General features: G+C 37.8%; 83 protein-coding genes and 1 other annotated feature. Of the genes, 27 read left to right on the forward strand and 56 right to left on the reverse strand.

What is annotated here, in order from left to right; genetic code table 11:
* Window positions 1-258 precede the first annotated feature (258 nt).
* From ABN236_RS05410 to ydhT, 8 genes are all read left to right on the forward strand, one after another.
* Complete coding sequence (locus ABN236_RS05410; RefSeq protein WP_072069413.1) at window positions 259-861, forward strand: peroxiredoxin C; 603 nt, start codon at window positions 259-261, stop codon at window positions 859-861.
* 297 nt (window positions 862-1,158) lie between these two features.
* A complete protein-coding gene (gene ggt, locus ABN236_RS05415; RefSeq protein WP_349473530.1) occupies window positions 1,159-2,919 on the forward strand; it encodes a gamma-glutamyltransferase in 1,761 nt (586 codons plus the stop codon).
* 616 nt (window positions 2,920-3,535) lie between these two features.
* Window positions 3,536-4,165, forward strand: coding sequence for a ferredoxin-like protein (locus ABN236_RS05420; protein ID WP_006535141.1), 630 nt, complete (start codon window positions 3,536-3,538; stop codon window positions 4,163-4,165).
* A gap of 52 nt (window positions 4,166-4,217) precedes the next feature.
* On the forward strand, window positions 4,218-6,320 hold the full coding sequence (locus ABN236_RS05425) for an aldehyde ferredoxin oxidoreductase (RefSeq protein WP_194951849.1): 2,103 nt from the start codon (window positions 4,218-4,220) through the stop codon (window positions 6,318-6,320).
* A gap of 19 nt (window positions 6,321-6,339) precedes the next feature.
* A complete protein-coding gene (locus ABN236_RS05430; protein ID WP_194951848.1) occupies window positions 6,340-7,059 on the forward strand; it encodes a YdhW family putative oxidoreductase system protein in 720 nt (239 codons plus the stop codon).
* 66 nt (window positions 7,060-7,125) lie between these two features.
* Window positions 7,126-7,797 (forward strand): 4Fe-4S dicluster domain-containing protein, encoded by a 672-nt coding sequence (locus ABN236_RS05435; protein WP_088493715.1) that lies wholly within the window; start codon window positions 7,126-7,128, stop codon window positions 7,795-7,797.
* Window positions 7,794-8,591: a thiosulfate reductase cytochrome B subunit gene (gene phsC / locus ABN236_RS05440; protein ID WP_088493716.1), complete on the forward strand. Its 798-nt coding sequence runs from the start codon at window positions 7,794-7,796 to the stop codon at window positions 8,589-8,591. The genes ABN236_RS05435 and phsC overlap by 4 nt, the downstream gene beginning before the upstream one ends.
* A 25-nt stretch (window positions 8,592-8,616) precedes the next feature.
* Window positions 8,617-9,582, forward strand: a complete 966-nt coding sequence (gene ydhT, locus ABN236_RS05445; RefSeq protein ID WP_349473531.1) for a protein YdhT — start codon at window positions 8,617-8,619, stop codon at window positions 9,580-9,582.
* Window positions 9,583-9,655: 73 nt separating this feature from the next.
* On the opposite strand, the gene brnQ is transcribed toward ydhT, so the two are convergent.
* The 3 genes from brnQ to phoB all read right to left on the reverse strand — a co-directional run bounded on the left by brnQ (window position 9,656) and on the right by phoB (window position 13,490).
* Window positions 9,656-10,999: a branched-chain amino acid transport system II carrier protein gene (gene brnQ / locus ABN236_RS05450; protein WP_349473532.1), complete on the reverse strand. Its 1,344-nt coding sequence runs from the start codon at window positions 10,997-10,999 to the stop codon at window positions 9,656-9,658.
* A gap of 479 nt (window positions 11,000-11,478) precedes the next feature.
* Complete coding sequence (phoR, locus tag ABN236_RS05455) at window positions 11,479-12,777, reverse strand: phosphate regulon sensor histidine kinase PhoR (protein WP_349473533.1); 1,299 nt, start codon at window positions 12,775-12,777, stop codon at window positions 11,479-11,481.
* A 23-nt stretch (window positions 12,778-12,800) separates the two neighbouring features.
* Window positions 12,801-13,490, reverse strand: a complete 690-nt coding sequence (gene phoB / locus ABN236_RS05460; RefSeq protein ID WP_023580900.1) for a phosphate regulon transcriptional regulator PhoB — start codon at window positions 13,488-13,490, stop codon at window positions 12,801-12,803.
* Window positions 13,491-13,711: 221 nt separating this feature from the next.
* Between phoB and sbcD the strand changes: the two genes are divergently transcribed.
* The 3 genes from sbcD (at window position 13,712) to ABN236_RS05475 (ending at window position 19,400) form a co-directional block, all read left to right on the forward strand.
* Window positions 13,712-14,941 (forward strand): exonuclease subunit SbcD, encoded by a 1,230-nt coding sequence (gene sbcD / locus ABN236_RS05465; RefSeq protein ID WP_349473534.1) that lies wholly within the window; start codon window positions 13,712-13,714, stop codon window positions 14,939-14,941.
* Entirely contained in the window at window positions 14,941-18,669 is a 3,729-nt protein-coding gene (locus ABN236_RS05470; protein WP_349473535.1) for an AAA family ATPase, read from the forward strand. The genes sbcD and ABN236_RS05470 overlap by 1 nt, the downstream gene beginning before the upstream one ends.
* Window positions 18,670-18,800: 131 nt before the next feature.
* Entirely contained in the window at window positions 18,801-19,400 is a 600-nt protein-coding gene (locus ABN236_RS05475; protein WP_349473536.1) for a nitroreductase family protein, read from the forward strand.
* A 139-nt stretch (window positions 19,401-19,539) separates the two neighbouring features.
* Here the strand turns inward: ABN236_RS05475 and ABN236_RS05480 are convergent, their stop codons facing one another.
* The 6 genes from ABN236_RS05480 to ABN236_RS05505 all read right to left on the reverse strand — a co-directional run bounded on the left by ABN236_RS05480 (window position 19,540) and on the right by ABN236_RS05505 (window position 26,094).
* Window positions 19,540-19,866, reverse strand: a complete 327-nt coding sequence (locus tag ABN236_RS05480) for a type II toxin-antitoxin system RelE/ParE family toxin (RefSeq protein ID WP_196532323.1) — start codon at window positions 19,864-19,866, stop codon at window positions 19,540-19,542.
* Entirely contained in the window at window positions 19,841-20,071 is a 231-nt protein-coding gene (locus ABN236_RS05485) for a ParD-like family protein (RefSeq protein WP_004245167.1), read from the reverse strand. Before ABN236_RS05485 ends, ABN236_RS05480 begins: the two co-directional genes overlap by 26 nt.
* 303 nt (window positions 20,072-20,374) lie before the next feature.
* Window positions 20,375-21,994 carry a bifunctional metallophosphatase/5'-nucleotidase gene (locus ABN236_RS05490; RefSeq protein WP_349473537.1) on the reverse strand — a complete coding sequence of 540 codons (1,620 nt, stop codon included), beginning with the start codon at window positions 21,992-21,994 and terminating at the stop codon, window positions 20,375-20,377.
* A gap of 19 nt (window positions 21,995-22,013) precedes the next feature.
* Window positions 22,014-22,790: a ribonuclease T2 family protein gene (locus ABN236_RS05495; protein WP_069368615.1), complete on the reverse strand. Its 777-nt coding sequence runs from the start codon at window positions 22,788-22,790 to the stop codon at window positions 22,014-22,016.
* A gap of 86 nt (window positions 22,791-22,876) precedes the next feature.
* The gene (locus tag ABN236_RS05500) at window positions 22,877-24,832 is read right to left on the reverse strand and encodes a bifunctional 2',3'-cyclic-nucleotide 2'-phosphodiesterase/3'-nucleotidase (protein ID WP_088493724.1); all 1,956 of its coding nucleotides are present in this window, start codon (window positions 24,830-24,832) and stop codon (window positions 22,877-22,879) included.
* An 83-nt stretch (window positions 24,833-24,915) separates the two neighbouring features.
* Entirely contained in the window at window positions 24,916-26,094 is a 1,179-nt protein-coding gene (locus tag ABN236_RS05505) for a porin (protein ID WP_349473538.1), read from the reverse strand.
* Between the two features lie 1,328 nt (window positions 26,095-27,422).
* Between ABN236_RS05505 and rdgC the strand changes: the two genes are divergently transcribed.
* Window positions 27,423-28,331 (forward strand): recombination-associated protein RdgC, encoded by a 909-nt coding sequence (rdgC, locus tag ABN236_RS05510; protein WP_349473539.1) that lies wholly within the window; start codon window positions 27,423-27,425, stop codon window positions 28,329-28,331.
* A 326-nt stretch (window positions 28,332-28,657) separates the two neighbouring features.
* Here rdgC and ABN236_RS05515 read toward each other — a convergent pair whose 3' ends face one another.
* Window positions 28,658-29,359, reverse strand: coding sequence for a DAPG hydrolase family protein (locus tag ABN236_RS05515; protein ID WP_349473540.1), 702 nt, complete (start codon window positions 29,357-29,359; stop codon window positions 28,658-28,660).
* Window positions 29,360-29,452: 93 nt separating this feature from the next.
* Here ABN236_RS05515 and ABN236_RS05520 point away from each other — a divergent pair, with 93 nt between their 5' ends.
* A complete protein-coding gene (locus ABN236_RS05520; RefSeq protein ID WP_088493728.1) occupies window positions 29,453-30,091 on the forward strand; it encodes a TetR/AcrR family transcriptional regulator in 639 nt (212 codons plus the stop codon).
* A 78-nt stretch (window positions 30,092-30,169) separates the two neighbouring features.
* Here ABN236_RS05520 and yedF read toward each other — a convergent pair whose 3' ends face one another.
* From yedF to hybO, 12 genes are all read right to left on the reverse strand, one after another.
* Window positions 30,170-30,412: a sulfurtransferase-like selenium metabolism protein YedF gene (yedF, locus tag ABN236_RS05525; RefSeq protein ID WP_006535172.1), complete on the reverse strand. Its 243-nt coding sequence runs from the start codon at window positions 30,410-30,412 to the stop codon at window positions 30,170-30,172.
* Window positions 30,409-31,635, reverse strand: a complete 1,227-nt coding sequence (gene yedE, locus ABN236_RS05530) for a selenium metabolism membrane protein YedE/FdhT (protein ID WP_088493729.1) — start codon at window positions 31,633-31,635, stop codon at window positions 30,409-30,411. Before yedE ends, yedF begins: the two co-directional genes overlap by 4 nt.
* 208 nt (window positions 31,636-31,843) lie before the next feature.
* The gene (gene hypE, locus ABN236_RS05535; protein WP_088493730.1) at window positions 31,844-32,863 is read right to left on the reverse strand and encodes a hydrogenase expression/formation protein HypE; all 1,020 of its coding nucleotides are present in this window, start codon (window positions 32,861-32,863) and stop codon (window positions 31,844-31,846) included.
* Entirely contained in the window at window positions 32,860-33,996 is a 1,137-nt protein-coding gene (gene hypD / locus ABN236_RS05540; protein ID WP_075674243.1) for a hydrogenase formation protein HypD, read from the reverse strand. The genes hypE and hypD overlap by 4 nt, the downstream gene beginning before the upstream one ends.
* On the reverse strand, window positions 33,983-34,249 hold the full coding sequence (gene hybG, locus ABN236_RS05545; RefSeq protein ID WP_006535180.1) for a hydrogenase maturation factor HybG: 267 nt from the start codon (window positions 34,247-34,249) through the stop codon (window positions 33,983-33,985). Before hybG ends, hypD begins: the two co-directional genes overlap by 14 nt.
* Window positions 34,240-35,493, reverse strand: coding sequence for a hydrogenase nickel incorporation protein HypB (hypB, locus tag ABN236_RS05550; protein ID WP_088493731.1), 1,254 nt, complete (start codon window positions 35,491-35,493; stop codon window positions 34,240-34,242). Before hypB ends, hybG begins: the two co-directional genes overlap by 10 nt.
* A gap of 62 nt (window positions 35,494-35,555) precedes the next feature.
* The gene (gene hybE / locus ABN236_RS05555) at window positions 35,556-36,050 is read right to left on the reverse strand and encodes a hydrogenase-2 assembly chaperone (RefSeq protein WP_088493732.1); all 495 of its coding nucleotides are present in this window, start codon (window positions 36,048-36,050) and stop codon (window positions 35,556-35,558) included.
* Window positions 36,047-36,535 (reverse strand): HyaD/HybD family hydrogenase maturation endopeptidase, encoded by a 489-nt coding sequence (locus ABN236_RS05560; protein WP_006535184.1) that lies wholly within the window; start codon window positions 36,533-36,535, stop codon window positions 36,047-36,049. Before ABN236_RS05560 ends, hybE begins: the two co-directional genes overlap by 4 nt.
* Window positions 36,535-38,238: a hydrogenase 2 large subunit gene (gene hybC, locus ABN236_RS05565; RefSeq protein ID WP_194951836.1), complete on the reverse strand. Its 1,704-nt coding sequence runs from the start codon at window positions 38,236-38,238 to the stop codon at window positions 36,535-36,537. Before hybC ends, ABN236_RS05560 begins: the two co-directional genes overlap by 1 nt.
* The gene (hybB, locus tag ABN236_RS05570) at window positions 38,235-39,416 is read right to left on the reverse strand and encodes a Ni/Fe-hydrogenase cytochrome b subunit (protein WP_088493734.1); all 1,182 of its coding nucleotides are present in this window, start codon (window positions 39,414-39,416) and stop codon (window positions 38,235-38,237) included. Before hybB ends, hybC begins: the two co-directional genes overlap by 4 nt.
* Window positions 39,403-40,416, reverse strand: coding sequence for a hydrogenase 2 operon protein HybA (gene hybA, locus ABN236_RS05575; protein ID WP_036911746.1), 1,014 nt, complete (start codon window positions 40,414-40,416; stop codon window positions 39,403-39,405). Before hybA ends, hybB begins: the two co-directional genes overlap by 14 nt.
* Window positions 40,413-41,537, reverse strand: coding sequence for a hydrogenase 2 small subunit (gene hybO / locus ABN236_RS05580; RefSeq protein WP_075674248.1), 1,125 nt, complete (start codon window positions 41,535-41,537; stop codon window positions 40,413-40,415). The genes hybA and hybO overlap by 4 nt, the downstream gene beginning before the upstream one ends.
* A 1,058-nt stretch (window positions 41,538-42,595) precedes the next feature.
* Here hybO and ABN236_RS05585 point away from each other — a divergent pair.
* Window positions 42,596-42,721, forward strand: a complete 126-nt coding sequence (locus tag ABN236_RS05585) for a hypothetical protein (RefSeq protein WP_349473541.1) — start codon at window positions 42,596-42,598, stop codon at window positions 42,719-42,721.
* Between the two features lie 781 nt (window positions 42,722-43,502).
* On the opposite strand, the gene exbD is transcribed toward ABN236_RS05585, so the two are convergent.
* Together exbD and exbB are read right to left on the reverse strand one after the other, a co-directional pair.
* Window positions 43,503-43,931, reverse strand: a complete 429-nt coding sequence (exbD, locus tag ABN236_RS05590; RefSeq protein ID WP_006535192.1) for a TonB system transport protein ExbD — start codon at window positions 43,929-43,931, stop codon at window positions 43,503-43,505.
* Window positions 43,932-43,937: 6 nt separating this feature from the next.
* Window positions 43,938-44,957: a tonB-system energizer ExbB gene (gene exbB / locus ABN236_RS05595; RefSeq protein ID WP_349473542.1), complete on the reverse strand. Its 1,020-nt coding sequence runs from the start codon at window positions 44,955-44,957 to the stop codon at window positions 43,938-43,940.
* Between the two features lie 329 nt (window positions 44,958-45,286).
* Here exbB and metC point away from each other — a divergent pair, with 329 nt between their 5' ends.
* Window positions 45,287-46,477 carry a cystathionine beta-lyase gene (metC, locus tag ABN236_RS05600; RefSeq protein ID WP_349473543.1) on the forward strand — a complete coding sequence of 397 codons (1,191 nt, stop codon included), beginning with the start codon at window positions 45,287-45,289 and terminating at the stop codon, window positions 46,475-46,477.
* 125 nt (window positions 46,478-46,602) lie between these two features.
* On the forward strand, window positions 46,603-47,271 hold the full coding sequence (locus ABN236_RS05605; RefSeq protein ID WP_349473544.1) for a DedA family protein: 669 nt from the start codon (window positions 46,603-46,605) through the stop codon (window positions 47,269-47,271).
* Window positions 47,272-47,439: 168 nt separating this feature from the next.
* Here the strand turns inward: ABN236_RS05605 and ABN236_RS05610 are convergent, their stop codons facing one another.
* Complete coding sequence (locus tag ABN236_RS05610) at window positions 47,440-48,222, reverse strand: class I SAM-dependent methyltransferase (RefSeq protein WP_349473545.1); 783 nt, start codon at window positions 48,220-48,222, stop codon at window positions 47,440-47,442.
* 179 nt (window positions 48,223-48,401) lie between these two features.
* Between ABN236_RS05610 and ABN236_RS05615 the strand changes: the two genes are divergently transcribed.
* From ABN236_RS05615 to ABN236_RS05625, 3 genes are all read left to right on the forward strand, one after another.
* Window positions 48,402-49,559 (forward strand): iron-containing alcohol dehydrogenase, encoded by a 1,158-nt coding sequence (locus ABN236_RS05615; RefSeq protein ID WP_349473546.1) that lies wholly within the window; start codon window positions 48,402-48,404, stop codon window positions 49,557-49,559.
* 27 nt (window positions 49,560-49,586) lie between these two features.
* Entirely contained in the window at window positions 49,587-50,417 is an 831-nt protein-coding gene (dkgA, locus tag ABN236_RS05620) for a 2,5-didehydrogluconate reductase DkgA (RefSeq protein WP_349473547.1), read from the forward strand.
* Between the two features lie 216 nt (window positions 50,418-50,633).
* Window positions 50,634-57,752 carry an Ig-like domain-containing protein gene (locus ABN236_RS05625; RefSeq protein WP_349473548.1) on the forward strand — a complete coding sequence of 2,373 codons (7,119 nt, stop codon included), beginning with the start codon at window positions 50,634-50,636 and terminating at the stop codon, window positions 57,750-57,752.
* Window positions 57,753-57,824: 72 nt separating this feature from the next.
* Here ABN236_RS05625 and ABN236_RS05630 read toward each other — a convergent pair whose 3' ends face one another.
* The 16 genes from ABN236_RS05630 to ribF all read right to left on the reverse strand — a co-directional run bounded on the left by ABN236_RS05630 (window position 57,825) and on the right by ribF (window position 79,958).
* The gene (locus tag ABN236_RS05630; protein WP_349473549.1) at window positions 57,825-59,051 is read right to left on the reverse strand and encodes a RhtX/FptX family siderophore transporter; all 1,227 of its coding nucleotides are present in this window, start codon (window positions 59,049-59,051) and stop codon (window positions 57,825-57,827) included.
* 12 nt (window positions 59,052-59,063) lie between these two features.
* Window positions 59,064-60,470 carry a PepSY-associated TM helix domain-containing protein gene (locus ABN236_RS05635; protein WP_349473550.1) on the reverse strand — a complete coding sequence of 469 codons (1,407 nt, stop codon included), beginning with the start codon at window positions 60,468-60,470 and terminating at the stop codon, window positions 59,064-59,066.
* Complete coding sequence (locus tag ABN236_RS05640) at window positions 60,467-60,721, reverse strand: hypothetical protein (RefSeq protein ID WP_349473551.1); 255 nt, start codon at window positions 60,719-60,721, stop codon at window positions 60,467-60,469. Before ABN236_RS05640 ends, ABN236_RS05635 begins: the two co-directional genes overlap by 4 nt.
* Complete coding sequence (locus ABN236_RS05645; RefSeq protein ID WP_349473552.1) at window positions 60,721-62,913, reverse strand: TonB-dependent siderophore receptor; 2,193 nt, start codon at window positions 62,911-62,913, stop codon at window positions 60,721-60,723. The genes ABN236_RS05640 and ABN236_RS05645 overlap by 1 nt, the downstream gene beginning before the upstream one ends.
* 132 nt (window positions 62,914-63,045) lie before the next feature.
* Window positions 63,046-64,686: an ATP-binding cassette domain-containing protein gene (locus tag ABN236_RS05650; protein ID WP_349473553.1), complete on the reverse strand. Its 1,641-nt coding sequence runs from the start codon at window positions 64,684-64,686 to the stop codon at window positions 63,046-63,048.
* Window positions 64,676-66,370 (reverse strand): ABC transporter ATP-binding protein, encoded by a 1,695-nt coding sequence (locus ABN236_RS05655; protein WP_349473554.1) that lies wholly within the window; start codon window positions 66,368-66,370, stop codon window positions 64,676-64,678. The genes ABN236_RS05650 and ABN236_RS05655 overlap by 11 nt, the downstream gene beginning before the upstream one ends.
* Window positions 66,371-66,583: 213 nt before the next feature.
* Window positions 66,584-67,477, reverse strand: a complete 894-nt coding sequence (locus tag ABN236_RS05660; RefSeq protein ID WP_349473555.1) for an AraC family transcriptional regulator — start codon at window positions 67,475-67,477, stop codon at window positions 66,584-66,586.
* Window positions 67,478-67,645: 168 nt separating this feature from the next.
* Window positions 67,646-67,789, reverse strand: coding sequence for a Hok/Gef family protein (locus tag ABN236_RS05665; RefSeq protein WP_088493748.1), 144 nt, complete (start codon window positions 67,787-67,789; stop codon window positions 67,646-67,648).
* Between the two features lie 503 nt (window positions 67,790-68,292).
* Entirely contained in the window at window positions 68,293-71,520 is a 3,228-nt protein-coding gene (gene carB / locus ABN236_RS05670) for a carbamoyl-phosphate synthase large subunit (RefSeq protein WP_349473556.1), read from the reverse strand.
* A gap of 17 nt (window positions 71,521-71,537) precedes the next feature.
* A complete protein-coding gene (carA, locus tag ABN236_RS05675; protein ID WP_349473557.1) occupies window positions 71,538-72,701 on the reverse strand; it encodes a glutamine-hydrolyzing carbamoyl-phosphate synthase small subunit in 1,164 nt (387 codons plus the stop codon).
* A 435-nt stretch (window positions 72,702-73,136) separates the two neighbouring features.
* On the reverse strand, window positions 73,137-73,958 hold the full coding sequence (dapB, locus tag ABN236_RS05680; protein WP_349473558.1) for a 4-hydroxy-tetrahydrodipicolinate reductase: 822 nt from the start codon (window positions 73,956-73,958) through the stop codon (window positions 73,137-73,139).
* 225 nt (window positions 73,959-74,183) lie between these two features.
* Window positions 74,184-75,137: a 4-hydroxy-3-methylbut-2-enyl diphosphate reductase gene (ispH, locus tag ABN236_RS05685; protein ID WP_088493752.1), complete on the reverse strand. Its 954-nt coding sequence runs from the start codon at window positions 75,135-75,137 to the stop codon at window positions 74,184-74,186.
* The gene (gene fkpB / locus ABN236_RS05690) at window positions 75,118-75,588 is read right to left on the reverse strand and encodes an FKBP-type peptidyl-prolyl cis-trans isomerase (RefSeq protein ID WP_349473559.1); all 471 of its coding nucleotides are present in this window, start codon (window positions 75,586-75,588) and stop codon (window positions 75,118-75,120) included. The genes ispH and fkpB overlap by 20 nt, the downstream gene beginning before the upstream one ends.
* A 69-nt stretch (window positions 75,589-75,657) precedes the next feature.
* Window positions 75,658-76,173 (reverse strand): signal peptidase II, encoded by a 516-nt coding sequence (lspA, locus tag ABN236_RS05695; protein ID WP_088493754.1) that lies wholly within the window; start codon window positions 76,171-76,173, stop codon window positions 75,658-75,660.
* 3 nt (window positions 76,174-76,176) lie between these two features.
* Window positions 76,177-78,987: an isoleucine--tRNA ligase gene (gene ileS, locus ABN236_RS05700; RefSeq protein ID WP_270754341.1), complete on the reverse strand. Its 2,811-nt coding sequence runs from the start codon at window positions 78,985-78,987 to the stop codon at window positions 76,177-76,179.
* Between the two features lie 29 nt (window positions 78,988-79,016).
* On the reverse strand, window positions 79,017-79,958 hold the full coding sequence (gene ribF, locus ABN236_RS05705) for a bifunctional riboflavin kinase/FAD synthetase (protein WP_109393193.1): 942 nt from the start codon (window positions 79,956-79,958) through the stop codon (window positions 79,017-79,019).
* Window positions 79,959-80,389: 431 nt separating this feature from the next.
* Here ribF and rpsT point away from each other — a divergent pair, with 431 nt between their 5' ends.
* Window positions 80,390-80,650: a 30S ribosomal protein S20 gene (gene rpsT, locus ABN236_RS05710; RefSeq protein ID WP_004248964.1), complete on the forward strand. Its 261-nt coding sequence runs from the start codon at window positions 80,390-80,392 to the stop codon at window positions 80,648-80,650.
* Window positions 80,651-80,722: 72 nt separating this feature from the next.
* On the opposite strand, the gene nhaR is transcribed toward rpsT, so the two are convergent.
* On the reverse strand, window positions 80,723-81,643 hold the full coding sequence (nhaR, locus tag ABN236_RS05715) for a transcriptional activator NhaR (protein ID WP_088493757.1): 921 nt from the start codon (window positions 81,641-81,643) through the stop codon (window positions 80,723-80,725).
* Between the two features lie 190 nt (window positions 81,644-81,833).
* Window positions 81,834-83,012 carry a Na+/H+ antiporter NhaA gene (gene nhaA / locus ABN236_RS05720; RefSeq protein WP_165125969.1) on the reverse strand — a complete coding sequence of 393 codons (1,179 nt, stop codon included), beginning with the start codon at window positions 83,010-83,012 and terminating at the stop codon, window positions 81,834-81,836.
* A gap of 441 nt (window positions 83,013-83,453) precedes the next feature.
* Between nhaA and ABN236_RS05725 the strand changes: the two genes are divergently transcribed.
* Complete coding sequence (locus tag ABN236_RS05725) at window positions 83,454-84,299, forward strand: EamA family transporter (protein WP_349473560.1); 846 nt, start codon at window positions 83,454-83,456, stop codon at window positions 84,297-84,299.
* 64 nt (window positions 84,300-84,363) lie between these two features.
* Here the strand turns inward: ABN236_RS05725 and dnaJ are convergent, their stop codons facing one another.
* From dnaJ to tal, 5 genes are all read right to left on the reverse strand, one after another.
* The gene (gene dnaJ, locus ABN236_RS05730; RefSeq protein WP_088493760.1) at window positions 84,364-85,503 is read right to left on the reverse strand and encodes a molecular chaperone DnaJ; all 1,140 of its coding nucleotides are present in this window, start codon (window positions 85,501-85,503) and stop codon (window positions 84,364-84,366) included.
* A 105-nt stretch (window positions 85,504-85,608) separates the two neighbouring features.
* The gene (dnaK, locus tag ABN236_RS05735; RefSeq protein WP_194951816.1) at window positions 85,609-87,534 is read right to left on the reverse strand and encodes a molecular chaperone DnaK; all 1,926 of its coding nucleotides are present in this window, start codon (window positions 87,532-87,534) and stop codon (window positions 85,609-85,611) included.
* A 482-nt stretch (window positions 87,535-88,016) separates the two neighbouring features.
* Window positions 88,017-88,604 (reverse strand): molybdopterin adenylyltransferase, encoded by a 588-nt coding sequence (gene mog, locus ABN236_RS05740; RefSeq protein ID WP_270754356.1) that lies wholly within the window; start codon window positions 88,602-88,604, stop codon window positions 88,017-88,019.
* A 224-nt stretch (window positions 88,605-88,828) separates the two neighbouring features.
* On the reverse strand, window positions 88,829-89,812 hold the full coding sequence (locus ABN236_RS05745) for a tetratricopeptide repeat protein (RefSeq protein ID WP_270754358.1): 984 nt from the start codon (window positions 89,810-89,812) through the stop codon (window positions 88,829-88,831).
* Window positions 89,813-89,995: 183 nt separating this feature from the next.
* On the reverse strand, window positions 89,996-90,949 hold the full coding sequence (tal, locus tag ABN236_RS05750; protein ID WP_088493764.1) for a transaldolase: 954 nt from the start codon (window positions 90,947-90,949) through the stop codon (window positions 89,996-89,998).
* A 304-nt stretch (window positions 90,950-91,253) separates the two neighbouring features.
* Between tal and yaaA the strand changes: the two genes are divergently transcribed.
* Entirely contained in the window at window positions 91,254-92,036 is a 783-nt protein-coding gene (yaaA, locus tag ABN236_RS05755; protein ID WP_349473561.1) for a peroxide stress protein YaaA, read from the forward strand.
* Window positions 92,037-92,100: 64 nt separating this feature from the next.
* Here the strand turns inward: yaaA and ABN236_RS05760 are convergent, their stop codons facing one another.
* The 4 genes from ABN236_RS05760 to thrA form a co-directional block, all read right to left on the reverse strand.
* Window positions 92,101-100,290: a calcium-binding protein gene (locus tag ABN236_RS05760; RefSeq protein ID WP_349473562.1), complete on the reverse strand. Its 8,190-nt coding sequence runs from the start codon at window positions 100,288-100,290 to the stop codon at window positions 92,101-92,103.
* 163 nt (window positions 100,291-100,453) lie between these two features.
* Complete coding sequence (gene thrC, locus ABN236_RS05765) at window positions 100,454-101,746, reverse strand: threonine synthase (RefSeq protein WP_349473563.1); 1,293 nt, start codon at window positions 101,744-101,746, stop codon at window positions 100,454-100,456.
* A gap of 3 nt (window positions 101,747-101,749) precedes the next feature.
* Window positions 101,750-102,679, reverse strand: a complete 930-nt coding sequence (gene thrB, locus ABN236_RS05770) for a homoserine kinase (RefSeq protein ID WP_502929615.1) — start codon at window positions 102,677-102,679, stop codon at window positions 101,750-101,752.
* Between the two features lie 2 nt (window positions 102,680-102,681).
* Entirely contained in the window at window positions 102,682-105,141 is a 2,460-nt protein-coding gene (gene thrA, locus ABN236_RS05775) for a bifunctional aspartate kinase/homoserine dehydrogenase I (RefSeq protein WP_194951810.1), read from the reverse strand.
* Between the two features lie 22 nt (window positions 105,142-105,163).
* Window positions 105,164-105,284: a sequence feature (Thr leader region), on the reverse strand.
* A 663-nt stretch (window positions 105,285-105,947) separates the two neighbouring features.
* On the opposite strand from thrA, the gene arcA reads away from it, so the two are divergent.
* The gene (gene arcA / locus ABN236_RS05780) at window positions 105,948-106,664 is read left to right on the forward strand and encodes a two-component system response regulator ArcA (protein ID WP_006535263.1); all 717 of its coding nucleotides are present in this window, start codon (window positions 105,948-105,950) and stop codon (window positions 106,662-106,664) included.
* A 211-nt stretch (window positions 106,665-106,875) separates the two neighbouring features.
* Here the strand turns inward: arcA and creA are convergent, their stop codons facing one another.
* Window positions 106,876-107,334, reverse strand: coding sequence for a protein CreA (creA, locus tag ABN236_RS05785; RefSeq protein WP_171455359.1), 459 nt, complete (start codon window positions 107,332-107,334; stop codon window positions 106,876-106,878).
* A 221-nt stretch (window positions 107,335-107,555) separates the two neighbouring features.
* On the opposite strand from creA, the gene robA reads away from it, so the two are divergent.
* Complete coding sequence (robA, locus tag ABN236_RS05790; protein ID WP_088493769.1) at window positions 107,556-108,464, forward strand: MDR efflux pump AcrAB transcriptional activator RobA; 909 nt, start codon at window positions 107,556-107,558, stop codon at window positions 108,462-108,464.
* Between the two features lie 43 nt (window positions 108,465-108,507).
* Here the strand turns inward: robA and gpmB are convergent, their stop codons facing one another.
* Complete coding sequence (gpmB, locus tag ABN236_RS05795; RefSeq protein ID WP_088493770.1) at window positions 108,508-109,155, reverse strand: 2,3-diphosphoglycerate-dependent phosphoglycerate mutase GpmB; 648 nt, start codon at window positions 109,153-109,155, stop codon at window positions 108,508-108,510.
* Window positions 109,156-109,206: 51 nt separating this feature from the next.
* Here gpmB and yjjX point away from each other — a divergent pair, with 51 nt between their 5' ends.
* Complete coding sequence (gene yjjX / locus ABN236_RS05800) at window positions 109,207-109,743, forward strand: inosine/xanthosine triphosphatase (protein ID WP_023580954.1); 537 nt, start codon at window positions 109,207-109,209, stop codon at window positions 109,741-109,743.
* A 106-nt stretch (window positions 109,744-109,849) separates the two neighbouring features.
* Here yjjX and trpR read toward each other — a convergent pair whose 3' ends face one another.
* Both trpR and sltY read right to left on the reverse strand, forming a co-directional pair.
* Entirely contained in the window at window positions 109,850-110,161 is a 312-nt protein-coding gene (gene trpR / locus ABN236_RS05805) for a trp operon repressor (RefSeq protein WP_075671359.1), read from the reverse strand.
* 101 nt (window positions 110,162-110,262) lie between these two features.
* Window positions 110,263-112,182 (reverse strand): murein transglycosylase, encoded by a 1,920-nt coding sequence (gene sltY / locus ABN236_RS05810; RefSeq protein ID WP_088493771.1) that lies wholly within the window; start codon window positions 112,180-112,182, stop codon window positions 110,263-110,265.
* 341 nt (window positions 112,183-112,523) lie between these two features.
* Between sltY and ettA the strand changes: the two genes are divergently transcribed.
* Both ettA and ABN236_RS05820 read left to right on the forward strand, forming a co-directional pair.
* Window positions 112,524-114,191, forward strand: a complete 1,668-nt coding sequence (ettA, locus tag ABN236_RS05815) for an energy-dependent translational throttle protein EttA (protein WP_036911774.1) — start codon at window positions 112,524-112,526, stop codon at window positions 114,189-114,191.
* Between the two features lie 190 nt (window positions 114,192-114,381).
* Window positions 114,382-115,335, forward strand: a complete 954-nt coding sequence (locus tag ABN236_RS05820; RefSeq protein WP_349473565.1) for a hypothetical protein — start codon at window positions 114,382-114,384, stop codon at window positions 115,333-115,335.
* Window positions 115,336-115,343: the final 8 nt, after the last annotated feature.

A 115,343-nucleotide genomic window follows, 5' to 3' on the forward strand; every position in this document is an offset into this window, starting at 1 on the left:
GAGTCGCTAGGAGCATACAAAAGTATGTGACTAGTGCGAATGAACACAGTCAACAACGCTACAACTTGAAATATGACAAGTATAAACAGGGTATACGCTCTGAATTTACTCTAAATAGTTCGAGGTGTAGCTAGGCGACAAGTGAATGAGTCGCTAGGAGCATACAAAAGTATGTGACTAGTGCGAATGAACACAGTCAACAACGCTACAACTTGAAATATGACGAGTATAAACTCTTTCAATTTACAGGAGTACATTATGGTTCTGGTTACTCGCAAAGCCCCTGATTTCACAGCTGCTGCCGTTTTAGGTAATGGTGAGATTGTTAATGATTTCAACCTGCATTCATTTATCAAAGGCAAACCTGCCGTTATTTTCTTCTGGCCAATGGATTTCACTTTCGTTTGCCCTTCAGAGCTGATTGCATTCGATCACCGTTTTGAAGAATTCAAAAAACGTGGTGTTGAAATCATCGGCGTTTCTATGGACTCAGAATTTGTTCATAACGCATGGCGTAAAACGCCAATTGATGATGGCGGTATTGGTGAAGTTAAATACCCAATGGTTGCTGATATCAAACACGACATTATCAAAGCTTACGGCATCGAACATCCAGAAGCAGGCGTTGCGCTGCGTGGTTCATTCCTGATTGACAAAGAAGGCGTTGTTCGTCACCAAGTCGTTAACGATCTGCCTTTAGGTCGTAATATCGACGAAATGATCCGTATGGTTGATGCACTGCAATTCCACGAAGAGCACGGCGAAGTTTGTCCTGCACAGTGGGAAAAAGGTCAAGAAGGTATGGGCGCATCTCCAGACGGCGTTGCTAAATACCTGAAAGCAAACTCTGGCAAACTGTAATAGTTCAGTAAGCTAACGCATTTTTAAAAGCCTGTGAAAACAGGCTTTTTTTATTTATTCCACACTTATCTTTTCATTTTTTATCAACTCTATTTATTACTGTTATTAGTTATACATAAGCTTATTGTTTATCTGCTTAAAGATAATTTTGTGATCATCACATCAAAAAAAATTCTCATCACCAATAACCTCTCTCTATACTTATTGTTACGCAATTGTTAATTCATATTAATAACAGCGTAAAACTCTATATTTGTATCTATTCAAAATAACTCCCTGTTATTAATGGAGATAATAATGATTACGATAAAAAAAACTCACCTGCTATTACTCACTACCCTTTTCTCACATTCACTTTATGCAGCCTATGAACCCGCTGTTGAAGCACAACACGGTATGGTTGTCTCCTCTCAACACCTCGCATCTCAAGTCGGGAATGACATTTTACAAAAAGGGGGTAACGCGATTGATGCTGCCGTTGCCGTCGGTTATGCACAAGCTGTCGTAAATGCTTGCTGTGGTAATATTGGTGGCGGTGGTTTTATGACTATACACCTTGCTGATGGCACAAATACTTTTATCAATTTTAGGGAAACTGCTCCCTCTTCTTCTTCTAAGAATATGTATTTAGATAAAGATGGAAATTTGATTAAAGATGCCAGCCTATATGGTTATCTTGCTTCAGGAGTACCCGGCACAGTAAAAGGATTGAATTCAGCATTAGAGAAATACGGTACGCTTTCACGCCAAGATGTCATGGCGCCTGCAATTAAGCTTGCAAGAGAGGGATATATTTTAACCCGCGCTGATACTGATGTGTTAGAAACGACAACAGAGCGTTTTAAACAAGATCCTGAGTCTGCAAAAATTTTCTTAAAACCAGGTGGAACACCATGGCAACCCGGTGATCGCCTAATTCAGACTGATTTAGCTAATACATTGGAACTCATCGCAAGCCAAGGTTCTGATGCATTTTACCAAGGAGAGATCCCTAAAAAAGTTGAAGAAGCTTCGAAACAGCATAATGGCCTGTTAACTCAAGAAGATTTTGCTAATTTTACTATTACAGAAACCAAACCTATCACCTGTACTTACCGAGGCTATGAGTTTATTTCTGCACCGCCTCCAAGTTCAGGTGGAGTCACTATCTGCCAAACGCTAAATATTTTGGAAGGTTACGATCTTAAATCGATGGGCTTTAATTCAGCTGAATATGTTCATACTTTAACAGAAGCAATGCGTCATGCTTATATGGACAGAAATACGTTTCTTGGTGATCCCCAATTTATTAAAAACCCTACGGAAAAGTTATTAAATAAAGCTTATGCCACAGAAATACGCCAACAAATCAAACCGAATGAAGCCACGCCATCAGAAAATGTACAACCCGGTATCGCTCCTCATGAAAGCCCTGAAACAACACACTACTCAGTTATAGATAAAAATGGTAACGCTGTTTCAACCACTTATACTATAAATGGTCGTTTCGGTGCCGTAGTCATCGCACCGGGAACTGGATTTTTCCTCAACAACGAGATGGATGATTTTACAACCAAAGTCGGCGAAAAAAACCTATATGGTTTAGTACAAGGTGAGCGTAATAGTATTGCACCATTGAAACGCCCATTATCATCAATGAGCCCAACGATTGTGACTAAGGAAGGTAAACCTTTCCTTATTTTAGGATCACCGGGAGGTTCTCGCATTATCTCAATTACCTTACAAACAGCACTGAATATTATTGAATTTGGTATGCCACCGCAAGAAGCGGTTAATAGCCCTCGTATTCACCATCAATGGTTACCGGATGAGGTTTATTATGAGCAACGAGGATTATCAAAAGACACTTTAGAAAAACTCTCTGCCATGGGATATAAAATGGTAGAACAGACTCCATGGGGAGCGGCTGAACTTATTATGGTCGGACTCTCAGGAGAAGAAGGTGTGATCCCAGCATCATCAGGTAATGATTCCGCTGTTTCTGGTGCAGTCCGTGAAGGTTATCTTTATGGATCAAATGATGTTCGCCGCCCAGCAGGTAAAGCCGTAGGTTACTAGCAATAAAGGCATCAAATAAAACAAACAAACAAAAGAAACCTTCTCTCTATTAGATAAGGTTTCTTTTTTTATAAAAATGATCTAGTCATGGTTTTACAATTTATTCATATTTAATTCTATTAATAATAATCAATATCTATTTTTGATTAGATATATATTTAATATTGAATATCAAATTATTATTAAAACAATAATATTAGATAGAATATAAGAGCAAATCACCTTTAATTTAATTTCAATAACAGAATATATATGAATGGTATTTATTCTCTTTCTTAATTACAGATAAAAACAATAATCATTTAATTAAACTAAATTAATAGCACTGATTATTTTTATTTCTATGATAATTGTCACAGTATAAATTTTTTAATACCCACACTATCAAAGAGGATAATAAAAATATGCAAAAAGTGGAGATAACACATTGTAAATACAAATATTTAACATTTCATTACAGTGTATTTTTATCATAAAAATAGTTGAATCTTATAATATATCTTCTAACGATACCGTTATTATATTTTTTATATAACGGTAAAGCAAGCGGATAAATAAAGAATTTATCGTCACAACTTATTTCTTATATAAATTAGTTAAGCGGAGATAAATATTAATGTCTGATACACATCATCGTCCAATATTAGATATTGGGCTATCAAGACTAGAGTTTCTGCGAATATCCGGTAAAGGTCTTGCAGGGATCACAATAGCACCCGCATTGCTTTCTCTTTTAGGTTGTAAGCAAGAAGAAATAGATAGCGGAATAATTCAATTAACCACAACACCTAAAGGTGTTTTAGTCACAAATAGAGCGCGTTGCACAGGATGCCACCGCTGCGAAACAGCATGTACAACATGGAATGATGGAAGCGTAGGTTCCTTCTTCTCACGCACCAAAATCCATCGTCATTTTTATTTTGGTGATAAAGGCATTGGCTCCGGTGGTGGACTTTATGGCGATTTAAACTTTACAACAGATACATGCCGCCAATGTAAAGATCCTGAATGTATGAAGGTCTGCCCAGTAAAAGCTATCCGTTATCAAGAAGAGTTTGGCTGTATTGTCGTTGATACACGTCGTTGTATTGGTTGTGCCGCCTGTACAACAGCTTGTCCGTGGATGATGGCAACTGTCAATCCACAAACTAAAAAATCCGGCAAATGTAATTTATGTGGTGAGTGTGCATCAGCGTGCCCAACAGGTGCTCTGCAAATCATTGAATGGAAAGAAATTACTGTTTAATAAATCCAGACAATCACATCACTGAACCACATTTAGATTAGGAAGCAATATTATGACTAACGGCTGGACTGGAAATATTCTAAGAATCAACTTAACTACCGGTGCCATCACTCGTGAAAGCTCAAGCAAGTATAAATTTTTGATTGGTGGTATGGGCTTTGGCTACAAAATTATGTACGAAGAGGTTGCTCCCGGCGTTAAACCTTTTGATGAAGAAAACAAAGTTGTCTTCGCTGTAGGACCTTTAACTGGATCGGGCGCACCTTGTAGCTCTCGCGTCAATATCACCTCTCTTTCCACCTTTACTCGTGGCAATCTTGTCGTTGATGCTCATATGGGTGGATTTTTTGCAGCATGGATGAAGTTTGCAGGCTATGACTCTCTGATTATTGAAGGTAAATCAGATAAGCCTGTTTGGATCCATATTGATGATGACCAAGTTTCTATTGAAGATGCCTCCTTCTTATGGGGGAAAGGTGTTCGTCAAACCACAGAAGAGTTATGTGCTCAAACAAGTCCTGAAGCTTGTGTTGCTACCATTGGTCCTGCTGGTGAAAACCTCGTACCTTTATCTGGCATTATTAATAGCCGTAACCACAGTGGTGGTGCTGGTGTTGGTGCAGTTTTAGGTTCTAAAAAATTAAAAGCCATTGTTGTCGAAGGTAGCCGTGGGGTTAACGTTGCTGACCGAAAAGCGTTAAAAGAACTTAACGACTATATGATGACTCAACTAATTGGCTCTAATAACAACCACGTTGTACCAAGTACACCACAATCATGGGCAGAATATTCACACCCAGGCTCTCGTTGGACTGCACGTAAAGGTCTGTATTGGGGAGCAGCTGAAGGTGGTCCAATTGAAACAGGTGAAATCCCTCCAGGTGATATCAATACTGTTGGTTTCAGAACAATGAAATCAACCTTTGACTTAGGTCCAGAAGCAGAAGAATACACCGTGAAAATGGGTGGTTGTCACTCTTGCCCTATCCGTTGTATGGCTCAACTCAATGTTCCACAAGCAAAAAAATTTGGTGTACCACAAACAGGTGGTAACACTTGTGTTGCTAACTTCGTTCACACAACCATTTTCCCTAATGGTCCTAAAGATGTTGAGAAAAAAGGGGATGGTAACGTTGTTGGTAACTTAGTGGGTCTGAATATTTTTGATGATATGGGGCTTTGGTGTAACTACGGTCAGCTTCATCGCGACTTCACGTATTGTTATACCCACGGTGTCTTTAAACGTGTATTACCAGAAGCCGAATACAATGAAATCCCATGGGATAAACTGGAAGAAGGTAACCCTGAATTTATCAAAGAGTTCTACTATCGTTTAGCGCATCGCAAAGGTGAATTTAGCCACCTTGCTGATGGCTCTTACCTAATTGCACAACGCTGGAATTTAGGTGAAGAGTATTGGGCTGATAAGAAAAATAAACTCTGGTCACCAATGGGCTTCCCAATTCACCACGCGAATGAAGCATCGGCTCAAGTGGGTTCTATCGTTAACTGTATGTTTAACCGCGATGCAATGACACATACACATATCAACTATATCGGTAGTGGTTTACCTCTAAAACTACAAAAAGAGATTGCAGGTGAGCTATTTGGCTCTGGTGATGCTTTTGATGAAACCAAAAACTATACACCAATCAATAAAGCCAAAATTGCTTATACCAAGTGGACAATTTTACGTAGTTGCTTACACGATGCGGTCACCTTATGTAACTGGGTATGGCCAATGACGGTTTCTCCTCATAAGAGCCGTAATTATCGTGGTGACTTAGAAATGGAAGCCAAATTCTTTACCGCTATCACAGGCGAACCAACCACGTCTAAAGATCTGGATTTAGCCTCAGAGCGTATCTTCACTTTACACCGCGCTTATACCGTTAAATTAATGAACACCATGGATATGCGTAATGAGCATGACCAAATCTGTTCATGGGTATTCGATAAAGATCCTGATATTCCAGTCTTTACTGAAGGCACAGACAAAATGGACAGAGTCGATATGCAGCTTTCTCTTACCATGTTCTATGAAGAAATGGGCTGGGATCCACAGTTAGGTTGCCCAACAAAAGAAACTTTAGTTCGCCTTGGATTACAAGATGTTGCAGACGATTTAGCGTCTCGTGGTTTATTACCAAGTTAATAGGTAAAAGAAGGAGATCATGATGATAGAACAAAATGCATCGGCTTCTATACCACAAGATATCGCTGATGATACAGATATTGCTTTAGAGCAACCTGATATCTCTCGTCGCCGTTGGTTACTGCCACTATCAGAAACAGGTGTTGGACGTAGTGCTAACACCTCAACAGATATCGCAGAAGAACCCGTTGCGGAAGAAGTAGCAGAATTATCTGCCGAACAACATCTAGCGAATGCGATACGTCAATGTTCAAAAGAAGGTGAACTATTAGCAATTTCAACGCTGTATGATGCGCCCTATTCTCTGACTGAAGAGGACATTGCGCAGTTAGAAACCGCGTTAAAGAGCGACGAGTTTATTGATATCGCCCATTTAAGTCTCAATGGCGAGGATTATTATTACTCTGATGAATTTATGTCAGATAACTTCGCACAACTGCAATTATTAAACCGCCATGCAGATATTTGTACGGCAATTGCAGGTGTGGTTCGTTTTGAATGCGAAACCTATCCTCGACCATTGAAACAAAGCATGTTGATGTCTGAACCCTTTAAGTACACGGCTTCAGAGATTGAAGATGCACTGACACTGATGAAAACTCACCCTGATTTTCAGGATATTCAGCAAGTTTTAGCATCCAACGATGCCCCTTATCTCTTTAGCAATACGTTAATGAGTTACGGCAAAGCACGAGGCTTAACTGAATGGATTGAGGTTGAACAACATGAAAACCCTTAATGTTCAGCCTTATCAACGAAATTCGATGTGGGTATTACAACATCATCAGACTGAGGAGCAAAAATAATGCGTGTTTCTCGCCGTAAATTTGTAGCAGGTATGGGATCGGTCATTTTTTTCAGTGCACCACTAGGAAGTGCGCTTGCAGCAACTGCAGAAAAAAAACCTATCCGCTATGCCATGATCCACGATGAGACGCTCTGTAATGGCTGTAATATCTGCGCCACTGCATGTCGTCGATTAAATAAAGTACCCAATGGTATGGCACGAATGGATATCGCTCATATTCCATTAAGCCTCAAAGAAGACAACGATAAATACCATTTCTTTAGACACTCTTGCCAGCAATGTGAAGATGCCCCTTGTATTCCGGTTTGCCCTACGGGTGCTTCTTGGCGTGATGAGACCAATGGCATTGTTCGTGTTAATAAAGATAAATGTATTGGTTGTAGCTATTGTATATCAGCGTGCCCATACCAAGTCCGCTATCTTAACCCTGTGACACATGTTGCTGATAAATGTGACTTTTGTCTTGAGTCTCGATTACAAAAAGGTTTCCCACCGATTTGTGTGAGTGCTTGTCCACAAAATGCCTTGTTATTTGGTAGAGAAGACAGTCCTCAAATTCAAGAATGGCTCAAAACACACGATTACTATATTTATCAACTTGATGGTGTAGGAAAACCGCATCTCTATCGCCGTGTAGGGCCTCATGTTCAAGAGGAGGGTAAAGTATGAGTATCGTCAATACAATGCCAGACAGTGCTCAGTTCCAAGCCGCACTAAAAGAGTATGTTTTAATCTATACACCTGACTATTTACCTCTTTGGCTAATTGTTGCGGGCGTATTATTTATTGGCATGCTACTTGTTCTCGCACTGCATGGTTTTTTACGTTATCGCTTTGCCACACCTCATGGTGAATCGCATAAAGAAGAGAAACTCTATCTTTACTCTAAAGCTGTTCGTTTGTGGCACTGGAGTAATGCCTCTTTATTTATTCTGTTACTTCTAAGTGGTGGCATTAACCATTTCGCCCTACTTTCAGCCCACGATACTGCGTTATTAGTCAGTGTGCATGAAATCTGTGGTTATCTGCTTTTGGTTTGCTGGTTGTCCTTTGTTCTTATTAACCTTGTTGGTGGTAATGGCAAGTTTTACCGCATTGATGGCAAAAACTGGTTTCAACGCGCCTTTATGCAAACTCGTTTTTATCTCTACGGTATTATCAAAGGAGAAGGTCATCCCTTCCCAGCGACACCTAATGTTAAGTTTAATCCACTACAACAAATGGCTTATTTAGGTGTGATGTATGCGTTAGTTCCACTGCTTTTGATAACGGGTGTTTTACTTCAAAATCCAGCATTTATTCCTGCTGATGCCGTCATGTTTAAAGCTTGGTTATTAATCGCGCACCAAATATTAGCTGTATGTAGTGTCTTTTTTATCATTGGTCACCTTTATCTGTGTACAACAGGAAAAACACCATTCCAAACATTTCGCAGTATGGTTGATGGTTACCATAGACACTAATTAATACATGGATTAAGGAGCTTATATGTCAGTCCCTTCAAAGGAAGATATTAGATTAACAAAAGAAGACTTACGACAACTGCATGTTTCAACTTCGCTTTATCGTTGGTTTTTACGTTATTTTCCTGATGGAGGCACTTACAGTGCTATTCATAGTGAGTTAATAAAACAGCGCCGTACACAGTGGATAGAAAGCTTTATTCAATATATTTATTTACGTCATTTTAGTGAAGCATCCTTTGCCAAACAGGAACAAGAAGTCATGGAAAACATCTTGTTCCTGCTCGGCAATGAGCAACAGCAAGGCGTGACATTACAACGTCTGCCCTATCACAACACTTTGCCAACTTCTGAAAATATTCAATTTTCTACCGAATGGCATCAATTGATCTTAAAAAGCCAGCAATTAAGCACTGATCTCGCTTTATGTGGCAATAATAACATCGTGGCTTTTTCTGGTGATGAAAACAGTATTTCCAACACGGGTTATAGTAACCAATTAATGAATACCGGTTTCGCAGGAAAAGTGTGTAATACAGGAAATCAGTGTCGTATCGGTAGCTTAGGTGGACGATCTCGCATTTGTAATAGTGGCAATGATGTAAAAATTTATGCGTCAGGTAATGGTGTCCATATCGCCAATAGCGGTATACGTAATTTTATTACTGCCTCTCAAGATCGCGCAAAAGTCACCAACACGGGTGATTTAGCGCAAATCAATGTTACTGGAAATAACTCCGTAGCAATTAATACAGGCGATAACTGTAAAGTCACGGTATCTGGTGATAACAGTATTTGTATCTCAACAGGTAATATCCATCAGTTCTGCTTAGGAAAAGGTGGTAGTGCTGTGATTGCTTATCATGATGGCAATCGTACCCGTTTTAAAATCTTCTATGAAGGTGAAGAGGGTATCGTCGCCGGAGTTCATTACTATTTAGATGAAAATCAGCATCCTGTTGCACAGAAAACAGAACTCGACCTCTGTTAATTAATACCTCAAATAGATATCATTAAAAAAGGGAAACTTTCGTTTCCCTTTTTACTTTTGCAATCAATGTATTTTATTGCTTATGAATCGCTTCAGTATGGATCACTTTTTTATTCTGTGAACCAGCGACTCTATCGTAAATACCACACACAACAATCGTCACGATTACTGGGATCAACCACGCTAAACCTTGCTCACTTAATGGCAGTTTTGTCGCCCATTCTGGTAATAAATGTTTCAAATAATCAGACGCTTTTATTGCATCAAAAATACCGAAAAATAAGCTAACAGCCATTGCTGGCGCGATAATACGGCTTGGATTATTCCACAGGCGTAATGTGAAACTCATTAAAATAATCACAATACAAGGTGGATAAATCATTATCAGTACAGGAATAGAAAACGCGATCAGTTTGCTCAATCCTAAGTTTGAAACAATGGCTGAAAATATCGCTAAAATCAACACTAATACACGATAAGAGATAGGTAAATAACGGCTAAAAAACTCTGCGCATGCACAGGTTAAACCAACAGCAGTCACCATACACGCTAAGAAAATCAGTACGGCTAAAAAGAAGCTACCAAAATTACCAAAAGTGTACTGAACATAGGCATGTAAAATATCAGCACCGTCTTGAGCACCCGGAATGATACTGCCGCTGCTAGAGCCTAATTTAAATAAACTCAAATAAATTGCAGTTAACAATACACCCGCAATAATTCCCGCCCACATGGTATAACGTGTTAACAGTGACGAATTATCAATACCTCGAGAGCGAGCGGCATTAACAATAACAATACCAAAAACCATAGCGCCCAATGTATCCATGGTGAGGTAACCGTTAATAAATCCCTGAGTTAACGCCATATCACGATAAGCTTCAGTCGCAGGAATAGCGCCACCAGCTGGCCAAAAGACCGCAGCCACACCTAATATCGCTAATGCCAGAATTTTAATCGGCGCAAGAATATGACCAACACTGTCTAGCAATTTCCCCGGATAAAGCGAAATACCAATAACAATTAAGAAATAGACAATGCTGTAAATCAGCAATGACATCTCTGTATCACCCACTAAAGGAGCAATACCCACTTTAAAAGAAACCGTTGCAGTACGAGGGGTTGCAAAAAGAGGTCCAACAGCAAGATAGGCAACAATGGCTAATAACAATCCCATTGATTTACCAATAGGTGTACTTAATGCCTCAATACCACCACCGACTTTTGCCAGTGCAACAACCGTTAAAACAGGTAAACCCACGCCGGTGATCAAAAAGCCAATCGCGGCAGTCCAAACAAATTCGCCTGATTGTAACCCCACCATAGGAGGAAAAATAATGTTGCCAGCGCCAACAAATAGGGCGAATGTCATAAACCCTAATGCCAGGATATCTCTGGAAGTTAATCTATGTGCCATAAGTTTTGTTAATATGTAGTTACAATAATGGTTAAATTACGCCAAAGTAGCGTAACATAAAATCAACAACATCTATTTAAGCTCATACCGTCATTATTCAGGATAATATCCATATATAATCATTTCATGCAGAGCAATTAGGTACTAAATAGAAAAAATTGCCGATAACTGCTCACAAGTAAAACTTTTATAATGAAAAAAGGCAATAGCCAATCCTAAAACCAGAATAATCATCTAAACTATTTTTCAGCTCTAGTTATAACTGTCATATATCATCGAATATACATGATATGATTTGTGCATTTTATCACCAATAATATTGAGCATTGGCATCATTTAAAGTTACCATTAATTAATAATATTAAAATTTAACGCTACGATATTAGTTTTTATTGATATTAAAAAGATCAAGAAAGGGACAAGAAAACCTTTATCACAGATTAAAGATAAGTGATAAAGGCTTTAAAAAAGACATATTGCTAGTGTGCTTTTTTAGCGGTAAGCAATGTTTGAGGAAGGATAAAAGAGAACGTACTTCCAACACCTACTTTACTTTCAATATTCAATTGAGAATGATGATGAAGCAGCGATTTTTTCACAATAGCCAAACCTAACCCAGTACCGCCAGAATGACGAGAGCGAGCTTTATCAACACGATAAAAGCGCTCTGTTAAACGAGTTAAGTGTTCAGCGCTGATCCCCGAGCCATTATCAGAGACACTAAATAACATGCCTTGAGGGATTTTCTTCCAACTGACTTTAATTGTTGTGCCTTCTTCAGTGTGATTAATAGCGTTATACACTAAGTTAGAAACCGCACTACGCAATTGCTCTTCATTACCACGGACAGCCCACTGTTCATCAACATCAAAAATAATATGGTGTTGACCTTGGCTCAATGAGTCCGCTTCTTGTTGTAATAAAGCTAGAATGGCAGGAATATCAACCACCTTGTTTAAATCAATATGAGGAGCAGATTCGATACGAGAAAGTTGTAAGAGTTGTTGAACAAGCGTATCCATGCGCTTAGCTTGCTCTTGCATCGTCACTATCGCTTTATGCTCTGCGGGTTTAGCAACACTATTTTCTTCCATCATTTCAAGATAACCTTGAATAACAGTGAGGGGAGTTCTTAATTCATGGCTAACGTTAGCAAAAAAGTCACGTCGTGAGTTTTCTAGTTTATTTTTTTCTGTCACATCACGAGCTACCATTAAGCGTTGATCTTCGCTGTATGGCATCACTCGAAACTCAACAATAGAGCCATTATTAAGTGAAATAGTTAAAGGGCGACTAAAGTCGCCTGCGGTAAAATAGTGTAAGAAATCAGGATAACGTAATAAGTTAAAAATATTCTGCCCGTTATCTTCGGGCCAGCGAAAACCTAATAAATGTTGAGCAAGACTATTACACCAAAAAATATTCCCTTCATTTGTCATCATCACAACAGCATCGGGTAAGCTTTCAGCGCCACTTCTAAAACGTTTAATTAAGTCGCCTAATTCTCTGCGTCGTTTACGATTACGTTGTTGGGTCTGTCGAATACCATAAAAAATAGGCTCCCATCCCCCTCTTCCTTCCGGAGGTAGTACTGAGCGATCTAGCCATAACCATTTAGATAATTTCAGCAAGTTATAGGCATGCCACACAAGTGCGCTGAGTAGAGATACCACCAGCAACCAAGGAAGATGCCCGATAAAAAGCGATAATATAAAAGCAGGTAAGCAAAATAGACATAGCCCCCAAACGAGGGCTTTCCACGATAGTCGTTCTAACACCTGACGATTACTCCCATATTGACTTAGAAACGGGCAGAGAAACGATATCCCGTTCCACGTACTGTCTGTATCATTCTGTCATGACCATCTTCTTCGATGGCTTTACGTAAACGACGAATATGCACATCAACAGTACGGTCTTCGACATAAACATTCGTTCCCCAAACGTAGTTTAGCAATTGTTCTCTGCTATACACGCGTTCAGGATGTGTCATAAAAAAGTGCAGGAGTTTAAATTCGGTGGGTCCCATATCAATCGGTTTATCTTGACTCGTTACTCGATGAGAAACAGGATCAAGCCCTAATCCATTGAATTCAATAATATCTTCCGCAGACATTGGTGATAATCGTCGTAAAATTGCTTTCACACGAGCCACAAGCTCTTTAGGTGAGAAAGGCTTAATGACGTAATCATCAGCACCCGTTTCTAGCCCTTGGACTTTATCTTCTTCTTCCCCTTTTGCCGTTAGCATAATAATTGGAATATCACGGGTATTACTTTCCCGCTTCATCTGTTTTATTACCTGCAAGCCTGATCCACCGGGGATCATCCAATCTAATAAAACCAGATCAGGATAAGGATCAATAAGAAAGCTCAATGCAGAATCATAGTCTTCTGCTTCAATAGGTTGAAAACCATTTTGTTCCAAAACAAAACAGATCATCTCTCGAATTGCGGTTTCATCTTCAACAACAAGAATACGCCTTGCCATACTCTATCCTGTGTAATGTATATAGAGGGTCAAAATGATTATGATGCAGTTTTATGACAGATTTATGACTAACCTTAACATTACTGAAATAGATCCCTGTTGTTAAGGTAAATAAATCATTTTTTGGTGAAATATCACTCAAAAAGAAGGCTTGTTGTTGGGTTTTCACTAAAAAAGTAAGGTGCGCTATACTCTTCATCAGATAAAAAAGAGGAATAGCAATGCGGATTATTCACACATCAGACTGGCATTTAGGGCAATATTTTTTTACTAAAACCCGCGCACAAGAGCATCAACAATTTCTTGATTGGTTATTAGCACAAATTAAACATTATCAAGTTGATGCATTGATTGTTGCAGGAGATATTTTTGATACTGGCTCCCCACCCAGTTATGCCCGAGAGCTGTATAACCGCTTTGTTGTTGCTATCCGCGATACACAATGCCAGCTCGTCATTCTAGGTGGTAATCACGATTCAGTAGCGACACTAAATGAATCTAAATCATTATTGGCGTGTTTAAATACAACGGTTATTGCCAATGTTCATGCTGAAACACCACAAGCCCCGCTTATTCTTCCTCAAAAAGATAATACTCCGGGCGCATTACTTTGTGCGATCCCTTATCTACGCCCTAGAGATATGATAAGTAGTAAAAGTGGGCAATCAGGTGCTGAAAAACAAAATATCCTAAAAGAAGCGATTGCTGATTATTATCAAGCTCAATATCAAGAGGCTCTTGATTTACGTAAGCAGCTGAACGTCAATATTCCTATTATCGCGACAGGTCACCTTACAACCATTGGCGCAAGTGTAACGGACTCTGTACGTGAAATTTATATCGGTACTTTAGAGGCTTTCTCTGCAACGCTATTTCCTGAATTTGACTATATTGCTCTTGGTCATATTCACCGCCCTCAAGTAGTGAATAAATCAGGTCATATTCGTTATAGTGGCTCTCCTATTCCTTTAAGTTTTGATGAAAGTGGACAACAAAAAAGCGTCTGCCTTATCGATTTTGAGCAAGACAAATTAACTAACCTCACACTATTACCTATTCCTGAATTTCAATTATTACGCACTATTAGTGGCTCATTAAAAGAGATAGCTATACAACTTGATGATTTAAAAAAACAATACGGTGAAACAGATACGACTATTTGGTTGGATATCGAAGTTTCAACACAAGATTATCTCAGTGATATACAAACCCGTGTTCAAGAGCTAACTAATGAACCACTTTTTGAGGTGATCTTATTAAGAAGAGCCAGAAAACAGCGCCAAGCATTCACACAAAATGAGAAAGAAATACTGACCGAATTAACTGTTTATGATGTTTTTGAAAGACGCTTAGAACAGCATGAGTTTGATTCAGAAGAAACTAAAACACGGTTAACAACATTATTTAAACAAGCAGTTGAAATGGCAGAACAAGAGGATAACGAAGCATAATGAAAATCTTAAGTCTGCGATTTAAAAACATTAACTCTTTAAAAGGTGAGTGGAAAATTAACTTCAACCAAGAACCTTTTATTAGCAACGGATTATTTGCTATCACGGGCCCTACGGGTGCAGGAAAAACCACACTATTAGACGCAATTAGTTTGGCGCTTTATCATCGAACTCCACGATTAGATAAAGTCACACAATCACAAAATGAATTAATGACACGTCATACCGCAGAGTGCTTGACCGAAGTTGAATTTGAAGTCAAAGGGGTAGCTTATCGAGCATTTTGGGAACAACGTCGAGCTAATTATAAAGAAGATGGTAATCTTCAAGCACCACAGGCTGAACTCGTTAAAATAAATACAACGGGAGGTGAAGACAAAATATTAGCCAGCAAAATAAGCCAAGTAAAAGAGATGATCATTAATATTACAGGGCTTGATTTTGATCGTTTCACTAAGTCTATGTTGCTTTCTCAGGGGCAATTTGCCGCCTTTTTAAATGCAGATGATAAATCTCGCGCTGAATTACTCGAAGAACTGACTGGCACAGATATTTATCGCCATATTTCCCAATCTATCTTTAAACATTGGCGTGAAGAAGAACAAGCCTTAAAAACACTAAAGCAGCAAGCCGAAATGATGGCGTTATTAGATGAGAATGCTCGCCAAGCTTTATTAACTGAGCAAACTGATCTTTTTGCCAAAGAGAGCCTATTACAAAAAGAACAACAGGAATATCAAGCAGCAAAGCAGTGGCAAGAAAAAGATATTGAAATCAATAAAAACAAGCTATTAGCACAAAATGGAGTTAACTTAGCACAAGAAGCTTTAGTTGCTGCCAAGCCCGATATTCGACGTCTTGAAAATAGCGAACCCGCAGAAAAAATTCGTCCGATTTATGATGAAAAAAATCGTCTATTAAAAGAACAAACCTATATTGAGTCACAACTCTCAACACTGAAAACAGAAAAACAGCTTATTGAACAACAAAGCCAACCAATTAATCAGCATTTAATGGAGGCTCGTGACGCATTTAAACAACACGATGAGAAAAAACAGCAAATATTACGACTTATTCGTGAAGAAGTGACGCCATTAGATAATCAGTTAGTCTTGTTACAACAAGATATTTCAGCAAAAACACAACAAAAGAATACGCTGGAAAAAACACAGTTAGAATATCTGGAAAAAATACGATTAACAGAAGCCCAATTAACTGACTCACAAAAGCAATTTAATGAATTAAATGAATATTTAAATCAGCATACAGCTTATGCTCAACTTGCTGAGAATTTACCTTTATGGCAACGCTATTTTGAACAATATGATGAAATTACAGAAAAATATCTAATTAGCCAGAAAAGTGAAAAGGCAGAACGAGAAAAAGAGCAATTACTTAAACTTGCCCTCGAAAAAACAACGCACACACTAGAGGCACAACAACACAACCTTAATTTACAGCAACAACGATTAAGCGAATTACAAACACAACTTGAGCAACAAAATAAAGTAGATGCAATTGCAGATATTCCTCATCGCTTGCAACAAATTTCTCAGCAAAGAAATGCGCTCGCGAAATTGATGGGATTACAAGCTCAATTACAGCATGCTCTAAAAACTGAACATCAGTACCAAAAAAGCCATTCAGAAAACCTGCAAAAAATAGCCTCGCTGACTGAAAATATCAGCAAAAACGACATCGTTTTAAAAGAGAAAAAGCAACATCTTAAAGACTTAAATGACAATTATCTTTTAATAAGAAAATTAGCCGAATACGAAGAAGAAAGACAACGTTTAGTTAAAGATAATCCCTGTCCTGTTTGTGGCTCTACTGAACATCCTTATGTTGAAAAATATAAAGAAATTAAACCAGATGAAACAAAAACACGATTAGATATTTTAACGCAACAAGTTAATACATTAACCATAGAGTTAGTGGAACAAAAAACACAGTGTGCTAATTATCAAGCTCAAAATGAAAAATTAAGTAGCGACCTTGAGCAACTAACACAAGATATTGCGTCATTAAAACAGCAATGGAAAGTTTTAGCTCACTCTCACGCATTACCAGATGTTGACTGCGAAGAAACTACTTTAACTCAATTAGATGCAGCACTTGAAAAAGAAGATAATTTACTGACACAAAAACGAGTAAGTTACCAAGCATTAGATGCCAAAACTCAACAAGAATACAAACTGTTATCTGATAACAAAGAACAATTTTATCAGCAACAGCAAGCCATTCTTCATCAACAAAATGAATTAACTCAGCAACAAAAAGAAGTTTCCAATAAACAACAACAAACAGCGCAATATCTTCAACAACAAACCCAGTTGGCACAAGATATTCAATCACTTGTTAAACAGCAAGGTTATGAATTACAGATATTTGAAGATAAAATTCAATGGCTTAATGCCCGTAAAGAAGAGAGCCAACAATATCAATCAACATTAAAAACACATCACGAATTGCAACAAAAAATTCGTGAATTGTCATTAACTCAAGAAGAGAAAAAACGCTATTTATCTGGAACGCAAAAAGAACTTGATGCTGTTTTAGCTCATTTACAACAGCTGCATCAGCAACAAGAACAGCTAAAAGCACAACGCCAAGCTTTATTCGGCACACAAACCACCGAAGATGCACGCAATGAGTTGGATAAACAAAGTCAGTTGTTACAAAAACAAATTGAGCAATATAGCGAAGAAAAAAACCGACTCGAAATCCGTTTAAATCAGCTTATTGGTCAATATCAGGAAAACGAAAAATCACTACAACGGCTTCATGTTCACTCACAAGATATCCTTGAACAATATCAAAATAGATTAAAAAGCAGCCCATTTGCTGATGAAAACGCGTTTTTAGCTTCATTGCTATCGGTTGAAGAAAGAAATCGTTTACAAGAGCAGCAAAAACAACGACTTGATAAGCTATTGCAGGAAAAAACGCGTTTGGATACACAAGAAAACGCATATCAACAGCACTTATCACAACAGCCAATATTGGCAACACAACAGGATCTCGAACAAATTACCAATCAGTTATTGGTGTTAGAAACACAATTTACTCAATTACAAGAAACGAAATTTCGCATTCAAGAGCAACTGCGTACTGACGAAGAAAAGCGTAAAGAGCAACAGGATCTACTGACTCATATTGCCAAACAACAATCTCAGTTTGATGATTGGAGTTATTTAAACGAATTAGTGGGATCTGCATCAGGAGATAAGTTCAGCCGTTTCGCCCAAGGATTAACGCTTGATCATCTGATTTATTTAGCTAACCGCCGTTTAGAAAAGCTTCATGGGCGTTATTTCTTACAGCGTAAAACACCGGCAAGTCTTGAATTACAGATTGCAGATACATGGCAAGCAGATGCACTGCGGGATACTCGCACGCTGTCTGGTGGCGAAAGCTTCTTAGTCAGTTTATCACTCGCTTTAGCGCTTTCGGATTTAGTCAGTAACAAGACTCAAATCGAATCACTATTTCTAGATGAAGGCTTTGGGACATTAGATCCTGATACCTTAGATATTGCATTAGATGCGCTCGATAGCCTTAATGCATCCGGCAAAATTATTGGTGTGATTAGCCACGTAGAAGCCATGAAAGAGCGCATTCCTGTGCAAATTAAAGTGAAGAAAGCTGGAGGCTTAGGCATTAGCCAACTCGCTCCCGAGTTTAGATATGTAGATAAACAGAATCTAAATCAAACAGTTAAAAACTAGGTCGAATATTTTGACGTAGCTGATTAAATTTTTTATATATCAATAAATCACTGCTAAGCCCTATAGTATGTCCATAGATTAGCTCAAGCTAAGACACGCTTTAAGCGCTTAAATTTATCAAGGAGACAATCATGTCTAACGCATTTACTGATTTAATGAAAAAACGTAGAACAATTTATCATTTAGGTAATCAACTTCCAATTAGCGAAGACAGAGTCACTGCGATTATCAAAGAAGCGGTTAAAGAGAGCCCAACAGCATTTAACTCACAGACATCTCGTGTTGTTGTTTTGTTTGGTGAACAACATCAAAAACTGTGGGATATCGTTAAAAATACACTGAGAAAATTAGTACCCGCAGAAGCATTTAGTGCAACTGAAGCAAAAATTGATAGCTTCGCCGCAGGTGCGGGTTCAATTCTGTATTTTGAAGACACAGATATCGTAAAAGGTCTTCAAGAGCAATTCCCTCTGTATGCGGATAACTTCCCTGTATGGTCAGAACAAGCAAGTGGTATGGCGCAACTTTCTGTTTGGACTGCATTAGCAGCAGAGAACGTAGGTGCTTCATTACAACACTACAACCCAATTATTGATGATGAAGTTCATGCAACTTGGGATCTGCCAAAAACATGGAAATTAAGAGCTCAAATGGTCTTTGGTTCGATTGAACAAGAGGCTGGCGAGAAGAATTATATGGAAGATGATTCACGCTTTAAAATCTTCAAATAAGTGTTAGAACAGACATCTGACAAAAGACCCTAGCAATAATACCCTCTTTTTTACTTTCATTCCTTGCCCACAGCCACTGTGGGCTTTTTTTTATTACATTCCCACAAAGCAAGAATGGTGGCCTTATGCCACCATTCTTTTATGATTTAATTAATTTCAAATCGGTTTTTCGCTGTTTTTTCTGAGCATCATAGAAATTTTCATGAGACCCTATATGCAGTAGATATAGCTCAACTTTGTTGGCTATCCACGAATAACCTAGTAGTACAGTTAATTCATTAAGCCTAAATTTGTGTACTCTAAGATAAGCAAGATCACCCTTTTTCTGCTCACCAATCAATGGATTATCAATTATTTGATCAATTTCATCTTCAATAATTTTTACATCTGATTCAGGCAATTTTTTCATTGCCTTTTCAAATCGAGCCGACTGATAAACATCAATCTCTTTTTGTGGTTCGGACATATCGAGAAACCTTTTTGTTTTCGACTTCCGCCTGTGCCAGTAACAATTCTTCGATAAAGCTATATGGCAGATCAGGGTTATCTTCAGCTATACGCCCTATTTTAGCCCAGTGCTCAATTTGTTTAGGAACACTTCTGCTTTTCGCTTCCGCATGAATTTTAGCATCAGACACAAAGTCTTCATCTAGTCTTACGGAAATAGCCATGCTTTACACTCCAAGCCATCTGGTTTATAGGTTTATAGGTTTATAGGTTTATAGGTTTATAGGTTTATAGGTTTATAGGTTTACTTAATTAAAGATCTTATTCACATAATGCGACATTTTATCGCGTTAAGCAACAATAAATTCCATCATATTTAAAATACACTAATAAAAAAAGAGCAAAGTGCGCAATGAATACAAAGGTAGGGATGGACCCTTTGTGTTCAACACTTTGCTCTCTTTATTTATTTACGCACCCTTTACCGAAGTAAAAGGTGCGATTTTCACAAGGCGTATGAAAATACGTTATTTACGTGTGATGTTATTTGCTTTTGGTTGAGCAATTGGAGACTGCTCAGCAAAGTATTTCACGACTGCATCAACATCTGGCACGCTGTAAACTGGATCTTTACCTTCTTTCAGTACAGAGAAGTTACTACCACCTGTTGCTAAGTATTCGTTAGCAACAACACGGTAATTCGCTTTCATGTCTACTGGTTTGCCATCAATTTTCATTGATTCAACGATAACACGGTTACCATTAGAAGCTTTACTATCCCATGTGTACTGGAAGTTACCTGAAACCGCTAACACTTGTGGACGTGAACGATCCCATTGTTGTTCTAACAGGCGTTTAATTTGTTCACCCGTTAACGTTTGAGTTAACAGTACGTTAGAGAATGGCTGTATAGTGTAGATTGCGTTATAAGAGACGTCGCCGCCTTTCATATCAGCACGGATACCACCGCCGTTCATTAAACCGATTTGTGCGCCACCCATTTCTTTAGGTTTTGCAGTATACAGATGTGCATCTGCGATCACTTGACCTAATCCAGACTCACCCGCATCGTTAGTTTGCTTAGTTAAATTACCTTCTAACTTACCGATAATACGGTTAGCTAATGGGGTAGCAATTTTTTCGTAAGCTTCTAACAGTTTGCTAACTGCTGGATCTTTTTCATATTTACGGTTATCAACCCAAATATTTTTTGCATTGATATCTACAACGTCTTTCGTTGTTTTATCTAATTTCAGGTCGATACGCGTTAACATTGCACCGTTAGATTGCGCAGATGTCACTGATTTACCGTTGATAGTACAGTTGTAAGCTTGGTGAGTATGACCAGTAACAACGAAGTCAATTGCTGGATCTAATTGCTCAACAACGCCCAGTACTTTACCTGTAATACCATTACATGCGTTGATATTAACTGGGCCACCATCACGACGCTGTGCAGCACCTTCGTGGATCAGAACACCAATTGCTTGAACGCCTTTCGCTTTTAATTGTGGTACTAATGCGTTGATCGTTTTTGCTTCATTGTGGAAGCTTAAACCTTCAGTTCCTTTAGGAGTTACGATAGCCGCTGTACCTTCTAAAGTTAAACCGATGAACGCAACAGGAATACCGTTGAATTCTTTAATAACGTATTCTGGGAATAAAGTTTTGCCAGTTTCGTTAACAATAACGTTAGCCGCTAAGTATTGGAAATCTGCACCTTTAAACTCAGTTGGACCTTGGCAACCAGTTACTGGGTGGCAACCACCGTTTTGTTTACGCAGTAACTCGCCCATGCCTTTATCAAATTCGTGGTTACCCACAGAAGTTGCTTCTAAGCCCGCTAATGATAATGCTTCAATTGAAGGCTCATCATGGAACATTGAAGATAACAGTGGGCTTGCACCAACCATATCACCCGCCGCAACAACGATGTTGTTCGGGTTATCTTTCTTCATTTCTTTAATTAACGTAGCCATGTGCTCGATACCACCAGATTTACCTTCTGGTGCTTTCAGTGCGCCGTGGAAGTCGTTCATTGCGATAACACGCACATCAACAACATTAGCTTCGTCGTAGTTTTTTGCACAACCTGCTAATAAGACTGAGCTTACTGCAAGTGCAACGAGTTTGTATTTATGATTCATTTAAAATTTATCCCTAAGATCAAAATTCACGTTTCGGACAATCAATTACTTCGAAATCTTTGCTATAACAGATATAGAATTCATCTCGATTAATTTGAATTTCTTTGTCCTTCAGTGATGGATTATGTTCTTTTAAGAACTTAATCAATGCACTGTTTGAAGGACGGCCTTCTGGTAATACTAACGCTTCATACAACTCTTTTTGTTTACCAAAGAATGCATCTGGTGTATCAAACGCACACACACCGTGTTTTTCCCATTCACCTTGTAACAAGTCGATACCTGGAGAATCACACAGATAAGGTTTGATAGCAGAGTATTCTAAAGGTGGTAAATCGCCTTTACATAAACGAGGATGCTTGCGTATGTCTTTCCAATCGCGGCACTCTTCCCATGATTTACCATCACAGGTTTCAGCCCACAGCCCATGAACAATCCAGCCAAATTTGTTGTCAGAGAAGCACTGGATTTCAAATTTATCGTACTCACGTTTTGCACGATCTTTTTCATTATCGTTATTTAAACGTTTAATATTATTGCTTTTGTAATCACAAAAAGCCGGTGAGTAGTTAATCGCTAACTTAAAGTAATCTGTTGATGCTGTGCTGTTTTGACCATAGCGATCATTAGAAGCAATGTAGTCGTAAGGTGCTGTTGGAGCATCAGGTAAAATACAAGATACGCCTTCAACTAATTTAGCTTGAGGTTTTAATGGTTCTGTAATTTCAGGTGCTTGCGTTGCACATCCTGCTAGCACTAAAGCAAAAGCAGCAGGTAATAGCTTCATAAAGCGCATAAAATCCCCTTAAAGAGCAATTAAATCTACTCTCTTGGTTCAAAAAAGGTAAGAAAAACCTGCCCTGAATGGGCAGGTTTAATAGCTTATTTCTTCTCAGTTAAATCGATTTTGTAAATTGCAAAACCGATTTCATCATTTTCCACGAAGGTCATTGGATACTGAGCAAAATCTTTAATAAACGCAGCAGCTTTTTCACTTGGAGAAGTTTCAAAACGTACATCTAACGCTTTATCAGTCTTAATAGGTAAGAATGACCAGTTGTTAGCAGCTTTAGTCGCAACTTCACCTTTTTCTTTAGTTTGCTTAGCAATGTAAGAAGCTAAAATCGCACGGTTTTCATCTGGAGATGCAAACGCAATATTCGCTTCACCAGTACCTGCAAATTTACCGCCGTATCCACGGTAGTTATTTGTTGCGATCAGGAATGTTGCTTTAGGATCGATTGGTTTGCCTTCGTAAGTCACTTCTTTGATACGATTCGCACCTTTGTTAACCACTTGGCAATCAACGTCATATTTAGCTGGTTGAGTTAAGTCAACTTTATAGTTCACACCGCTAATGGTGTCGAAGTTATAAGTACGGAAACCATCCCAGTTGATCAGTTCTTGTGGTTTAGTTGAATTAGGATCAACTTGGTTCCACATACCTGCTGAACATTCTAACCACTCAACAACATCAGCACCGGTCGCTTTAACAACCACTAATGTGTTTGGATACAGATATAAGTCTGCCGCGTTACGGAATGTTAAGTCACCTTTTTCAACTTCTACGAAGTCTGCTGGTGCATTTTTACGACCACCCGCTTTAAATGGCGCAGCTGCACCTAATACTGGTAAACCGTCTAAGTTCGGATCACCTTGAATAAAGTGTTTGGTGTAATCAACTTGTGCATCATTAACGATTTGTACAGTTGGATCGCTTTGTACTAATGCTAAGAAGCTGTACATGTTGGCAGAAGCTTTACCAATGTGTTTACCCACGAAATCACGGGTACCTTGGTGTGCTTTTTCGATGATTTGAGCTAATTCAGCATCACGTTCAACTAATGCTTTTTTGTTTGCTTTATCAAAGATAGGACGCGCTTCACCTGTTGCTTCAGTCATCACCCATTTACCGCTGTCGTTATTGATAACCATATCAACGACACCTAAGTGATCACCCCATTGACCAGGCATAACAGCAGGAACACCGTTTACGGTACCTTTCGCTGTATCTACACCTTTAATGCCTTCAAATTCTTTGCTTGGGAATACGCCGTGAGCGTGACCGAACATGATTGCATTGATACCTTCAACTTCGCTTAAATAATAAACAGAGTTTTCAGCCATTGCTTTGTACGGCTCTGACGCAAAACCAGAGTGAGGAATAGCCACAATCAGATCAGCACCCTCTTTTTTCATTTGAGGGACGAATTTTTTCGCTGTTTCTGTAATATCGTTTACAACGACCTTACCATCCAGATTGGCTTTATCCCAGATTAAGATCTGTGGTGGTACGAAGCCGATATAACCAATCTTGATAGTGTGTTCTTTACCATCACGATCTTTTACTGGTGTATCAACAATGATATAAGGTGTGAAATAGTTTTTGCCTGTTTTCGCATCCATCACGTTGGCGTTGATGTAAGGGAATTTAGCACCGGCAATGGCTTTTTTCAGGTAATCTAAACCATAGTTAAACTCATGGTTACCAAAGTTACCTACTGTGTAGCCCATGGTGTTCATCAGTTGGTGAGCTGGATGAGATTCGCCTTTTTCTAAGCCTTTAGCTGCTTGATAGTCAGCCAGCGGGCTACCTTGGATCAAGTCGCCGTTATCAACTAAAATCGCATTGGTTGCTTCAGCTTTTGCTGCTTTAATTAAATTAGCAGTACGGACATAACCAAACTGTTCTGTTGGTTTGTCTTTGAAGTAGTCAAAGTCGATTAAGTTACTGTGAACATCAGACGTCTCCATAATACGAAGATCGACTGTTGCAGCATTCACGTTGAATGCGACAAACATTGCTAATGTTGAAATTTTCAACACATTCTTAACCATTACACACCCCTTATATATTGGTTAACAGGAGAGCAAAATGGCTCTCCTTTCGTTACTTCTGTTAAACAGTCTCTTTGAAAGGACTAGAAGTACAGACGCATACCTGTTTCGAAGATATATTGTTTAGTATCTTTATACGCTTCGCTATCACTACGAGCATCATCGTATGCCATTTCAGCGAATAAACGTAAGTTGTTGTATTTAGATACCGCAAAACGTTTATCTACACCTACAGTATAAGTCTCTTTCTTATAGTTGTATGTGTTAGCATCACCATCACGCAGGTAGTAACCCGCATACATACCACTTTCGATACGATCCCAATGCCATTTCACACCAACACCATACAGATCAGCTTTCCAATCACCTTTGACTGAATATGAACTAGTTGGTGCTGTACCTTGAGCAACTACGTTGCTTGAGTTTTTAGCACGAGATTGACCATAGTCTAAACCGATAGAAAATTCACGACCTGGGAAGAAGTATTCAGCACCGAAAGCTAAAATACTGTTCTCTGGTTGCTTACCTTTGTTAGGACCATCATAGAAGTTTTGTTCACCCGTCGCTGATGAGTACCCACCATCAAACTCTAAACCGAAAGTTGATTTATAGAAACCAACAATAGAGTAAGCATTACGAATATCGCCTTGTTTACGATCACCTGGTTTACCGTCTTTCTCATCTTTACCATCTTTACCTGTTACAGTTGCAGCTAATTTAAAGCCTTCATAACGGTTAGTTTCAATAAAGATAGTCTGTGGTAAACGGGTCATAAAGTTGTTTTTACCAACACCATTACTTTGACTACCAACAGAACGACTTAATACATCACTAAAGTAGAATACACCTGTGTTACCGTAGCCATAGCTTGATTTTTTCACCCAGTCGATCGGAATATAGGTACGACCAAATTGGATTTGACCATAATCACGATGAGAGAAACCGACATAACCCACACGGTTGAACATATCAAAGTTGGTATATTTGTTATCACTATTAGTTTTTTGGGTATCTGAACCCCACTCTAATTTACCAAATACTTTGATATCGTTAGTCAGTTCGTGTGAACCAAAGAAACCGATACGGCTACCGTCATCACGCATACGCATTTCGTGATCTTTGCTAGTCACTTGCGTTTTTAAACGGAACTGACCGTTTACATCAAAACGTGTACCTTTATCGTTATACACGTTTACTGCGTTTGCAGATCCAGAAAGAACCAACAAACCAACCAGTGCTGCTAGAGGCTTCAAGCTTTTCATGATTAAAATACCCATCTATTTTCTATAGTTTTATGATTTTCTTTAAGGTCAAAAATAATACCGCCGTATATAGTTGACCTGAGATTCAGACAAAAGATCTCTGCCACGAATTTCGAAAAAGAAAATCGCTCTCACAATTGATAATTTTTATAGCTACTAATTATGACTCTACAAAATTTTCTTAAAGGTTTTAATTTCCTTGACACAGACGTAATCACCAATAAGACACAAAAATAATATCCTCATTATATTTTAAATAAGGGCATTGCTTTTATTTCTGTCAGGAAAAGAAATAGGTCGTTGAGTTTTCGATGGCATGTTACTCAAAAAAAAGCCCTACTTTCGTGATGTAGCCCACAATTACACCAATGTGCATTTTCATGGTTACATACCCAAGTGATAGGTATCACAATTAAAGGTAAAGATACGTGTTTTTTGAACTTAATCAACTTTTAAAAAATAGTACTTTTGGATTTTTCTTTTATATTTCATTTCTTTATAAGACTCTTTTTTTTGCTAATAAAAAATTTATCTCCCTATTTAATATATTTAAAAGGAAGTATTAATTTTAACCACTAAATAAATAACACTAAAGATTTGTATATTGTTATTCCTAATTAATAATTTTTTATCTTTATATTTATTTCTTATTTAAATAAAGGCAAAGTCGAATTTAAATACAATTTAACTAGTGGTAACGAGTAGCAGACCATCATAAAAAGAATAATTATCTACAAATATCAAAAAGAGAAGCACAAGAATACTATTCAATCACAATATCTAATCAATACGTACAAGTAACAACATAATCGAATTAAACATTACAAAACCTAAACTATTACCATGGTTAATATAAAAAGGCCAATCGTGCTCTTTTATCGATATTTGAAAAAAAAATATCAAAATTTGTGATCATAATCACTCTTATAATTGTGAAAAACACCCTCTCACATTTTCCTAATTTTGTGATAATTATCACATGAGAGTGTCAGGAATATTTTTGTTTTGTAAATTAATGCAGGGATAAATCTGAAAGTGATTTCAGTTTGTAAACAAAAAAGGGTATAAAAATAAAATTATGTGATTATTATCACATAATGGTTTGTACTAAAAATCATGTTATTTCATTATCAATATTCTTAATTAACTCAACACAAATAAGAATAAAACTCATTATCATATAGTAGATTTACTAATTATTCGTTTCAGCTTTTTTATCTTTTTATTAAATAACTCTGTATTGGTTTTCTTTTAGGGGATATTACCTTTTAGATACCCTAAACATTCAGTATCATATTGCGGTAAATAATGATTAAGGGGAATGTCAGATGCTGTGGTTTAAAAATATTTTGGTCTATCGCTTAAATAAAGAGATAGCACTGTCAATGGATGAGTTAGAACAACAGCTTGCTTCATTGGCATTCACACCTTGTAGTAGCCAAGATATGACTCGAACAGGTTGGGTTTCTCCAATGGGCGATCGTGGTGAAGCGCTTATCCATGTGACTGGTAAACAAGTCATGATGTGCGCACGAAAAGAAGACAAAATCTTACCTGCGACAGTCATTAAGCAAGCACTACAAGACAAAGTTGAAAAACTTGAAGGTGAACAAGGTCGTAAACTGAAAAAAACAGAGAAAGCCACCTTAAAAGATGAAGTGGTACACACTCTGCTTCCTCGTGCATTTAGTAAATTCTCACAGACTTTCATCTGGCTGGATTTAGAAAAACAGCTAGTTATTGTTGATTCAGGCAGTGCAAAACGCGCCGAAGATAACTTAGCGTTGCTACGTAAAACCTTAGGTTCATTACCGGTTATTCCACTAAACTTTAATGAATCCGTTGAGTTAAAAATGACAGAGTGGGTACGCTCTGGAGAGCTTCCTGCTGGCTTTACCTTAATGGATGAAGCAGAGCTAAAAGCGGTGTTAGATGAAGGTGGCGTTATTCGTTGTAAGAAACAAGAATTAGTTTCTGACGAAATTGCGACACATATCGAAGCGGGTAAATTTGTCACTAAACTTTCTGTAGATTGGGAAGATCGCCTGCAATTTATGCTTTGTGATGATGGTTCTATCAAACGCATTAAATTCAGTGAAACTTTACGTGAGCAAAATGACGATATCGATAAAGCCGATTTTGCCCAACGCTTTGATGCCGACTTTGTTTTAATGACGGGTGAATTAAGCGCCTTAATTGAACGCGTCACCGAAGTCCTCGGCGGCGAAGCAGAGTAATCTGCGAATAAAATACAACAAGCAGATCAGTCCAACCACTGATCTGCTCGAAGTTACTCTCTCACACACTCTTTTATTCTTTTACTCTCTTATTCTTCTATTTTTGTCTTCTTCTACTCTTTATACCCTATTGAATACTCTAAATAATTCAAAATGTAGCTAGGCGACAAATGAACGAGTCGCTAGGAGCATACAATAGTATGTGACTAGTGCGAGTAAATACCGTCAACAACGCTACAGCTTGAAGTATGACGAGTATTGTTTGTGACTAGTGCGAATGAATACCGTCAACAACGCTACAGCTTGAAGTATGACGAATATTGTTACTACCAAGGCAACGCCCCCTTCTCCCCATTCGCATGCTCACCGTAATACAATGACGGCAAGAAGCGTGAAAGATAAGTAAACTCATTATAACAGTGCTGCAATAACCCAAAAGCTATCTCGTCTGGTAATTCTACTGCTGGATTTTCTAATGAGTGACCTAAATAAAAACGGCTTCTTAATACACATCCCCAATCCGTATCTCGCGTTAAATGCACCATTTTACCGTCGGTAGGATCGCCATTTTCATCTGTTTTCACATCAGAGCCAAAACCAATAGTGGCACATACCGCACCAGAAAGTGCGCCTGTTTTATAGGCTTCTTCTAATAATGTGTTATCAAAAAAATCTTTCGCGTCATGGAATTTAAGTTGTGCTCCAACGGGTGGAATATCCCCTAAAGATTCAACCGCCTTAATTGATGCCCCGATATAATTTTTTCCTTTGATCCATTTATCATCCCAACCATTGTGAGCAACATGATCATGGGGATGCCACCAGCGAATATGTTGTGATGTTTCAAAAAAGGTAAACCACCACTCTAGCATCTTGCCTTTACAACCATGCAAATCGGTACGTACTGCGACCGTCAAATGCCCGGCATCATCCCTTTCAATTCCCATTTCTAAGCGTAATGGTGCGGGTGATAAAAGTTCATTAATGTCATTTAAAGCCCAAGGTAAATGCAATGTTTGTTTTTTCATTTTCTCAACTCCAAACAATTAAGAAACGCATCTCGTTTCCTAATTGTTTTATCTCTAAAGAGTGATAAAATCAACTAAAAAAGAGGCTAAAAAATGACAGACAGCAAGATTAATCAAAAACGAGGACGCCCTGCCCGCCCTGAAGAAGAGATCCGCCAAGAAATATATGAAGCGACCATGAGTTTACTTTTAGAGCAGGGTTACAGCGCAACAACCATTGATGCCATTGCAAAACAGGCAAGCATTGCCAAAAAAACGATTTATCGTTTTATCAAAGATAAAGAAGACTTAGTGGAACAAATTGTGTTGTCATGGACTGACAATTTCGTCGCTATTTTTCATGATAAGGCAACTGATTTTGACGAGTTTACCCTGTTGTTATCACAACATTTAAACAGCATGACTCAAACAGTGCTTAATGATAAAGCGGTAGGCTTGTATAAGTTATTGCAAGAAAACTTTCCTAGCCGTGAAATGCTTATGGAAAAATATCAACGAAGCGGAATATTAAGAGGTCGTAGTCTACTTACGCAGTGGTTACAACAACAAGAAAAAAACGCAATAATCAGGCATTATGATTATGCAGTATTAAGTGATCTTTTATTAGCGATGGTGATCGCTGAACCTTTGCGTCAAATTGCATTAGGGATAATCCCTCCAACGCCAAAATCTGATTTTAGCCCTCGAATTCAACAAGCTATACAGCTTATTATCCCGATATTAAAACCTTAAAAATAAAAACAGCGAGTCAGCATTTATTGCTGTACTCACTGTCTTTATTGCGATTATTTCAACTAAGATATCTGATCATTATTTTTGAATTAAATAACGGATAGTCGGGCCATCTTGTTGAATATCTAACACGGTATAACCGTAATTTTTCGCATCAAGTGGAATATTGTTGATTGATTGAGGACAATCACTCACCACTTCTAATATTTCGCCTTTTTTCAGTGATGGCATAGCTTCAAGCGTTGCCACCGCAGGATAAGGACAAGGTTCACCGACCATATCTAGACGATAATCAGGAATAATGGTGTCTTTCTGGCTCATACGATTTCCTTATTGAGCTGTGTTGAAATAGCGTTTTCTTGTTGTGCTTTTTTACGGAAAAAGTGTTTTTCCCACCAAAGTAATAATGCAAATGACAGACCAAGCATCAGATACGTCACACCCAAACCACCCACAGGGCCAAAGGTATCAAGTAAATTAATCTTGTCATAATCAGTTGCGATCACAGAGGCAAAATCATCCCAATAATAAGCCAGTAATGTTGAACCGATTACGTTACCAAGCCCAACCCACCAAAAGTGAATTTGACCTTCAACGGCACGATACATCCAACCTGTTTCACACCCACCAGCCAGAACAATACCGAAACCGAAAAGTAAGCCACCAATGACGGCGTTCGGACCTGCCCACATAATTTTAGGTGCGGCACCTAACTGAACATAACTGAAGATCCCAATCGCACTCACCGCCATACCGATGATAATCGCTTTTGCCATATGGGTTCTGCCTGTTATCCATAAGTCACGGAAAGCAGAAGTAAAACAGATTTGAGCACGTTCAATTAAAATACCAAAACCAATGCCGCCTAACATAGCGAAACCCAATTTTGGTGAATCAAAGAGAATAATTAAAGACCACGCAATCATGGCAAAAAAGATAACCATTCCCAATCTAAAGCGACGTTTCGCACGTTGTTTATCTTGAGTGATAGGTGAAGCTTGACTGACTTTTTGCAGTTTTACCGGAATACGAAACAAAGGCATCAATGATAATTTGGCACCAAAGTAAGAGCCGATTGCCGTTGCAACAGCAAAAAACCAAGCATGTAAAGAGAACTGAGGAATACCAGTAAAGAATGCCGCAAGATTACAACCCATAGCTAGACGAGCACCAAAACCGGCGATGATCCCACCTAGAACAGCTTGAAGAATACGAATTTTATGTTGAGGATGACGAAGTTTAACGTTGTTAGCCCAAAGAGCGGCCATAATACAACCTCCAAACATCCCGATAATCATAACGCCATCAATACGCGTTAATGGCGTACCTTCAAGACCGATGATTTTAAAATAACCCCATTCTTCAGGGTGAGCGCCAAACCATTGCATAACGTGACCACCCCAGCGAGTAAATTCACCAGTGACAGCCCAGAAAGTGCCGGTTAAACCAAAGTAGTAAGTTGATAAGATACCTGCCGCGATAACTGCTGGAAGAGGCTTCCAAAAACGGATCAGGTACTGGGATTTAAATTCTGACCAAGACATGTTTTTTCCTAGAGCTTACCTCTACGAGAGACCCTCTCCACGCAGTAGGATTGACCGAACATGTTACTCCGATAATTTTTTTATCAAAGAGTCAGTATTCAGATAAATGAGAGAAATTTGCGTTATAACAAATTTTTTGTAACAGGTAGGAAACTTATCCCACTTATAAATCTTGTGATTATTCAATCTATAAGTGGGTAATAAGTGATTAGCAAATACGAGGTAATGGCTCGTTATAAGGTAAGTCAAGAATACGGCTAGTCCCGAAAATTCCTGTTAACCGAATATAATGATCCTCGGTCACTTCACCAATCGTACAAGCGTCTTTACCTAAAGTATGTTGATGTAACGCTTCAAGTACTTGAGCTTCAGCTTCTGGTGATACCACTAAAACAATTTTTCCTTCGTTAGCAAAATTTAGTGCTTCAAGCCCTAATAATTCACAAACGCCACGAACAGATTGTTTCATTGGTAATTTGCTTTCATGCACATTCATGCCACAACCACTGGCTTGAGCAAATTCATGTAAAATTGCGGTCACTCCGCCTCGTGTTGCATCACGTAAGGCGCGAATTCCTTTAATCTGACGTAAAGGTGCAATCATTGGCTCAAGAACAGCGCAGTCACTTTGTAGATCTGCTTCTAATCCTAAATTTTCACGCAGATTTAGGATTGTTGCGCCGTGATCGCCAATAGTACCGCTCACTAAGATCTTATCGCCCGCTTTGATATTGCTTGCTGCCCAATTAATTGCCGTTGGAATAACCCCAATACCCGCAGTATTGATAAAGATCTTATCCGCAGCGCCACGAGGAACCACTTTCGTATCCCCTGTGACAATCTGTATTCCTGCTTGCGCAGCTGCTTTCGCCATCGCCATCACAAGGGTTTCTAGGGTTTCAAATGGAAGCCCTTCTTCAAGAATAAAACCACAAGAAAGGTAACGAGGAACCGCACCACCGACAGAAAGATCGTTAGCTGTACCGCAAACAGATAATTTACCAATATTTCCGCCGGGGAAAATAATGGGATCGATAACATAGCTGTCTGTACTAAATGCAAGACGATCGCCAAGAGTCGTTAACTCATTTAACGCGATCCGCGCTTGATCTTCTTTTTCATTTAATAACGGATTATCGAACGCTTTTAAAAACAGTCCTTCGATAAGTTGTTGCATACCTTGCCCACCATTTCCTTGGGCTAAGGTGATTTCATCAGGTTGTTTCATATATTACCTTCACGGCGATACTGATAATAAGCCGCACATGCACCTTCTGATGATACCATCAAGGCACCCAATGCCGTTTCTGGTGTACAACTTTTACCAAAGAGTGGGCAATCGGAAGGTTTGCATCGTCCTGTTAATACATCGCCACAGCGAGATTGTGGATTATCAGCCACTTTCTGCGGTGCAGGTGTAAAACGTAATTCAGCATCAAACTCAGAATAAGCGGGTGTTAATTGAATACCTGACATTGGGATTTCACCCAATCCGCGCCATTCACTGGTTTCTTTTAACATAAACACTTCGCTAAGTGCTTTTTGAGCCAACTTATTACCTTCATTCGGTACAATGCGACTATATTGGTTTTCAATACTTAAAACATAATCTGTATTTTCTGCTTTTGCTTTAAGTTGTTTAATGACCATCAGTATAGCTTGTAATAAGTCTAATGGTTCAAATCCTGTCACCACAAAAGGCTTTTCAAATTCGTCACATAGCGGTTGATATGGCGTACAGCCAATCACCATACTCACATGCCCCGGTGCAATAAAGCCGTCAATGCGGACATCATCTTGCTCAAGTAGGCAACGTAAAGTAGGCACGATAGTAATATGCTGACAGAACAGAGAAAAGTTTTTAAGTCCGCGCAATTTCGCTTGTTGTAGCGTCATTGCTGTACTTGGCATTGTCGTTTCAAAACCTAAACCAAAAAAGACAACTTGTTTGTCTGGATTATCTTGTGCAATTTTGAGTGAATCGAGTGGTGAATAGACAATACGAATATCACTACCACGACGACGTGCATCAAGCATTGAGCCATTACGACCCGGTACTCGCATTGCATCACCAAAAGTACAGAAAATTACGTCAGGACGAGCTGCGATTTCTAAACACGCATCAATTCGTCCCATCGGTAATACACAAACAGGACAACCCGGCCCGTGAACAAATTCAATTTCTTCGGGTAATAAGCGGTCTAAACCAAATTTAAAAATGGCATGTGTATGCCCACCGCACACTTCCATTATTTGTAATGGACGTTTAATAGGGTGAGGCCATTGTGAAATAGTTTCACGAATTTGGGCTAGTAAGGCTTTCGCAAGTTCGGGATCACGAAATTCATCAACGTACTGCATCATCAGCCTCTTCGAGGGTCACACCATAGACATGCTGTAATGCATCAAGAGTATCTTGTGCTTCTTGCTCATCAAGAATGCTCATGGCAAATCCCACATGAATAAGTACCCATTTGCCTAATAATTCACTAGGTTCGCCTTCACATACCATTGAAATATTAACAGCACGTTTGACGCCACTGACTTCGGCATAAGCGAGTTGGTGGACGTCTTCGCCCACCTCAACAATCTTAGCTGGAACACCTAAGCACATAAACGACTCTCCAACCAAGCTAACCACTCTTCCATACCTTCGCCTGTTGTTGCTGATAATGCGATGATTTCGATATTTGGATTAACACGGCGAGCTGATTCAATGCAAGCTTGAACGTCGATATTCAGATGTGGCACTAAATCAATTTTGTTGATAATCATTAAATCAGCCGCAGCAAACATATGCGGATATTTCAGAGGCTTATCTTCGCCTTCAGTGACAGAAAGAATAGCGACTTTGTGCTTTTCACCCAGATCAAAACTGGCAGGACAAACTAAGTTACCCACGTTTTCAATAAAGAGAACGCTGTTATCTTGTAAGCCTAATTGGTGTGTCGCATCATGCACCATTTGTGCATCAAGGTGACAACCTTTGCCTGTATTCACTTGGATCGCTGGCACACCGGTTTCACGGATACGATCTGCATCATTTGTAGTTTGCTGATCGCCTTCGATCACAGCACAAGGCACACGTTGCGCTAACTGTTTTAATGTTTGTGTTAACAGTGTCGTTTTACCGGAGCCGGGACTTGAAACTAAATTCAATGCCAACACATTTTGTTGTTCAAAATGTTCACGGTTATGAACGGCAATGCGGTTATTTTTATCCAGCACATCCATTTCAATTTTCAGCATACGCTTTTGGCTAATACCGGGAGCATGTGTTCCTGCTTCACCTTGGCCATAATGCATATTCTGATTTTCAATCACTGGGCTAAATTGCTCTTCGTGCTCGTGTTCATGATCGTGGTCATGTGCATGATCGTGATCGTGGCTGTGAGAATGGTGATGAGAATGTTCATGGCTATGATCATGAGCATGGTCGTGATCATGACTATGAGAATGGTCATGACTGTGTGAATGATCGTGTTCATGATGATCGTCATGTCCATGATGATGTTCATGGAAAACAGGGGTTTCGTTTAGCTGTGCATCGTTATGAAAATGAAGATGAACATCACCACTGTTATGGTAATAGTGGTGATGAACGATGATAGGCTGACCATGTGTTTCGTAGTTATGCTTATGCTTTTGTTCAGACTTATCAATATATTTATGAACAGTATTCGCTGGAGTAGCATTGTGTTCATGATGGTGATCATGCCCATGATGGCCGTGATCATGATGATGACCGTGGTCGTGATGATCATGGTCATGAGAGTGATGATGGTGGTGCTCATGTGAATGAGGCTCTACGCCTTCAATTCTGACATTGCCTTCGCCACAACCGCAAGTGCTACACATATTCTGACTCCTGTACTATTCAATAAGAAGAATGTGACTCAGTGTCGCGTAAAATTTCTACACTATGATCTTAACTGACCACGGAAGAGAGAACGACGACTTAAATCAACTTCTGCTACGGATTGTGTCTGAACAGGAAGAGAAAGAGCCATTTTTACACTATTTTCAACCAACTCAACAGCATGTTCCGCTGCTAAATGTCTATCAAGTGGCGACATTAATGAACAAGCTAGATACTGCATACCATCAGTAAGCTCACCCACAACGAATTTAATCTGACCACAAGGTAATTCTAATCCAATGCGATCACCGACTTTTCGATGTGGCCATTCTTGTGAAGGCCCTGGGAAGACAACTAGTTCTAGCATCCAAGGAGTAAGAACAGAACCAATCCACTGATTTTCAAATAAGGTAAAGCCCCCTGCTTTTACAGGAATGCCTTCGCGATAAAAAGGAAGCCCTCTCATCTCTTTTTCAGCGATTTCACTAAAACGTGTTTCAAGTTGCTCAACAGGCGGTTCATCATATCCTATGATATCCCAGCTTAATTCACTCATGCTGTTACCTCTTTAGGTGTGACAGAAATGCCGTATTCACGCAAAATATTCACCACATGTTCTAGTGCAATTTCCATTGATTTCTCACCAATGTCAGACAGTGACATGCTTGGCTCTAATGATGCAGGTTCAATTCCCACTAAAATAAGTTTACGTGGAAATTCATCTGTCATACGCAGTGCCATTAATACATCAGATAAACCTAGCTGATGAGGCGAGATCTTCTGTGTAAAAAGTGCGGGAACATCATCATCATGCAACACAAAAATACTACCTGGTTCATGATTACTTCTTACCGCATCAGCAACAATCAGGAGGTCTCTTGCAGCGATATCTTGCAAAATTTCCATACCTGATGTGCCACCATCAATAACATCGACGTTCTCTGGTAAAGAGAAGCGCTCTTCGAGCGCTTCTACTATACGAACACCAATGCCTTCATCGCTTAGTAATAAATTACCAATACCTAAGACGAGAGTTCGCATTATAATACCTTCACCTTACTTAGTTCTTTACCTGTTAAATCAACCATATGCACAGCACACGCCATACATGGGTCAAAGGAGTGGATAGTTCTTACCACTTCTAATGGTTTTTTCGGATCAGCAACAGGTGTACCAACAAGAGATAACTCATAAGGACCCGGCTCATCATTAAAGTTACGAGGACCCGCATTCCATGTTGATGGAACGACTGCCTGATAGTTAGTGATTTTACCGTCTTTAAACACGATCCAGTGAGATAACATACCGCGAGAGGCTTCTTCAAAACCAACACCACGATACTCTTTGCCTGGTTCAAACTCTGGTTTAATAAAGGCAGCAGTATCACCACGACCAATATTATCAACCAGTGATTGCCATAGCGTTGCCAGAGACTCTTGTAATACACACGCGTGAACGGTACGTCCAATAATGCGACCCCAAGTAGATTCTAACTGCTCTGTTACCAGTGTTTCATTGGTTAATTGAGTATAGATCTTGTTGATGTCGTTGTAGTTTCTAACAGTTCCTTCGTGCTTACCTGCTAAACCACACACTAACCATGCTAAAGTACCGACTTCTACAGGCTTGCCATAGAATGTTGGTGATTTAACCCATGAGTATTTGTTGTTCTCATCCCAACCTGTGTATTTAGGACGAGTTAAACCTTCCCATGGTTTTAATGGTTCATCATCTTCATACCATGCGTGTTTACCACTTTCTTCAATACCGTCTTTCAGGTTCTGATCTTTCCAGTCTTTAATTGGGCGATAAGTAGAGAAATCAATCCCTTCCATATAACCACCAGAAAGTAAGAACTCAGTGTTATTACCATTAATTGGTAATTCAGGTACAGACAGATAGTAGTTAGCGCCTTTACCGATTTTTAGCCATTCAGGATAATATGCAGCGAAAATAGCAGTATCCACTTTATAAACTTGGTTAACGAAATCACCCAGTTTGTCGATAAAGCTTTTCACGTACATTAAACGTTCTAAGTTAAGAACACTTGGTGCATCAAGGTTAATTGGGTTAGCCACACCGCCCACAGCCAAGTTTTGGATATGAGGTGTTTTACCGCCCAGAATAGCCACGATACGGTTTGCATCACGCTGGCACTCAAGTGCTTGCAAATAGTGAGCAACCGCAATCAGGTTAACTTCTGGTGGTAATTTCATGGCTGAGTGACCCCAGTAGCCATTAGCAAAAATACCTAACTGACCGCTATCCACTAAACCTTGGATTTTTTTCTGTACTTTTCTGAATTCTTCAGCAGAGTTCAGATGCCATTCAGAAACTCCTTTTAGCATCGCTGATGCTTTTTCAGGGTCGGCTTGTAATGCAGAAGTAATATCAACCCAGTCCATCGCAGACAGCTGATAGAAGTGAACGATATGGTCATGGATGATATGTGAACCTAAAATTAGGTTACGGATATACTGCGCATTGACAGGAATATCCATACCTAATGCGTCTTCAACAGCACGTACTGAGGCAATCGCGTGAACAGTCGTACAAACACCACAGATACGTTGCACGATAATCCATGCATCACGAGGATCGCTTCCTTTTAGGATCTCCTCCATTCCGCGCCACATGGTACCGGAAGACCAAGCCTTAACAACTTTTCCGTTATCAATTTCACAATCGACGCGTAAATGCCCTTCAATACGGGTAATAGGATCAATAGTAATGCGTTGGCTCATGATTTAACCTCAGCCTTTTTTAATTGTATATTTGAATCTGTTTGTGCAGGTAAAACCGGCAATAAACGGATAATAAGAATGTAAGCAGTTACTTCAAATGCAACGAAACCAATAGAAATCAGCAATTCGCTTGCTGTTGGGAAATAGTGGTAACCATTGCCTGGATTGTAAGCAACTAAAGAGTAGTTCATACGCCACATTGCTGCGCCGATTAAGATAAATACAGCACAAACAAACAGCATTTTTGGACTACGGCGGTTATTATTTAAATGCATCAAAATCAGAGGAAGTAATAACAATGCACTTTCAGCAATGAATAACCACGAGAACATATCCCCATTTCCGATATAACTCAGTTTACCGTTCCAAATAACTTCGCCCCAGCGACATACCAAGAAAGCAATCAGTAACACTTCAATCACGCGTGTTAACTTGGTAAATAGCGGTGTTTCATCATCATTCATGGTACGGCTTGCTTTTAGCAAAGAGCCTTCAAAAATAACGATAGTGAAACCAAGTAGGAAAGCAGTTAACAGAGAAAACAGCGGTAACATCTCATAAGATTGCCACAGTGGATGTACTTTCCAACCCGCTGAAATCATTAATGATCCCATTGAGGATTGGTGCATGGTTGGCAGTAAAGCACCAAGACCAATAATAAAGAACATCGCTTTGTTAAGACGTTTCAACGACACTTTCCAACCTAAACGTTCTAACAACGCAGGTAAGAATTCTAATGCCATCACCATAATATAGATGGTCATACAGGTCGCTGTTTCAAACAACACTGAGTTTACGTTAAAGTATTGCGGCATAAAGAAGTGAGGCATGTTCCAATAACGACCAATATCAATAGCGATGGATAAACCACCTAATGAATAGCCGAACAAGCTCGCTAACAATGCAGGACGCACTAATGGGTGAAACTCCCCTTTATTAAAGACATAAACAGCCCATGCAAGTGCCCAACCACCACATGCAAAGCCTGTTCCTATCAATAAGTCAAAGGCAATCCAAATACCCCAAGGATATCCCCCATTCAGATCAGAGACATCGCCCAGACCTAATACCAAACGCTTACCAATAAGAATAAAACCGAGCACAGCAAGCGGTAAAAATACTCTTACTGCTAGAGTAAATAACTTACCGCCAAGTGGACGAGGATCATGACTCGACATCGTTATCCTCCTTGTGGTGTTCCTGCTCTTGTTTTTTACTATTACGGTTAACCAAATAGGTGATCCCTGCAAGGGCTGCTATTGGTAATACCATGCCTTTATAAAGCGTATGTTGAATATGTTCAGAGCGCGCACCTGTTGATAATGGTGCCACTTCTGGCATTCCTAAATTGTCGAAAGGAACCGCAGAAAGTACCATGACTTGCGTACCACCACCTTCAAACTCACCATAGATATGATCTTGATATTCAGGAATTTTATGTAGATAAGTATCGCCACCACTAATGGTTTGACGAGGGTAATGATATTCTTCACCCGCTTTTTTCGCTAAACGACGTTTTGCTTCTTCCAGCAACTCTTCGCGTGTACCGAAAATAACTGCACCAGTAGGACAAACTTCAACACAGCCTGGTAATAAGCCTTTATCTAAACGCTCAACGCCTTTTTGGTTACAAAGCTCACATTTATAGAGCTTGCCAAATGGATCATCATAATCGTATTTTGGAATGTTATAAGGGCATCCCACCATACAGTAACGACAACCTGTACAGATATCCGCGTGATAATGAACAATACCGGTTTTTGGATCTTTGGTTAACGCAGAAACAGGACAAACAGAAACGCAGTTTGCATCAACACAATGCATACATTGTTTCTTAATAAAGGCATAACCGTTTTCCAGTTGGTCTTTATTTTCACCAGTACCATCACGCCAAATTTGAATAATGTTATTTGTGTAAGGACTTAATTTGTCATTGTTTGACCAAATCGGATCACCATTAGCGTAAGTATCACCACGCTCCATTGGCTCCGGGTGATTAATTTCCTGACATTTTGTGACACATGCTTGACAGCCTACACACAGTGTAGAGTCGTAGAGCATACCGAGAGACCCAGGAATTGGGGGACGGTTCTGCGCCGCAGCATGACTCGCAGTGGGTGCCATTCCCGCAAGGAGAACCCCACCTGATGCCAGCTTAAAGAAATGACGCCTATTCACCGTTTATCCTCCTGTGAGGCTCCTGTGGCATTCTTGTCACGGCCTAATTGACGCACAGCCATCACACTGACACCCGCAACTGCACCCACGACAGCACCCAGTAAGCCAGCAGCACCATAAGAAACACCACCACCTTCTTTTGCATTAACATCAGGTACTTGTGCTTTTGGTGTTGGCTGATAAACGTTCGCTAATTGGAAAATACCTTTAGTAAAGCCGATACCTTCTTCGTTACAACCATAGCAAGGGTGACCGATACCGACAGGCCAGATCCCACCACCGACATCGCAGAATTCTAATGTTGGGCAGTTACCATAAGTTTCAGGGCCTTTACAGCCTAAATGGTATAAACACCAGCCTTGACGATGACCTTCATCACCAAATTCTTTAGCAAAACGACCCGCATCGAAATGAGGACGACGTTCACAGTTTTCGTGAATTAAACGCTCATAAGCAAAAAGCGGTCTGTTTTTGCTATCTAACTTAGGCAATTTGTTGAAAGTAATAATATGTGCAACAGTTGCTAAGAAGTTATGTGGGTTTGGTGGACATCCTGGAATATTGATAACGGTTTTACCCGGTAAAATAGCTTCCAGCGATTTAGCGCCAGTTGGGTTGCCCCCAGTCGCAGGTACACCACCCCATGCAGAACATGAACCAATTGCAATAATCGCAGCAGCCCCTTCAGCGGCTTCTTTGATATGCTCAAGAATTGGTTTTCCTGCAACCATACAGTAAACACCGCCGTCTTTGTCTGGGATTGAACCGTCAACAACGAGGACGTACTTACCTTTATATTTCTCCATCGCATTGTGTTTATTTTCTTCAGCTTGATCACCAAAAGCTGCAGAAAGCACTTCGTGATATTCGAGTGCGATAACATCAAGAACGAGGTTTTCCAGAGTCGGGTGAGTTGCTCGTAATAAAGACTCCGTACACCCAGTACACTCCTGAGCACCAATCCAGATAACGGGTGGACGTTCAGGTGATGCCATTGCTTCAGACATTTCTGCGGCAGCTTTGCCGCTTAATCCCATGGTAGCTGACAGCGCAGCACACAATTTCATAAAATCGCGTCGGTTAATACCATGATGGGAAAAAACATTATTCCCCAAGGCCATATATCTCTCCTGATATGATGATTTTTAATTGGAATAATTTTAAAACACCGCCTTTTTAACACTCCGACACAATAATGACTTGATCATTATCAAGCGATAATTCATTAAAAAATAAATTATTCTTTTATGTGAGTAAAAACGTTTCAGCAATATAAGGTTTAATGTCTATTTTTTATATATTTCGTCATTTTAAATTTATTAAAACTCTATTTAATAATGATAAAGGAAATAGAAATAATTATCATTATCTCAACAATACAGCAAAAGCGAAAACTTAAAACCTTATTAATCAATAAATTACATATGAGACAAAAAATAACCAAATTATAAGACAATATATTTAAAATAATACAAAATTAATAATTCATTATTTCTAATTTCTAATAAAAATTATTAAAAATAGATTCTAATATATTTTTTAATTATAATGATGACTCTTTTTTTCATATTATCAACCTTTATATTACATCACAAATAATGTTAAAAATTGCATTTCATAAACAAGAAATGATTACATTAATATATTTAATTTCAGCTTATTTTCATTACCAATTTAGCAACTCTTCTTTTGTTATTAATTTTTAATCATCATCATAGTGTTTATTTTATAGACAAAAATTAACCTGTTTTTCTTATCATTTTTCATATAGTTATAAGTATATTCGTTTTTGGAATAAGAAGTTCCTTTAGTGTAAAATCGTTATAAAATTAAATACATATCGATATGTAACAACAATCAAAAGCTAAGATCATTAATAATTACTAATCAGTACATAATGGCAATAATTTCATTAGGTTATTTTATAACATATCCAATTTATAACGAAATTAACGTAAATAAAATTTAATGTTAAATCCCTGTTGTTTTTGTGGATAAAAAAAACACAATTTATCGATAAATAATCCCTAAATAGAGTCTATTTCTTTTTTTTGTGAGAATAGATAAAAGAAGTGGTCAGAAATCTAAAAAATTGAAAAATGCTTTGTTAACTGTTTGTGCTTTTTAATCAGGCAAATTCTCGCTGATAGCGAGCAATAAAGTGGGAATAAGCATAAAAATGGTACACAACAAAACACCCAATACCCACTCTGAAGATCTCGACTTAGCAGCAATAAGAACGGTAGAAACTATAGGAACGACAGGAACGACAGGAACGACAGGAACGACAGGAACGACAAAATAATAAGAACGACAGATATAACAAGCAAAATAAAAAAGCCATAACACCGAAATGTTATGGCTTCTAAATTTATTAAAATAATAAAATGCTATGTGTAGTTCTCTGCCTTTCACGCTTTATTTTACTCACCGCTTATCAAGGATAAGAAGTGGTTTGAATAAGTAAATAAAATCTACTTACCTGAAATTGGAATGACTGAAAACAACGGTCTACCTGGTGCAATAAAAAAATAAGTATCCAAATACGGATAACTTAGATAATAAATAAATTAGGCGTTTAAACACGTTACAGAATATTTCAATTTGTAACGTGGGTGCATTATATCCAATAAGATTTTTTGCGCAAGTTTTTTTACACTTAAATCAAATTTACATAAAGACATTATAAATCACAAGGTTATAGAAAAATTTAACTTTAAAAAGTTGATTTAAACAAATATAAAAATGAAAAAAAATGAAGAGTTAATGAATATTAATGTTAAGAGAGTTCAAATAATGATATCTACTTAGCATTAATTGATTCAGCCAACTATTACTCAATAAACTTAGTTAATTGTTTATTCTGTAACTTAATCTATCTATTATTAATATTATTTAATACTAAAGTTAAATTTTATTCTAACTCAATTTTATTAATAATATCGATAAACACTAAAAATGGTAAAAATATAAACTTTGTTTCTTCTATACAATAAAAAAGCACTTTATTCATCATTTCACAACGACAAATAAAGTGCTTTTAAAATAGCGTAATAATACTTAGATAAATAGCTTATTTACTAAGTTTAACCGCCTGTAGAGACAGTTTCCATTCCCACGAGCCCAACTTTGAGATAACCCGCTTTTCTTAGCGAATCCATTGCTGCCATTAACGTTTCATAATCAACCGTTTTATCAGCTTGGAAAAAGATGGTTGTCTCTTTGTTTGCTTGTGTCATGGTATCTAACACATTCGCCATCGTTTCATGTGTGACCATCTCTTCACCAATGAAAATTTGTTTATCCGACTTAATTGTTAAATAAACAGGCTTCTCAGGGCGAGGTTGTGGTTTTGCACTTGAAGCGGGTAAATTTACTTTTATATCAACAGTAGCTAAAGGTGCCGCCACCATAAAGATAATGAGCAGAACCAACATGACATCAATAAAAGGCGTCACATTGATATCATGCAATTCATTATCATCACCTGAATCATCACCAAGACGCATTGCCATAATTCATTACCTTGCTTTGCTGTTTTCGATATCTAAATCACGGCTGACTAATGTCACCACACCTGTTGCGATATCACCAATTTCACCACGATAACCCGCTATCATACGAGCAAAAATGTTATAGATAATAACCGCTGGAATTGCCGCAATCAGGCCAATCGCGGTTGCTAATAGCGCTTCTGCAATACCTGGTGCAACAACAGCAAGGTTTGTCGTTTGAGAATGAGCAATACCGATAAAGCTATTCATGATCCCCCAAACCGTACCGAAAAGGCCGATAAAAGGAGAAATTGCACCAATGGTGGCTAAGTAACCATTACCGCGACCTAATTCACGGATAATTGCTGCAACGCGACGTTCCATTCGCATTTCAACACGCTCTTTAATACCTGAAGCCACTTTACTTTCTTGAGAGTAAGTGCGCTCTAATTCTGCATCATTAAAGAAATCAGCGGTTGCACTTTTATTACCAAATTTTTTGCTAATCGCTAACGCATCGTTGAGTGATTTAGCTTCAACTAACTGAGCTGTCTCATTTCTTAGGCGACGACGCAGTGAAATTAAGTAGCTTCCTTTCGCGAAAAATAGTGCCCAAGTGACAATAGAGGCTAACAGTAAGCCAATCATGACACTCTTAACGACTAAATCTGCATTACGGTACATACCCATTACAGATAAATCTTCAGCAAATCCGCCACCAGCAACCATTTCAGGTTGTACTTCTGATGATGTATTTTCTGTCGCTAAAGGCGCATTTTCTGAATTCTCAGCTGTTGTTGCAGGTGTATTTTCACCTTCAGGTTTAGCAGTTTCAGTGCCGGCTGCTTTCACTTCATTACCTGTTTCCGTGGTAGAAGTAGCAGTTGCTGGTGTGACTATTGTCGGTGTAGCAGTTCCCTGTGTAGAAGCTGTTGAAGAAACGGCAGCAGTAGTTGGCTGTTCAGTTGGTGAGGCAGGAGTCGTATCCGCAAAAGCAGAGCCTGTCAGACCGATTGCCAATAGAATAGAAGCTGTCAAATTACGCATCAGTTGGCCTTTTACTCTCTTTTTTATCTATTTATTTATTCAGTAATGACATCGTTACGCCACTACTTACCCAAAATCGTTCGCTTACAATCATCCTGTTTGCCATCAGGAAAGAGAAAACGCTCAAATGATATCAAACATGAAGCATTTTGATAGTAATTATCATTACTATTTGGCTATTTTTTTTTCATTTGTCGATTTTTAAGACAAATTATCGTTATTTCACGTAACGTGAAATTTTATCAACTACCCTGCAAGCCTTTTGTACTTATCCAAAAAATGAATTAACTTGAGGTAAACACACCATCAATTAAAAGAAGGTATTAAGGATGACGCTAAAAAAACAAGAAACCTCACTCCTCCTTTCTGGTCGAGCTAAAAAATATTCCCAAGGCGCAGTAAATCCAATTATACAACGAACATCATCCGTTATTTTTGATTCTGTTGCACAAAAACGTGAAGCAACGAAAAAGCGGGCAGAAGGTACACTTTTTTATGGACGTCGAGGCACAACCACTCATTTTGCCTTACAAGAAGCGTTAACTGAATTAGAGCAAGGTGCAGGCTGCGCACTATTTCCTTCAGGTGCAGCGGCGATTACGCAATCTATACTCGCATTTGTTGAGCAAGGTTCTCATATTCTCGTGACAGGCTCTGCCTACGATCCGACTCAAAATTTTTGTGATCAGATCTTACGTAAATTCTCAGTCACAACGACCTACTTTGATCCTTTAATTGGCAAAGAGATCAGCCAATTGCTACGTCCTGAAACAAAAATTGTTTTTCTTGAATCTCCGGGATCAATCACGATGGAAATTCAAGATCTACAAGGAATAGTCAATTCAGTTCGCCAATATAACCCTGAAATCATTATTATGATTGATAACACTTGGGCGGCAGGATTACTGCTTAAACCACTAACATTGGGTATCGATATTTCAATCCAATCCGCCACAAAATATATTAATGGTCACTCTGATGGCATGTTAGGTTTTGCAGTGGCGAATAAACGTTGTTGGGAGCAATTACGAGAGAATACCTATTTATTAGGTCAATGTGTTGATCCTGATACTGCTTATATGACAGCAAGAGGATTAAGAACACTGCCGGTTAGGATGAAACAACACGAACAAAGTGCATTAGAAGTCGCTCGCTGGTTAAAACAACACCCTTTAGTTGATAATGTTTATCACCCTGCATTAGCTTCTTGTCTGGGACATGAATATTTTCAACGTGATTTCTCGGGTAGCAACGGCTTATTCTCTTTTAGTCTAAAGAAAATCTTAACACCTGAAGAATTTGCGCATTTCTTAGATAACTTCTCATTATTTAAGATGGCATTTTCATGGGGAGGATTTGAATCTTTAATTTTAGGTTATCAACCCAATGATATTAAAGCGATGCGCCAATATGAAACTCAGCCAACATTTGCTGGAACACTATTTCGCATTCATATTGGATTAGAAAATGTAGATGACCTTATTGAAGATCTAGAGCAGGCCTTTTTACGTATTTCTTAATAAAGAATGAATTTTTTATTAAAAAAAATCTATCCCTGTGGTTCCACAGGGATTAAATCAAACTGTTCTCTTTATTTTGCGTTAGAATAGCGAACATAAAGTCCTTTTTTAATGCGAGTTCGCTAATGGGTACATTAAAAGAGATAATTCACGCACTTATGCAACACGATTATATGGTGTTAGCTAATCCTAATGTGCTGTGGGTTATCTATATTGTTCTTTTTGTTATTATTATGCTGGAAAACGGGGTATTGCCCGCCGCATTTTTGCCAGGAGATACACTGCTTATTCTTTGCGGTGCCTTAATTGCAAAAGGTGTTTTACACTTTTTCCCGACTATCATTATATTAGGCACTGCCGCTAGTATTGGGAGTTGGCTCGGCTTTTTACAAGGCCGTTGGCTAAGTGATACAAAAGTAGTTAAACGTTGGATGGCTCAATTACCAGAGCAATATCACCATAAGGCAAATGATCTCTTCCATCGCCAAGGTTTATATGCACTATTACTGGGTCGTTTTATTGGATTCGTGCGTACATTATTGCCTACCTTGGCAGGTTTATCTGAATTAAAGCAACGTCGCTTTCAAATATTTAACTGGTTAAGTGGCTTCTTATGGGTAGGGATTATTGTTTCTTTAGGCTATGTACTAAACCTTATTCCATTTGTACAAAAGCATGAAATACTTGTCATGAATATCTTGATGACATTACCCGTATTGCTTTTAAGTGCAGGCTTAATTGGCTCGATTGTGATGTATATTCGCCATCGTAAAAATAGCGCCAGCAGTAAGTAATTAAAAAAACACGCCATTATTTAGAGCAAGAATAATGGCGTGTTTTATGTATTATTTGATACTGCAATAAAAGTTCAGTTGTTCATTGTCTTATCTCCACATCAATTAATATCTGACTAAAATCCCATTTATATTAATCACAATCATATTCTTCCTGCTCTATTTTTTTTAAAACTTAATGGCTTTTGAAGCAAGAAACGTTGGAATATAACTATCAACTAAGAAACGAGCATGAGGAGCAAAATCTTCAACAAAATCCTGTAATAAAAAACCTGCTGCTAATTGCCCGCCAATAAGATCAGTCAATGAGTGTCCAAAGACCAGTCCATCACCTCTTGCGACTTTTTCTTGCAGAATATCCGAAGGTAATGAGCCTTGGTCGCTATAAGGTAAGCGGTACGTTGGTTTCATTAATCCCTGCGAACGTAATTGCGGATCTCTATCATCAACAAATACAACAGGATTATAAAAGCTCGCCATTAGTACACCGCCTTTTTTCAAAACACGGTAGCACTCTTGCCAAACAGGATTTACATCCGGTACATATAAGTTTGAAATAGGGTGAAAAATAATATCAAAACTTTCATCGGCAAATGCGGTTAAATCCGCCATATCACCCTGTGCTGTTACCAAATCTAGCTGATGCTTTTGTGCCAATTGGCGATCTTTGTCTAATTGACCTTCTGATAAATCAAACACAGTCACAATACCGCCCGCAGCCGCCAAGATAGGCGCTTGTTGCCCACCAGCAGAAGCTAAACAGAGTATTTTTTTGCCTTGAATATCCGCTAACCATTCCTTCTTTACAGGGCTTGGTGTCAAATGTACTTTCCAGTCACCTTGCTTTGCAGCGATAACTTCTTCATCGCTCACAGGCTTAGACCACTTATTTTCCATTGCGGCTTGTTTATCCCAATGCTCTTGGTTTAATGTTAAATAATGACTTTCCATATTACTCCTTATAAATTAACTACAATTGAACTGTTTTACGCATTAAGAGAAATAATTCATATCTTATTTCTATAACCTTCTAGTTATAGTTATGTCAGACTATCTAGTCTAGGCACAATGGAAAACTTTTTCCTGATTAATTGTCATACTTCAGAACATCGAATTAAGGTGGAAACAAAATGCAAAACTTTACTTATTATTCGCCAACTCGCCTTCATTTTGGTCAAGGACAAATAGATAAACTACGTTCTGAAATTGGAAAAAATGAAAGAATTCTACTGACTTATGGCGGCGGTAGTATTAAGCGTAATGGCGTATTAGACCAGATTTATACCGCACTTCCAGGTTATCAAATTCATGAGTTTAGTGGCATTGAACCAAACCCATCTTATGAAACGCTAATGAAAGCAGTTTCTTATGCCAGATATCACGGTATCACGCATTTATTAGCCGTGGGTGGAGGTTCTGTTATTGATGGCACAAAATTTATTGCAGCAGCGATACCTTATCACGGCGAGCCTTGGGAAATTGTAACAAGTCGCGGTAAAGTGGTCGAAAATGCGATACCTTTAAGCTGTGTATTAACACTTCCTGCAACAGGAACAGAAACCAACAGTTTCTCTGTTATCAGCAGAAAACAGACAATGGATAAACAAAGCTTTACCAGCCCTCATGTTTATCCTCATTGTGCTATTTTAGATCCAACAACCACTTATTCTTTACCACCAAGACAAACTGCCAACGGTGTTGTTGACGCTTTTATTCATATATTAGAGCAATATCTCACTTATCCAGTGAATGCTCGTGTACAAGATGAATATGCAGAAGGTCTTTTACGTATTTTGATTGATCAAGGACCAAAAGCGCTGACGTCACCAACAGACTATGATATCCGTGCTAATATAATGTGGACAGCATCACAAGCGCTAAATGGTATTCTTGGTGTTGGTGTTCCTCAAGATTGGGCTACGCATGCATTAGGTCACGAACTCACGGCTTTACACGGACTTGATCATGCGCAAACTCTCGCCATTGTTTTACCTGCATTATTAAATGAAAAACGTCAGGCTAAATACGGCAAGTTAATCCAATATGCACAAAAAGTTTGGGGTATAAACCAAGGTTCTGACGCTTTTAAAATTGAAACTGCGATTAATGAAACTCGAAAATTCTTTGAATTAATGGGACTTAGAACTCGACTGGCTGATTTCAAAATCGGTGAAGAAGATATTCCTGCATTAGTGCGAAAGTTGGAAGAGCATGGACAAATTGCACTCGGTGAGCATCAAGATATCACATTAGAAGTCAGTCAACGTATTTATACAGCGGCACTCTAAGTACTTTTTGCGACTCTGGAGATAGAAATGGATAAACCTAAACTGATCAAATTATCTGATGGAAATGCCATCCCACAACTTGGTCTTGGTGTTTGGAAAGCAGATAATCATCAAGTTGTTAAAGCTATTCATCACGCACTTGATACAGGCTATCGCCTTTTTGATACGGCAGCGATTTATCATAATGAAGAAGGTGTGGGTAAAGCGTTAAAACAGATCACTGTTCCTCGTGATGAACTTTTTATCACAACAAAATTATGGAATAACGATCAAACTCATGCTCGTGGTGCCGTCTTAGAAAGTCTCCAGCGTTTGCAACTTGATTATATTGATCTCTATTTAATGCATTGGCCTGTACCTTCACGAGAGCTTTATGTTGAAGCTTGGAAACAAATGATTATTTTGCAAAAAGAAGGGTTAGTAAAAAGTATTGGTGTTTGTAATTTTAAAGAAGAACATCTGGAGCGCATCATTACAGAAACGGGTGTTACCCCTGTTATTAATCAGATTGAAATTCATCCTTTAATGCAACAAGCGCCATTAAGAGCATGGAACACAACTCATAATATTGTGACTGAATCTTGGAGCCCATTAGCACAAGGTGGAGAAGGCGTCTTTAGTCAACCGATTATTCAGAAACTGGCTGAAAAATACCATAAAACCCCAGCACAAATTGTTTTACGCTGGCATTTAGACAGTGGTCTTGTGGTTATTCCAAAATCAGTTACACCTTCTCGTATTGAAGAAAACTTCCATATTTTTGATTTTAAATTAGAAAAAGAAGAAGTCGCTGAAATTACTGTTCTTGAGCAGAAAAGACGTCTAGGTCCTGATCCTGATATTTTTGTTGATATCTAACTTTTCTGCCTAAATAAAAAGACCAATAGAATAGATTTTCTATTGGTTTTTTATGGCAAATTTATACCTTTCTTTTTTTACCCTCACTTCTATTTTATTTTTTTGATCTCAATTTTTTATATATTTAAAATTTAATTAATTCACGTTCACTTTCTGATATCTAATACACCTATAAATACGAGATTCTCATCATTATTTGTTACGGTGAGTTTAAAAATGACAAAATTTAAAAGTGGACTAACACCTCAACTTTCATCTATTACAAAGAAAGTTGCTTGGTTTAATATCTTTATTCAATTAGCATTTCCCATCTCGGCAACCATTCCTGCCAACGTTTTTGCAAAAGAAAATAGTCAGGAAAAACAAACTATTAACTTAATAGAAAACAAAAACACTTATCAGGTTCAAACTGATGACACGCCAGAATCTATTGCGAAAAAATTTAATATAAAATTATTTAAGCTTATTGAAGCTAATCCTGATTATGTTTCTTTAGTCGGTAAATTAAAAATAAAAGAAGGTATTACGCTTAATATACCTAATGAGCCTTTATCGACAAAGAAATGGCTAAATAACAATCAAGATAGCACTATTCCAACGACAAATGGTCAAGAGCTTGCTCAAATTATTGTCGATAATTCATCTCTATTAAACAATGATACTGATGCAACACAATATGCAATAAGCCAAATATCAAGCAAAGCCAATCAACAAATAGAGCAATGGTTAAATCAGTTTGGTCATGCTCGAGTCTCTCTTTCAACAGATAAAAAATTCACTTTAGAAGGAAGCGCTGCGGATCTTCTTATTCCACTCTATGATAACGAAAAGAATTTAGTTTTTTCTCAAACCAGTTATCACCGTAAAGATTCTCGCAGTCAATTAAACCAAGGCATTGGTTACCGGCATTTTACTGACAAGTTTATGGTTGGCTTTAATGCTTTTTATGACTACGATTTAAGTCGATATCACAGCCGTTTTGGTATTGGTGCTGAAGTATGGCGAGACTATTTTAAATTAAGTGCCAATCACTATCATCGTCTATCTAACTGGCGTACCTCTGACGATGTTATGGATTATAATGAGCGCCCGGCTAATGGTTGGGATATTCGCACTGAGGGCTATCTACCTGCATATCCACAATTAGGCGCAAAGCTTATATTTGAACAATATTACGGGAAAGAAGTCGGCTTATTTGGTAAAGATAATCGCCAAGAAAATCCTCACGCTTATACGGCGGGACTCACTTATACGCCAGTGCCTTTAATTACTTTCGGTGCTGAACGTCGCTTTGGTTTAAATGATAATAGTGATAATAAGTTTGATGTAAATATCCAATATCGACTTGGAGAATCACTCTCCTCACAACTTAATCCAGATAATGTTCGAGCAATGCGCTTAATGTCCGGAAATCGCTACGATTTTGTGAACAGAAATAACGATATCGTTTTAGAGTATAAAAAGAAAACCTTAGTATTTCTCTCAATTACACCGACAATTAATGGCTATGCAAAAGAAGAAAAAGATTTAGGTGTGCAAGTTCGCTCTAAATATCCCGTTAAACAGATTGAATGGTCTGCAAGTCGCTTAATCGCTAATGGAGGTAAGATCCAACATAATAATAATCTTAGCTACTCAATCATTCTTCCTCGTCATATTTCAGGTTCATCTGAAAAAAATAGCTACACAATAAGCGCCATTGCTATTGATGAAAAAGGTAATCGTTCTGATCCAGTACAGAGTAAAATCACCGTCGATCAGTCTGCAATTAATACACAAAATAGCCAATTTACACCGAAAGCAACACAACTGCCTGCTGACAATCATTCTGCACAAAATCTGACTTTATCCATTTTCGATAACGATAAACGTCCCGTTGATATCAATATAAAAGAACTTTCATTAGATGTTCGGTCTGATGCTCCCAACAGTAACAGTCGAGTTTCACATTTCAGTAGAATTGATGCGGGGAAATATCAAGTCACCATTACCGCAGGAAGTACTCCTGAAATCGTGACATTAACGCCAAAGTTCAGAGATAACATCTTTAATCAGGCACAAGTGACTTTTGTTGCTGATACACATTCTGCGATTATTGCTAAAGGTGGATTAACTGTAATTAAAAACCACGCACCCGCTGACGGTAAAAGCCAAAATAAAATTCAAGTTATCGTAACAGACATTAATGCGAATAGAATTCCTAACTATCCTGTTTCTTTTACTGCCGATAATGGTGCAACAATTATTGCTCAAGCGAATACAAATGCTGAAGGTAAAATTATTGTTCCAATCACCAATACCCATATTGGTAAAAGCATCATTAATGTTAGTGTCAAAAATATTACCTATTCAACTAATGTGGATTTTATTGCCGATATTAACTCAGCCAAAATAAATACTTTCACTATTAATCCAAACAGCTCATTTGCCAATGGATCGGATGAAAAGACAATTGCTTTAAATATTGTTGATAAAAATAACAATCCTGTCCCCAATGCCAAAATTCAATTATCTGCAGATAATCAAGCTCAGCTCAAAAAAACTGAGTTACTGACGGACAGTCAAGGTAATGCATCAACCACCATGACCAGCAAAATATCAGGCACAGTTACTGTAATCGCACAGGTCAATAATATAGCGACACAGAAAACAACGCAGTTTATTGCCGATCTATCCAACGGTAAAATTATTTCAGTGACACCATCAGCACCACCTTATATTGCTGATGGCAAAACAACCGTAACATTTACCGCTGTCGTTGAAGATAAAAATCACAATATATTGCCGAATGCAAAAGTCATTTGGTCAACTAATCGCGATCAACATGTTGTTTCTATTAATGAAGTTTCAACAACAGATAACCAAGGTATTGCTGAAACGACAGTGACTAGTACTCAAGCCTTTGATGTTATTGTCACAGCTAGACTCAGTAATGAATCATTAGATGCGTTACCCATTACTTTTATTGCCAATAACCAACAAGGTTTAATTACTTTAACTACCAATAAAACCGAATTAATTGCAGATAATAAAGAACAAGCAATACTTACAGCTGTGGTGAAAGATAAATTTGGTAATAAATTACCTAACGTTCCCGTTGAATGGCAATCAAACGCCTCAAGCACACTCGATCAACAAAAAAGCATGACTGATAATCAAGGAATAACAACCAATCAAATTCGAACCAAAAAAGCAGGTGCGACAGAAATTATTGCCACACTTGCAAACAAAGAAAAAGCACAAGTTACACTAACCGCTATTGCCAACCCGAATAGCGCCAATATTGTCTTAACCACTGTAAATAACAAAATAGAAGCGGTTGCAGACAATAACGATACGATTACCTTAAAGGCGCATGTTACGGATGCTGAAAATAATCCATTACTAAAACAATCTGTATTCTGGAATTCAACCCATAATGTGTTGAGTGAGAATATGGTGAAAACCGATGATAATGGTAATGTGCAAGTTGTGATAAAAGGGACAGAGGCACAACCGACAACCGTCACAGCAACACTGGAAAATAACCAAAGTAGCACACAAAATCTTCGCTTTATTGCTGGTCAAGTTACTGCATCACAAAGTACATTTTCGATTGAACCCCAATCTATCGTGGCAAACGGCAGTTCATTCGCAACAGGGACAATCACTCTAAAAGATAAATTTGGTAACTTAGTTCCGAAACAAGATAAATTTATTACCCTCTCCGGTGGCGCCACCATCAAATTTAGTGCTATCAAAGAGATCGATACTGGTATTTATCAAACAACCATTAATGGTAAACAAGAAGGTATTAGTCTTATTCGTGCTCAATATGCTAATGCAGGTAATACCTTTGATTTAACTCAACCTCTTGGTTTTATTGCTGATAAACAAAATGCCATCATTGACGCAGTTAATGTTATCGCACCTTTTGATGTCACCGCAAATGGCACGGATACCGTGGTCATTCGTGCAAAAATCATTGATAAACAGGGTAATCCAAGCATGGAAGGCATTGCTGTGGGTTGGTTAACCTCACTAGGTAAACTTTCATCACCTATCAGTAAAACCAATAAAAATGGGGTAGCAGAAATTACCTTAAGCAGTACACAATCAGGTATTGCGCAGGTTACCGCGATGCTCGATAGCCAACAATCGCTTGATGCTGACCATCTGATTAACTTTAACACTGATGTGATTTCTGCCGATAAGTCTCAGCTATCACTTACCCCTAACACCATTATTTCTGAAACGGGGCGTTCTCAAATTACTTTAACGCTAAAAGATAAATACGATAATTTATTAACAGGGTTAAAGGACAAAATCAGCGTTAACTACAGTACTGATTTAACCGCAACCACAACGGCATTTAATGAAATTTCAACTGGGGTTTACCAAGCTCAAATTAGTGCATTAAAAGCAGGTCAAACAACAATCAATGCCAAAATAAATTCAGTGACACTGACACAAACTGCACTATTGACGGTTCTACCTAATAGCCAGACAGCCAAAGTTGACAGGTTTGTGATCAGTAATACACAACCTCATGCCGGTGATACCATTACTTATCACGCTTATATTAGTGATAAGAATGATAATCCTGTTAACAGTGGCGTAAGTGTCACATGGACGACAGATAAAGATAGCTTACTTGCTAAACCACTGACATTTACAGACAACAAAGGTATTACTGAAGTTGAACTAACACGTAATCCTGCGGGTATTGCTAAAGTTAATGCCATATTAATTTCAGGTAGTTATCCTGCTCCCGATGTCAATTTTGTGGCTGATGATGTTGATGAAAATAGTTCAGAAATCAACTTAATACCGACAACAATTATCGCTAATGGCATAGATAAAGCATTACTCACTTTAACGATTAAAGATAAAGGCGGTAACATTCTGCCAGATCAGCAAGTTGAAGGGATCTATGATAACCCAACTATTCAATTTAGCCCTGCTAAACAAGTCTCTCCGGGCTATTATGAAATTGAAGCAACGGGCACTAAATCAGGTACGGCACAATTAAGTGTTAAAGTTAATGGTGTTGATTTCAAAAAACAAAAAACCTTACAACTGCGTGCAGATGCAACAACGTGGAAAATAAAATCTGTCGATGTTGATAGAACAAGCATGATTGCTGGCGATAAAGGTGTTAATTATCAAGCAACCATTGTTGATGCTAATGACAATATATTGCCTAACGTTATTGTGTCATGGAAGTTACAAGGTTTAGCTGATGACTATGACTTTAGTACCTATACAGATAATAATGGTATCGCAAGAACTAAAGTCACCAGCACTGTTGCGGGTATATTGAAAATGAGTGCTTACCTTGATTTAAATAATCATAAGCCTATTCAAGATGTAACCGTAACCCCTGCTGATATTGATGCCAACAAATCAACTTTTAGTAGCAATCGCCAATCAATCGGTGGCGATAATAAAGATAGCGCCCTACTGACTGTGAACCTAATGGATAAATACAGTAATACTATTGATGGTAAAACTGTTTCAATTAAAACCACCAGTGGTACACCTAATTTTAGTGATAATCCACTGAACTCAGTAGGAAATGGTAAATATCAAACCAACCTTACTTCAAATATTAAAACCGATATTATTTTAACCGCTGAAGCAGAAGGAATAACCATTGCGCAACCATTAACTATTAAAGTGACTATCCCAAAACCTGATATTATTTTTGACAAACAAATTCAGCAAGAAACCTATGCTTCAGCACCTATCAATGCACTAGGTTATACGGGGCTGCCAAATAATATTAACGTGATGTGGTCTAGCTCCGATCCGACAATTGCCTCTATAGATACAACTAGCGGTAGTATTTCGATGAAAAAAGCGGGGACTGCTATTATCACACTACAAACTTCTGGTAATGATCAATATCAACCAGCTCAAAGTAGTTATCCTTTAGTTATTGAAAAAGCAGCACCTATTTTACAATTAGCTTCATCGGGTACGATTAAATCTGTATGGAATGATGGGGTAACACATAACGTTAACGCTACTTTTGGTAATACAGACGTAAAGAATATTCCTTTATATTATGTCAGTGATGATCAACGCATAGCAACGATTGATACACAAGGTGCTATTGCTGAAGTCAAACCGGGTAAAACCAAGATACACATAAAAAGTGATGCGACTGATCAATTTCTAGCCGATGCGGTAACTGTTGATTATGAGCAAGATAAAGGAATACTCCAAATCACTTTTGCACAAAATAATATTATTTTATCGGAAACAGACACTAATATTGATGTACAACAACCAACAACACCATTACCTAAAGAGGCACAAGGTATCTGGTCAGCCAAAGATCCTAATATTGTAGCGATAAAGGAAAGTGGCGTTATTGTCAAAGTAAGTCCAGGTACAACAGATGTCTTTTTAACATCAAAAGAAAATGATTACTTTCACCAATCTCAGGGTTCTTATTCCGTAGATGTCAGAAAAGTACCTCATGTCACTATTCAGCATGTAACACGAAGAGTAGATAATGTAAAAGATGCTCAAATCACACCTAATGTAAATATACCAATAAATTGGACGCCTGTTTATGAAGAAGATACGTTGAGCTTTTCTTGGTTACCACCTAATACAGCTGTAAGTTCTTATGATGTCAATCTTGAACTATGGGATGGTGATCAAAAAACCAATCAAGCCTTTGCTTATGATCAAGCTAAACTCCTTACTGGGCAAGCAATCAAAACTGACTTTAAGATTGATAGAAATTTATTTAAAAGCTCTCAACTTAAAATCAAAGTCATTGTATTTGATCTTTTCGATAAGGATCCAAACACAAATACGGGTAGGCAATATGCGGTTTATTATCCATTAGATATAAAAATGATTAACCCTATGTATATGGATTTAAAATTAGAGGGTTCTATTTCATTTATTACTACTCGTGATGCGAGTGTATCGAGGCACTCATGTAGGGTAACACAATTGGATGATATGGTTCATGTTATTGCAAGACCAAAATTCACATTAGGAAAATACTCAAAAACTTTTCTAACTCCAATAACCGTTTCTCACAAACTTATTGATATACAGGGTTCTTCTTCTCGTGACTCTGTCGATTACAAAGATGAAGACACTTACAATTCGACAGTTGATGACAAAGTTTTCCAATCTAATAGCGCATCAATGGCAATAAAAGAAAACTGTTGGGGAAGTGGTGGAGGTGCTTCAGCGCATCATGGTAATGCCACATTAATCACTTATGTCACCATTGAGGGTAAAACGTATGAATTTAAACAACATGTTAACTGGGATGGTGATGGTAGTGCATCACAAAATAATATAACTAAAATTAGCCAACTTTAGTTAGAGGCATTCAATTAACCATAAAGAGCCCATCTGGGCTCTTTATTAATTTAAAGCTATTCTTCTAATGATTTATTCTGTTAATTTATATCGCTCTTGATATCTTACGTTTACCAGTGTTACTAATAAAGCAAAGAGAGCAATCGATGCTGCTAGTCCAAAGCCTCCGCTATACCCAATAAGAGCTGTTAAACTGACTAACATCATTGCACACGCCATTTCCCCAATATCACGCATACTTTGTACGGCAGTCATATCTGTACCTGCTTGATTATCCGTTGATGCAAAACGCATACCTGCGGTCATAATCGCCACAGAAGTGATCCCTGATGATAGCGATCCCAGAACAATACACAGCGCAACAATCGAAAGGCTAATTGTGCCAGTTGATTGTGAAAGCCATAATAATGATGACGCTAAAGCGCATAATAATCCCGCAGAAAAAGCACGCCATACACCAATCTTATTAATTAACCAAGCACCGCCGCCGCAACCAAAGAATAGAGTTACCATTCCTCCTATCATGCCCATTTTTCCAACATCAGCTAAAGACCAGCCATTGTCAGTTAAAAACAGTTTTGCCAAACCAAAGCCTGAAACCGCGGTGACTGCTGAAAGCAACGTCAGTGTTAATAGCCTGACAGCTCCTTTTCTTCGCACCGTTTTTAATAAACTTGCATTAGGGTGATCACTGTTTTCCCCTGCTTCATATTTGGCTTTTTGTTGAAAGAGCGTAATTGATATCAAACTAATGGCAGGGATCGACGCAAAGAATAACAATGTATTTTGCTGCCCTAATGTATCGCTTAACATCATCATTCCAGCCCCTCCTAAGAAAAAGCCCCCCATCACGCCTGCAATTTGAATCGCATTAATTTTAGATAATAGTGTGCCACTCGCATGTTCAGCCGCCATTCCATCCGTCGCGATATCTTGTGTTGCACTCGCTAATGAAGCGATAGCTAATAAAGCCACACCCCATTTAGCCATCTCAACAGAAATACCTATTAATGCTAAAAGCAATAAACAAAACGTCACAATGATCTGCATGGGAATAATCCAGCTACGGCGACGACCTAAAGATTTAAACCAATAATTATCAACCACAGGTGCCCATAAAAATTTTAATACCCACGGTAACCCGACGAGTGGAATAAATGCGATTGCACTTAAAGCTGAGCCTTCTTGGCGTAATAATGTAGGCAATGCATCCATTGCAATTCCCATCGGAATACCTTGTGCTAAATAAAGTAAACCTAGCGTTATCACTAATTGCCGATGTTTTAATAATTCTTGCATAACAGACTCCAATTACTGTCTTTTTAGTAGAAAAAGACCCATCAAAAAATAGAAAACGGCACTGATCAACAAGGCACAACTTACCCACCACAAAGCAGCATGAGTTATCAATAAGTGACTAAAGACACTGATAAATAAAACCACGCTACTTATGGTTAAAATAAGAAAAGTAAGTTTGATCACTTGCGGATAAAGAAAATAAAAAAGAAGCGTTATCAACCAAACACCAAAAAAAGGCAGTATCGGTGATAACGCGGAGAAAATAGCGATAGGAATTAAACATGTACTGGCAAAAATTAAACCAGAACAACCTCCTAACACTAAACGGGAACTGATATTAATGGGCTTTTTTAATACCCAAATCACTAACCCACTAAAGGTCAATACACAGGCCATCATTCCCATTAGGCAATGAAGCACCGATAAACTAAAGTTTGCTGCACCTGTCCATAAATATTGACCATAATGCAAAGGCTGAACGGCAATAAAAGCACGCGTCCAAAATTGCTGAGATACAGAGTTTTTTTCCGCGATCCAATGATTATCTAAGCCAGAAAAAAAGAACTGCTCAAAATTAGCGGTGCTGGGTAAATATAAATGAATACCACTCACCGTAATTTGCTGCTCGGCATCACCTTTATTTTTCCAATTAATAGCTTCAGGAATAAAGTCTGGTTTTTCTTGTGAAAGTTGAATTAACAATGAGCTAGGAGAAGATGCAGTAAACTCAGATGAAATGGGTGTTGATTGTCCCATTAATTTCATCATGACTTGTGCTGGTGCTTCTGGCTCCACATATTTTGCGAGCATTAATGTACCGAATGCCCCTAATCCTGATAATGCCCCCGTTAATGCAAACATTACGAGCCACGGATAACTCCATAATCCAATAACATTATGCAAATCAAAGAAAAACAGCCTACGCCCTTGATTAAAACGGAGTCGAAATAATTGATAGATTTTACGGTGATGAATAACAATGCCGGTTATTAGTAATAGCGCAAAAACAAAACCAAATAAGCTAATAAATAATCGTCCAGAAAACCCCATAAATAGATTTTTATGTAGATTAACAATAGGAGAGATAACCTCTCTTAAGCTAATTTCTTCACCTGTTTGTGCATTTAATTGTAGTGAACAATCCCCCATTCCTTGGCAGAAAGTAATAATAGGATGATCAATCGATGCTAATTTCACACTATTAAAACCGTTTTCACCTAAGAGGTATTCGCCTTTTACTAATAACTGATCTAACGGCAATAATTCTTTATTTAATGGCTTAAATTGAACCCATAGATTTAAATTTTCATGTGCTAATGACCATGTGCCTGTAAATAAAATAATAAATAATAGAATGCCAAATAAGGTGCCTGTTTGGCGATGAAGCTGTGAGAAGTGGCGCTTTAATATCGCTTTCATAAAGTAAACTCCAGCAATATTAAAGGTAAAGGCCACCAGCTCCATGCTCGCCAAAATACCTGTTTCCCATTCACTGAAAGCAAACTAAAACAGAGCATTCCACATAAAAATAAAACGGGTAAAAAAACGGCTGCATACAAGCGATCAAGTGGATCTACACTGGGATAAAAGGTTGCTATCAGTAATGACAGCGTAATACTCCCTATTACGCTGCCTAAAACAGCACAACTGATCAGCAGTGCCTTTCGCATTAGAAATCAGCCTTGATATTCAACATAACGTTACGAGGTTCGCCGTAACGGTTATTCCATTGAGGAGAGAACAGGCTTGAGTAGTAACGCTTATCAAAGACGTTATTAATATTTAATGCTGCAGACCAGTTTTCATTAATTTGGTAGCCTAAACGTGTATTAAATATCGCATAGCCACCTTGGCGTAACGTAACTTCTCCGTTAGTTTTGCTATATTCACTTTGTGCTTGAATACCACCGCCCACGCTCCATTTACGTGCATCCCAAGGCAATTGATAGTTTGTCCACGCTCTGACCATATGACGAGGCACTAATGAGTTAAAACTATTGCCTTTATTAAGGGTGTCTTCTTTATATTCTGTGTCAGTGTAGGTATAACCGACAGAGAGATCCCAAAATGGCGATAAATACCCCATTCCTTCAATATCAAAGCCTTGGCTAACAACTTTGCCACCACTAATAAGATAGGTATTAAAACCACCACCAGGATGTGCAGGATCTTCTTGTGGATTATTTTTCATATCAATACGGAAAACCGCGGCGGAGACGTTAAGCCCACCATTCATCAACGCACCTTTGAATCCCGTTTCAACAGTTTGTCCTTCTACTGGTTTTAACATTTCACCACTCCAAGTTTTTCCTGTTTGTGGTTGATAAACCGTAGAATAACTGCTGTACCATGACCATTGAGGTGCAAAGTCCCAAATCAAACCACCATAAGGCGTGATTTTTCCATTTTCAGTGAACTTAGCTTGCGGTTTTGTCACTTCCCACCAACTCGCTCTTGCGCCTGCAACCAACGTAACAGGCTCAATAAGCTTGATCCGGCTCATTCCATAAACGCCCGTTTGTTCTGTTTTTGTCGCACCTTGAGAGGAATAGCCCGTTACTTGTGGTTTCGGCACACTATGAGGATCCCAACGATAAACATTCACGGGGACATTGAGAGGATCTTTAAATTGCCCAGTATGCTGTTCCTCGCTAGCTTTCGAGTAACTCATTCCTACTATCACATCATGCTGCAATCCCCAGCCACTGAGTTTTCCTGTGACATTGGTATCGAGACTTGTTTGATAGTTATGGAACTTGTAAGCGCCGCCCATCAGCATGGCTCCATCACCCGTTTCAGGATCAATATTTCCCCATGCTCCTGCATACAGCAAACGCGCTTTAGCATATTGATAATCAGCATTTATTTTAAACAGCCAATCATCATTAATTTGATGTTCAATTCCAGTAAATAGACGTGTGGTATCCCATTTGAATTTATCCCAATCAGCATCTAAATAGGTTTTACGAGAAAGATATAAATCGCTCCCATCTTTCCCCATTGGTACACCAGCCATATTGGTGATGGAATCGATTGTTTGATATTGAATACCTGTGCGTAATAGCGTGTTAGATGTTAAATCAGCATCAACAGTGGCATAAATTAAGCGTGTTTTTTGATCTGAAATATCGTAGAAGAAATCTTTATCTTCCCATGCCATTACAACTCGACCACGGACACTACCGTCTTGATTTAAACGCCCGCCCACATCGACTTCACCGCGATAACGGTTCCAACTTCCAGCCGTAAATGTTGCTTTTAATTGATCGTCTAAAGGCGCATGTTTACGTACCATATTGACGGTTGCCGCAGGATTCCCCATCCCATGCATTAATCCGTTAGAGCCTTTTAAGATCTCAACACGTTCATAAACAGCCATATCTTGTGGCGAACTTGCCATATTTCCCATTAAAGCAGGAACACCATCAAGCTCAAAAGAATTTATTTGAAAGCCACGAGCGTAATAAGCCGTTGTTAATAAAACAAAAGGTGCGCTAGTAACCCCATTAGCGCGAGTCATTACTTCATCAAGGGTATTTAAGTTTTGAGTTTCTATTTGCTCTCTGTCTATCACAGAGACTGTTTGAGGGATCTCTCTGGGCTTAAGTGTCATTTTACTTAATGTACTAACGCCTGGAGCAAGGTTATCGCGGTGTTGTGCTGCGCTTTCTGTCACCACTAAAACATCGACTTCTTTATTATTTTCTGTTGCTGTATTTGCGATAGCAGAAAGTGAAAATAAAGCGGTAGAACACAAAATAGCGCATTGTGTTAATGCCAATTTATTTTGTGTACGTTGATTTAATACTGGTGATAATTTCTGTGTTTTATCTAAGTCAGCTAAAGAAGAAATGTAAACCATACCTATCCCAAAATATTCAAATGATAATGGTTATCACTCTATCAATTTTGGGATTAGGGTATTTTAGATTGCCAAATTATCTCTTTCGATTGCCAATCGATATTACGCAACAACTAATGAAGATCGAAAAACTCAATATGATCCACAAAAACGTGAGAACCATGTTGAAGATAACAACAATACATCAGGAGAACCTTCTTCAATGACTTTTCCATCATCAAGCACAATGACATGATCCGCCCGTTTGGCAATATCCGGATCATGGATGATCACGACTCGAGTGGATGTTAGGTTTTCAAGATAAAGAGCCACTTTTTCACGGCTGACTGTATCAAGGCTTGCCGTAGGTTCATCTAAAAATAAGATCTTAGGATCGGCTAATAATGAACGCGCTAAGCATAATCGTTGCTTTTGTCCTCCAGAATAACGGTCACCTTGTTCCCCTACATCTTCATCTAAATCAGTTTGAATCAACGGTAAATTCAATGCATTGAGTAACTGTAAAATATCCTTATCACTGATTGTTGATTGCTCATCTTGTAATAATGACCAGCGTAAAGTGCCTCTAATTAACTGGTTATGCTGAAATACGATTTGTCTTGTTTGCGCTAATACACTCTCAGATAAGTCGTTAACTTTTTTATCTCCATAAAAAACTTGCCCTTTATCCGCATCAATAAGACGCGCTAAAACACGTAGTAATGTTGTTTTACCTGCACCAGAACTGCCGACAATTGCCGTCATTTTTTTATCGGGGCATAGCGCTGTTATGTTGGAAAGGATCGGCGTACCTAAACTATTATTCACATCCAGTTGTTCACAACGAATGTCATTGCTTTTAGGCGTATCACTTTGTTTTGGGCTTTGTAATGTAGGAGCATCCAATGCGTTTTTAATTAATGTTAGTGACTGCTTGCTTTGTCTTAATGCTTGATCAATATGAGAAAGCTGAAATAACGGTTCAATAAAGCGAGCAATTAATACGACAACAGCTAACCACTGCGCTAAGGTGAGTTTGTTAGCATCAACATTTATCACACCAAACACGAGAACCGCGATAAAAATAACCTGAATGCAGAGAGAAAAAATTAAATGGTAAGGTAAACTCCGCTGTAATAACTGTACCTGTTGGTAATGTTGCGCTAACAGATCTTGCTGTAATTGCTGTGAAAATTGTGTATTGCGTCCACTTTTACGCAATAACGCCTGATGTTGTGCAAAATCAGCCAATGTTTTTGCTGCTACGTTCTCCGCAGTTTGAAGTGTAGCCTCTTGTTTATGCAATCCTTTGGCACTGATCCGCATCATAACAACAAGCAAGAACGCAGATAGCATAAAAATAAATGCAAAAGTGACGTTATAAAATAAAAGGCCAATAATGACCGTTAATGGTGTGACAACCACACTGATCACCGGAGCCAGTAAATGGGCAGGAATGCTCATTGCACTCATTGCAGCCCCTGAGCACAGTGTTTGCGCTTGGGGAGGTGGCGTTAAACTACGAGGCAAATGACGGATCAAGGCTTGAACCAAGATTTTCATCACCGTCGTCCCCGCAAGAAAACCATTTAATGTCGCAATGTACTGAAAAACCAATGTAATTAATGTTAATCCCGCTAACATCCATAAATATTGGCTTGGGTCTTGATGCCAATAAATAATAATAGGTAATAACAATAATCCACATAGCCCTTCTAAAATGGCACTAAAAACCATAAAACTAAGGGGAAATTTTAAAGATAAGAGTAATGAAACAAAGGGATTAGTCTTCATTTTGCTCTCCTTGTTTCTGAACAAAATCACGATAGCGTTCACACTCAAGTAGCAAATCATCATGATTTCCCATTGCTACTAACTTTCCATCAGCCATAAATATCACTCTATTCACCTGCTGTGCTAACGCCAAAGAATGTGTCACAACAATTCGTGTCATTGTTTTATTTTTCAATGCATTAAAAATATGTTGTGCATTATCAGGATCAAGCGCTGAAGAAGGTTCATCAGCCAATAACAACGGGCTATTAGCAATAAAAGCGCGAGCTATCGCTAAGCGTTGTGCTTCACCGCCAGAAAGTGGTGTTTCATCATTGATGATCGTTGATAAACCTTGAGGAAGAAGCTCAATGACTTCAGCAAAATGCGTTTCATTAATTGCAGATTGCAGTTGTTCTTCATTGCAATCTGGATTAAATAACAATAGGTTATCTTTAATCGAATAAGGCAATGGTTGACTATTTTGCATTACCACTGTGGTGATTTGGTTTAATGCATGACGTGAATATGCTTGTAAGCGCTTATTCTCAATTAAGATCTCACCTGATGTTGCATTCATAAATCGAGCAATAAGTTGCAATAACGAGCTTTTACCTGCGCCAGAAGGTCCGACGATGGCAATAAACTCTCCTTTTTTAATTTCAAAATTAATATTATTGAGGATCTTTTTATCACCATAAGAGAGACAAACAGAATCTGCCGTTAACGCTACCTGATGAGAAATACCTTCTATAGATTGCTCACCATATTGCATTTCAGATTGCTGTAATAATTGCTGGATCCGCTGTGCGGATTGTTTTGCAATACGTAATGCATCGCCACCATGTCCCATCGCCATCACAGGCTCAGCAATACGTCTTAGTAATAAAATAAACAGGAGTAAATCTGCTAAGGGTAACCTTTGTTCAAAACTGACCGCTCCTAGTAATAACCACCCTGTAAGTAAAGTTGCACTTAATAATAATTGGGTTAGTGATCCCAATAGTCCAACTCGTTTAACCCAATTTTGAAAATGAAAAACAAAATTAAATAAGGCTTTTTCTGTTTTGCTGATAATGCCTTTATGTGGAAATTGACGTGCAACAAGCGGATTTTCTGCAAGGAGTTGATAATCTTCAAAGAGTGTTTTCATCGCACTATCACGCTGTTCACAATAGGTTTGATAACGTGAAGATTGAGTTTGTTTAAAACAAAAATAAGCGATGATAAGAGGAATAAGAGCAAAAAGTAGTAAAAAAAGATTAACTGTTGATAACACAATAATGGCAATAACAGGTACAACGATAAATTGCACAATATCAGCAGGCGCATGAGCAATTAATTGATGCAGTGCTTTAATATCGCGCTGAACATATTGGTTGATACCATTTTTTCCTTGGCTAACAAACCAATTTAACGGTAATTTCTGCATTTTTTCTGATAATGCTAATCGTAATTGGTAGGTTAATTTGGCATCCATTAAATGTGTTAAATGAAATGCAATGGTTTGTGATATTAGCCATACAACGCCACCAATAACAGCAATGGTTAACCACAACGTATTACTAGAGGGGAAAGAAAGAAGAAGCTGATAAAGTGCTAACCACGGTACTAAAGAGCTAAAACCTGCAACTGCTTGTAGCAACAAGGCACCTATTAATAAAGGGCGATAAGGACGTAATAACGCCCATAATTCATTATGCATAATAATCTCCACAACATATTGTGGCACTATAACGAAAAGGGTATTTACCCTCTAGCGACAAGGCTTTAGATTGCGTGACTATTACTTTCGATTTAGAAGCAAATTGCTTATTTACTAAGCAAGATAGAGAGAAGTGAAATTAATTACCTGTTTAAGGTGTAGTAATTAACATTGAAAGAATATCAATATTACCCATAAACTTAATAAAATCAATTAAGGTGTAAAATGCCCTTTGCGTACATCACCCGGTAATATACCAAAACGTTTGCGAAATGCGACGGAAAAATGAGCTGGCGTATACCCAACATAATAGGCAACACTTGAGATAGATTCCCCTTCATTTAGCAACATATTATATGCGGTTTGTAAGCGATATTCTTGTAGCCAACCATAAACAGAATTACCAAATAATTGACGAAATCCTTGGGTGAGTTTTCGTGTATTTAATCCCACGCGTGCCGCTAATATTTCAAGTTTCGGTGGTGTTTCCATTTCAGCAATTAAGATCTCTTTCGCCTGTTTTAAGCTGTTTTTTTCACGCTGACTTAATGGTCGATTCGCAGGCTCTTGCGCATGACATAAATATTGCAAACTTAATGAAGCAAATTCACACGCTTTGCCAGAGTAATAAAGTGGTTTTAAAGAGTCATGAACTGGGTTTTGAAATAACTGCATGGTTAACGCCAAAAAAGTGTTATCCATAGTCAGATGATGCAGCATGAGTGATTGGTTTTGTTGCAGTATAGGGGGCAACAAAATATGTTGTTGCTCAAGCCACTGAGATGATAATTGCAATAATGTGTATCTTAGGGGATCACCAGATTTAAATTGATTCAATAAAGAATAGCGTTCAACACTATTAGCAATAAAAATACTCGGTGTTGCTATCTCTATTTTCTGCCCATTGACACTTTCACTAATCACACTTCCACTATGAACAGCCACTAAATTAAAGCCGGCTTGATAAGTCTCTTCAATTTGCAGATCTTCCTTGGTTTCTAATACACCTTGGCGCAATAGAATTTGGTCTTGAAAGCGATATTCTTCAACCTGCTGATGCTTAGGTTGATAACCAATGTATGAATAGAATGAAGAGTGTTGAGACATAATAGAAAGATATCAGCAGAGTAAATAATCACCTATGTTGTCAAACATTCAACGAAATAGCAATCATTATCATTTATGTCGAATAGCCTATTTTAAAGACAGGGTGCTTGTACCACAAATCTAACAACTTGAAGAAAAATTGAGGGGGAGAAAACCTCCCCCACCAAACTATTTATTGCACATCAAAATAGCTTGAACTACAGTGCTTCCATCACTAATGTTAAGAGAACATAATCGTTCACCTACAATCATTGTGAAAGAAAGAACGGTCGCACAAATAACAGTAATTCCAAATAAGGTTATTTTAGTCAATTTTATTGACTCCTTTGTGAAAAGGAGACAGAATCAAGTTGTTGAGGTTTGAGTCTGTCCCCGGATTTTATGAGAATAAAATTCGGGGCTTTTCTCTTTCTGGCTCTTGCAAAATGCTTGAACCAAAATGATCCAAGCACCCACCAATATAGTAACAGAAATTTCTCTATTCCCTATACCTTATCAGTGGTAAATTACAAATTTAATCAAGTTAAAACAATATGTTAGATGATTACGTAAAATGATTTACTATTGACTCAAACGCCAAAAAAAGACAAAATAAATTCGCTAAAACAAAGAAATTAACTTGTTTTATTTTCTTGACTCCTTACTTGAAAAAAAGATCCGCACCCACCTCTTTGTTTTGCAATCGCCCCAAATAAATTTATTTGGGGCTTTCTTTTTTCCGTAAGATTTTCTTTTTTTAAATAGCGATAAAAAACAAAAAATCCCGAATACAAGTTTCCTCATATTCGGGATCATTATTACGGCAACAAATAAACTTAAACTTTATTTATCTTTTTATGCATTTCTTGAACTGAAATAACACTCGCCGTCGGATCTGCCGTTAATGATAGTGTTGTTGCAAATCCGCCATTTAACGTCGTGTCATAATGGACTTTATATCTTAATGCACTGCGACGAATAATTTTAGAATCTTCAATGGCTTGACGACCAGATGTGGTATTAACGATATAGTCATATTCACCATTTTTAATTCTATCTTCAATATGCGGCCGCCCTTCATGCACTTTATTGACTAAACGTGGATTTATTCCTGCTTCACCTAATACAATGGCTGTACCATGTGTAGCATCTAATTCAAATCCACTTTTTAGTAATTTTGTCGCCAAATCAACAACGCGCTTTTTGTCACCTTCACGCACAGAAAGAAGGGCTCTACCTTTTTTCTTCATAGTAGAACTGCTGCCTAACATCGCTTTAGAAAAGGCTTGTGCAAAGGTTGCACCAACACCCATCACTTCACCTGTTGAACGCATTTCTGGCCCTAAAATTGGATCAACACCTGCAAACTTATTGAAAGGTAAAACCACTTCTTTTACAGAGTAATAAGGAGGAATAACTTCTTTTGTTACGCCCTGCTCTTCAAGACTTTGACCAATCATGACACGCGCAGCAACTTTGGCTAATGGTACGCCTGTGGCTTTTGACACAAAAGGGACGGTACGAGCAGCACGAGGATTAACTTCAATAAGATAAACATCATCACCTTTCACCGCGAATTGTGCATTCATCAACCCTTTTACACCTAATTCAAAAGCGAGCTCACGGACTTGTTTACGCATCACATCTTGAATTTCTTTACTTAGAGTGTAAGCAGGTAATGAGCAAGCCGAGTCACCAGAGTGAACACCCGCTTGTTCGATATGCTCCATAATGCCACCAATCACGACTTGTTTACCGTCGCAAATCGCATCAATATCGACTTCAATCGCATCATCAAGAAAACGATCTAATAAAACAGGTGCATCATTTGACACACTAACCGCGGTTTGGAAATAACGACGTAAATCAACTTCGTCATAAACAATTTCCATTGCGCGTCCACCAAGGACATAAGAAGGACGAACCACCAGCGGATACCCTATCTGTTGTGCTTTTTCTACCGCTTCTTCTAACGCCGTTACAGTGGCATTTTCAGGCTGTTTTAACCCTAACTTATCAACCGCTTTTTGGAAACGTTCACGATCTTCAGCTTTATCGATAGCATCTGGCGTTGTCCCAATGACTGGCACACCTTCAGCTTCTAGCGCTCTGGCTAATTTTAATGGTGTCTGTCCACCATATTGCACGATCACCCCTTTCGGTTTTTCGATACGTACAATTTCAAGCACATCTTCTAACGTAACAGGTTCAAAATAGAGTCTGTCAGAGGTGTCATAATCCGTTGAAACCGTTTCAGGGTTACAGTTCACCATGATGGTTTCGTAACCGTCTTCACGCAACGCAAGCGCAGCATGAACACAGCAATAATCAAACTCAATTCCTTGCCCTATACGATTTGGTCCACCACCTAAGATCATCACTTTAGGTTTATCTTGATGTGGATTTGCCTCGCACTCTTCTTCATAAGTCGAGTACATATAAGCCGTATCAGTAGCAAATTCTGCCGCACAAGTATCAACACGTTTATAGACAGGATGGAGTTGATATTGCTCACGTAATTGGCGAATGGCGTGCTCTTTTACGTTAAGTATTTTAGCTAAGCGTGCATCTGCAAAGCCTTTACGTTTTAACTGACGCAAGAAATCAGCGCTTAACCCTTTGATACCGACTTCACTGACTTTTTCTTCAAGACGAACGATTTCTTCAATTTGAACTAAGAACCAGCGGTCAATATTGGTGAGATTGAAGACACCATCAACGGATAGTCCAGCACGGAAAGCATCCGCGATATACCAAATTCGGTCAGAACCGGCTTCTTTTAGCTCACGGCGAATTTTCGTTAATGCTTCAGGGTCGTCTAAATCAACTTTGGGATCAAAGCCTGTCGCCCCAACTTCAAGACCTCGTAATGCTTTTTGCAAGGACTCTTGTTGTGTTCTACCAATTGCCATCACCTCACCAACAGATTTCATTTGCGTTGTTAATCTGTCATTTGTTCCTGCAAATTTTTCAAAGTTAAAGCGAGGGATTTTTGTCACAACATAATCAATGGATGGTTCAAAAGAGGCTGGCGTTCTCCCGCCAGTGATATCATTCATCAGCTCATCGAGGGTATAACCTACTGCTAATTTTGCAGCGACTTTCGCAATTGGGAAACCTGTTGCTTTAGAGGCAAGCGCGGATGAACGCGAAACACGAGGATTCATTTCGATAACAATCAAGCGCCCTGTTTTAGGATCAACCGCAAACTGAACATTAGAACCGCCAGTTTCAACACCTATCTCACGTAATACCGCCATCGAGGCATTACGCATAATTTGATATTCTTTGTCGGTAAGGGTTTGTGCTGGTGCGACAGTAATGGAATCTCCCGTATGAATTCCCATTGCATCAAAGTTTTCGATAGAACAGACGATAATGCAGTTGTCGTTTTTATCGCGCACAACTTCCATTTCATACTCTTTCCAACCAATCAGTGATTCATCAATTAACAGTTCATTGGTTGGTGATAAATCTAAACCTCGGGTACAGATTTCTTCAAATTCTTCACGATTATAGGCAATACCGCCACCTGTTCCCCCCATCGTGAATGAAGGACGAATAATACAAGGGAAACCAACTTGTTCAGCAACAGCAAAAGCTTCATCGAGGTTATGTGCAATACCTGAACGAGCCGTATCTAAGCCGATTTTTTTCATCGCTTTATCAAAGCGTTGTCTATCTTCTGCTTTATCAATTGCATCAGCTGTTGCACCAATCATGGTGACACCAAATTCAGCTAAAACACCTTGGCGCTCTAATTCTAAAGCGCAGTTCAGTGCTGTTTGCCCGCCCATTGTTGGTAATATCGCATCAGGGCGCTCTTTTTCAATAATTTTTCTCACAACTTGCCAGTGAATCGGCTCGATGTACGTTGCATCGGCCATTTCAGGATCGGTCATAATGGTTGCAGGATTTGAATTTACCAAAACAACTCGATATCCCTCTTCACGTAGCGCTTTACATGCTTGAGCGCCTGAATAGTCAAATTCACACGCTTGCCCGATAACAATCGGCCCAGCACCTAAAATCAGGATTGTTTTGATATCTGTTCTTTTAGCCATTTTCTTTCGCTCCTGATTTATTTTGTTGTCACTGATTGCAGGTTTTGACGATATTGCGCGATAAGTTCGATAAAGTGATCAAAAAGAGGTGCGGCATCATGTGGTCCCGGGCTAGCTTCTGGGTGACCTTGGAAACTGAATGCTGGTTTGTCTGTACGATGAATACCTTGTAAAGAACCATCAAACAGCGATTTATGTGTTACTCGTAAATTAGTAGGAAGTGATGTTTCATCAACAGCAAATCCATGATTTTGCGCCGTGATCATCACAGTATTTTTATCTAGATCTTTAACAGGATGATTACCACCGTGGTGACCAAATTTCATTTTGATGGTTTTTGCACCACTGGCTAATGCTAGTAATTGATGCCCTAAGCAAATACCAAATACGGGAATATCAGTGGTTAAAAAGGTTTGAATGGCGTTAATGGCGTAATCACAGGGCTCTGGATCCCCGGGGCCATTGGAAAGGAAAATACCATCAGGAGAAAGGGCTAAAACATCTTGAGCTGACGTTTGTGCTGGTACAACGGTGACTCGACACCCTCTATCCACCAGCATACGTAAAATATTACGTTTCACACCAAAATCATACGCCACAATATGCAGTGGCAATTCAGTCGCTAATTTTGCTGCTGGTAATTCATTTTCTAGCGTCCAACTACCTTGAGTCCATTGGTAAGGCTGCTTGACGGTTACTGTTTTGGCTAAATCCATTCCCTTTAAGCCAGTAAAGGCCTTCGCTTTTTCAAGAGCAAGTTTGGTATCAAGATGTTCACCGACGATGATACAACCGTTTTGTGCGCCTTTTTCTCTCAACAAACGAGTTAATTTACGTGTATCAATGTCCGCAATAGCGACAATATTTTGGCGTTTAAGATAATCAGATAACGTTTCTTGTGCACGATAGTTGCTCATCACTAATGGCAAGTCGCGAATAATTAAGCCTTGAGCATGGATAGTTTCTGATTCTTCGTCTGAACGATTAACGCCGGTATTGCCAATGTGGGGATAAGTGAGAGTAACTATTTGTTGGGAGTAAGAAGGGTCGGTTAGTATTTCTTGATAACCGGTCATTGAAGTATTAAAAACGACTTCACCGATGGCGGCGCCTTCTGCGCCAATCGACTTGCCGTGGAATTCGGTCCCATCTTCTAGAACCAGTATAGCTGATTTAATCAAAACGCCCTCCAGAGAATAATAAATCACATTTCATGCATATTAATTCAGATTTAAGACTCTAAATCAATGCCAAAAACATAAAATTGGGCAAATTTTTGGCAAATTGGGCGCATTCTAAAGATCGAATAGGCAGATGTCTAGAAAAAACACCTTTTTAATTTAAAAAATATCATTCATTAGCAATTTAGTTAACCAAGTGACAATTTATACAATCAATCTTACAAATTTAACCGTTTGCTTACCAAGATAATTTAAAAATAGAAAAAAGAAGGCAGAAGATGAGGTTTTTTTGTATTTTTAGAGGATAACACGAAGAAAAAGAAGAGATAATAAATAAAAACAAGATAAATAATTAAATAACATTATAAATAAAACAAAAAACTCATAAATATAAAAATACTTATGAGTTTTCAATAAATTATATTTTTTTATAAATTATAAATCTTCTAATGAAAGCACATCTTTCATATTATAAAGACCTGATTTTTTATCACTTAGCCAAAGTGATGCCTTAATAGCGCCATTTGAGAATGTCATTCGACTAGAAGCCTTATGGCTTATCTCTACTCGCTCACCGATATCAGCAAAAATTGCAGTGTGTTCTCCTACAATATCACCTGCTCGAATAGTCGCGAATCCGATACTTTGAGGATCACGCTCTCCCGTGTGCCCTACTCGCTCATACACTGCGCACTGTTTAAGATCACGACCTAATGCATCTGCAATAGACTCACCCATTGCTAATGCAGTACCGGATGGCGCATCAACTTTATGACGATGGTGAGCTTCTACAATTTCAATATCAGTGTAAGATCCCATCACTTTAGCCGCTTTTTCGAGTAATTTAAGCACTAAGTTAACACCAACACTAAAGTTAGCCGCAAACACAATAGGGATGATTTTCGCTGCATCATCTATGGCTTTTTTGCCTTCATCATCAAAGCCTGTCGTACCAATGATCATGCCTTTTTTCTGCTCTACACAAAATGCAATGTGAGAAAGTGTTCCTTCAGGACGCGTAAAATCAATTAATACATCAAATTCATCCGCTTGAGCCAACAAGTTATCAGTGATTGTGATACCGATATGCCCGACACCCGCTAATTCTCCGGCATCAGCGCCAATCAATGAAGAATTAGTACGCTCAAAAGCAGCACCTAAAACGGTTCCTTCTTGTTGAGAAATTGCCTGAATTAATTGGCGTCCCATACGACCACCAGCACCAACGACAGCAAGACGAAGTTCTTTTGCAGACATAACTAAATTTCTCCTTAACGATACTTATTATCTCTATTTATTGTTTACAGATTAGCGATGTCATCCGCTTGATGCCAGCATTTAACGTTCGAGATAAGAAAAACACACAAAACCGTAGTCATTATCAGTAAAAGAGATGAACAGCATGATTATTCATTTAACTTTAGGTATAAAAAAAGCAGAGATTTAAACTCTGCTTTTAAAAATCACGCTTTCTAGATTGTCTTATTCGATAACTTTATAATCTAGACGAAGCTCTTTAGGGACTTCAAAGACAATATTTTCTTCACGCCCTGATAATTCGACAACTTCATCAGCACCAAAGGTTTTTAAACGCTCTAATACTTGTTGAACTAAAATATCCGGAGCCGAAGCCCCTGCGGTAACGCCAACAATATCTGCATTAGCGACCCATGATTCATCAATATCTTCAAAGCTATCGATAAGATAAGAAGGCTTACCTGCACGCTGTGCAAGCTCTGCCAAGCGATTAGAGTTTGATGAGTTCTTAGAACCCACTACAAATACAACATCTGCTTTTTCTGCAAGTTCTCTTGCAGCTTCTTGGCGATTAGTCGTTGCGTAGCAGATATCATCTTTACGAGGCCCAATGATTTTTGGGAAGCGTGCATTTAAAGCATCAATCACTTCAGATGTATCATCAACAGAAAGCGTTGTTTGAGTCATAAAACAAAGATTATCTTCATCTTTTACTTCTAATTTCCAAACATCAGCAGGTGACTCAACTAAATACATTCCCCCTTCAGGGTTATTGTATTGCCCCATTGTGCCTTCAACTTCAGGATGTCCCGCATGACCGATTAAAATCGCTTCTTTGCCTTTACGGCTTGCCCTTGCCACTTCCATATGAACTTTAGTTACTAATGGGCAAGTTGCATCATAAAGCATGGTTAAATTACGTGAACGAGCTTCTTGGCGAATCGCTTGAGAAACACCATGAGCAGAAAAAATTAAAATCGCGTTATCAGGGACTTCTGAAATTTCTTCAATAAAGATAGCGCCACGTTCACGTAAATCGTTAACGACATAGCGGTTATGAACGACTTCGTGACGAACATAAATAGGTGCACCATAGATTTCCAGAGCGCGGTCAACAATGCTGATAGCTCGGTCAACACCCGCACAAAAGCCTCGTGGGTTAGCCAGCAGTATTTGCATGTGTTGTTTCCTCCTCAGGATTGATGCCGACGACTTCAATATCAAATGTCACTTCTTCTGATGCTAACGGATGATTAAAATCAACCGTCACAGAATCTTCAGTGACATCTCTGACAATGCCCGGCATTTCACTGCCATTCATTGCGGTAAATAACATGATAGTACCTGCTTCAGGCACACCAGACTCTGCAAAGTCAGAAGGCATAAAGTATTGGATCAAGTCAGGATTGTATTTACCAAAAAGATGTTCACCCGCAAGCGTAAAGGTTTTTTTATCTCCCGTTGATAATCCCAATAATTCAGCTTCTAAGGCTGGCGATAAGCTTTCATCACCTAAACAAAAAAGAGCGGGTTTACCATGTGCTTGTGTAGATTCAGCAACAGAGCCATCTGCTAACTTTAAAGTGAAATTCAGCAACACTGCGCTGTCATTGAGTACCTGCATAACCATACTAATACCTTCTATTAAGCGTAACCCCCGCCATAAGGCAGGGGTTATTTTAGTTAACTTCTTGTCTGATTACTTTTGCTTTTTTGCATCTTGAGGACTGACATTTTTATCAGGAAAAAAGCTCTCAATAATGATAAGCCCTGCACCAATACAAATCCCCATATCAGCAATATTAAAGGTAGGCCAATGCCAATCTCCGATATAAACATCAAGAAAATCGATAACAAACCCATGGATCAGACGATCAGAGAGATTACCCAATGCTCCGCCAATAATTAGCGCATAAGCAACGTTACTTAGTTTGGCACTCGCTTTGTTTTTATACATCATTACCAATAACGTAATGCAGATTGCCAATGCAATCAGTGCAAAAAACCAACGTTGCCATCCCCCTTTATCTGCTAAAAAGCTAAAGGCAGCACCATAGTTATGGGCGTAAGTGAAATTGAAAAAAGGCATCACGGCAACAGATTCATACAGACGAAATGTCTGCATGAAATACTGTTTCGTTCCTAAATCCAACACCACTACGGCGACGGCCAGCCATAGCCAGCGTAAACCTGTAGAGCAAAGTGTTTTCTTCATTAATTAAGCAAACTTACGTTCTTCACCGTTACCGGCTACGTTAGTAACACAGCGTCCGCACAATTCAGCGTGTTCCGCTACTTGACCGATATCTGTCGCATAATGCCAGCAACGAGGACATTTTTCGCCATCTGCTTTGTTAAAGGCGATTTTTAAACCCGCCATATCAGAAGCTAATGCTGTTTCTGGTGCTTCATTAATATCTGCCACTTTCGCTTGAGAAGTTAATAAAACAAAACGCAGTTCGTTACCTAACGCATTTAACTTATCTGCTAAAGCTTTATCTGCATACAGAGTTACTGATGCTTCTAAAGAGCCACGCAGTTGTTTATCTGTACGAGCTTGCTCTAATACTTTGTTGACTTCACCACGAACGGCAAGTAATTCAGCCCAGTAGTCATCATTTAAGGTTTCTGACGCATCTAAGCCAAATAAATCGGTATACCATTCTTCCGTTAAGACATATTTTGCACGTTCACCCGGTAACTCATTCCAGATCTCATCTGCTGTGAATGACATAACTGGCGCCATCCAACGAACTAATGCTTCGCTGATATGGAATAACGCAGTTTGACAACTACGACGAGCAACACTATCGCTTTTCGCGGTGTACTGTCTGTCTTTGATGATATCTAAGTAGAAAGAACCCATTTCCACTGAACAGAACTGCATTAAGCGCTGAATAACATTATGGAAATCGTAATTTTCATAGTGTTTTAGGATCTCTGCTTGTGCTGCTTTCGCACGACCAACTGCCCAGCGATCAAGTGTCACCATCTCTTCTGGCTTAACTTGGTGTTTTGCAGGATCAAAACCATTTAAGTTCGCTAAGAAGAAACGTGCAGTATTACGAATACGACGATAAGTATCCGCAGAACGTTTTAAGATCTCATCAGATACAGCGATTTCACCGGTGTAGTCTGTTGATGCAACCCATAAACGCAGGATATCAGCACCCAGTTTATCCATTACATCTTGTGGACTGACTGTGTTACCGATAGATTTAGACATTTTACGGCCTTGTCCATCTACGGTAAAACCGTGTGTTAAAACTTCACGGTAAGGCGCTTTGCCTTTGATTGCAGTCGAGATCATCAGTGAAGACATAAACCAACCACGATGTTGGTCAGAGCCTTCTAAGTACATATCTGCTGAATTACCGTGGAATTCTGGACGATCGTCAACAACCGTTGAGTGGGTTGATCCTGAATCGAACCAAACATCCAGTGTATCTGGCGTTTTCATGTAATCGTCAGCTTCATCACCCAGCACTTCACGGATATCTAAATCCCACCATGCTTGAATGCCGCTCACTTCAACACGTTTTGCAACTTCTTCCATCAACTCTAAAGTACGTGGATGCGGCTCTTGAGTCTCTTTGTGAACAAACAGAGACATTGGCGTACCCCAAGTACGTTGACGAGAAATACACCAGTCAGGGCGGTTTTCAACCATTGATTCAATGCGTGCTTGACCCCAATCAGGGATCCATTTAACACCTTTGATCTCTTTTAATGATTGTTGACGTAAACCGTTTTTATCCATGCCAATAAACCATTGTGGTGTTGCACGGAAAATAACTGGTGTTTTATGTCTCCAACAGCAAGGATAGCTATGCTGTAAGGCTTCGTGATGTAACAGCGCACCTTTTTCTTTTAGCAATTCAACAATGACATCGTTCGCTTTAAAAACAAAAACGCCATCTAATGTTGGGTAAGTGCCTGCTAAGTAGCAACCATTTGGTCCAACTGGGTTTGCAACTTCTAAACCGTATTTTTGACCAACAACAAAGTCATCAGGACCATGGCCTGGTGCAGTATGAACAGCACCTGTACCCGCTTCTAACGTAACGTGATCACCTAAAATTGCAGGTACATCAAAGCCCATAAATGGATGATTAAAGCGCAGTAGCTCTAAATCAGTACCTTTACATTCACCTAAAACAGTCCAGCTTGTTACGCCAATACGCTTCATTACGCCTTCAACAAGATCAGCGGCTAAAATCACGCATTCATCGTTAAAAGAGACTAAAACATAATTAAATTCTGCATTTAAGGCGATCGCGCGGTTAGCAGGTAATGTCCAAGGCGTCGTTGTCCAGATAACCAAAGAAACTGGTTTATCCGTTGTTGCATGGAATTTGGCAGCAACGGCACTTGGATCAACGGCAGTGAAACGCACATCAATAGAAGGTGAAGTTTTGTCGTAATATTCAACTTCAGCTTCTGCCAATGATGAGCCACACGCTGTACACCAGTGAACAGGCTTAGCCCCTTTTAACAGGTGACCATTTGCGATAATGCGCGCTAATGCACGGATAGTATTCGCTTCAGTTTTATAGTCCATTGTAAGATAAGGTTTTTCCCAATCTCCTAGAACACCTAAACGAATAAAATCTTTTTTCTGTGCTTCAATTTGCTCGTAAGCGTATTTACGGCATTCCTCGCGGAATTGCGCTGCAGATATTTTCTCTCCTGGTTTACCTACAATTTGTTCAACTTTTAGTTCGATAGGTAACCCGTGACAATCCCATCCTGGAATGTACGGAGAATCAAAGCCTGACAGCCCTTTGGATTTAATAATAATATCTTTGAGAATTTTGTTTACTGAGTGACCAATATGAATATTGCCGTTGGCGTATGGAGGGCCATCGTGCAAAATAAATGTTTTCTTACCACTTTTAGCCTGACGAATTGCTTGATACAAACCTTCTTTGTACCAACGTGATAACATCTCTGGCTCGCGCTTTGCTAAATCCCCGCGCATAGGGAACCCTGTTTCTGGTAAGTTCAGGGTATTTTTATAGTCACTCATTCGATTCTCAGTTCCAATTTTCCGCTAGTTTATGACTCCGACCGCTGCGATAAAAAATCCCTAGCAGTAGCCACATCATCTGCGATTTGCTGCTTCAATGCATCCAATGATGCAAATCGCTGTTCATTACGTAATTTCTTTCGTAACACAACATCAATACGACGTCCATATAAATCCATATTAACGTCGATTAAATGAACTTCTAATTGTACGCCCTTACCTTGTACAGTAGGACGACTTCCGATATTTGCCACACCGGGTAAAGGTGATTGATTATCTGATAAATAGACATCAACGGCATAAACGCCTTTAACGGGTGCAACTAAGCGTTTCATAGGAATATTGGCTGTCGGAAAACCAATAGTTCTACCCAATTCATTACCATGAACAACACGCCCACAAACGCTGTAAGGGTGTCCTAATAGTGATTCAGCAAGGACTAAATCATCATTGAGTAACGCTTCTCGTACCGCAGTGCTACTGATACGCAATCCTTTATCGCAATAACTTTCGGTATTAGCGACTTCAAATCCATATCTCGCACCGGCTTGTTGTAAAAAGTGAAAATCACCTTCACGGTTTTTGCCAAAGCGAAAATCATCGCCAATAGCAAGAAACTTCACCCCTAATTTATTCACCAATAGTGATGAAACAAACTCTTCTGGGGTTTGCGCTGCAAATTGTTTATCAAATTTGACACACAAAAGGTAATCAATACCACATTCAGCCAAATACTTTATCTTGTCTCGTAAGCGAGTCAGACGTGCTGGCGCTTTTTCTGGCAAAAAGAACTCAAGTGGTTGAGGCTCAAATGTCATCACAACTGTAGGTAACCCTCGCTGTGACGCTTCTTGCTTCAAGTGTTTCAATAATGCCTGATGGCCTCTATGGACACCATCAAAATTCCCAATCGTCAGAACGCAACCGTGGTGTAGCGCTCTAATATTTTGTATACCGCGAATTAGCTCCATAACTGGCTCAATACCGTGGAAATTATTGGATTATACCTTGTCAAAGGCTTGAGAGTAACCCAATATATCAATGTTTATTGATGAGTAATATCTCGACAAGTCGATTCACTGTTATTCTTAAATTTGATTGCTCACATCAAACAAAAAATGGACTATCACTCACTTCTTGGTTATAAAATCGCATAAAATCCAACGTAGATCCTATTAGAATCTATTATTTATTACTCATATACACGATTTTGATGATTTTTTCACTCAAAAGACTGTATTCTACCCGTCTTAACTGATAAAATCTTGCGCCATCACAACGAAACAAGTGTCGCGTACAACGACGCTAATTTTGTATAAATCCATTGACAAACTTAGGTTGAAAAGGCATATTCCTTCACCTTTGTATTTGTCCTCGCTAGAATATATTTGGGAGTTGGAACTTGGCTAATATCAAATCAGCTAAGAAACGTGCGGTTCAGTCTGAAAAGCGTCGTCAGCACAACGCAAGCCGTCGTTCTATGATGCGTACTTACATCAAAAAAGTATACGCAGCAGTTGCTTCAGGTGATAAAGAAGCAGCACAAAAAGCATTTAATGACATGCAACCAATTGTTGACCGTCAGGCAACTAAAGGCTTAATTCACAAGAATAAAGCTGCACGTCATAAAGCTAATCTGCAAGCACAAATCAAAGCAATGTAATATTGCTTTCTTGTGTTATAAAAAACCGGCTTATGCCGGTTTTTTATTTTCTACTTTTTAACCGCAACTTACTTATGGGTTTACAACACTCTTCTTATCGCCATTAAAGAGTTCTGAAAAATCAGTATTACAAACACGTTGAACGGCTGGATGTTGGATCATTCGCTCTGCAAAAATCGCGTAATACTCTTCTTTTACCGTATCAAGCATCCCAATCTCTTCGATATTACTATGAGCAAAAGTTTCATCGGTATACAGTGAAGGCGCTACAAAGATAGCATTATAATTTAAGCCAAATGCTTTCATTAATGCCGCGTCATCAAACTCACCCAGTATTTCCACTTGAAGGTTTTTGTTACGTATCCATGTTAACAAATGGCGACCCAACATATATCGACGACCTGGAATGAGGAGCTTTCTCTCTTCTAAACATTCAGGGAATGGTTTTTCAGGAAGAGGATGACTACAAAAAAAGCTCATATTACATTCGCCAAGTTTTACAGAGAACAAACCTTCTTGTTGTGATGAATCCACAGGACAATCGGATAGGATCATATCCAGCTTATGCTGACTTAATTGTTCGAGTAATAGTTCATGAGTCGATTCAAAACAACGCAGATGAATTTGTTCATTATCAATAACAGCTGTTTCTAATACGCGACTGACTAATTGTTTTGATAATGCATCCGCAACACCGACATCAAACAGTAAATTCGATTCACGACTGTAGTTGACGATATCCAGCATTTCTTGGCTGAGCATAAACATTTTATCAGCATAACGAAAAATGAGCTGCCCCAATTCTGACGGAACCAACCCTCTTCCTTGGCGTTTAAATAATTTGCCACCCAATCTTTCTTCTAATGCTTTAATTTGCCCTGTAATTGTCTGAGGTGTCAGATACAGCGCTTGCGCTGCACCCACAACAGAGCCTTCTTTACACACATGCCAAAAATAATAAAGATGGTTAAAATTGAGATGTGACACCCGCATAGTTATCTTCCTTTCAACTTCTGTGCTTCAAACACAGACTATGTAATAACGCATTAGTTTACGATTGGCTTTCCTTGCATCCAATCCTCATAAAAACACCTACGGCACAATACACTGTATTGCACCGTAGGTTTAAATGTATAGCTCGGTATTTATTGTGTTGAGAAACTCAAATCCGTAATGAACTTCCCTATATTGACTTTGTTTTTAACTTCGGTAAAACAGAGCGAAGTAACAAATATCCCACAACAGCGGCTACCGTTGAACCTACTAAAATACCAAGCTTAGCGTAGGTATTATAAGCTTCATCCGCGCCATCGAATGCCAATCCTGCGATAAAGATAGACATAGTAAAACCGATACCACATAGCACAGATACTGCAAATATTTGTTTAAGGTTAATCGCATCTGGTAATTTTGCAATGCCTAGTTTTACCGAAACCCAACTAAAGAGGAAAATTCCAATCGGCTTACCTAAAAATAGACCTAACGCGATACCTAATGGTAAGGCAGACAACATGCCATCAAGCGTTACACCATTTAAAGAAACCCCTGCGTTACTAAATGCAAACAGCGGTAAAATAAAATAGGCAACCCAAGGGTGCAACACATGCTCTAATTCTTCAGAAGGAGAATCCCCTTCTTTATTTCTTAATGGGATAAGGAATCCAACAATCACACCCGCAATCGTCGCATGAATACCTGATTTTAAAATACACACCCACAAGATGAACCCAAGAATTAGATAAGCGGCCGTATTACCCACTTTACGCCAATTCATTATGCCCAGAGCAATCACGATTAAACCTGCCAAAGCAAGAGGCATTAGTGCAATACTCTTTGAATAAAAGAGTGCAATAATAACGATCACACCTAAGTCATCAATGATAGCCAATGCTAATAAGAAGACTTTTAATTCAACAGGAACACGCTTGCCAAGTAACGCCATAACACCCAATGCAAAAGCGATATCTGTCGCGGCTGGAATTGCCCAACCCTGCTGTCCAACGGCATCAGTATGATTAAACATCAAATAAACCAATGCTGGAGCTAACATACCACCCACCGCAGCTATCGCAGGGAAAATTGCTCTATCACGCTGAGCCAAAGAGCCTTCTTTTAATTCGCGTTTAACTTCTAATCCCACTACTAAGAAAAAGATTGCCATCAAGGCATCGTTTACCCAAAGTAATAATGGTTTATCAAGTTCGAATGCACCGAATTTGATCATAATGGGAATAGATAAAAACTCATTATACAAAGCACTTAGAGGTGTATTCGCCATAATCAATGCGATAATAGCAGCAATAATCAGAAGAATACCGCCTGATGCCTCTAATCTCAAAAATTGTCTAATAATTGCCGTCATAATATTAACCTCAGAATCACTAATCTTGTTAATAATATGCTAATCATGGATTCGTAAAAAACAGATTATTTATGGATAATAACTCGGATTATTCGAGCCAAATAAGAAATATCAAGAAAAACAAGATGAATAAGATCAATTCATCAACATAGTTTTTCAATAGTGAAAAAAAGATAATAATTAAGAGTTAAAATAATAACTAATTGAATATAAATATTATTTTTCACCATTCAGTAAAAACAAGCGTCTTTTTTAATAAATGATACCAATTGATAAAATAGCTAAAACGTATTAATTTTTATTACTGAAAAAATGGCGTTTACTCCTCACCCTTAAAATCATCTCAAATGATAAAAAAGAAATAGTGGCGTATTTACTGTTTAACCACTGTGCTATTGTTTTATAAAAAATTACCCTTTCCATATTAAGGTTTTTATCAATATGTCGATTACTGTTTTTATTGCCGTTTTATTTGCTGCTATCTTTCATGCATGCTGGAACGCATTGGTTAAAGTAGGCAATGATCGATTTTTAGGGATCTCATTACTGACTTTCTTTTCTGGTGTTGTAACACTACCCGCCCTGTTTTGGGTTGGGCTACCTGATGTTGGTGCATGGAAGTGGCTTGCCCTTTCTGTTTTATTTCATATTGGTTACACACTCTCTTTAAGCCGTTGTTATACCTTGGCTGATTTTAATCAGGTTTATCCTATCTCTCGCGGTAGTGCGCCATTAATGACTGCTTTTCTTGGTTTCTTTCTCTTTCATGAAACACTACCAATAGCTGGCTTGCTAGGCATTTTATTTATCATTTTGGGTATTATCCTTATCTCACGCAGTAGGAAAATAGCAGAGTTTAATTTACGTAAAGATGCACTCTTTTTTGCGCTACTTACCGCATTATTTACCGCAAGTTATACCCTATCCGATGGTAATGGCTCTCGTGTAGGTGAAACACCTTTTGCTTATATTTTATGGCTCTTCTTTTTAAATGGTATTGCAATGTATTTACTTGCTTGGCTTCGTTATCGCCAATATTTAAAAGCCAAAATAAAAGATTATTGGAAACCCGCATTTTGGGGTGGGATCATGCAATTGGTAAGCTATGGCATTGTGATATGGGCGATGAGTCATGCGTCAATCGTACTTGTGGCAGCGTTAAGAGAAACTAGCGTGTTATTTGCCATGATCTTATCTGTCTATCTGTTAAAAGAGCAATTTAACCGTAAACAGCTATTAGCGTGTTTAGTGATTTTAGCGGGTATTGTTGCTATCAAGATAGGGTAACTTCAAATAAAAAAGCCTGATGACAGTCTTTATCATCAGGCCTTTTTGAAGGTGGTAAGAAAAATTATTTGGTTAAATCATCAAAGAATTTTTTCACACCATCTAAGAAACTTTTAGAGCGAGGAGTGTTTTTCTCACCACTCTTGCCACCGAATGATTCACCCAGTTGCTGCATTAACTCTTTTTGTTTCTCATTGAGTTTAACCGGTGTTTCAACTACAACGCGACACATTAAGTCACCAATACTACTACTGCGTACTGATTTAACACCTTTGCCTTTCATGCGGAACATTTTACCAGTTTGTGTTTCTGCTGGAATTTTAAGTTTCACACGGCCATCAAGTGTTGGGACTTCAATTTCACCGCCCAAAGCAGCAATAGCGAAGTTAATAGGGACTTCACAGTAAAGGTTATTGCCATCACGTTCAAAAATATGATGCTGACGAACATGAACCTGTACGTATAAATCACCTGCTGGTGCGCCATTTTCACCGGCTTCACCTTCGCCGCTTAAGCGAATACGGTCGCCTGTATCAACACCGGCTGGAATTTTGACAGACAGCGTTTTAGAGCGTTCAACACGACCATCACCATGACATTTAGAGCAAGGCTCTTTAATCACTTTACCGCGGCCATGACAAGTTGGACATGCTTGCTGTACAGTGAAGAAACCTTGACGTAAATGAACCTGACCAGCACCATGACAAGTAGAACATGTTTCTGCTGATGTGCCTTCTTTAGCACCGCTACCATGGCATTTGTCGCATGTTTCTAGTGTAGGTATACGAATTTCTTTAGCAACACCACGAACCGCTTCTTCAAGCGTTAGATCCATGTTGTATTGTAAGTCAGAACCACGCGCTGCGCGTTGTTGACGGCGACCACCACCAAAAATATCACCAAATACATCACCAAAAATATCACCAAAGTCAGCGCCACCGCCGAAGCCGCCGCCACCTTGACCACCAAATCCACCTTGTTCAAATGCAGCATGGCCATACTGATCATAAGCAGCACGCTTTTGAGCATCACTTAAGATTTCATAAGCTTCTTTGATTTCTTTGAATTTTGATTCTGACTCTTTATCACCTTGATTTCGGTCTGGGTGATATTTCATTGCTAAACGCTTATATGCGCGTTTAATTTCTTTTTCGTCGGCTGTTTTACTTAAACCGAGTACTTCGTAAAAATCTCTTTTCGCCATTCTAGATTACCCTTGACATAAGCACACGGGCGTTGAGTTTCCTCGACGCCCGTGTTCGGTATCAGTAACTATTCACAGGTGAGTTACCGCGGCCCGTTAAGGGCATTATTTCTTGTCTTTGCCATCAACTTCTTCAAATTCTGCATCGACAACGTCGTCATCTTTCTTCGCACTTGCATCAGCACCTGCAGCATTACCTGCTGCACCTGCTTGAGCTTGTTGTTGTGCGATTTCTAGCAGTTTTTCAGAAGCTTCAACTAATGTTTTAATTTTTGCTTCAATAGCGTCTTTATCTTCGCCTTTAGAAGCAATTTCTAACTCGCTTACCGCTTTTTCGATAGCTTCTTTATCGTTCGCTGGTAATTTATCGCCCGCTTCTTCAATTTGTTTACGAGTACCGTGAACTAATTGGTCAGCTTGGTTACGAGTTTGTACTAATTCTTCAAACTTACGGTCAGCTTCTGCGTTTGCTTCTGCATCACGAACCATTTTTTGGATTTCATCTTCATTTAAACCAGAAGAAGCTTTGATTGTGATGTTTTGCTCACGACCACTGTTTTTATCTTTCGCTGATACATGCAAGATACCATCAGCATCGATATCAAAAGTAACTTCGATTTGTGGCATACCGCGAGGTGCTGCTTGAATACCATCTAAGTTAAACTGACCCAGTGATTTGTTATCACTTGCACGTTTACGTTCACCTTGTAATACGTGAATAGTTACAGCAGATTGATTGTCTTCTGCAGTAGAGAACACTTGGCTATGTTTAGTTGGGATTGTGGTATTTTTTCCGATCAGGGAAGTCATTACACCACCCATTGTTTCGATACCTAAAGACAGTGGTGTTACATCAAGTAACAGAACGTCTTTAACATCACCCGCTAATACACCACCTTGAACAGCCGCACCCATTGCAACAGCTTCATCTGGGTTAACGTCTTTACGTGGCTCTTTACCAAAGAAATCAGCAACGGTTTTTTGAACCATTGGCATACGAGTTTGACCACCAACCAGAATAACGTCGTTAACTTCGCTAACTTTCAGGCCTGCATCTTCTAATGCAACACGTACTGGTTCCATTGAACGTTTAACTAAATCTTCAACTAAAGATTCCAGTTTTGCACGAGTTACTTTGATATTTAAGTGTTTAGGGCCAGTCGCATCTGCGGTGACATATGGCAAGTTAACATCTGTTTGTTGTGCAGAAGATAATTCGATTTTCGCTTTTTCTGCTGCTTCTTTCAGACGTTGCATTGCTAATGGATCGTTACGCAGATCAATGCCTTGCTCTTTCTTAAATTCATCAACTAAATAGTTAATTAAACGGCTATCGAAGTCTTCACCACCTAAGTGAGTATCACCATTGGTTGACAGAACTTCATAGGTTTTTTCGCCATCTACTTCATCAATTTCGATGATAGAGATATCGAATGTACCACCACCTAAGTCGTAAACCGCGATAGTACGGTTGCCCACTTCACGATCTAAGCCGTAAGCCAGAGCAGCCGCTGTTGGTTCGTTAATAATACGTTTAACTTCAAGACCTGCGATACGACCCGCATCTTTAGTTGCTTGACGTTGAGCATCGTTAAAATAAGCAGGAACAGTAATAACTGCTTCAGTAACCGCTTCACCTAAATAGTCTTCTGCTGTTTTCTTCATTTTTTTCAGGACTTCAGCAGATACTTGTGGTGGAGCCATTTTGTCGTTACGCGCTTCAATCCAAGCATCACCGTTATCAGCTTTTACAATTTTGTAAGGCATGATAGCAACGTCACGCTGAACTTCGTCATCTTCAAAACGACGACCAATTAAACGTTTGATGGCAAATAAAGTATTTTGTGGGTTAGTCACAGCCTGACGTTTTGCAGGTTGACCAACTAAGATTTCACCATCTTGTGCATAAGCAACGATTGAAGGAGTAGTACGATCGCCCTCACTGTTTTCAATAACCCGGGCATTTTTGCCATCCATTACAGCAACACAAGAGTTAGTTGTACCCAGGTCAATACCAATAATTTTACCCATTTAAACGCCTCCAAAGAGAATTCTTTATCAATTTGACTACCAATCTATATGAGGATGAATATTCATTTTTCAAGTCACAAATTAATAGACTTAACAACATCATCTCGAAGCGGATATAAAATCAACGCAACTCAATAGTGGTAATTGCAGTTGAAAAGAAGATGGGGTCATAAATACATTCATCAAGGGGAATAATGAAAAAAAATGCAAAAAATGCGAAAAATTTGTGTCTGAGAATAAAGAGAGGATTAAAACTTGTTATTTTTCATGATGTTAGATTGATTACAAATAGCATTATGACTTATCTGAAATGCTTTTTTAAGACTAAGCTTAAAATAAGAACATAATTAATTGAAAAATAATACTTTTTTGTTTTGGCAATAAAAATATCAAATAAATATAAGGTTACCTTTGGCTATCCAAACTGAGTCAGAACATTTCCTAGCCAGAAGTTTGATGACAAAAATAACCTCTTACCTTATTTATGCTGAAGTAGAACGGCGAGCTGATTTAGGTCTAAAGGCAGCAACGATAGCTTCATTTGTTTCGATATAAGGACCATCAAGCAGTTGAATGCAGTACGGTACACTGGCAAAAATACCACTCACAATCACATTGCCATCGTTATCTTTTAATCCTTCCAGCGTTTCTGCGATGGCTTTAGGTTGCCCCGGCAGATTTAGAATTAACGCTTGGTTACGGATAACACCAACTTGGCGAGATAAAATAGCTGTAGGCACAAATTTCAGACTAATTTGGCGCATTTGTTCGCCAAAACCAGGCATTTCTCTGTCTGCGATAGCCAATGTAGCATCAGGAGTGACATCACGACGCGCGGGACCTGTCCCTCCTGTTGTTAACACTAAATGACAGCCAACTTCATCAACAAGCTCACACAGTGTTTGTTCAATCATAAGTTGTTCGTCAGGAATTAAGCGTGATTCGATATGAAAAGGCGTTGTTAATGCAGCTTTTAGCCAAGCTTCTAAAGCGGGTAAGCCTTTATCTTCATAAACCCCACTTGATGCACGATCAGAAACAGAAACTAACCCTATGCGTAATTCGTTCATATCAAACCTCAATTAATCAATAACCATCTAACTTGCGCGCAGATATTATCATGAGAACACAAGAGAATTAAAAAGAATCTCAATATATTACTGATATTTAATATTGGATTATTGAGAATAGATAATAAAGAAATGATAACAATCTATTTTTATTTGGCTTTAACTGAAATTAAAAAAGGGAGCATAAGCTCCCTCTCTTTAATATTGAACAATATTAATTAATATTATTCATCAATATATTTAGTAATATAAGAAGCTGCCAATTTTTTCGCTTCAGCTAATTGTGCTGCATTTAATGCACGAGCAGTACGTTTTAACATAGCTTCATCACCATCGCCATTTTCAACAGCAACAGAGAACCATGCATAAGCTTCTTTCAGGTCGCGTTTAACGCCTTTACCGTAGTAATAGTTTAAAGCAAGGTTATTTTGTGCCAAACCATTACCTTGTACAGCTGATTTTCTATACCATTCAACCGCTTTACGCGCATCTTTAGCAACGCCATCACCTTCGTCGTACATTACGCCTAAGTTATTTTGCGCATCACGATTACCTTGGTTTGCTGCTTTGGTATACCAGAAAACTGCTTTAGTACCGTTACGTTCTACACCTTCACCATCATCATAAGAAACAGCAAGATTATATTGTGCATCAGAATGGCCTTGTTCTGCCGCTTTGGTGTACCAAACTACTGCTTTTTCATGATCTTGTGCTACACCGATACCTTCATCATAAGAGATACCAAGGTTGTATTGTGCATCACTATCACCTTGTTCACCGGCTTTAGTATACCAATATACTGCTTTCTCATGATCTTGCTCTACGCCATCACCATCATCATAAGAAACAGCAAGATTGTATTGCGCTAAAGAGACACCTTGAACAGCCGATTTGTTATACCAATAAACCGCTTTTTCTGCATCACGGTCAATATCATCACTCATGTCATACATAAGTGCTAAATTTAACTGTGCTTCAGCATGGCCTTGCTCTGCCGCTTTGGTATACCACTCCAGTGCTTTTTGTGCATCCTGCTCAACACCTTCGCCATTCTCATATTTTACGCCCAATTGATACTGAGATGCTGAGTTTCCACTTTCAGCACTTTTTTCAATTGCAGGTAAAGAGAATGCCGTTTTGCTTTCTGCCATTGCAGCGCCACTAAAAAATAACGATGCAAGTACCGTTGCCAAGACAATCTTTTTCATAATTCACCAATAATAAATAGAGTATTTTAATAATATATTTTTATAATTATTACCGGATAAATAATATATTCCAATCAATTTAATCTTAAAATTTACTTAAATGTTATTTTGAGAGAAAAAAAATGAAAATACCCATCTATATAAGATGGGTATTTAAGATTTTTATAAGAATTTAACGACGAATTATAATAAATCCGCAATCATTTTCTCTAATTTTTCCTGATCGACAGCAAATTTACGAATACCGTCAGATAATTTATCTACTGCCATTGGGTCAGCGTTGTGATCCCAATAGAATTGAGCTTCAGTGATAGCTTCTGGACGCGCTTTCACTTCACCTTTGTAAGATAATTTATGTTCAACTTCACCTTCAGCTTCTGATAATTCTTTTAACAGAGCTGGAGCAATAGTCAGGCGGTCACAACCTGCTAATTCTAGAATCTCACCCATATTACGGAAGCTTGCGCCCATAACAACAGTGTTATAACCGTGTTGTTTGTAATAGTTATAGATTTCAGTAACAGAAATCACACCTGGATCTTCAGCAGGAGCAAATTCTTTTTTATCTGTATTGGCTTTATACCAATCCATGATACGACCAACAAATGGAGAAATCAGGTAAACACCTGCTTCAGCACATGCACGCGCTTGAGCGAAAGAGAACAGTAAAGTCAGGTTACAGTTGATACCTTCTTTTTCTAATTGCTCTGCGGCACGGATACCCTGCCAAGTAGATGCTAATTTGATAAGAATACGGTCGTTGCTGATACCGGCATCATTATAAAGTTTCATTAGATGACGTGCTTTTTCGATACACGCTTGTGTGTCGTAAGAAAGACGTGCATCAACTTCTGTTGAAATACGACCAGGGATCAGTTTTAAAATTTCTAAACCGATATTTACTGCCAGTTTGTCGCAAGCATCAACGATTTGTTGTTCACGAGAATCGCTTTGTGAACGAGCCCATTCAATCGCTTCATCAATTAATTTACGATATTCAGGAATTTGAGCTGCATTTAAAATTAAAGATGGGTTGGTAGTTGCGTCTTGTGGCTGATACAGTTTCATTGCTGCGATGTCACCAGTGTCAGCAACAACAGTTGTCAGCTTACGCAAAGAAGTCAATTTGTTGGTCATTTTGTTTATCTCATCTACTAGGTAAATCTGTTTGCAGTCACCTGCGGATATCTATTGATAATAACATGGACTGCTCACACTACAAGACGCTTAGATTCATACAAAGCAATTATTTGAATGCCAAACGTTTTCGCAAAACAAAAGCGGAAAAAAACAGAAGATAATTACAGGCTGAATCGTTTAAATTGTCGAATTTTACGACAAATAAGAGAAACCATTGTTTTTTCCTATTACTATAATTTAGTCTTTAATCGAAAGAATTTGCTATATTTGGCCAACATTAAAATAACGTATCGAGGGAATTATGCTAATCACCATTTCACCAGCTAAAACACTGGATTTCGAATCGCCTTTAGCAACAACGCACTTCACCCAACCTGAATTGCTAAAATATTCCCAACAACTTATCGAAGAATGTCGAAAATTATCATCCAGCGACATCGCAAGCTTAATGAAAATAAGCGATAAACTCGCAGGATTAAATGCTGCTCGTTTTGGTGAATGGCAACCTAATTTCACACCAGAAAATGCACGCCAAGCTATTTTGGCGTTTAAAGGTGATGTTTATACTGGAATGCAAGCTGAGCTTTTTTCTGAAGATGATTTTCAGTTTGCACAACAGCATTTACGCATGCTTTCTGGCTTATATGGTGTACTTCGTCCTCTTGATTTAATGCAACCTTATCGCCTTGAAATGGGAATAAAGCTAAAAAATAACAAAGGCAGCGATTTATACCAATTTTGGGGAAATACCATTACAGAAGCATTAAACAAAGCGCTGGAAGAACAAGGCGATAATGTTTTAATCAATTTAGCATCTGATGAGTATTTTAAATCAGTAAACCCGAAGAAACTCAATGCTGAAATTGTTAAGCCTGTTTTCCTTGATGAAAAAAATGGCAAATATAAGGTTATCAGCTTCTATGCTAAAAAAGCCCGTGGATTAATGAGCCGTTTTATTATTCAAGAAAAACTGACTAACAAAGCACAACTTAAAGAGTTTGATCTTGAAGGCTATCAATTTAATTCAGCAGGATCAGAGGGCAATACCCTAGTATTTAAACGCGCTGAATCTATGGCGAAATAAATATCGCTTAAATTGAATATTCATTGATTAAATAGCCCTAATTAAAGGGCTATTTTTTTAACCCTTAATACTCCCAAGACTTTACTACCACTGATAATGGCGACCATACTGATGGTGGAGTAAATTCGCTACCTTGCATTATCGTTAATTGTTGCTCATTAAACTGTGCCATTTCTTGAATAATCGCAGCAAGAGACTGTGTTGAAATCACACTTTGTTTCTCAATAATAGAAATGGTTTTATCTGCTTCATCTTGCGGTCTTTTTACAGTTAAAACAAACTGATTATCCTGTGTTTTATACTGCATATCATCGTCTACTTGAGAAGCAATAAGCTTATCGTGTTCTGATAATCCTGAAATAAAAAGATGACTATTGTTCCCCTCATCATAAACAGTCACTTCACCATAACGCTTTTTCACAATATAAACATTATTACCCGTACCACCACTTAAATAGTCATTGCCTGATTCGGAAATTAGTAAGTCATTTCCACTTCCGGCATTGAGATTATCATTTCCCTCTCCAGCAATTAAAACATGATGTCCGTGGTTAACGACAATATGATCATCCCCTTTTCCACCATTAATCACCGAACTATTTTTATTACGATTAACAACAATATCATTCCCTTCCATAGGCTCAATAATTGATAATAAGTCAACTGCCTGATTTGATTTTTTTTGAGAGGTAATTGAATAAAATGATGAATGAGAAAGAGAATATGCAGATAATGTCTCTTTATTTAAAGAGAGTGATTCAGGGATCATAAGTACATCATCTTCTGCTGTTATCGCTAAATTTAAATCAGTAATAGGAACAAGCAAACGTTGCCGACTCTCTTTTGCAGGAAGAGTAAAAACTGTATTATCTTTATCAATAAAGCGAACCTGCATTCCTGAATCCCAAATAGCATTAATGTGAGAAGGTTCAAAAGCCAACTTTAAATGAGCATCTGGGCGATAACGATGTAATAGAACATTATTATGAAACATTAAATCAAAACCGCTAATATCAGATAGAAAAAAATTACTGGTATCGTGATGAGATAGTTTTTCGCTATTATCAGGAAATAAAATATTAATTTTTTCGTTTTTGTTAGAAGCTAAAAATGTTTTAATTTGATAACTGTCGTTGCCTGAACTTAGTGTAATAAACGAATTTTTTGTGATACCAAAGTAATGATTATCCTGAGAATCACCCTGAAAACCAAACCATAAGTTCTCTCCCGCAGAAAATCCGCTGTATTTTAATTGTGGTAACAAGCTAATTGTCTTATTTTTATTCAAATATGAAAGAGATAAAGAGCTATTATTTTCATCAAGATATAATAATTGAAGCTTTTCTTCGGTGTTGTCATATTTATCTATATAACTAAAATCATATAATATATTATCTTTAATAGCTTTATTTTCATTCACTGTTAATATAAAACCATCCATTGTTGTTAAAGTATATTGATGAGCTAATGAATAACTTTCTCTGCCAGAATACACATTTCTTAGTGTTATTAAATGATAAATTGGCTCGTTATATTGATTCCCATCATTTACTTTAATATAAAAAACAATATCTTTCCCTTGACGACGAATAGAAGATATTTCATCAAAATGATAGTTTAACCTTACAATACTAGATTCATTTTCACTTTTTTCATTAACAATTGTTTCAAACTGAATATTATAATTATTCTTTAAAGAAGCCCTTAAAATAAGATAATTATCAGTTCCATCACCACCTTCTGCATATCCCTCTTGTAAAACTAAAGTATCATTTCCATCTAATCCATATAATAAATCAGCACCACCAACACCATCTAAATAATTATCTTCTTGATTACCATAAATAGTGTCGTTGCCAAATTCGCTACCAAAAATATTTTCAATACTGTCTAAATAAGCAATAACTTCGTGATCTTGCAATACAATATTAGGCATAGTATCAGTTATTTTCGTTGAATAAAGATGTTCATTTTCTTGATAAAGAAAGAGTTTAGAATGAAAATTTTGACTATTTGTTTGATCTAATGAATGCTTAAATTTGACGTAATTATCTAATAAACTAATTTCATATCCTTGATATTTATTTGTTGTTTTTACAATACGAAGGGTATCATTCCCTCCTCGCCCATAAAAACGACTTGCATAAAGTGGAGACTCTGAAGTAAATAAATTAAACATATCATTTTTATTTCCTCCGCTTAATCGCTTAGTTCCATTATAGATATCAAAGGTATTCTTAGTATTTGAAGGAGCAGCAATAATATCATTACCATTATGAGTGTTAAAATAAAAATCTTCATTCTCACTCCAACCAGATGAATAATATTTTCTATTCTTATTAGATTTAATTAAATCTTCTATTACTTTATTTTCATTAAATAATAGGATACTGTTTTCTCTCGTTGTTTTCATCTTTTGAATAAAATCATCATCAACAATATTATCAAAAATAGGTGAGTCATTATCAGAAATAATATCTAGAGTATAACGTTTTAATTCATCGGCATAAAAATCAATATCAAAAATAAGTGTTTCATTCGTCGCTATTGCTTCTTTAGGAAGATAGTATTTATATTCTGTTTTTTCTGCTCGTAAATGATAAGAAAGCGAAGCTATTGTTTCTGCTTCTTCTTGGCTTATATTTAATGATATTCGTTGAGCAACATATTCTCCTAAAGGATTTAAAATTGAGTCTAATGTTTTTCCCATTAGGTTAGGTATAACTTTATAGTAATAATATTCTTGATAAATTTGTTTTTCATTAGTGTAAAAATAACGACTAAGGTGAGATTGTTTTTTTATTTCCTCAAGATAACTAATCGCTTTCTTATCAATCATTGCTTCTAATTGGTTTTCTGCTTCTAAATAGATTATTTCATTTTTTTTGTCAGGAATAAGATCCCCCATTAAAAAGGCATAAAACCCGTTATTAAGCTCTTCTAGTGGTGTAAAATGAACTTTTGTTTTTGCTTCTTCGATAAGCCTTGCCGCATTATAAATTGAAGTTGCTAAAGCGATAACAGCGCCAGCAACAATACCAATAGGGCCTGCAATAGTAGAGCCTGCAAGCATCGCAATAGAAACCCCTAATGTGATTAATCCTGAAACAACGGCAAAAGAGCCATTGACAATATAATCGATGCGTTGCTTTTCATTGGTTTCAACTGAAATTCGGCTAAAATTATCGTATGCATTATAAATATCGAATCCAATAGAAAGCACATTAAGCCCAATGCCAATTCTTGTGCTTATTTTATTGACGTATTCTAATGGATTATGTCTATATTTTAGTAACCCTTTAGCTAAAGTAATTTCAATCATTTCGGAAATGCCATTGTAAGCCATTTCAGACCACATAATGGTTAGATTATTAATGATCTCTTTACGTTCTTTTGCGGCTAATGATGGATTATTGAGCTGTTCAGCAAGCATAAATGTAGCGTTAATTGATTGCCACATACCAAACGTAATATTAGCGTAGCCGATTTTGCTAATTATTCGCATATGTCGAGGAATATTTAACGAATTTTTTCTCAATGTATTCCAATCATTGATATCATAGTTTTTACTACCTAAATTAATAATTTCAGAGAGTCTTTCAGATGCCATTAAATAGTCGATCCTACTTGTATCATTAGAAAGTAGATGCTTAACTTTGTTTTGTTTGTTATTCAATAAAGTTCTAAAAAGTGAAATAACTTTCTTATCTTCTTCACTACCTGAGAGTGAAAAAAAATAATCATTAAGGTGATAAGGATCAAATGTTAATTTTTCTTCCCATTTAGCTAAACTATTCAGCGAGATGGAATCTATATTTTCATTATTTATTTTCGCACCCAAACCAATTAATAATCTTTTATCAAAAGATATATCATTCATTTTTACTATTTCTTTATTTTCATTAGAAGTAATATTATTTATGCTATCGAAGAAATCCAAAGCATTTAAATTACTTTCTTTATCAAGTGCTTTAGCGGGCGAGTATCCTTCAATACCTTTTTTATTATTCTCTATATAAATAACACTCTGAAGAGTATCGATTAAGCCTTTATAGTTTTCAAATGTAGAAATATTATCAAGTAATACTCGATATAGAGTGCCTTTTTTATTTTCATCAAAAAATGAAGAAAGTAACTCTTTTGATAGTAAACTTAAGTTATTTATTATCTTAGGATTATCATATATAGCATGCACAACCTCAATAGCTTTATTTGCCTTTTCTGTTAAAGAAAGAGCGTTATCTTTATATTGAAAAGTAAAAAAGCCATCATCAAAAGAAACTTCCCCCATTAAATATTGATTAAATTTTTTATTAATCAATGGATCATATATTGCCTGCTGTAACTTACTTTTAATCATGCTTTTTTCTGAAGCGTTAAAAACAGCAGATAATTCATCTGAGTATATTAAAAGTGCATCATGCATAGAAATATTATTATTAATTATTTTATCAATTAACTCTTTTAAGATTACTCTATGCTGTTCAGCATTAATAATATCTACTTTATTAATTAATGTTCCAATCTGATCAATCGTAAGTTGATAACGATTATTTTTGATATAATTAAAAATATCTAATATGGTTATATTATCGGAATAATCATAAATTACCGTTTTAATCTCTTTTTTATAGCCTATATTAAATTTGTCATTATCACGATAATTAGGATATAAATCGGAAGTAAATCGGTATAATTTTTTTGTTGAAATTTTATTTTCACTCGTTACCTTATCTTCCATTGAGATAGGAATAAAACGACTATGTTCCAGTTCAGGAATAATTACATTAGATAGTGCTACGCTTGTTAGCAAAGGTTTATCAATATATTGTTTTTCAATAATAGGTTTAATAATGACACTTTCTTTTGAAAGTGAAACCATATTATCACTAATTTGATAAATCGGCATATTTAGTCGTTGAGCAATACCTTCAATAAAAAAATCACCATATTGATAACTTAGCAACTTTTCTCTTTTAGCAAACACAATAGTTTTTTCATTAAAAAACTGATTTTCTAAAATAATATTATATAATTTTTCAACTTCATTTTTCTGTTTAATAAAGTCTTGATTAAAAAAAACCTTATCACTATTTCCGGCCACTGTAATTCGTATTTTATTTTTCATACAATAATCGAGAAAATGACTTACTTCTGACTTATCTTTTAGATAAGATATTAATTCTTCACTTTTAATACCATTATAAAAATAATTTATAATATCATCTTGATAAACAGAGTCTATATTATCAACAATAATATTGTCTATCACTTTATCAGTAAAAATCGTATTTTCAGAAAATAAAAATTTAAACGTTTCTTTATTATCATCAAATAATAAATAGCTACAATCTATTTTATTCTTGTTTTTATTTAATGACTTTTCTAAAAGAGTACGAGGATCATCTTCATTAAGATAGAAATTATTTTGATGATAATCATAGTTTTTTTCACGATAGTTATTAAGAAAATAATTTTCTAATTGAGTTATTTCATGAATAATCATTCTATTAGCAAATTGATGATTTATAAAAAGATCAAAATATAAATCATGATAAGAATTTAAGCTTCCCTCTCTTTTCAAGTCTATTTTATTTTCAATAAATCTGATTAATTTATTTACATTATCATGTTCTTTATATTCTAATAATTTTTTATAATTTTCTTTTAAATGTAGTTTACTTTGATCTTCTATCAAAAATGTATTTTTTAACTCAGGAATATCAATTCCTTTAATTATTTCATTTAAGTATTGGTAATTTTCTTTAAATTCAATTGTATAATCATATCCATTGATACCCATGCTTCTATTTTTATCCAATAGTAAATAAGGGCTTTCAATAATATTATTGTAAATAAAATTACTAACGCCATTTCTCCCACCATTAATTTCATCAATCATCAATTGATAAAATTTTGCAGCAACTGAACTATTCTTTTTAGATAAGTCTATTATTTTATCTTTCCCATAAATTAACTCATCATAAAATAATTTACTTTCTAATTTTTCTTTTACTTTATTTAATATATTAATAAGAGATATACTTTCATTATCATGATTAAAATATTCTATTTTATTAATAAGAGAGAAACTTGCTGATAATTTTTCAAAGTATATATTTCCTTCTAAGACATCTATTAAAGAAATTATTTTATTTAATAAAACAGATTTATTCCCTTTTAATAAATAACTATTAATTTTAATCAACTCACGATAGTATATATCACTAAACTCAACATAATTCTTATCTCTTCTTATTTCTTGAAAATTATCAAATTCAGATTCTTGAATATTTATATCACCATTATCACTTTTATTTAAGATAATCTTACTAGCTTTATTATTTTTTATTATTTCAGAAAGATAATTTTTTATTAAATAAATTCCTTCATCAACATTTGAATCTTTTACAATAACTTCTATAATTTTATTATCTCTGTTAAGCTCAACAATAAGATCTCGCTGTTCATTATAATGAATAACGCGCCCAGTAATGTTGTCATTGAAAGGTAATGAAAAACCTATTTTCTTTATATTTTCTGCAACACCTTTATTTATCTCTACATTATTATAATCCCAAGCACTTTGGTAATTTGAAATTTCACTTTTTTTATACTCATCAAAGATAATATATTTCTCATTATCAACTTCATGCGAGCCATAAAAATCCATTTTATTATTTAGCACTTCTTTTATAGACGTAATACTAGGGTATTCTAATAACTCACTATTAGAATCAAATAAAGAAAATTTATAATTATTCTCAGAGTATTTTTTATAAGAAATAGCAATGGCATGATCTTTAAATGCGATAATAGCATAATAATCATCATAACTCTTCATAATATCTGCTAAGTGTTTATTAATATTATCTTTATTAAAGACTACTTTTTTAACCTGCGATCTTTTTAGTCCCCGATGCTCTAGTATTTGACTATATTCAAGTGATTTTAGTGCATCAAAAACAAAGTATTGTAATTTTTCACCTAATCTCTCCATTTGAAAGTGTTGAGAAATTATAATACTCTTAATTTCTTTAATTAGGTTTAATATCTCATACTCTTGTATACTATTAAATAATATAGAATCCAGTTTATCGACTATAGATTCTTTTTCATTTTGATAAGAGCGTATATTTTCCTTTAACCAGAATAAATATTTATTTCCTCCTTCTAAGCCATTATTTCTAACTTCAACTAAATAATTTAAACTCAACCCATAACATAATCCAGCTAAAGTATGAACATGACTAAAATCATAATTAGTTTCAGTAGAAGCAATCAGATTAACTCGACTCATAACTCTTTCTAAAGGCTTTAATAGATCGGTATATTGTGAAAATCGCTTCATAATATTATTTTTTATTTTAGTAATAAACCAACCCGTACCCACTTTATAAAGTAAATGTTCTCCACTCTCTTTTATCTGACTGTATTTAGATTTTGCAATTGTAAATGCTTCTTCTATATCATCGACATAAATATGTAGTACTTTTTCTGTATTTTCTAATTTATCTCTGATAATAAAAATATTTTTATATGAATAACTTTCATTTAATTCAATAGATATGTATTCATTAACATTTATTTGTTTCTTTTTCTTAATATCATTAATTATTTCCCTAAGAATATCTTTATTATTTATCTTCCAATTTTCTGCATTATTAAAATAGCTAACATATTCTTTCCTATTATAAAAACGGTAATATAAAAAATCACTATTACTGCTCTCACTTATAATATTATAAACTTTATTTATTAGTTTATTCTTATTATAAAAAAAACCAGCATATCCATCAAAGTTAATAATTTTAAAATCATTATTTTCACTATCTATTTGTATAAATACCTTATTATCTTCAAATTCCAAATAGTAATCACCAGATAAATTATTCTGAATTAGTAGTTTCAACCGTTCTTTTTGAATTTTACTGGATTCTCTACATGCTAATTTAGCGCTATTAAAAAACAAAGCCTCTATACTTGAATTAATTTCTTTTCTAATAAAATCAGCATTTTTTGTAAAATCATTTTTATGATACAGCAAGAAATTATTATCTATTTTTTCTAAGAATTCATCTGCAGCGTATTCATTTTTAGAAATAAAAATAGAAATATAATTCTCAGTTAATATTCTTTTTACAGACTTTATCTTGAAAAATAATTCAGCCCTATTTTCTTTTATATGATTTTCTATTTTTAATGCAATACTATTAATATTATCTTTAAATGTTACTTCTTTGAATCCATTCATATTTAATTTCCTTGATCCTAATTAATTCGCTTACTGGAAATAAAATATATAAATTTATTTTTACCTTTTTTAAATACTGATTTTCCTATTTTAGATAAAAAAATAGCCCAACACTTTGTTGAGCTATTTAATTAAATACGTATCTAATTATTTAATGTGATTATTATTTAGGAGCTCGTTCAAGCAAAAATGCACGTAATTGAGCAAAATCAGCAGGTAAGAAATGTGAGAGTAACTCTTTATCTGCGCGCTCCGCAAGCTCTTTAGGAAGTGGCAATTCACCGCCCAAAATACGCTCTACACTTTCTTTAAACTTCGCAGGATGTGCAGTGCCTAAGAATAAACCGTATTCACCCTCTTGAAGCTCATCGCGCAGTAAACGATATGCAATCGCAGCATGAGGTTCTGAAATATAGCCTTTCTTCGCAAGTTCACGCACTGTTTCTTCTGTTGTTTCGTCACTCACTGAACCATGAGCAAGATCAGAAAGATCCCAGCCTTTACGGCGATACAATTCTTCAATACGAGGCCAGTTATTTGGTTGACTAACATCCATCGCATTAGAAAGAGTTGCAACAGTACGATGAGGCTCCCATTTACCGTTATCTAAATAACGAGGAACAGTGTCATTCGCGTTAGTTGCTGCAATAAAACGCTTAACCGGTAATCCCATAGATTTAGCCAATAAGCCTGCAGTTAGATCACCAAAGTTACCACTTGGTACAGATATCACTAGCTGCTGATGTTTTTCAGCAGGAATTTGTGCAACAGCTTCAAAGTAATAACAAATTTGAGCAAGTAATCGGCTGATATTAATGGAGTTTGCCGAGTTCAAATACATTGTTTTCTTTAAGAACTCATCATCAAAAGCTTGTTTTACTAATGATTGGCAAGCATCAAAATCATCTTTAATTGCAACAGTGTGAATATTTTCACCTAATGTACAGAACAGTTTTTCCTGTAACGGGCTAATTTTGCCTTCAGGATAAAGAATAACAACTTGTACATTTTCTAATTTGTAGAAAGCATGAGCAACAGCGGCACCCGTGTCACCTGATGTTGCCGTTAAAATAGTCACAGGTTGGTTGCCAGCAACTTCTGACAACATTTGCGCCATAAAGCGACCACCAAAGTCTTTAAATGCCAGTGTTGGACCATGAAAAAGCTCTAAACAACTCACGTCATCTTCAACTTGGGTTACTGGTGCTGGGAATGCAAATGCGGTGCTAATACGTTTTGCTAATACATCAGCAGGAATTTCATCACCAATAAAGGCCGTTAAAATGCGGCTACTGCGTGTTGCAAAATCAAGTGCTAATAGTTCATCAATTTCAGCTTTAGAAAACGAAGGTAAGTCTTGTGGAAAAAAGAGCCCTTGCTGTTTACCCAAACCTTGTTTTACTGCTTGAGCAAAACTGACTTGCTCTTGATTATCTTTCAAATTATATAATTTCATGACTTACCCTATCTGTCTTGCGCCACGCGTATCTATACGGCAGATATGTACAAAACCTTCACTGTTTTGTACGTAGTTTTGTTTCAGCCATTCGGCCATCTCTTGTGCGATTTCTAATGAATCACTAATCGTAAAAATGGTAGGTCCTGAGCCTGAAATGCCACAAGCTAATGCGCCTTTCTTCTGCGAAGCCTCTCTGGCTTTTTCAAATCCCGGAAGAAGTTGGGTGCGATAAGGCTCAGCAATCACATCTTGCATCAAATTAGCGGCTAATTCTGATTGCTGAGTATGGCAGGCATGAATAAAGCCAGATAAATAACGACCGTGGTTAATAATGTCAGCTTTAGAGTATTGTTTTGGTAAAATCGCTCTAGCTTCTGCCGTAGAGACCTTAATGCCCGGATATGCCATAACCCAATACCAATCATCAAAAGTTGGTACAGGCTGACAAATAGTGCCGTTTTGTTCCAAAATAAGTTGTAGTCCACCTAAATAACAAGGCGCAACATTATCATAGTGAACACTACCTGAAATACGTCCTTCAAGCTCGCCCATCATCAGCAGCAATTGCCTTTCACCAAAAGGCTTTTGAGCAAATTCATTAAGTGCAACCAATGCCGCAACCACAGAACAAGCACTTGATCCTAAACCAGAACCAATTGGCATATTTTTCTCAAGTGTCATTGCAACAGGAAGTTCTTTGCCTAACTTTTCACAAAACAACTGCCAACATTGATACACAATATTTTGCTTAGGATCTGAAGGTAATTTGCTAACAAAGTGTCCTTTACTTTCAAGTGTAAATGCCGAAGCCGCTTCAACAGTGACACAGTCACCCAGTAATTGCCCATCAATAGGTGAAACTGCCGCGCCAAGGACATCGAATCCGACACTCACGTTGCCTATTGATGCTGGTGCATAAACTTTAACCACGCTTAAACTCCCAATTTCCATGATAAGGTACGTAATACATCTGCAAACACCCCAGCAGCAGTAACATCATTACCAGCACCATATCCACGTAATACCAATGGAATAGGTTGATAGTAGCGAGTGTAAAAGGCTAAAGCATTTTCACCATTTTTCACTTTAAACAGAGGATCATTCGCATCAACTGCCATTATCTTAACTTGGCATTTACCTTCATTGATGATGCCAACATAGCGTAATACCTTACCTGCTTTTTGTGCTTCTTCGACTTTAGCATCAAATTCAACATCAACTTGAGGTAAACGATTTAAGAAGCTTGCTACATCACCTGAGCTATCAAATGAAATAGGCAGTACAGGCTCTACATCGATATCACTTAGCTCTAATTTATAACCCGCTTCACGCGCTAAAATAAGCAGCTTACGCGCAACATCCATACCTGAAAGGTCATCACGAGGATCAGGTTCTGTAAAACCTTTATCTTTTGCTGAAAGAGTCGCTTCAGATAAGCTTTTACCTTCATCTAATTGACCAAAAATGTAAGATAACGAGCCTGAAAGGATACCATTAAATTGAACTAACTCATCGCCTGCATTTAACAAGTTTTGCAAGTTCTCAATAACTGGCAAACCAGCACCCACGTTAGTGTCATATAAGAACTTACGGCGCGAAGCTTCTGCTGCTTGTCGAATTTGATAGTAATAATCCATCGACAGCGTATTCGCTTTTTTGTTTGGTGTAACCACGTTAAAGCCATTTTGTAAGAAATTTGCGTATTGTTGCGCAATTTCTTCATTAGATGTGCAATCAACGATCACAGGATTTAAGAAGTGGTACTCTTTTTCTAAACGAATAAGTTGGCTAAAGCTAAAAGGTTCTTTCGCTTCTTTTAAAGCTTGTTGCCAATTATCTAAATCAATACCTTGCATATCGGTCAGCATGGCTCTTGAGTTCGCAATACCGCATACACGAAGATCGATATGCTTATTTTTCAACCATGCTTGTTGGCGATGGATCTGTTCAATTAATGCGCTACCCACACCACCAACACCAACAATAAAGACTTCAACAATTTGATTGGTGTTGAAAAGCATTTGATGGCACAAACGCACAGCATTGGTTGCTGAATCATTAGCAATAACGGCTGAAATTGAGCGTTCTGAAGAACCTTGTGCAATAGCAACAATATTAATATTGCCACGAGTTAATGCAGAGAAGAATCGCGCTGAGATCCCTTTTAAAGTACGCATACCATCACCGACAACAGAGATGATAGCGACATTTTCCATAATATCTAAAGGATCAAGTACACCATCTTTTAATTCTAAATAGAATTCATCTGATAATGCTTTTTGCGCTCTAATAAGTTCTTTTTGTGGCACACAAAAACTGATGCTGTATTCAGAAGAAGATTGTGTAATAAGAACAACAGAAATTCCGGCTCTCGACATGACAGAGAATACGCGAGCAGCCATCCCCACCATACCTTTCATGCCAGGGCCAGATACGTTGATCATCGCCATATTATTAAGGTTGGTGATCCCTTTAACTGGAGTGCTGTCATCTTTTTGACCATCACCAATTAATGTACCCGGAGCATCTGGATTGCCTGTGTTTTTTATTAAACAAGGAATTTGGAATTGGGCGATAGGCGCAATTGTACGAGGGTGAAGTACTTTAGCACCAAAGTAAGAGAGTTCCATCGCTTCTTGGTATGACATGCCTTTTAACAGGCGTGCATCAGGAACTAAACGAGGATCGCAAGTATAAACACCGTCAACGTCAGTCCAAATTTCACAACACTCTGCACGTAAGCACGCAGCTAACACAGCGGCAGAGTAGTCTGAACCATTACGACCTAATACCACGAGTTCATTTTTCTCATTACCCGCAGTAAAACCTGCCATTAAAATCATATCGTCTTTTGCGATATTGAGTTCTAAGATGCGACGAGTAGATTCAGGAATATCAACGGTAGATTCTAAATAATGACCTTGTGCGAGTAGGTTTTTGACAGGATCGATTACAGTGACATTGTAGCCACGAGCCTGTAAAACGGATTCCATAATAGCGATAGAAAGCTTTTCACCACGACAAATCATTGCCGCATTGATGCTATCAGGGCATTGTCCTAATAAAGAGATCCCGTGAAGGATATGTTTAATCTCTGCAAATTCACGCTCAACTTTATCTTTTAAGCGTTCATAATCAAAACCGGGTTGTTTTTCTCTTAGGCCTTGTAATAAGTTGGCAAAAATTTGCTCGGCTTCTCGTACTTGAGTGAGAGGATCTTCGCCTTCTGCCGTTTTTTCAATCATTGCAACCAAGTAGTTAGTTATCTTGGCTGGTGCTGATAATACGAGAGCGACTTGTCCCTGCTCTCTTTTTTTCTCAGCGATATCAGCAACATTCAGCACACGCTCTGCGTTGGCAACTGAAGTTCCTCCAAATTTTAACACTCGCATACAGCTCTCCTGATTTTTCACCCAAAAAAAAACCCGCATTTCTCAATGCGGGCTTTTTCGATTTTCGTTTTTTATATGCGACAGCCCGCCCCGCAATATAAGATTCCGGTGGTGGTGGTAATAATTGTCATTTTAGCTGGGCTGTAAATACGCATAACTATCCTGTCTGTCTCAAATTTAGTTTGACTATATACTGGTTAAAGCAAAGCGAGAGAGATGTCAAATTTTTTCTTTTTTTTCACCGAAAAATAAACTCGACTTAAATAAAATATATTCGATCCTTACCCCTATTGTAGTATAGATATTGCTATCACAAAGGGATAAACAAAGAAAATAAAGCTACCATTTTAGGGTTATTTGGGGATTTGTACTTTTATAAGGAATAAGGTATTTTATGCTACTTTAAATTGTGTAACAAAACTGGAAAAAAAAATAAACCCCACTATATTTAACATATATTTTTCTTTTACATTACATAAATCAAATTATATAGTTAACTATTGAAATCAAGGTTAAGCTGTTATCTTGATTTTGATATGTGTCAACAAAAGTTAGCTTTTTAGATGGTATTTAATACAACTGGTGTTATATTGCTGTTAATAGACTATGGGCGTTTTGCATTCTGATTTTAGCGCTCATTGTCGATTAAAATTGCAAGTTTTGTAATAACGTGATGGTTATTTATCGAATTTCAATCTGGGTCTAGTTTTTACGTGCTAATAACAAAAATGAATAACCACACAAATGCACACAGAAGTTAAACACAGATTTCCTTTTTCTATTTTTGGTAATTTTAGGTAGCAAATATGCAAACCCCGCACATTCTGATTGTTGAAGACGAAGTTGTTACTCGTAATACCCTGAAAAGCATATTCGAAGCTGAAGGGTATATCGTACACGAAGCCACTGATGGCAACGAAATGCACAATGTTCTATCTGATCATGATATTAATCTGGTCATTATGGACATTAATCTTCCTGGTAAAAACGGGCTATTACTTGCTCGTGAATTACGTGAACAGGCAAGTGTTGCATTAATGTTCCTAACGGGTCGTGATAATGAAGTGGATAAAATCTTAGGCCTAGAAATTGGTGCCGATGATTACATTACTAAACCATTTAACCCTCGTGAATTAACGATTCGTGCACGTAACTTACTGTCACGTACCATGAATTTAGTTAATGGCACAGAAGAACGTCGTTTAGTTGAAAGCTATAAATTCAATGGTTGGGAGCTTGATATTAACAGTCGCTCACTAATCAGCCCTGCTGGTGAACAATATAAATTACCACGCAGTGAATTTCGTGCGATGCTACATTTCTGCGAGAACCCAGGAAAAATCCAAACTCGTGCAGAATTACTGAAGAAAATGACAGGCCGTGAACTGAAACCTCATGATCGTACTGTTGACGTAACCATCCGTCGTATTCGTAAGCATTTTGAATCAACACCAGATACACCAGAAATCATTGCAACAATTCATGGTGAAGGTTATCGCTTCTGTGGTGATTTAGACGAGTGATTTGATCCAACCTCAAACACTTAACTAATAAAAAACCCCTGAATGATATTCGGGGGTTTTCTTTTATCTAAAGAAAGGTTAATAAAATCACAAAAGGTGAAAATTGATCTCAGCAACTGTTTTGAAAAAAAATATCACTTCTTTTTAAAAAATTTTTTTAACCTTATTCGTATTAATTTTATTAACCATTAATTTCTCTAGCAAATAAAAATCACTCTTTCCACGGCATAATAGGTACTGCACTAATCGCATTTTTTGGCGAGCCATCAATGACTTTATCTGAGTAAGTCAGGTAAACCAGAGCGTGGCGCTGTTTATCGTAAAAACGCACAACTTGAAGCTTTTTAAATACAAGTGATGTTCTTTTCTGGAAAACAACATCACCATTATTTTTTCCTTTAATAACCTTTTCACTTAGTTCAATAGGCCCCACTTGCTGGCAAGAGATAGCCGCATCAGCAGTATCTTCAGCAAGACCTAAACTTCCTGAAATGCCCCCAGTTTTTGCTCGGCTTAAATAACATGTGACATTTTTAACTTCAGGATCATCAAATGCTTCAATTACAATTTTATGGTTAGCGCCAAAAAACTTAAATACCGTATCTACGTATCCAATTTCTTCCGCTTTTGCCATCAAAGAAAAAGGGAGTAAGATAGATACTGCTAGCATCTTTTTGAAATTTAACATATTTACCTTGTTCCATTGAAAAGATGAGAAAATAATTCCGTCTAGAATAAAACAATCCATTACTAACTGATAGAAGAATTTGTGTACATTAGTCGATGAAAAAGACTATATTTTACGATTGTCTAACAATATAACTTGTTATAGATGTTCAGGCTATTTACCATCTACAACAATAAATAAACGAATATGACTAAGGGAGATGTATGGATCAAACCAACATCATACGTGATTTGCTCGCTTGGCTTGACAGTAACCTAGATAAGCCATTATCCCTCGATAATGTCGCAACTAAAGCGGGTTACTCCAAGTGGCATCTACAACGCATGTTTAAAGAAGTTACAGGACAAGCGATTGGTTCTTATATTCGTTCAAGGCGTCTATCCCGTGCAGCCGTTGCATTACGTTTAACGAGCCGCCCTATTTTAGACATTGCTTTGCAATATCGTTTTGATTCTCAACAGACTTTTACCCGCGCTTTTAAAAAGCAATTTGATAGAACACCCGCTCTGTATCGCCGTACTGATGAATGGTGTGCGGTAGGAATTTGTCCACCAATTACCTTAGATCCTCAAAATTTACCTAAATGGGAATTTGTAACGCTATCTGAGAAGAAATTAATTGGTATTGAGCAAACTTGCAGCCATACCCTTGAGCAATGGGCTGAAGCCTGCTCTGACATGCGTCAAACCTTCTGGCGCTACTATATGAGTAAGATAAGCGCCGTTCCTCATCAAGTGTATGGGCTTCATCACGCCCAGCATAGCGATGAGCATGAAGACGAACAGCGTGTACTTTATACCACTGCCGTTGAGCCAGATTACGCAACGTTTATTGATGATGATGCAGCAAATGAAGTCTCTCTCGCTGGCGGTGATTATATTCGCTTTGATTTTGAAGGTGAGGCGAAACGAGGCGCAATGCAGGAGTTTTTATTCCTAATTTATGGTGTCTGTTTACCTAATATGGGATTAACACGCCGTAAAGGCTATGACGTTGAAAAATACTATCTTAAAAATGTGCGTTACAGCAATGAGATGGTGACTGAACCACAAGATCATATCGAACGTTTTGAATATTACATTCCCATTAAACGTGAAGATGTAACTGCATAATAAAAAGCTCTCTTTGTGATATGAAAAAGAGAGCTTTTATTTTTTAGCGCTGAACTTCATCTAGTGCAGTATCAGTAAGATGACTTACATCACCTGCCGTTTCAATCACCCAACCATTGGCAAGCCAAGGGCTATTTTGATAATCAACGCGTGAAATTGAGCAATTACGCAATCTTAAACGGCGTTCTGCATATGCAGGTAATCCCAACACGGTGCTCAGTAAGCACCCTAAAGCAATACCATGACTGACTAAGAGTGGACGGCTATTTTCGGGTAAATCAAGACATTGATTTAGCGCAGCCTGCATACGACTTGCTAATTCTGCCATTGATTCTCCTTGGGGAATTCGCCCATCAGGTGTACCATCAATCAAACTCTTGCGCCAAGCCTCTTCTTGTGTCTTTAATGTTGCGATCTCTCGTTGTTCAAGAACGCCCATATTGAGTTCACGTAAACGTGGGTCAGTTATCACTTCACAGCCACAGGCTTGTGCAATGATTTCTGCCGTTTGACGAGTGCGGCCAAGATCGCTTGAGATTATATGGGTAATGCCTGCTGATTTTACTTTTTCAGCAACTTGCTGTGCTTGACGCACGCCATTTGCGGTTAGTGGGCTATCAGATTGCCCTTGAATACGTCTCGCCACGTTCCATTCAGTTTCACCGTGGCGAACAAGATAGACCTGTAACATACATTTTTTCCGTTATACTGCTCTAATTTTTCAAAGGATGATTAATTCATTATGTATCATGTCATTGCAGCCACTACGAATCCAGCAAAAATCAACGCGATAAAACTCGCCTTTGAGCAAGTATTCGGTAAAGATACCTTTGATATTGAAGATATTAATGTCGATAGCCGTGTTCCACAGCAACCTATCGGAAATACAGAAACGAGAACTGGCGCACGTCAACGTGTGATGGCGGCTCGTCAAGTTCGCCCTGAAGCTGATTTTTGGGTTGGCGTCGAAGCCGGTATTGAAGATGATATGACCTTTGCTTGGATTGTTGTCGAACATGGTCAAATTCGTGGAGAATCACGCTCTGCAAGCCTTATGCTACCAGAACAGATCTTAAAAGGGATCCGTGAAGGTCGCGAGCTTGGCGATGAAATGGCTTTCTTAACAAAGATTGACAATATTAAACAGCGCGGTGGTGCAATTGGTTATTTTACTGATGGCCTACTCAGTCGTACTTCTGTGTATCAACAAGCATTAGTGCTGGCATTAGTGCCTGTCACTCATGATATCTATAAAGAACTCAATCAAAAAGAAGATTAATAATTAATCTGATACGTTTTTGTAGATAAAAAAGAAACAAAAAAGCCATTTAATCAAATAATTAAATGGCTTTTTTATTACTCTAGTTTACATCATAACAACGCGACTATTTTTTCGTCATTAGCTCTTTTTCAAGCCATAATTTCACGTCATGTGGCGCTGTTTTTAAACTATTAGAGCCTCTAGTGATGGTGGCAATACCAACGCCTAACTCTTCTTTTAACTCACGCTGACTTAAATCGCCTCGCATTAGCTCTTGCACAATGCGGACTCGCGTTGCCAAAGCACTACGTTCATCGGGTGTCATTAAAAGTTGTAAAATAGGAAATTGCACATCTTGCTCAAAGGCATGTTGTAATAACGCAACAAATCTTAGCCAGTGCTCATTCTCTTCAGGTGATAATGCAGGATCTTGCATCGTGGGAACCTCTTTTTGCCACACTCATTAACTAGTACACAATATAACATACTTTGCTAATGTACAAAGAGGCTCCGACGATAAATCCGCGTTATTCTCTCTTAATAACGACTATTCCACTCATTTTCAGTCAATACTGGCTGCTGTTCACCCGCAAAGTAGCTATAGAAAACAGCAAAAGAGAGTACATTTTTGACATAACCTCGCGTTTCAGCAAAAGGAATACTTTCAACAAACGCTATCGCATCTAATTGACCATTTGCATCAGATAACCAACGATCAACACGTGCAGGTCCCGCATTATACGCAGCGCTTGCTAGAATACGGTTTTGGTTAAATCGTTGATAGACAGAATCAAGATAAGCCGTACCAATCTCAATATTCTTCACAGGATTTGTTAACTGAGCACTACTTACATATCCTGTAATACCTGCTTGTTTTACCGTAAATTCTGCTGTTTTTGGCATTACCTGCATTAAACCGGTTGCACCTGCTGAAGAGCGAGCTTGAGGGTTCCACGCACTTTCTTGACGAGCAATTGCCATCGCATAATTGCGGTCTATCGATTTATCTTTCGTGTATTGCTCAAATTCATTTTTCCAAGCAAGAGGGAAACGCTCTTCTAGATGATCCCACATTTTCCCTGTGATCGTGGCTTGTACCGCTAAATCAGCCCATTTCTGCTCATACGCATAACGCGCTAATTCAGACTGCATTTGCGCTGGCTGTGAAGCAACATAGTTTGCCCACTCTGATCGCGCTAAGTTATCCATCTGCCAATACATTAATTCACGAACGCGCTGTATTTCTGGCTGATTAGGGATACTTGATGAAACACTTGGTGCTTTATCTATCACCATCACATAAGGCTTACCTAATTTAGTCGCTGCAACCATTGGGTAAAAACCACGATTTTGTGTCAGCGCTTCTAAAATAGCTTGTGCTTCACTGTTTTTACCTTGTGATTGCAACACCATTGCGCGCCAATAACGCCACTCTTCCTTATTTTTACTTTCAGGTGAGAGTCTTTCTAACCACAATGCCAATTCAGCTGGTTGGTTTTGGCTTAATGCTAGGCGTACTCGACGCTCACGCAATGTATCTGATGCCGTATCTTGAATAACGCTATCACGCCATTTTACCTGCTCTGGTGTCGCATAAGGCATATATTGCCACGCCACAGTATCACGCATTAACTGGCGTTCACTCGCCGTCATTTTTTGGGCATGTGCGATATTATCAATCTGTGCTCGAGCAGCATCTGCGTCTTTTCTTGCCCAACGAGAAAATGCAGATTGTATGATTGAGCGAGTAAAATCCGTTGGTGAAAGCGCGGTTGCATAACGCCCCACTAAGTTTGGATAGTCTTGTAATTCAACTAAGGCATCGCTAATGGTTTGATAATTCTGAGGAAGGCGACGAGCCAAATAAGCAGCCAGCCCCGTATTCCCATTTTTAATCGCTAAGTTAATTCGCTCTAACACTAATTCTGGAGTTAATTGATTCGCCTTTTGCCATTCATCAAAAAGAGCATCGCAACTTGATGGCATTGAGGTGCCATTTAGCCATGCTTCTTTAGCGCCTACCCATGCGGTTTGAACATCGCCTGTTGCCCATTTTGCATAATAATAATTACATCTTGCCGCTTTAGGGTTAGGAGGATTTGGGCTAAAAGTCAGTAAATTCTGCCACTCTTGGCGTTTTGCCAATTCATTCACAAATAGCGAAGGAAGTGCTTTCGCTGGCGGTAATGTAGGATATTTAGCAACAAATTCAGTGACCACAGCAGGTGCAATCACATCTAGATTGTCCGTAATTTGACGGTATTCTAAATAGGGATAAAGTGGGTAACTTTGCAATGTTGGGAGTAATTTTTCTACTTCATCTGTTTTTTTAAGATCCCATGCAGCTTTAATTTCTTGATAACGAACACGTTGTTCACTTAATGAATCCGCTTGTGCCCATGTAGAAAAACACAATGCGCCTATTGCTACTGCTAATGACCATGTTTGCTTCACCACGTAATTTCTCCCACTTCAAATAGAACCACCAAAGACTGAATACATTAGCTAATATGATAATCATTAACAATGTAAGTTCCCCTCTTTAAGAGAAATTTTCATTACTTTCAGAGGAAGTACGAAAGGTAGATAAAAACCTCTCTTTTGACTAAGGTTTTCTTTTATAAATCGGGTATACTGGCGACTTTCATCATTTTCGGGTCTTTGGCAAATACTGACATTGACTTTGCTATTGTTCATTTTGGTGCCATAAACACGCGGCTTAATCACAAAAAATTTGTTTTTAGCGCAAAAAGTGGCACCTCAGATAAAATCTCTTTTATAATCAAAGGGTAATTATAGTGGCTCAATACGTTTATAGTATGTTGCGTGTCGGGAAAATTGTCCCACCTAAGCGACATATCCTTAAAAACATTTCACTCAGCTTCTTCCCCGGCGCGAAAATTGGTGTGCTTGGTCTTAATGGTGCCGGTAAATCAACATTACTACGCATTATGGCTGGTATTGATACTGATATCGAAGGTGAAGCACGTCCACAACCAGGTATTAAAATTGGTTACTTACCACAAGAACCCAAATTAAACCCTGAGCATACCGTACGTGAAGCCGTTGAAGAAGCCGTCAGCGAACTGAAAAACGCATTAAACCGCCTTGATGAAGTTTATGCGGCTTATGCCGATCCTGATGCTGATTTCGATAAATTAGCAAAAGAACAAGGTCAGTTAGAAGCGATTATTCAATCTCATGATGGTCATAACCTTGAAAACCAATTAGAGCGTGCAGCAGAAGCGCTGCGTTTACCTGAATGGGACGCTAAGATTGAGAAACTTTCAGGGGGTGAACGCCGTCGTGTTGCTATCTGTCGTCTTCTTTTAGAGAAACCAGATATGCTGTTATTAGATGAACCAACTAACCACTTAGACGCAGAGTCTGTCGCTTGGTTAGAACGCTTCTTACACGATTATGAAGGTACTGTTGTGGCGATCACGCACGACCGTTACTTCCTTGATAACGTAGCTGGTTGGATCTTAGAACTTGACCGTGGTGAAGGTATTCCATGGGAAGGTAACTACTCTTCATGGTTAGAGCAAAAAGACGCACGTCTTGAGCAAGAAGCCGCAACCGAAGCTGCTCGCCATAAATCTATTCAGAAAGAACTTGAGTGGATCCGCCAAAATCCTAAAGGTCGTCAAGCAAAAGGTAAGGCTCGTCTTGCTCGCTTTGAAGAACTTAATAACGTTGATTATCAAAAACGTAACGAAACCAGTGAACTCTTTATTCCACCTGGACCACGTTTAGGGGATAAAGTGTTAGAAATTAATAATCTAACAAAATCTTATGGTGATCGCGTTCTGATTGATGATTTAAGCTTCTCTATTCCTAAAGGAGCGATTGTCGGTATTATCGGTCCTAACGGTGCGGGTAAATCAACACTCTTTCGTATGATCTCAGGTCAAGAACAACCTGATTCAGGCACCTTAACACTTGGTGATACTGTTAAACTGGCATCGGTTGATCAGTTCCGCGATAGTATGGACGACAGTAAAACGGTTTGGGAAGAAGTTTCAGGTGGCCAAGACATTATGCGTATTGGTAACTTTGAAATTCCAAGCCGTGCCTATGTTGGTCGCTTTAACTTTAAAGGCGTTGACCAAGGTAAACGTGTTGGCGAACTGTCTGGTGGTGAACGTGGCCGTTTACACCTTGCTAAACTGCTGCAAGTTGGCGGCAACATGTTACTGCTCGATGAACCAACCAACGACCTCGACGTTGAAACTTTACGTGCATTAGAAAATGCCCTGTTAGAGTTCCCAGGTTGTGCAATGGTCATTTCCCATGACCGTTGGTTCCTTGACCGTATTGCCACACATATCATCGATTACCAAGATGAGGGTAAAGTGGAATTCTTCGAAGGTAACTTTACCGAATATGAAGAATACAAAAAACGTACATTAGGTAACGATGCGATTCAGCCTCGTCGCATGAAGTACAAACGTATGAGTAAATAATCGAGTTTATTTACGATATTCGATACTAAAAAAGCAGAGATTATTCTCTGCTTTTTTTATCGTTATATAGCTAAATAATTTGAAGTTTAATAAATATATTTAAAGTTTAAAATAGAAAAATAAAATCACATTAATTTAAAATAATCCAGAAAACACAGATATGCTTCACCATTACTTAACGGATTATATTATGATAAGAATTAATTATTTTGAATTTTATAATTATCGCACTAAAGTATTATTAGGTCATGTTATTCTAAATGATATAAATGAAATCATTACTCCTTTATTTAGAGATAATATTGATAAAGAAAATCTCTATCCTATTTTTATCACAAAATCATTTATAGGTAGAGAAGAGCACCGATGGGAAATAAAAAACTCAAAAATTCAAACTCTATCTAGAAATAATCTTATTATAAATATTTGGCTATCTCCAAAAAATGTTTCAGATGATATTTATTTATCTCAAACATTAAAAAATAAAAATTATAAAAGTGCCAAATCAATATTATATCTTGGTAAAATTATTATTGTTGAGTTTGGGCATATCTTCTCATGTGTCACTTTGGATGCAGATATAAAAACAAATAAACGCTACCCTGATAATATTCAGCAGGGTGAAATGCATAAAAGAAGACCTGCAATTGTAGTAAAAGCTGATGACAGAGGAGTTAAAGTCATTCCACTCACATCAAAAAAGCCTCATGACTTAGCCGTTAATACCTCTATTTTTAAATTATCAGATGAATCAATAAAAAACATTGGTGATCTTGCTAAAAAAGAAACTTATGCTTTATGTGATATGATCCAGACTGTTTGTGTAACGCGAATACTTCCTCCTTTATTTAAATTAAAAGGATACAATCAATATTATAGAAATGAGGACTATCGAGCCTCACTTTGTCGTAGAGATAAAAAATTATTAGATAAAGGACTACTATCATCAATATCAAAAAATAAATTATATACAGAAATTGAAGAACTAAGAAAAACAAATAAAAATTTAGAATCAGAGTTATACTCTTTAAAAAATGACTTATTGATATTAAAAGAAATGTATATGTATACCAATGAAAGCAATGCATTATATATTGATGAGGTTGATAATGAGATATTATCATACAAAAACTCTATTGAATAATTATATTG

The sequence above is a fragment of the Proteus sp. fly-1013 genome, assembly GCF_040140245.1.
Classification (GTDB): domain Bacteria; phylum Pseudomonadota; class Gammaproteobacteria; order Enterobacterales; family Enterobacteriaceae; genus Proteus; species Proteus mirabilis_B.

Bases quoted from the DNA above. Each gene is read 5' to 3' on its own strand.
- ABN236_RS05410 (WP_072069413.1), top strand. From the start codon at position 259: ATGGTTCTGGTTACTCGCAAAGCCCCTGATTTCACAGCTGCTGCCGTT.
- ggt (WP_349473530.1), top strand. From the start codon at position 1,159: ATGATTACGATAAAAAAAACTCACCTGCTATTACTCACTACCCTTTTC.
- ABN236_RS05420 (WP_006535141.1), top strand. From the start codon at position 3,536: ATGTCTGATACACATCATCGTCCAATATTAGATATTGGGCTATCAAGA.
- ABN236_RS05425 (WP_194951849.1), top strand. From the start codon at position 4,218: ATGACTAACGGCTGGACTGGAAATATTCTAAGAATCAACTTAACTACC.
- ABN236_RS05430 (WP_194951848.1), top strand. From the start codon at position 6,340: ATGATGATAGAACAAAATGCATCGGCTTCTATACCACAAGATATCGCT.
- ABN236_RS05435 (WP_088493715.1), top strand. From the start codon at position 7,126: ATGCGTGTTTCTCGCCGTAAATTTGTAGCAGGTATGGGATCGGTCATT.
- phsC (WP_088493716.1), top strand. From the start codon at position 7,794: ATGAGTATCGTCAATACAATGCCAGACAGTGCTCAGTTCCAAGCCGCA.
- ydhT (WP_349473531.1), top strand. From the start codon at position 8,617: ATGTCAGTCCCTTCAAAGGAAGATATTAGATTAACAAAAGAAGACTTA.
- brnQ (WP_349473532.1), bottom strand. From the start codon at position 10,999: ATGGCACATAGATTAACTTCCAGAGATATCCTGGCATTAGGGTTTATG.
- phoB (WP_023580900.1), bottom strand. From the start codon at position 13,490: ATGGCAAGGCGTATTCTTGTTGTTGAAGATGAAACCGCAATTCGAGAG.
- sbcD (WP_349473534.1), top strand. From the start codon at position 13,712: ATGCGGATTATTCACACATCAGACTGGCATTTAGGGCAATATTTTTTT.
- ABN236_RS05470 (WP_349473535.1), top strand. From the start codon at position 14,941: ATGAAAATCTTAAGTCTGCGATTTAAAAACATTAACTCTTTAAAAGGT.
- ABN236_RS05475 (WP_349473536.1), top strand. From the start codon at position 18,801: ATGTCTAACGCATTTACTGATTTAATGAAAAAACGTAGAACAATTTAT.
- ABN236_RS05480 (WP_196532323.1), bottom strand. From the start codon at position 19,866: ATGTCCGAACCACAAAAAGAGATTGATGTTTATCAGTCGGCTCGATTT.
- ABN236_RS05485 (WP_004245167.1), bottom strand. From the start codon at position 20,071: ATGGCTATTTCCGTAAGACTAGATGAAGACTTTGTGTCTGATGCTAAA.
- ABN236_RS05490 (WP_349473537.1), bottom strand. From the start codon at position 21,994: ATGAATCATAAATACAAACTCGTTGCACTTGCAGTAAGCTCAGTCTTA.
- ABN236_RS05495 (WP_069368615.1), bottom strand. From the start codon at position 22,790: ATGCGCTTTATGAAGCTATTACCTGCTGCTTTTGCTTTAGTGCTAGCA.
- ABN236_RS05500 (WP_088493724.1), bottom strand. From the start codon at position 24,832: ATGGTTAAGAATGTGTTGAAAATTTCAACATTAGCAATGTTTGTCGCA.
- ABN236_RS05505 (WP_349473538.1), bottom strand. From the start codon at position 26,094: ATGAAAAGCTTGAAGCCTCTAGCAGCACTGGTTGGTTTGTTGGTTCTT.
- rdgC (WP_349473539.1), top strand. From the start codon at position 27,423: ATGCTGTGGTTTAAAAATATTTTGGTCTATCGCTTAAATAAAGAGATA.
- ABN236_RS05515 (WP_349473540.1), bottom strand. From the start codon at position 29,359: ATGAAAAAACAAACATTGCATTTACCTTGGGCTTTAAATGACATTAAT.
- ABN236_RS05520 (WP_088493728.1), top strand. From the start codon at position 29,453: ATGACAGACAGCAAGATTAATCAAAAACGAGGACGCCCTGCCCGCCCT.
- yedF (WP_006535172.1), bottom strand. From the start codon at position 30,412: ATGAGCCAGAAAGACACCATTATTCCTGATTATCGTCTAGATATGGTC.
- yedE (WP_088493729.1), bottom strand. From the start codon at position 31,635: ATGTCTTGGTCAGAATTTAAATCCCAGTACCTGATCCGTTTTTGGAAG.
- hypE (WP_088493730.1), bottom strand. From the start codon at position 32,863: ATGAAACAACCTGATGAAATCACCTTAGCCCAAGGAAATGGTGGGCAA.
- hypD (WP_075674243.1), bottom strand. From the start codon at position 33,996: ATGCAGTACGTTGATGAATTTCGTGATCCCGAACTTGCGAAAGCCTTA.
- hybG (WP_006535180.1), bottom strand. From the start codon at position 34,249: ATGTGCTTAGGTGTTCCAGCTAAGATTGTTGAGGTGGGCGAAGACGTC.
- hypB (WP_088493731.1), bottom strand. From the start codon at position 35,493: ATGTGTAGCACTTGCGGTTGTGGCGAAGGCAATGTCAGAATTGAAGGC.
- hybE (WP_088493732.1), bottom strand. From the start codon at position 36,050: ATGAGTGAATTAAGCTGGGATATCATAGGATATGATGAACCGCCTGTT.
- ABN236_RS05560 (WP_006535184.1), bottom strand. From the start codon at position 36,535: ATGCGAACTCTCGTCTTAGGTATTGGTAATTTATTACTAAGCGATGAA.
- hybC (WP_194951836.1), bottom strand. From the start codon at position 38,238: ATGAGCCAACGCATTACTATTGATCCTATTACCCGTATTGAAGGGCAT.
- hybB (WP_088493734.1), bottom strand. From the start codon at position 39,416: ATGTCGAGTCATGATCCTCGTCCACTTGGCGGTAAGTTATTTACTCTA.
- hybO (WP_075674248.1), bottom strand. From the start codon at position 41,537: ATGGCCTTGGGGAATAATGTTTTTTCCCATCATGGTATTAACCGACGC.
- ABN236_RS05585 (WP_349473541.1), top strand. From the start codon at position 42,596: ATGGTACACAACAAAACACCCAATACCCACTCTGAAGATCTCGACTTA.
- exbD (WP_006535192.1), bottom strand. From the start codon at position 43,931: ATGGCAATGCGTCTTGGTGATGATTCAGGTGATGATAATGAATTGCAT.
- exbB (WP_349473542.1), bottom strand. From the start codon at position 44,957: ATGCGTAATTTGACAGCTTCTATTCTATTGGCAATCGGTCTGACAGGC.
- metC (WP_349473543.1), top strand. From the start codon at position 45,287: ATGACGCTAAAAAAACAAGAAACCTCACTCCTCCTTTCTGGTCGAGCT.
- ABN236_RS05605 (WP_349473544.1), top strand. From the start codon at position 46,603: ATGGGTACATTAAAAGAGATAATTCACGCACTTATGCAACACGATTAT.
- ABN236_RS05610 (WP_349473545.1), bottom strand. From the start codon at position 48,222: ATGGAAAGTCATTATTTAACATTAAACCAAGAGCATTGGGATAAACAA.
- ABN236_RS05615 (WP_349473546.1), top strand. From the start codon at position 48,402: ATGCAAAACTTTACTTATTATTCGCCAACTCGCCTTCATTTTGGTCAA.
- dkgA (WP_349473547.1), top strand. From the start codon at position 49,587: ATGGATAAACCTAAACTGATCAAATTATCTGATGGAAATGCCATCCCA.
- ABN236_RS05625 (WP_349473548.1), top strand. From the start codon at position 50,634: ATGACAAAATTTAAAAGTGGACTAACACCTCAACTTTCATCTATTACA.
- ABN236_RS05630 (WP_349473549.1), bottom strand. From the start codon at position 59,051: ATGCAAGAATTATTAAAACATCGGCAATTAGTGATAACGCTAGGTTTA.
- ABN236_RS05635 (WP_349473550.1), bottom strand. From the start codon at position 60,470: ATGAAAGCGATATTAAAGCGCCACTTCTCACAGCTTCATCGCCAAACA.
- ABN236_RS05640 (WP_349473551.1), bottom strand. From the start codon at position 60,721: ATGCGAAAGGCACTGCTGATCAGTTGTGCTGTTTTAGGCAGCGTAATA.
- ABN236_RS05645 (WP_349473552.1), bottom strand. From the start codon at position 62,913: ATGGTTTACATTTCTTCTTTAGCTGACTTAGATAAAACACAGAAATTA.
- ABN236_RS05650 (WP_349473553.1), bottom strand. From the start codon at position 64,686: ATGAAGACTAATCCCTTTGTTTCATTACTCTTATCTTTAAAATTTCCC.
- ABN236_RS05655 (WP_349473554.1), bottom strand. From the start codon at position 66,370: ATGCATAATGAATTATGGGCGTTATTACGTCCTTATCGCCCTTTATTA.
- ABN236_RS05660 (WP_349473555.1), bottom strand. From the start codon at position 67,477: ATGTCTCAACACTCTTCATTCTATTCATACATTGGTTATCAACCTAAG.
- carB (WP_349473556.1), bottom strand. From the start codon at position 71,520: ATGGCTAAAAGAACAGATATCAAAACAATCCTGATTTTAGGTGCTGGG.
- dapB (WP_349473558.1), bottom strand. From the start codon at position 73,958: ATGTCTGCAAAAGAACTTCGTCTTGCTGTCGTTGGTGCTGGTGGTCGT.
- ispH (WP_088493752.1), bottom strand. From the start codon at position 75,137: ATGCAAATACTGCTGGCTAACCCACGAGGCTTTTGTGCGGGTGTTGAC.
- fkpB (WP_349473559.1), bottom strand. From the start codon at position 75,588: ATGGTTATGCAGGTACTCAATGACAGCGCAGTGTTGCTGAATTTCACT.
- lspA (WP_088493754.1), bottom strand. From the start codon at position 76,173: ATGAAGAAAACACTTTGCTCTACAGGTTTACGCTGGCTATGGCTGGCC.
- ileS (WP_270754341.1), bottom strand. From the start codon at position 78,987: ATGAGTGACTATAAAAATACCCTGAACTTACCAGAAACAGGGTTCCCT.
- ribF (WP_109393193.1), bottom strand. From the start codon at position 79,958: ATGGAGCTAATTCGCGGTATACAAAATATTAGAGCGCTACACCACGGT.
- nhaR (WP_088493757.1), bottom strand. From the start codon at position 81,643: ATGCGGGTGTCACATCTCAATTTTAACCATCTTTATTATTTTTGGCAT.
- nhaA (WP_165125969.1), bottom strand. From the start codon at position 83,012: ATGACGGCAATTATTAGACAATTTTTGAGATTAGAGGCATCAGGCGGT.
- ABN236_RS05725 (WP_349473560.1), top strand. From the start codon at position 83,454: ATGTCGATTACTGTTTTTATTGCCGTTTTATTTGCTGCTATCTTTCAT.
- dnaJ (WP_088493760.1), bottom strand. From the start codon at position 85,503: ATGGCGAAAAGAGATTTTTACGAAGTACTCGGTTTAAGTAAAACAGCC.
- dnaK (WP_194951816.1), bottom strand. From the start codon at position 87,534: ATGGGTAAAATTATTGGTATTGACCTGGGTACAACTAACTCTTGTGTT.
- mog (WP_270754356.1), bottom strand. From the start codon at position 88,604: ATGAACGAATTACGCATAGGGTTAGTTTCTGTTTCTGATCGTGCATCA.
- ABN236_RS05745 (WP_270754358.1), bottom strand. From the start codon at position 89,812: ATGAAAAAGATTGTCTTGGCAACGGTACTTGCATCGTTATTTTTTAGT.
- tal (WP_088493764.1), bottom strand. From the start codon at position 90,949: ATGACCAACAAATTGACTTCTTTGCGTAAGCTGACAACTGTTGTTGCT.
- yaaA (WP_349473561.1), top strand. From the start codon at position 91,254: ATGCTAATCACCATTTCACCAGCTAAAACACTGGATTTCGAATCGCCT.
- ABN236_RS05760 (WP_349473562.1), bottom strand. From the start codon at position 100,290: ATGAATGGATTCAAAGAAGTAACATTTAAAGATAATATTAATAGTATT.
- thrC (WP_349473563.1), bottom strand. From the start codon at position 101,746: ATGAAATTATATAATTTGAAAGATAATCAAGAGCAAGTCAGTTTTGCT.
- thrA (WP_194951810.1), bottom strand. From the start codon at position 105,141: ATGCGAGTGTTAAAATTTGGAGGAACTTCAGTTGCCAACGCAGAGCGT.
- arcA (WP_006535263.1), top strand. From the start codon at position 105,948: ATGCAAACCCCGCACATTCTGATTGTTGAAGACGAAGTTGTTACTCGT.
- creA (WP_171455359.1), bottom strand. From the start codon at position 107,334: ATGCTAGCAGTATCTATCTTACTCCCTTTTTCTTTGATGGCAAAAGCG.
- robA (WP_088493769.1), top strand. From the start codon at position 107,556: ATGGATCAAACCAACATCATACGTGATTTGCTCGCTTGGCTTGACAGT.
- gpmB (WP_088493770.1), bottom strand. From the start codon at position 109,155: ATGTTACAGGTCTATCTTGTTCGCCACGGTGAAACTGAATGGAACGTG.
- yjjX (WP_023580954.1), top strand. From the start codon at position 109,207: ATGTATCATGTCATTGCAGCCACTACGAATCCAGCAAAAATCAACGCG.
- trpR (WP_075671359.1), bottom strand. From the start codon at position 110,161: ATGCAAGATCCTGCATTATCACCTGAAGAGAATGAGCACTGGCTAAGA.
- ABN236_RS05820 (WP_349473565.1), top strand. From the start codon at position 114,382: ATGATAAGAATTAATTATTTTGAATTTTATAATTATCGCACTAAAGTA.